Origin of the sequence: Paenibacillus allorhizosphaerae (genome assembly GCF_042659105.1) — a bacterium.
GTDB lineage: Bacteria > Bacillota > Bacilli > Paenibacillales > NBRC-103111 > Paenibacillus_G > Paenibacillus_G allorhizosphaerae.
Genome location: NZ_JBHSRV010000010.1, coordinates 1 through 115,343 on the forward strand (window position 1 = coordinate 1; position 115,343 = coordinate 115,343).

Genomic DNA, 115,343 nt, shown 5'->3' on the forward strand with positions numbered 1-115,343 from the left:
CTCATACGGGCGTTTACCGAAGCCCAAACGGAACAGCGGCTTGATCTCCTCTTCATTTCGGTGATGAATCATCCATGCTTTAGTTGGGCTAGCATCCATTTCGGCGTAGGCGACTCCGGTTTTCCAAAGCAAGTCCTCGTAGGAGGGAGGCACGGTATTTGGATTGTCCAAGCCGCGGGGAGCGCCCATTGGCCAGCGGTCCGGCTCAAAATTGATGATGTACAGATATTCCTCAGTCCGAATGGCCCGCTGCGGATAAGGCAACTCGCCTTTACGAGCGGAGGGGACATGCCTCTCCCGGCCGGTCACGACAAAGGTGCGCCCCGGGTCCACCTGACCGCTTATCTCGCTCAGCAGAACTGGCAGCAGACTGCGTCCCGTCATCGATTCTGGAACCGGCATCCCCGCCGCCTCCAGGAAGGTCGGCGAGCATAGCGTCCCCAGTCGTCGGCGAAAGCAAACAAGATATTCAAATCGAAATCACCTTTCCTTAGAAAGATTTTTACGTCTCCTCGGCAAATTAATCATTCAAAATCCTTACCTATACCACTCACCCACTAGTACAAGCATATTTATAGATTCATCCAGAAATACATTCTACAGTTATTTCCAAAATCCTTTGTCTCCTTCATTAGAGTGACTATTAAGCACTTCTGCCCGTTCGTATTATGAGGTCCAGTCTACAACTTTATTTTCCTAGTCTAATACTTTATTTTCCGAGTCTAATACTATATTTTTCAGTCTAATACTTTATTTTCTGCTGACATCTTGTCTAAACCAAATAGCAAGAACTTTACCCGATTTTGACAAGAACTGTAGAAATCAGGTCTTGCTGATTGTACAGAGTGATTCAACTCTAACCCTTGTCGTTCTAAGAACAATGAAGGATTATACGTACAAAAGTAAATAACTCCCCCTTTCGAGAACCCGCTCCTTAAGAGCGGTTTATTCTTAATCAAAGCCTCCCATCTGTCAGGTTGTTCGTCATAATTTGGGATTGAATATAAATTTCGCAAGAGAACAATTGGCAAAGATGTTTTTCAAGGCTTATTCGACGAATAATATGACGTCTATTGTACCCACTTTCTTCGTGTTAAACTTAAAATAACGACATGGAGGTGAGTGCAATGAATAACACGGAGTTGGATATTATACGGGAATACATTAAGGGTAAATATGTGCTCGAAAAATTGGAGTCTTACTTCTCAAGACATGACCTAATTGGAGAGGAAATTTTCCCATATCTCGGAGAAATCGGGAAAGATTTTGTGGTGCATCTGGGCGAGCGGTATTCATACCACCCAGTTATGAAGGATGTATTTATAAGGCGCATCCCGTTTTATTTCTACAAACCTGATGAGGTATCACTGAATAACATTGGCGATCTTAATCAATACATTATGGGAATCTTAAGGGAGCCCTTGGCATTTGAGGAATCCGAAGTGTGGCTCGAACGGCTGTATCAGGCGTTGGAGAAGATGTTTTACCATCATAAACTCGACCTTTTGACGATTTTCAATTATCCCATCGATCAAACCGGTCATGTAAGTCAAACTGAAATGTTGTTCCAATGGGCTCATTACTTGGATCTTGCTGAGAAGATGAACCTCCCAGAAAAAACACCGAAACATTTCATCGTTGCCTATAATTACGCGCTTGAGATGGTCGGGTTGCCCCCAATCATATATGAGATCGAAGAGGCATTTAACTATGAATATATTAGCCGGCAAGGAAATGAATTCGAGCTCCGCGGAAGGTTTCCTTGTGGCGAAGACGGACAACCCATCCTTAGATGGATCGGAGTAAAAATCAAAAATCCTAATAAGGTATGGGCAAAAGTGGACAAGAGATTGAAGGGTTCTCTTTATGTGGAGGCGAATCCGACCACTGCCATATGGGGATTGAATTGTTGGGGAAAACATGACGATGGAAGCGATGCTTGGTACCCGCTTTACGTCGGACCGCAGTTGATGGAATTCGATCCAGAGGCATTGAGAGATATCCGGAACCGGGAGAAGTTATCGCAGAAACAAGTCGCGGATGCAATCGGCGCTTCAGTGAGGACCTATCAAAAGTGGGAGAGCGGCCATACGACACCTGATAGTCATCATTTGCTGCGCCTAATGAACGTGTTAGATATACGGGATACGAAGGAATTGACCCGATGGATCGACATTGAAGTGTAATAGGTAAGCCTATTCGTCGAATTTAACGGAAAACGATAGCCCAATAAAAGTACAACACGGGGGCTGCCGCGCATCGATCATCACCGGCACCCCCCTAACCTTCTTGTCGCCTTACTATCGCGTGTCGAGTCCCAACCAGCCTAACCATGCTACGACCAGACGAAAAAGAGGTCGACCAGAAAGATCTGGTGACGATGATAAATAAAAAATTCTCCTCTGCTCCTTTCCTCTCCACACACCACCACACACATCCTGTTATATTCCAAAATTAATGAGAAAACGGAGCCCACGGTTTGCGTGGGATCCGTTTTATTGTTACAGAATTGATTAGAATCTGAGGGGTGCTGCTGCAGAAATTGCAGTTTGCAGCGGAATTCATTAGAAAAAAATCTAACCATTTTCTACAAAATCACCTTGTTAGTAAGGACATCCCCCTACTATTGGTTCGCTACGAATAAGCCGTGGGATCTAGCGGTAATTCGAGCCCCACGGTCTTCACTAAGGAATAGAACTTCCTCTTGCATGGACTCTTTCACTTTCAGATACGATCCAATAATCAAGTCATCCGGATTTTTGGTGTCCAAGCCATGTTGGCGGTTATAGTGTTCATCAATGGGGACAACCTTTAGCCTTCCTTCCGACTCAACTTGGGCAGTTTCGATTGCCTCCAACCCGGCTCTTGCTTGATGTCCGATCTCTGGATCAATTTTCAGTTTATCCAGTTCCAGAAACACCTTCTTACTAATGAGGACGGTGCTTTTTTTCGCCATATAGGGAATAACATTCGGATGGTTGATCACAAAATTAGTATCAAACGCAACTGTTTGTTCTGGTGATAGGGATATACCGAACGACTGGATCACCCGATCTTCAGGATTGCTGATGTCCAAAGTGATTTGCTTGGTCACGTTAAATTGGTTCACAAAACTTATTTCCACACGCATTCCAGTGTGCAGATACTTCGAGATGATGTAAGGATCTTCGAGACATTCTAATTTACGGCCGGCTATAGAAACCATTCTATCCCCTGCCTTTATTCCAGCTGCTGCAAATGGGCTACTCTGCTCGACGTACCTCACAAAGATGACCTGGTGCCCATTAAAGCTAGCACCAAATTTCTCGACAATCCCCTTCGCATTCACTTTTTCTAACGCTAATTCCATCGGCTTCAAGAGCAATGTCCTGACTTCAGATGGGGTGGCTATATGATATAAAGTGATTGGTACAGGTTGATCTTGCTCGACGACGGCTTGCAACTGATCTCGTAATAGCGCTGCGGTAGGTTTCTCTCCATTGACTTCCGTGATGATATCCCCTGTTATGATTCCGCTATAATAAAGCGGCCCGTTCGGATTACTATACTTGATTAACACACCGTTTTCATGGGATTCATAGGAAGCGTACCAATAATCGTCCGATAGCTTATCCGATGTTTGCTTAGGTGCGGGAGCAGGCACAATAGCCGAAATAATCGACATGATGATAAAAAAAGTGAGTAATAACAATGGCAGAGCAAGCACGAAAAGGATGATGATCCAGATCGAATCCAAGACAACAACTCCTTCAGATCATGATGAAAAGTTTTTTTGTCCATTATACCATCAAATTCCAACAAATTCTGCAACAAACTGTCCGATGATTTATGAAACAATTCTAATTAATTCTGGAATTTCACACCACCCCTCTAGGTTTGCTTTTTATTCATTTAGGATATAATGGTTAACATAGCTAACACGGTTAACACCTTGATTTTTCATGGTTTTTTAGTTAACCTATTATTATAAATAGGAGGTGTTGCGTCATGGCTCAAAAAAGCTTTAATCACATATCAGATGAAACCCAACAGGTGATAAACGATGCGATCAAGGCGTCAGGGCTTACGGATAAGGAATGGATTGCTGCAGCGACAGAGGTATGGAACCTGCAGGCGATGAAAACCGAGATTCCGGATTTCCGCAAGGAGATTGAGGAAGTCGAGGGGCTAACAAACCGGATTCGCAATGTGCTTATAAACCTGGCGCAACGTACAGCCTTCGAGAAGGACGACATTCGCAGGTACATGGAAGAAGCGCTAGAGGCTAAACGGCAAGAAATCGAAAACTTGCATGTATACCAGGCTCAACTTGAGAAGGACGTCAAGGCCGCAAACGAAGAAGTCGTACGAGAACAGAAATTACGTGCCGATGCCGAAAAGTATGCCGAGCAGGTAAAAGAGTCGGCGAACAATAGCAAAGCGTTGGCCGAGTCGTATAAAGAGAAGAACGAGGCTCTTACCGACCTGGTTACGAAGTACAAAGCCGGTCATGAGGAAGCTGAATCATTACGGCTGCAGCTAGGCGAAGCGAACCGGTCTATTACCGCACTAAGCAAAGAGCTACAATCCGAGCGTGAAAGCCTGGAAGTCATGGCTGCTGCAGGCAACGAGAGGGTACGCCAGCTTGAAGAACGCCACGAAGAACAGAAGCAACGCTTGGCCGAGAGACAGCAGACCGAGCTAGATAAAAAAGACGTCGAACGCGAGCGAGAAGTCCTGCGGGTGCGTACCGAGCTCCAGGAGCAGTCGACAGCCGAAATACGCAGCTTGTACGAGCGGATTGAACGCCTTAGAGGTGAACATGACCAAGCTGTCGAATATATGCGAAAAGACCACGAAAAGCGCGTAGAGGCATTGCAAGCACAAATGGCAACTATGAAAGCCGAATATGAACGCCGGATAGCAGAGCTCAAGAATTCGCCTAATGAAGGCAAATAAACACGGATGCGAGTTTTGTGTGGGATCGTTGCGTTTTAGTGGGGATGAATACACAGAGCGCCGGCAGTTGATCGAACGCGAGCTGCCGATATAAAACAGGTAGCATAACGGTACAGGTAACCTCGATCGAGTCGAAGTAAAAACCGTACAAAAGAACAGATAAATAATTGGTTGAATTTTCAGGCGCGGCGCTTCCTATCAAACACGAACTTAAAATGAATTATTAGAGGTAAAAGGTTTTGGAAAGGTAAAGGTTGAGAAGTACGGTAATGCTATTTTGAAAATCTTTAATGGGTAAAAAAACGTTGTGAAATAATAAAACCGGCATAAGAGAGCGGCAAAATTTTGCCTAAACTCTCTAAATGCCGGTTTTGATTACTTACTTTGCTTTCCAAAGTAAAATCCGAGCAGCGTGCCGAGAAGAGGACTGATAGCACCGAAAATTAATTTCAGAACTTCAATCGATTTATCAACATCGCCTTTGACAAGCAGCTGATACATAACGACCATGAGGATAAAAGTGACCATGATGCCGAAAAAGATAATCATCGTTTTGAGCAAAAACGAACGTTCCGTTTTGACTTCATCAATGACGATTTTCTCCTGATCACCCACTTTTATTTTACCCTTTGGGTCGGAGTCCAACTGGTCAATCTTGACTTCATCCCATTTGATTTCAGCCATAAGGACTCACCTCCCTCTCAAAAAAATGTTTCTAACCTCCCGCCTCCAGAATCCGTTATTACGGCAAGCCTGGATTTGGTAGCCCTGCTCTTGCAGTTGAAGGCTTACATTAAGCAGCGACAATGCATGAGAGATTGTTTCTTCGGGCTTCATATTTAATTTGTTGCACAGCTCTTGAACCTCTGCTGGCAATTTTCTTTCCGTTTCCATAGTCGTGCTGACTTCCATCATTGGTCGTCTCCTCCTACTAAATACACATAGTTTGATACTTCGTATGATTGCCATGGAATGTCACAGTCGTTGATTCCGCCGAACCTACCTATGGCACCACCTCCTTTCAAATGAAAAAGGTGTTACCCGTTATAAAGGGAACACCTTTTCATTGCATAATTTGAAACATTCTTTTATTAAAACGATCGTCATAATGAAACTGGAATATCTCATTAATGACCTTCGTCTTATTCCATCTCAGCACTTTCAGAACAGCTGCAGCGTAATGCTCATCATAGAAATAATCGAGATGCGCTGCAATAAAGTTCTTGTGAAGGGTTGGAATAATTCGTTTGCCCGTCGTTGCTTCCATATGAAGGATTTTCGTATATAAGCAGTGAGCTTTATACAAAAGGGTACCTTCCTGGATGATTGCAACTTTTTTTGGCCTCTTCGTCTTAAACATAATGATCATTTCCTTCCTCCTAACATATTTTGCAAATGCAAAAAACCGCCCATAGGGTGGTTTCTTTCTGCTAGAATTAACAAATATCCGAAAATGGATAGACGTATTCTAGTAGCATAGATCCAACCCATAGGGCGGTAGACTTGGAACAAGGTGATGATTGAAGAATAATAATATCTTACCATGTGCCTAGTATCTTGTAAATGAGTTCCAGTTAATAAAAAAAGCCAGTGCTCAGAAGCACTGACTTGTTTGCTTTTACATGACTTGCAGTGTAGTGGCAGCCTCTTCCTCCGTGTCCAACATAGCAAGTATAGCTAAATCGCGTTGAATAACGTCGGGTGTCATGCTCGGTTTTCCCGCAGCCCAATCGGAAGCAGCCATTCGTCTCCGCAGCTTTCTACCATATGCAAGAGTATCCAGTTCATGAGCGGATTGCCCACCAGCTCTCTTACCTGCCTGACCACCTATTGCGCCTTTAAGCATCTCCTTCATGACCTCAACCCCTTTATACATTAATTCTGGTAACTGAAAATCTCCAAAGTAACAAACCTTATTTGGTAATATAAACATACCATTATTCGCCTGTAAATTCAATGATATTCGATAATCTTCAACCAACGATTCCTTCAGTTCGGTAAGCTTGTCCAGCGGTTCAAGACTAGCAAAATCATTGTATCGTAAGTCAACAAGGTCTAGATACCCCGAGTATAGAAACCATTTATAACGATCGGAATTATTATGTAAGTTCAACTCATCGAACATCCGGTAATGTAACACATGGCCATACTCATGGATAAGGGTTTGTGCGCAGCGCTCATGCAGATCTAGCAGAGCCAAGTTCTCAATCAACTTATTTTGTTCATCAGGATCCATAAGTTGACGATAAAGTGTTAGCTCCCGAGCATCTCTTAGATACATTTTTCTTTCCGCCTTAATGCGCCCCATTGTATCATCAGGTAGCAAGAAGACCCACTCTTCTCCACGTCTATGGGGAGGACGACACATCAATGCAATGCTTGTCCCATCTAACCACGGACTCTTGAACCTAAAGTACAAATTGTAAACCTGGCACTCGTTAAGACGCGCGCCTTTTTGCAATGACTTCTTATAACCGCCGAATACCTCATGTTTTTGCCTGGGGATGAAATTGTAGTAAACTTTAGAATCCTTGTTGATTAAATAAGCCACCAGATCGGACTTACGACGAATATTCTGGACGCTAGCTTTATCCAGTTCTATTTCACCCAAATCCAGCTCGTTCCAATCAATATCAGACTCCTCAATGACCATTGACTCGCCATAAACAATAATCTGTTCAGCCTTTGCATCCATTCGTTTCACAATTTATATCCTCCGTGGTAAATCTCTTTTTAGCATATCATCTACACCACTTTTTGGGTAGCTTGTTCCCAACTTAGAAACCAGAAAACAGAGGAGTCGGAAACACCCGCTCCTCTGTCAACTAATTCACTTTAATAAAAGCTGTTCAAATTCAGAATCCTCATGTATAAATTCACATAAGGGAATCCGTTTCCCTTTCTGGTACTTCATAGTGTGGCCGATTGATGTCTCTAGGTTTTTGAGCCTCTCCCATGCGTCAGGGAACAGTTTTGCGACCGCCGAGAGCTCCTCCGACGAGGCAAAGATACACCACCGACAACTGACCCTAGAAGTCCATTGATACGCCTCATGCTCTTTTACGCCGGCTGATCGTATCAATTCGCTGACTTCAAATTTCTTAAGATGAAGGATCGGGCGGAAATTATACACGTACCTACCCTTCGTTTCTGCAGTCGCGCTGTTCACTTGCCAGCAGGGATACCCGGCTCGCCTAGAAGACTCCTCGTGCCTCTCGCCCGTGACACACAAAATATTCCCTTTGCTTCGGGTCCGAGCATACTTCAAGTATACGTCGCGTTTTAAGTACGAGGTGCAATATCGCGCGGAGCTGTCCGGAAACATTCCCCGCTCCCTAATTCTAGTCTCAAAACCCTTCTCATCCCATGCAACAACAAGCGGTAAATCGCCGAAATGGCGACTTAGGTATTCGAGGTGCGACTGGGTGGAAGGCCAATCAAAGAAGACTTCGTTCTCGGGCGGACCATCTACGCGAGCGTGAAATAGGGTCACCTTCTCCTTTGGAACGTTATATCCGTAAAGCATATAGAGTAGGGCTGCCGTTGAATCGTTTCCACCGGATATATTTACGTCAATCCAATCGAAGGATTCCAATGGCGGCATTTCCTCGGGGTAAGGCAGAAAACGATCAATTTTTACCGGAGAATTCTGGGTTCCTTTTATCATATAGTATAAGCCTCCTTTGAAAAATAGAAAAGAGGCCGCACGTATTGTGCCAAGCCTCTTCTTTGTACATAGGGAATTTAACCAAGCGAGAGCAGCAATTGATTTTCCATAAACTTTGCCGGGCGCTTGACTTTTTTCTTTCCAGAAGCAGCAGCGAGCTCCGCAAACGTAAGGAGCTGGATGGTTTCGACCTCCTGCTTCTGCTTCGGAGTAGCCACTTCGGTAATGACCGTCTCTGCAGTTTTGGTGCCGAAAATATCGAACAGATCCAACACCTCTACATCGACATCCATAACCGCATCTTCGCTCTGATAAGTCGCAGCCGGCGCAAGAACTTGTTCTTCTTCCTGCTGCTCCTTTTCACGAGCTGCACGCCATACCTCCGGATCCAACCCGCAAAGACGTATGGTGGCATCCGCAAGTTCCTTCATACGCTGCTTCAGCACATCCTTGAAGTTGGCTTCGGCAATCATTTCTACACCTTCGAGTTCCTTCGCCGCAATCTTCTGCCATGCCTGCGCCACATCCGCAGACGCGAAACAGGAGGCCAAGTCTCGAGCGAGGGATGACTGCGAGTCCCGTGAGTACTGTGCAAGCTCGCTCTTGTCGATCCTGCCCTCCGTCTGAAGGGCATGCCCGCGTCCATTCATAATATGAATGAATTGTTTCATGGCTTGGCTGCCCTGATAAACAGGGTAATATACTTTACAGAGCATATCTTGCCCTATGCGCCATGCCCGACGAGAACTTTGCCGAACCGTGCTCACCTCATACGACATTTGGTAAAAAATGATTGTTGGCCAGAATAAGAGATCAAGTCCAACCTCCACTAGCTTCTGATTACATATTATTACAGGTATCCCTGCTTCTTCATATTCGGCGATCCGTTCAGACCTTAGCTCCGTATTCGGCTCATCGAGGATCTGACACCTTATCCCGTTTCGAGATAAAATGTCCCTTAGCCTCTCATTCATTCCATACCGGCCTGTATACGAGTTGTAAATCGTCACGCGCCTACCTTCGGCAATCTCCTGCTTGACCGTTTCAACGAGCCATCGTTCCTTCGCATGAAGCTCGCTGCCATCACCAATCGGCTCGGCAAACACGGTTTCTTCCCCGACCGTTACGGACATCCCAAGATCCGGCCGGTCTGCGTAGACGAGGGTAGCGGGATTAAACTTGCTCCACACGCCAGCGTTACCGCTTACCGCGGATGCCTGGGCGCATACATCGTATAGATGGTTATGAAATGCTGAATATCTGGCACGATGTTCCTCATCCATATCTAGAAATACTGGAATTTCTTTCAATTCCACCAAAGGAAGGCCCATATCCGGTAACTCAATGAAGGCTGCCTTATGAAGCAGAAATTGGGCGGTCAGCTGCGGCGCTATGCCAGGAGCTTCCTTTGTCGTGACGGATTTCTTCTTCCGTCTCGTAACGACGCCCTCATCACCTTCGTTATCATGGATAATTTCCTCGATCTTCCCATAACGCTTTGCCCAATCCACATCACCAGAATCGAAGGTAATGCCAGCATCAATCAGTGACTTCGGATCGGTCCGCCAAAGAAGCTCCTTGATCGAAGTACTTTTCCCGTTCGTGGGAGTTCCTGTCAACATGAGCGTTCGACGAGCTGCCTTTACCATTTGAGCAAAAGCATCCCCGCGTCCGGAGTCCCCGGCCTTGCACTGATGGGCTTCATCACAGATATACAGGTCAAAGTATCGCTTGGTGCGCTTTAGGACCTGGGATATATTTACTCGAGGCTTGTTCTTCGTCTCACCGCGCGACTTCAGCGCGGGCCGGTAGAAACAATTGCCGCACTCCCGATCGGGGAAGTTCAGCTGTCGCTCCTTTAATGCTGCCTTTCGTTGTTTTTCGTCCATACCATCATCGGTACGGCACCCAACAAGGGATACAACATTATCGCATCTTGTAAGGAGTCCCGCCTTACGAACCCACTTTATCGGGAAATCTTTCGGTATACCATTTGGAAGTAATTCTCGCTTCGCTTTGGCTTCACGAATCGCATCCGGGAATGGAGCAAATCCTTCCGCAAAAACGTTCCAAGTTGCGGGTACTTTATCTCCTTTCCCCTTTCCATCTAGATATACCATGATCGGCTGGCCACAATCCCCACAATGCCATGCATATACGGGTTCACCATGCTCCTTCTCACCATAAATCGGTTTCCATATGCCACCAAAGTACGTCTCCGATCCAAGCTTTGCCCGGTCAATCCCTACGAGTGTAAATTCTAATCCTGCCGGCCTATACCCGCTCCGTACTTTCTTGAGCAGTTGCAGCGCTTCATTCCCGCTCCGGATGATATTTACTTTTGCTCCCGGGATGGTGCCCTCAATTTCTTTAGCTTTCCATTTCGGCAGCGTGATTCCTGGTGCGGATAATAAGACCGGCATACCTTGATGGTTAGCATTCCGTCTACGCTTTCGAGAGTGCAAAACGTGTGAAACGGCACAGGCAATGATTGACTTTCCGCTGCCCATGTCCCCCCCACAGAAAACTTCCTCATTCTCGAACGTATTAACGATGGCCTGGGCCATATGTGCTTGAACCGGAAAAGGTATCCGCTTCAAGTCGGCTATAGCCGGGTCAACTCGATCATCAAAGGTATGCCGTGGCTGCTTGGCTTCAAGCTGCTTCGCAAGCTGCGAGGCATTATTACGAAGATACTCGGACATGCTCCATGTCGGATCGAATACACCTTCTATGGGGCTTTCGGGTATTCGCAACCTACCCTCTTGAAGTGCATCGGAGAGTGCGTTTAGAATTTTTTCCTCCGTCCCATAAAAGAAGGCTGCCTTCGCATTTTGCCATTCAGGGAGCTCAGGATTTATTTCCACTTGTAGGGAAGTGAAGAAGTCATCCAATATTCGGATGTAGTCCTTTCTCCACTCCTCCGGCAAGCCGAAGCGGGACATCGCATGCTGCACAATAGCTCCGTGAAGATCACCATCCGGCGCAAAGATGAACGCCCGATTGTTCTTCTCCTCTTCGCTGTCCTGCTGGGTCTCAGCAATCTCGAAAAGCGAGTTATAGACGACACCATGCGCTAACCTACCGTCGTTGCCGATTTCCTTCTCGACTCTCCGGTACGCATCCATAATGTTACGGGCATAGGGACGCTGGTTATACGTGACCTCTCTGCCTTCCAAAATGCTTGCTGTTACCGCTTTAACTTCTTCGGGAACACCAACGTATGAAGCAAACAATAATTCGCGATTGCGGCCGCGCCCATGATCCCATATTAAAATATGGGGAACAACACTAAACGATCGGTCTACAGCTTGTACGCGCAGGACTTGTTCACTTCGTTTCATACGATCGACCTCCGATGGTTATAAACTCAATGAGCCCCACGAACTCCCAACTGAGATATTGCCGAAGTTCTTCCATGCTCACTTTTTTCCCCATCTCATGATCGATGCTTCTCCACTTATATCGAATAGACATGTGTCTTCGCCCTGTAGGTACATCCTGTCGATCGGGCTCCCTCCCTGTAAATAATAAGAAAAAGCAAGCTGAAGCTTTACGCTCCAACCTGCTTCCTTGAAAACGCATTACTTCAAATCGATTACACCATCCGGGGTATATGCCCGTATAATGCTCGCGAAATGATGAATCCTGCGGGTTCCTACATAGTTTCCTTCGTCATCGTGCATGGCTTCGTCATCCGTTCGTTTTTTGGTGACGCCGGCTATAATATGGCTTCCCATATTACCTCCTACGGCTCCAGCAGCAATGGCGATCCCTAAGTGTCCCGGCTTCAGCGGAAGCATGGGACGCTTCATGGTTGCCGCGCTGCTAAGCTGCGCCAAACGATTTCGGATATCTCCCAGAGCGGACGAACTTACAAAATCCTTTGCCATTTCCTCCGGATGGAGCGGGCCTGCTCGAAACATCAGTTCCCCATCCGATTCACACGGAGGGACCTCAAACGGCTCCATATCCTCAAGGGTGGGCAACATATCCCGCTCCCCTTCGCCAATAGCGACGAGCGTTTTATATGCCTTCTTTTGATCCGCGGTTGACGCCTTACCCAAACGACCTACGACGACAACTTGTTTAAAGATGTCATAGTTCGCATCGGTAAACCGGAACACCTTCAGATCATGGAAGCGACCACTTAAGACGCCGGCTGTATCCTTGACTACGTACTGCGGAATGCAGAAAAGCAAGATGCCCCCTTTTTGTAGAACACCTTGCTTCGAACCGGTAAGGGCGCGTAGGAAAGTCAACTCCGTTCGTTCGGAAAAGCCGTTTTGATACGGTGGGTTCAGCCATAATAAGCTAAACTTCGGTTCCGTCCGGATGAATTGATATCCTTCGTGCAAAACATGGTCAAGAACTTTCTCAGCCACTTCATACCGGCCCTCTTCGATTTCACTTCCATAGGAGCGGGTTTTGGCAGCCCCCTTCTCATGGAATGCTTGTGTAAGCATCGAGAGAGCTTCCCCTTCCCCGCAGCAAGGATCATAAGTGTAGAACGGCTTCTCTCCTGCATCATCTGGAATATGCAGTGCTCGTAGTAGCAGCTCCATTTCTTCAGGTGGAGTGGCGTAGTAACCAGCTTTGGATTCCGATGCTAATCTTGCCATTCGCGGATCACCTCATACGAAGCAGGCTGTTGTTTCTTTTGACCCTGCCATTGTTTCACAATTCCGGAACCCTCGAGGTGCCGTTCAACAAAATAAACTACAACCGCCATGATCGAAATGAATACGACCGCTATTAAAAAAACGGTCAACCTACCTCCGGGAATAGCATCGTTCCATAATCCCACATCATTGATAATTTCCATAAGGACCTCCTTTTCCACGAGCAAACGAAAGTGCCAATGGCACGATCGTTTGTAGGCTCGTGCCACCGACATTTGTTCGCCCTGGTGGGAGGCGAAATGTATAAAAAAACGCCTGAAGCAGTATTTCTGCTCAACAAGCGCTTTTTCCAAACATAAATTTCGGCGTAAAAATAAAAAAAGCCAGTTACGCACGCACCTCTCCCGATAAAAGGGATAATAGCGTCCCATAGGGAGCTCGTGCTTGCGTAAACTGGCTGTTGTGCCGAAATGTCTTGTTCCCATTATACGTCAATAAATGAATTACCGTCAATGTTTAGATCAATTATCCAGCTATAACAAAATACTTCTCATTTACCTATCATTCAATACAATTGATAGAAGCGGTGTTCATCCTTATACATCGTTACGTCAAGGAATATTTGATCAACAACTCTCGACTCGGCCACTTCGTAGAAATCTTTAAAATACTCTACAAAATCTTTAATTATAAAGGCGTCAGCTTCAAAGGTAAGATCCCCAAGTTCCGCGACTAGTGAGAAAACAATATATCGTTTTCCATCGGTATAACTAACAAATTTCTTCTCACTATCTTTAATCTGTTTGAGTAGATTTTCAGCTAAAAGATAGTAATTATCTAATGATGGCTTAGAAGCAAATAACTCATCGGAGGTTATTCTTTGTGGATCAAAAATGAATACAATACCGGTATCATTGCCCGTTTCGTAAATAACAGAGCGTTCGTAAACATCTACGCTGTTATTCTCCTTAAGAAAATATTGATAACGATCGTCATCATTATTTGAACTATTAATGTTCTTTAAGTAATCATTACCTTCCCGAGAATAAGCTACCTTAATAAAATCATTTTCATAAATAAAACTGTGCGGCTCATGATAAAGCAAATGATCTTTTAAGGCATCTAAAAATTCCGATGCAAATAATTCGATATCCTTTTCGGACATAGGCTTAATCGAGAGATGAAAGCAAATAGGTTCTCTCAAATAATGATCCCATCGTGCAACCCTATCCAAGAATTTATGAATAATAAAATGTAAGTTACGTTGTTTTTTACTAAATTTGAAAAGCAGTCTCTTATGCTCCACATAAAGCTTTTGGTTTTTATCCTTCCGATTAATATACTCCACATCAGCTCCGCTGGAACTCGCATCCAAAATAGTTTCCGTAGGAATGAATTCCGTTTGACAAAATTGATTAAATTCATCTATGAATGACTGAAGAATATCAACCGTCTCTTGATGCTTCTTCCCTATATATGGATTCATAAAGGTTTCCTCCAACTAATATATCCTATATTCAAATTAATTCATTTGAATTTTAACCGTATAAGCGGAAGGTTTTCCCTTAAATTCATATGAACCATGAATTGTTAATTCATTTTTAGTAATTTTGTATAGCTCATATAGAGAAATACTAGGAGGAATATTATCTATTGTTGTAAGGTTCGTTGGTTTAAATTGATCATTTAAATATCCGAGTTTTACTTTGTCATCCTCACGCTCAATATATACCCATTGACCCTTTTCTGACATCCCTATAATATCTCCCTTTAAAAATGGATAACGAATAGGTTGTCCTGCTTGATCATACTGAGGCTCCCCGGTCTTTAAATCAAATAAGTTGAACTTATCATTACTCATGGTAATTATGGTATTATTAGCGAAATTCACGAAGCGGAATTCAGAAGCATTCATTTTATTTAGATTTGGAATCGTTATTGGATTCGACATATCTTTTAATAAATAAAGTTTAAATACCTTTTCGTCTCGAACTACAAAAGCATATCCCTCGGAAGTTAATAAATCGTCTTTGATTCCTAAACCCCATGGCTGTCCAAGATTCGGAGATCCTAGTGAGATCTCTTTAATGCTCTGATCCTGGTCTATTTGTTTAATATTTAGGACATTCTTGTCAAAATAGAAGAAGCCGCCCGGGATTGGATTCCGCTCTCTTTTTGCAGATCCATCATCAAGAACCTTATCCTTGTAAATCCATTTGTTATCCTTAGCAGCGGAAACATAAAATTTATCACTTGCTGAAAAGAGCGTGTAAATAACCCCGTTTTTTTCGTAAAGATGTACATTTGTAGTAGCATTTGATAATGATAAGTCTGTAAAACCTTCAACACCGACTTGACGGATTGTCTCTTTGAGGACGAAGGGAGCTGCTGGCTGAGTAGATGCTTGAGTAGGTGCTTCATTTACTGCTTTTTGACCTGTAACGTTTGTATTGTTGTTTTTTGTTTGTTCTGCCGTTTGCTGAGTTTGCTTTGGTGAACATGCTGCCAAACTAATAGCAATTGCTAGGAATATCAGTGGTTTCCTCATCTTTTTCACTCCAGAATATTTTTTTTATCTTCGTTATTATACTGAGCTTGCTTTTGAAACTGACATGACTGTATATTTCAAGGCTTCTACGTATGGTAAGTAAAAGGCTCCGATTTTCCCTTTTTCCATTTGTTCAAGCACAAACTCTTTGGGTAGCGATTTTTTATAGGAACGTTTCTCCGTCATGGCATCATATACGTCACATACAGCCACGATCCTGGATAAAGCATCGTCGGGGATCATCCGTTTTGGATAACCATACCCATCTTCTCGTTCATGATGGCCTTCAACCGCGGATATGATGTTTTGGCCATAGCCGTTATCGATCAATAGCTGCACACCGTACTCAACATGTTTCTGTAAAAATTGGTACTCGCATTCCGTCAGTTTACCTTGCTTGGATAGAATCTGATTTGGTATTTTCAACTTTCCTACATCGTGTAGCGAGCCGGACCGTAACGCAGTAATGCATTGATCATGTTCCATTCCAACCCGCAGGGCTACCTGGAAGCAGAGTTGGGAAACACGAAGGGAATGATAGTAAGTTTCCGCATGGTGTTTCCTTAAACGTTCCAATATGAGATAGTCTGGCATACTCTCACCCCACCCAAACTCCAAATTTTTATTCCCTGGGACATGAAACACAAGTCGTTATCGGAACCGGACGCTTGCAACACTACTGATCACTATGGGTTCTTGCCTTCCAAAGCCAATTAAATTTTGACGAATTTCAACAATAGCAACGATTGAAGGCCCATAGATCGTGACATCTACGTTTCTTGTAACCTGCATCGATGTTCCACCATTTGCAACGATCGAGCGATGAATGATAAACGGATAGCTCGGATTCGTTACAAATTCAAGATAGTGAACTACCGGCGCCTGACTTAAATAGCTCCCGTTGACAGGAGTGTTCGTAGAATCGAGGCGCATATTAAGACGTAAGTATTTATAAAAGCTGTTTGTACCCGCTACCGTGTTCCAGACAAGAGAGCCTTTCGCAGCTAATACCGGATCTATATCTAACGAAGCAGCGTGGGTGGCATGATCCAGAAGTGGCTTTGTTTTATCCGTAACGACAGTTTGGAGCATCCAGTTTACAACGACCACCCACATCCAAATCATTGCTAATATAGCAAGGAGGGAAAATAACAAGATATGCACGCCACCGCGCTGCTCGCGAAATAAATCATGGTTTCGCCGGCGAAGTGCAGTTAGCCAGTTCACCTTAATTCCCCCTCATCAATTGAAAGCTTCACTTCTACCATAAATGGTTATAACATAATAACCCTCGTTAGTTGAGCTGCTTCCCGAACTACGGATCGCAGCAAGCATTTTGGTCAGATTCGGAGCGGGGTATTTTATAGATAGCGTGATTGTAGGATCTGCAGCGTCCTTAAAAACTTTCGTCGTTGTGCTGCCCGCAAATGACGGGTAACTTGTCCCTCCAACGGCAACTGCTCCGAGCCCCAATGCCGTTAACCTTGCATTTGTATTCGATATGACGGTTGGACTTACATACCCCACCGCCTCGGCCTCTTTCAAAGCGTGGTTCGCAATCGTATGCATATGATCGAGTCGCATTGCGTAAACAAAAAAAGGTACGATCGCAAAGCACAAGAATAAAAGGAGGGGCATTACAAGCAACGTCACTAGGAGGTTTGCAATGCCCCTTTCATTAGTAAGAACAAGGATATATCGGCTCTTAAGCATATATCGATCACTTCTGTCCTGTTTTCTAATTGGTGCTATAATCAAAACTTCGGGATGCATTGGTAACCCGGTTATGGCCATTCTGGAGGTCTTTTACGATTCCGCCATTACCAAGGAAAACGAAAACTCCAATTCCGAAAATAAACGTCAGCAACAGTAAAGTAATAATGAGTTTTGACATAGTTCAGGGGGACGTAACCGTGACTGCACCCGTCGATTCGTTTACGTTTGCTCCGGTAACAGAAGTGTTTATTTTTCCTGATTTGTCAACAGCCGCAGGGGCAATCTTCGTTCCCCCCACATACAAGCCAGCTCCGGCCAGCAACACACATACCAATAACGTTACGACAAGCTTTGTCAAAGATTACTCCTCCAGTTAGAAAATTTAAAATTATTAGTTAAGACACGGATAATAATATTAAGGTGCTGTTCCCGTAAACGCTCCAGTTGCTGCGTTTACTGAAGCCCCTGTTACAGAAGTATTTACATTTGTAGATTTCGTCACAGCTGCAGGAGCAATCTTCGTCCCCCCCACATACAGGCCGGCTCCCGCCAGCAACACACATACCAATAACGTTACAACAAGCTTTGTCAAGATTATTCCTCCTATCCCATAATGCTAGTTTTTCAATACAATTAAGGTGCTGTTCCTGTAAACACGCCAGTTGCTTCATTTACTGAAGCCCCTGTTACGGAAGTATTCACATTTGTAGATTTCGTCACAGCTGCAGGAGCAATCTTCGTCCCTCCTACATACAAGCCGGCTCCCGCCAACAACACACATACCAGTAGAGTTACTACAAGCTTCGTCATTTAGTATATCCCTCCATTAGAGTGCTTTTATCTCTAGACTCCTTTCGGTGTCTAAGATAACTCAGTTAAATGCTGTTTGAATATTTGTTCGCTGCGTAGTTCCCGCTGTACCCGTTGCAGGGATGACCTGTCTGCCTAGCGCATATATTGTTGCACCTGCAAGGATTACACATACAAGCAGCATAACGACAAGTTTTGTCATGGATAACGACCTCCTATGGCATTGTAAAACTAGTCATAATCTGAGTGCTAATTGAAGTAAGCCACGGGTATAGAAATAAAATCACGTCGATCCCAAAAGGGATCATGATATAGAAGCTTATAAATATAGGAGCATTCTCAATACTACGATTCACATCGGATTCCAGTGTAGCGTCAATGTTCTCCGCCTCACTTTTCAGGACCTCAACAATCTCCTTAGCTTCCGTTTCACTTAGCGATATTAATGCATTCACGAGAGGATAAATTTCTGAAATGCCGACGGAATCTTTAAATCGCTCAATGGCCGCCCTTTGATTATTGCCCCATGCTGCCGCCATTTCTTGTATGTGTGGCTTAAGCAGCTTAAGTGGCCTGCTTGCCATAAGGAATGTTTCCCTTATATCCGACTTTTCATTGACACAGAGCTGTAATCGTTGCGATAGCTTCGCAATCTCAATTAGATACTCTGTCTTCTTTCCATTCGCGTAGACCACTACGATTACCATAGGAAGCCAATATCCAAGTAATCCAGCAGAGACGAGGAATAGAAGCAAGAACAAGTTCGTTCCTAGATTAAGATTTAATAGATCGTTTAGACTTCTGACTTGCGACATAAATGCGAATAGCATAAATATAGAAGCCAAGATCCAGCGAATAAACTGAAACCACGTATACGTTAAGGTGTGTGGAAGATCTGCAAGTCTTGCCCTCTCATAGTACTGACGGACCTTTGCGGGCATATCATCAAGATCAGCTAAACTCTGATAAAAAGACTGTGCTTCTTCCTTACTTCTTAATTCTTCAAGCAATCTTGCAAGGCGACTGTTACGAGTAAAACGAATACTCGAAACAATCGGTAACCAGAAAAATAAAGCGCCGGCGGCGAAGCATATAACCAATATCGCTTTAAATCCGTAATTCCAAAAATAATTCCAGAAATCCAATCACTCACCCCCTGCTAGAATCGTTTCCGTCCTGACTTTAAGACCATAACCATGGACCCCATCAGAACGATTAGAGTGAGAACCATTAGGGATTGACCAAACGGATCTAAAAAATAATGCTTAAAATTAGGCGGATCGGCCATTATGTTAAAAAGGACGATTCCAAACGCAGCAAGAACCAGGAACACGGTCCCAATACGATAGACCGTAACCATTGCGAGCCGTTTCTCCTCATTTCTCTTTGAAGTTAGCATGTCCTTTACCAACTTTTGAAGAGCGCCCGTCACATTCACACCACGTGTTATCCCGATAAGCAGGATGTCTACCAGATCGTCCGCCCAATGGTTGTCTAATCGTTCCGAAAATTCGTATAGAGCATCCTTCACGGGTTTAATGCGAAGGGAGAGCTCCAGCCTCTTCCATTCAGAACGAACATCTGTATGCATGGTAGGACCTGCCTTGGATGCAAGTTCAGCCATTGTAATACGGGGGCGATAGTGACCGATCAAGTTTTGCACTAATGCAATCATTCGTAACGCAATGCGATGCCTTTTTCGCTGTAGCCGAAATCGGATATAAAAATAAGGGAATGAAGCAAATAAGATACCGGTACATAAACTCAAGATCAATGGATTGGTTGAAGCAATCCTATCAGCTCCTGTCGCGTAAGCCTGCTGCAGAAGGTATATTGCACCGGCTGATCCAAACCCTCCAACAAGCAAAAACATAAGCATCATAGCGAGAACCACTTCTACACTCCATTTGATCTCTGCTATTTCCATTTCAACAGCAAATTGATCGATGATTGGTATTTTCCGAAGTGATATTTTTATTTCCTTGTCCGGCTCGCCAAGACTCCTGAACCTTCTTTTTCTCTGATAAATTACAGCAATTTTTTGAAGAACTGGAACAGCAATCATAACCGTCCCAATAATCCACAAGGCTAAGAACAGCCCCTTAGCTATTCCAGATACAATCTGATCAGTCATCATATCCTACTCCCAGAATCCTAGCTCTTTAAACTCGTTCGGGTCCGCTCCGTTAGCAATCATATGGTCCATGAGAGGTCGGCTTATTTTATGTCCCGTTACCTTCCAATCCCGCTTAAGAAAATCCCATTCGATGAGAGGTCGAACCTGAACCTTTTCCTCATCATCTACCGAGAGTTCCGTGATTTCGGTTGCGATTCGGAAATTCTGACCATCTATTTTCACTAAGCGAAGGAATATAACAATGTTGAAAGCTCGAGCAATACGCTTTTTCGCATCTTCCGTATCATGTATACGACCGTCCTGCTTCATCATGTCGATAACGTCGCTTATAAACGACTCACGATATTTAGTATGCATAGTCGCCATTACATCATGTCCGCGAAGGGCTCCTTGTATTGCCTGATTAATTTCAGCTCCCCGCCCTTCACCGAGTACAACCCAGTGAGGGGACATGACAAGCAAAGGTTTAAAAGCTTCTTCCATGGAGAGTCCGATATCATCAACCTTACGTACTCCTAGGATGCTTCGAATCCCCTTTAGTCGTCTCCTTAAGGCGATTTCAAAATCAGATTCCAGAGTCCGAATTCGTTCATGCTCCGGAATTTCTTGACACAAGCCAAATAACAAAGTTGTCTTTCCTGTATTTGTGGAGCCGCCGATTAGTAGGCATGCGTGATAACGAACAAGAAGTTTTAGCAATTTTACCATCTTGGAATTGATCGTTCGATAATCTTTCGATGCGAGCATATCTAGCGTAACGTCACGAACAATAAAATTTCGAATATGTATAGCCGGCACATCCGAATATGGTTCTCTTGACATGACAAGTCGTGAACCGTTCCATAAATACGACTGAAGCCAAGGTGTATTCTCATTAATCGGTTTTTTCCCGCACAAAGCAAGTCGATCTTGTAAGATAAGGACTTCTTCGGTGGAATTAAACTTTCGCCTGGTGTAGTGAATTGTTTCCCCTTTAATAAGTAGAAAAATATCTTTATCAATGACTTGTATTTCTTCAACACCAGGAAGGTCTTTAAGATCTTCAATAAGACTTGCACCACATGTTTGAGCAAAAATACTTTCAGTTGCGTTCATTCCCTCAATCAAAGTATCCGGATCAATTTCAATCCGATATTCCATGATGAGAGTGTCGATAACAGCCTTCATCCGTTCTTTCGCATTTGGTTTGCCGAGGCCCGCTGCGAGGATATCTCGATACAGTTCCTGATCTTTCTGCTGACGATCCATCAAATGTTTATGAACAATCTCAGCAGCTTGGGACAAAGGAATGCGGCGCCCCTCTCCGCCGTAAATTAGACGAAGTGAAGTACTCGCTTGCTCTTTTGCCTTCGCCTGCCGAATATCTTGCAAATATTTATACGAATCGAAGGCAATACGAGTCTTCATCTTCACCACTGTTTCCGTCACGAACCCACCCTCTATCTTTGGAATATTTTACGTAAGAAACCAGGCTGCTTTTGTTCTGAAGCCGCAGCGACAAACTCCGCACTATTACTTTCTGCAATCGTTGAAGCCAAAAGATTAATCGCTTGGGTAAAAGTATCGATCTGCGAGCCGGCTTGCAAATAAAGTGGAATACCATCGTGAACTGATTTTACTCCCAATCCGCCACCTACGTTCGGTATCTTCCCAACGACGTCCATATTCAGATAGTTAATCATATCATCGATTTTTTCGTTCTCTTGCAGCCGGTTAATCACAAGCTTAAAGTCTTTTGAACCTAACCCGCAAAGACGCCAATAACATTCGAACCATTCTTTCCAGCTGATGCGGTATGATGCGTATATCGGTTGAGAAACCAACCATCTTTCATCGGCATACCTGACGCCGCATACCGTAGCTGCGTTATCCGCAAAGGAACCGACATCCATGATCGTAATGTGAAAAGTTTGTCTCGCTACGGCCATAAGATGATAAATCATCTCAGGTGTTACATCTGATGCCGTTTCCCTGCGGTGACTACCAGGTAATACATAAAGGTTGGGAAATTTTTTATGCACTACGGATGCAGCCTCTAAAGAAGTAGGATCTAGTGTACCTGTTTGTAGCTTGGCCCGAATTTGAAAATTACTTTTTAAACGGTCTGCAATGTTTAAGTGCGATCGTAACGAGGGATTTTTCAGATTGCCATCAATCAAACCCACCCGCAATTTTGTTTTTGAAGCAATAGCTAGAGCCGTGTTAATTGCAACCGTCGAGGCACCGTCCGCCGAAGCTGCGGGTAATACAGTAATAAATTTGCTACCCTCAACTTGGTGGGCCTGACTTCGCTCAAACCCAAGTATATTTTTTACAAATTCATATGCTGTTTTTTCGGTAGAAATTTGTGCCGGTATAATATTGAAATCATAATCCATAGCTAACTTCTCGATAATAGATAACATTGTCGAATCATATGTATCCGTATCTAGGGCTATGTATACCAAAGCGGTTGTTGCAGCGCGCTTAATTTCTTCGACCCATATCCAAGGATATAAATCGGTGAATAGACCGGAATCAACACAGACAACATCAAAATTGTTAGGTAGTTGGAAAAAAAATTCGTCTTTTTGATTAACGATCTGACAGTCCATACCTTCCTTTCGATATTCGAGAAGTCTTTCTATTGCTACTTGCTCCTTGATACCGATTAGTGCTCTCATTTACGAACCTCCGTAGATGTTGGTGCTCCTGGCTGGTTTACTGAAGGGACCTGCTGGGCGCTAGAATCGCTCCCTTTTACTTCCGAATCTTTAAGGTCAATCTTAAGCGTAATCTCTCCCTTATTTTGCTTCGAGAAGGCATCCGCCCTTTGTAACTCCAAGAATGAATCCGTAACTTTGGCCGATGTGCCGTCTCGACTATTCAGGTTCGGCAGCGCAAGTTTAACTTTTCCACCGATTGCACCAAGGGCATATGCTGCATAGGTATCATCCTTCATGATGTACGTGTTCGTTTCCGGCTTTCCGTTTGGTCTTGTTCGATCATTTGCGAGCTGAACCGAATCACTTTGAACAAAGTTTTCCATTGAATTAACGTCGCCAACTTCAACGCCTTCTCCTGTCTTGATCGATGAAACTCGAAGGCCTTCTATAATCTTCACGGCACCAATAGATAATTGCCCTGATGGAGTCCGGATAAACTTTGGTGTATCAAACTCAACCCATACATCCACCGAATCGCCCCGACGCACCATATTATTGACGTTTGTCGTGACGTCTGTCTTAAAACTATAGTAACGCTCGTCTTCCTTCGGAACATAACCTGGTTTAGCGACTTTCCAAGATGCGATTTCTTCGTTCTCCCCTACAGGCACGAGCACTTCCTTGCCAATCAGTTCATTTGAATTAATGATTGCATCTTTGGCACGGCTGGACTCGGGTATTGAAACTTGACGCAGCATAGAGGCTTCAATAATTTCCCCAGTTTTGAGCAACCGCGTTGGTTTAATCGCGACTGTTGAGGTGAATTTAACCTCTGTTAGTTTTGAAAAATAGAGGTTCCCTACGACAGATATCGCCATAAGCGCTACTCCCGAAGCCCAAATAATCACTTTCCGCAAAACGGATCACTCCCCAGCTATCCCTATGTCTTTCGGGCATTATATACTATGATATTAGTCCCATATATCGACAATATATTTGTTAATTACTTCCTTTATATGTTTCGTACGTGTTTATTATACACACATAGGATGAAAATAGCGACAAATTTTTCTATTTCTATGATCTAGAAGACATCTTCCTATTACATCGTCAAATAGACATATGGAACTATGTACATTCCGGTTACGCCCGGTTAAAATACAAAAAAAAACTCTATGATGACACACTTTCCCTAAGGAAGGTGCGACTCATAGAGTCACGTTATCTTGAACAATTAATGCAGCGGCTCTCAATGCTGCACTAGAAAAACTTACTTGATTTAGTATAATCCTGTGCACGTTCAAATGCAATATATTTTGATTTAGGGCAGTTCCTTGATTTTTTGAATAACTTTGCTTTTGTTTATTCGGCGAAATAGCGGTAACAGCTCCAATAATTCATCCGTCTCTTCATCTGCTGGGGAAATCAAGATTTCATTCACGGGACGATAGTCACTTACGCTGATCACAGTTGTACCATGTAAACTACAAAGGAAGGTAAAAGCATCATATCCATATCGAATTAATCTATCTTTTACAGGAACAATAAGTAGACGTACGTCACCAGCCGCAATCATTTGATACAGTTTGGTAAATTCTTTCCGCTCGTTAAGAAGCCCCCCGATATCATGAAACCAATGATCAACCGAAAGATTATTTTCAATCGCGTACTCAAGAATAACTCTATGCTGGTACTCAAAGAGTTCATTTCTTTCGTTATTGAAAACCCGGCAATATCCAACAACAGCCCCCTTTCCTGCCGCATGAAGATCTCTGAATTTCACTTGTAAGTACTGGTCGTGGGTATAAAAGCGACGATTTCCTTCAGTCCGATGAGCCACCAAAATTCCGTCACGGTCCCAACGCTGCAAAGTACTTACGGTTCTGCCGATCAGTTTTGCAAATTGTCCTATTTTGTACTCATTCGCCATGATTTTAATATTAGCATACAAAAATTCGATTTAAAATGTAACAAATAATGTAATATTGGTAATATGAGCCAAAATCAAAGTCTAATTTCCAGATACTTATTGATACTCCAAATGCTGTCTTATGATTTTCAAAATCCATTCTTGCGCATTTCCATCGGATGTTTTTTGTAATTTTTGAAACTCTGAATACGATAATGAAATCGTCAATCTATGTACAAAATCGCCTAAGATTATCCCACCATCAGTTGGAAAGAGCTCCCCTTCCACGACATAACTTTTCAATAACCCCTCAAACTCCAGACTAGGTAAGATCATGCCATTTCTTACAACAATGAGATAAGACTCTTGCTCCGAAAAAATACGAATATTCTTTGTTCCAAATTGATGGACGACGATTCCTAGCATTTGTAAGGTCATTTCATCCAACGCGGCATACGGAACTTTAAATCGAACAGCTCCTTTGTTTGCAGCATATGGCAGATCGAGACACGGTTCACTTGTTCCAAGTGGAGCGGCTTTAGCCAGGACTCGAGTTTCACCGTTATAAAATAATGTGATCGGATCTGTATCAATTACCCACCACTCTTCACCTTCTTTATTTATGTGGTCAAACAGACGGTAGCCATTAAAGAAGAGTTTGAGCTCCCGTCCCTTTATCTCTTTGGGTGTATTTCTTTTTCTACTTTTTTGGCCAATAAAATCTCTGCAAATCTCTGCACGGTGGGTTTCTATCCATTTCTTGGGGATCGCATAGGATGCATTACGCTGGTAAGGATGTGTAGGGAATGGAGGATCTACTCTATTGTCTATCCAGCTTTTAATGAATTGCAGGGGTACCTCCAAAGTGATCGCAGCTTCTCTCATAGTGACATGCTCATTAAAAAATTCCTTAATCTTCTTAATCTCATCATAGGAAAATTGTAATCCACCCCGTGAGTTTGTGGGGTGCAAAAAGCCCTTCTTAATCCAATCAAAGACCGTTCGCCTAGACAAACTAAGCTCTTTAATCACGTCATCAATCGTTAGCAAAGCTAGTACCTCCAAACTGATGTGCCTTGTTCTCACGATGGCTATAAAACTCAGCAGACGCTAATTTATAAATTAAGGGTACTCGAATTTTATGGTGGAAACAGTAAAATTAAATTTCCAGATAATTTTTCCGTTTTTTCCCACCATGACGTATCCTTATATTCTTTGTTTCCTCTTCCAAGATGCAATAAGCCAAATGACTATTCCAACACTGTACAGAGGAACGACAACAAAATATAGAATAAGCACTTCAAGCATACCTTCAAAGCTTTTGTATTCATGCCATGGTCTTGCTATGAGTATGAATATGAAGCCAATCCAGAAAACAATTGATGTTATTACATATTTACGGAACGTTGTGATAAGAGGAATAATTAATCCAATTAATAATATCATCCATTCTTCGTTATTCATTCAATCCCCCCAACACTGCACAAAATCCGAATAGCCTAAATTAAATTTGACCCATTCGTCCGGGAAAATATATTACCCATCTTTGACCTGAACGACTATCGCAGGATCAACCGGGTCAATTAATCGGATTTATAGATAGAGACTACGTCACATTTTACCCAAGCCTGTAACCTGTAACCCTGTTCTTTCCATTAGTTTTGCTATGATACATTGCCTCGTCTGCACGTTTCAGGAGCTCTTCTGCAGAAAGTCCTTTAGCGTATTGAGCGAAGCCTATACTTGCAGTTACAACACATTCCTTTTCAATACGTTTGCGCACGTTCTCCGAAAAGTCTTCAATAAGCATAATCGTTTCAAATGAAGTCATTAATACAACCATCTCTTCGCCGCCGTACCTTCCAGCAATCCCGCGGCCCTCGATCTCTTCCTTAAGGATGGAAGCTACCAGCTTAAGCGCATCATCCCCGGCCTTATGTCCCTGGGTATCATTCAGCTTTTTAAAATTATCGAGGTCGAAAAAAATGACTGCCACATCCGCAGCCCGCTCCACGTATTTTTGCACAGCACTCACAAAGTATTTTCTGTTAAAGAGTCCTGTGAGACCATCTGTTATCGACGATTTGTAAGAGTTTTCCAATACATCTGAGATTCTCGTCGTTACGAGAACAAGGACCAGGCTGCAGCCAACAATAAAGAAAATATCATGCACGAGTTCTGCGTAATGGAAGTTCAAATTATTAAGAAGCAGCCGCTCTGTACCACCGTAAAGCTCGGAGATTGCAAAAAAAATAAGTAACCAGCGAAACCCTGAAGCAACCCCTGGCAACCATTTTTTAATTTGAATAGCTACAAAGATCGCAGTAACAGCGCAAATGAACATACTGATATACGCAGGCAAGAAGCTAATAATTAAAAGGACAGGAAGAACACATAGAAGAACAATCCTTCCTCGCTTGGCCAAGTTTCGATGAAGCATAAACAATGCAATTCCGCTCACATACCAACCAATATAATATAGAGCTTGAACAAGATGATGAAGATTGTCAACTAACATTGGCGACTGGAGTATTGGCATTGAAACGAGTATTTCCAGAAGCGCAGATAAAAGTAAGATCGCGGATCCAACAGTAAGAAACCTATAGCCGCGCTTTTTGCGAAGCCGGTCAAACAACTGGGTTATATAGAGCAACACCACAAGTAGAGGAATTACACATACGCTTAAATAATGAATCATGTCATATCTCCTGCTCATTTTAAGATTATCATGCAGTCCGTTGAAACCAACTCTTGGGATCCGTTTTGTATGTATGGCTATCCCGATTATCAAGCTTTCCGATCCATATTTGGCTATTCTTTTCGTCGATCTGGTAGAACACCCGAATTCGGCCGACCTTGATTTTTTTAATTTCGGAGCAGCACCAGAGCTGTTCATACTTTCTACTTAACGGCCGTGGGTTTACGCATAACTCTTCAATCGCCTCCTCTATAGCCCGTTGCTCTTGTTTTGAGAATTCATTAATTTCCTTTTTCACTCGTTTTGAAATATAACCTACTTGATACATATCGAAATTTCTTCCCCTCATCATTAGTTTTAGTTGACGTTTAAAAGTGCCCGTACTTCTTGCCCACTTACTGTCGTCACGAAAAACTCGCAGCCGTTGTTATAAATCCCGTCGACTCCTCGTTCAGTTCGTATTTGATAGCACATGGGATGCTCGCCAAGGAAATGATATCCTGGTTCCACATAATCTACGTACCCTCCATAGCGGTCCACTTGCATCATCAACACAATATACCATCCACGTGCTCGTCCCGGTTCAATCTCACCGTATAATATTCCACCCTGTGCCGCGCCGTTTTGGGTCAACCATTTTTTGATCTGTAAGGATTCTCGGGAAAGTCGATAACGGCTTTTCCGGTTCATAAAAGAGCTTGCGCAGCTCGCTGAAATCAGAGTACATCCCCGCTTCCCTAACATCTTCGAGATTTCAGAATTCGGGCCGGTCAAGAATCCTGCTTCTTTCGGTTCAACCGTTTCCGCTTTATCCCCAATTTTCAATCTAACCATGTATTGGCTACCTATTATGGAATCTCTAACTTCGATCCGATGGCCGGCAAAAATAAAAACTTCTTCATGCTGTTGAAACATCATTTCACCCCCAAGGATTTATAAATGGAAATACGAACTTCAGACATGTGATTTGTACGGCGCCTATGCAAAACCCTATAAATAATAAGCTCACCCACGGTTGCTGTAGATGTGGCTTCTTTTTTCCGATAAAAGCCTCAACATAGTATAAAATTAACCCTACGAATCCCGCATTAATGACTGAGAGCAATGTGGCCACGATTCCTGATGCTATTCCTAGATAAGCAACTATCAAAATATCGCCACCACCTACTTCATTTGTGAAGAGTGCAAAGATGTAATACACCAGCGCTGGTATTAGAGCAGCTGTATAAAATAACCATCCTTGCGGATGAATAAAAATCCGGGTAATAATCATGGCGATTATCGCCGGTATCGAAACGATATTAAAAACTTTTCTGTATTTCCAATCTGTGAAAGCAGCCGAGGCCATAATAGGTACCATTTGTCCATAAACAAGAGTTTGTTGCCAATCCAAAGATCCCGCTCCTTTCTGTCAACGACCATTATATACCAAATGTGGGTACCACAATATTAACACTACTGAATATAATGTGCAATGATTATTGTTAAACATTGCACAATGTGTGTATAATAAATTGGGTTAGAGTATTGACTAATACGTTGCCGGTGAGTGCCGGACGTTGCCGGAAACTCCGCAGCACCGGGAATACGATGGCAGTAAGCCTACCCGTGGGCTTTTTTTTATGAACGGTGCCATCCTGCTTTGACTGTTCCTATTATGTTCGCATATAATTTTCACAGGGGTGATTTATAATGGACCGCACATTACACCTTAGATTCGCTACATACGAAGAAGCAATGGCATATCTAGAGGAACGCGGAAAGTTGGTGTATTTCGGAAGGGTAGGCAATCGTGCGGAGACTTATGTATTTAACATTCATTTACCGGATGGGAGGGTAAATGGGTTGTTCATAAATGAGGATGGTTACGACGGAGATAATAAGCGAAGGGTATTCCTGGTAGTCATTGATACAAACTCATTCGGCTAGTTCTAACTCGATGGCCCATGGAGATACGTATATATCCCTTTCGACCTTTCCCTTTGCTTCAGGTGTACGAGCAAGCTGCTGCATTCGATCAGGACACTTGTGTTTCCAAACAATGGCAAGCAGCTTATAATAAATTAAGCCAGGATATATGGGTGATGTGTGATTTCAACACTTACATATACATATACGTATACGTATACGTATACGTATACGTTTACTTTAGGAGTGTTTCATTATGAATGAACAAATAATTGAATTACATCCGGTTGCTACCAATTACTTTTTACTTATTCAGAAGAAATTTGGTTTAAGCCGTAGAGAAATCGAAATATTAAAGGTGCTGACCTTACGTGGCCCAAGCAATCTGGAGATCAGCATTAAACTTAAAGTTGCTGAGAAAACAATAAAAAATCACATATTCAATATTTATAGAAAAACCAGTACCAGTAATGCTCGAGAACTGCAGGCATTAATCTTTCGCGAAATGTTGATCACTTGCTTTTGATGTGGCGAATACAGACTGAGATGAAGATACGGCCGGAATACGATCATCAAGAACCTACTCATGTTGTGAGGATTTTTTTCTAAAAAAATGGCTCCGTTAAAGTTCAATGTTGATTTTGCTGGTTGTGTTTGATTTCATTAAAATTATGGGTACTGATATTTTTCCAAGGAGAAACTCTATCAATGGCACAGGAACAAATTAATGATTTTTCTAATGAGTTGACTCAATCAAAGCATCTCATTTTTGCACTTGGAGCTGTGGGCATAATTATTATCTTAATGTCCTGGATTGTTGCTGCCATCATAAGAAATAGAAGATTGAAGAGACTGGAGCAATCGGGAATTTACGATATAGACCAAATGAGTGGAAGAGAATTTGAAGAATATCTCGGGCAACTTTTCAAGTTTTACGGTTATTCGGTTATTGTAACAAAAGAAGTAGGAGATTTTGGAGCAGATTTGGTATTAAGTAAGGATGGAATTAAGATCGTTGTACAAGCAAAGCGTTACAGTAAAAATATAGGAGTAAAGGCAGTACAAGAAGTACATAGTGCAATTTCATATTATAATGCGTCAGAGGCGTGGGTAGTCTCGAACAGTGGATATACCAAAGCAGCAATTACACTCGCAAAGACTAACAATGTTAGACTAATCGACCGAGACGAACTGATTGAATGGTGCATAAAAATGAATTCAAACGTTCTCGGTGAGGCAAGTGGGGCACGATAGCTCAACAACCAAGCATAATCCCACCAACAAATGGTGGGTTTGTTTTTTTGGGAATATCAATAACTAATTTTAACAGAGCCAAAAACACTCGAGCAACATTTGCATCATATTCTATATTCCTCCTGATGAAAATAAAAGGCTACCTGGGGCAATCCCCGGCAGCCATCTTCAATTTTTATTTGGTTACAATTCTTCGGCCATAGCTTTCACAATCTCCACAGACGGCAGCGATATCCTTAGCATTTTCTCAGTCTGTTCAACCATTAAAGTCGCTGCTTCAAGGACATAGAGGATGCCAGTCTCAATACTGAGTACACCTTCTATAATAAAGCCCATATAGAAGAACTTATAATATTCACCGATTTTTTTCGTGGTACGGATACTCATATGGGTATTGCTCACCCCCTAATGCATGCATATGGGGCCTGAGCTGGAGCCTCAAGAGATCATCTATTCCCTTGCAAAGTCCATTCTTCTGAACTGGATGCCAGGCCGCGAAATAAAGTTCAATTCCTTTTGGAAGAAATAGCTTCTTAGCCTCCTCAATACATTGGAGAACCGTCTTTCCAACATCATCCACCTTCTCCTGGGCATCGGAATCAAAAGCAATGACGATTCGCTTCGGATTAAGCTGAAGAGTCGGTTCGAACAGCTGACGATAATTTTTTACGCCGGCAGCCTGAATGTGAATCTTGTCGGTCAAGTCTGCCGCGATATCGCCTTTGAGTGGCCCTTCACCCCACCAAACCTCCGTAACGTCGAAAACATTGCTAATGAGATCACCCGCTTCCCATTTCTCAAGAACAGCGGATGGTACGGCAACATGATACGGAGCGGGGGTTGGATGACCAATGCGGGCGCCTTGTGCAACGCCTCTCTCAACATCCCTACTGGTGGAAAGCCATACATACTTTGCTCCCGGTTCCAGTGTAGCGGTCCCTCTTTCAAGAGTAACTGGGAAATTGTCCCTTTTCCCCTTCCAAACTACAGCCTCACTTTGTTTGTCGATGATATCCACTTCACCGTTATTCAGATTAGCTGTATAACCTTTAGGTAGTCTGATGATTCTGGGGTCATCAACCCTTAGTTGAAAGCCGCAAATTTGGTTCAAAAGGTTCCGGAAAGGAATGAGGAATCCATTCCTAGCCACCAGAGTCCAATACCGAAGACGATCTTTTTCCATAAGGGCGAAGCCAGGGACACCAACCGGGTCCTCTTTCAAGGAATTAATGAGCTCCTTTGTCAGCATATACCTGCTTCGATAATTATCGGTTACCGAGCGATAGCCTCGAATTTGAATCTCCTTTGGAGTAAAGCCCCGTTCCTGCAAAAGGTGCTCTCTGTGCTTATCCCCGAGGTTCAAAAGTTCAAGCATCTGACGGTAATAAAAATCCAGCCAGGCATCGTATCCTTTAGCATCCTCATGTTCGTCACGGTGAACAATAGGTGCATGCGATACTCGCCGTTCTCCATCAGGTTCAAATGAGGTGCCATCTTTGAACTTCAACGGTATTCCTGCGATATTACAGATTTGGACACAGGATTCTACGAACCGTTCTCGATTTTTTAGTGAGATATCGTCATACATACGATAGGCATAATAGGATAATACATCTTTTCCACCAATACCTTGACGGGTAAAGTCCATCCAAATACGTTCCGATGGATTAATCCCGACAGAAGGAGTGCGCTCCCCACCATTTCGGTATGTCATGTACCATTTTCCTACCCGCCTAATCTCGTCGCCCATAGCTATGGCGAATTCCTTTAAGTCAAGTGACCGAATCTCTTCAACCGTTTCATCTGCAATGCTCTTTTTGAGCAAACTAGGCAATTCCTTTAATAAGGTCATACCATGTCCTCCTTGTTCCATAATGAAAGCGCAAAAAAAGAGACCCTATGAGCGGATTTATGCGCACTTCGCACATAAATTCAACCCATAGGGTCTTCGACTTCACACAAACGCCACCACTAAAGGGGCAAAAAATTCTTAATGCCATTGTATCATGAAATACTGGTTTATGACAATGGAGTTTTCCTACACCCGTAGAATCAGTTGTTCATTCTGTTCAAGGGGAGTAATAAATGCCCGATCGTAGGAAACCACGACCATAGGTGCTGCAGAAATCGGCTCACGTGTCCGCTCATTGATGAACGTCTCGGTCAAATATGGCTGATAGTAAATCGGAGTTGTGCCCTCCCGCTTCAGCTCGAAATCGTAAGCATCGAGCGTTCCGGAGATCCAAGCGTGAACCGAGCGAACCCGCCTCTCCAATACTTTAGCTCTTCCAATGGCCGAAACGAAAAAGCGGGCATTGGTTAGCCGTACCGTATCACAGTACCCGGCCACCAATCCGGTCTTTGCACAACGAATGACGATGGAATCTTTATGCAGATTCCGGTACACCTGAACTTTGCTCCCGATTTCTACTTTCCGTTCCTTGAACCACTCCATCGAAATAATCCCTCCATTTTGCGCGTTCTGGCATCGATGACAACGGAGGCAGCCCCAGTCGCTTAAGTGCCATATCACGTCCATAGAAACGCCAAAAATTTAGAGAAACAGCTCCAGCAATTTGCGGATCTAAACGTTTCTCATCCTTGGCCTTTTGGAAACCTTCTCGCGACCACCATTGGCCTTCGCGGTCCGCTCGAAACGTTCCACCATATAATTTTCTGACCCTGTATTCCAACTTGTCCTTATCTTTGAGGTCCCAAAGGTGTGCTTGATACCAATGTCCCTCATGGACATAGACCGCGGTGAAATATCGACTTTGTTCCCTATCGCCCGTCTCTAGGAAAACAAGAAGTGCGGCTGCAGGTACTCTTAAACCCTCGTGCACTTTTTTTCTCAGATCCCGCGCGAATCGTGGCCTATAGACAACCGGCTTTTGTGGTACGAAGTAAATATCTCTAAACACGCTCCCGTTAATGGAAAGACAGTAGGTCTGCACTATGAGCTCTAGCGTTTGCCGAATAAAGGCATCATGGGGTACAAGATCCTTTTTTCTGGCATCGTACAAATCTTCCCCGGCCGCAGAGAGCCTACGTACTGCCGCTTCCCCTCGACGATCGCCGGCATAGCCTGCCTCGTTCCTTCGTTTAAAGATAACCGACTGCAGCTCGCTAAAATATTCGTAAGCTTCATTGTCCAGATCAGACTGATACGTCAACAGGTTGAGCTGAGTATACATGAAGAGGAACACCTTCCTTCAAAAAAATAAAATAGAGGATGCCGCAGCACCCTCATGTCCTTTTATCATATTTGGTCCGGTTCCAAGATCAGCTCCGCGACAGGACACGAAGCAAATCCAGTACGGATAGAAACTCCGGTTCGCTTAACGACCCCCGCTTCCTCTAATGCCTCAAGGATTCCTTCATTTTCCGAATAGTTCTTGATCACTACATGGTGTTCAGAAGGAAGCTCCAGGCCAGGTACAAAAATGGTAGCCGTGGTAAACGGTGTGCCATCTTCCGCATCATAGAGTTGGATCGCGACGCTGCCACGAGCATTGCGGGTGATTTCAACCGTGCATTGATTCAGTGTTATGTGCCGGCCATGCACCTGTAATCTTTCTGTCAAGGTTTGCATAGCTCATTCTTCTCACATATCAAAATCTAATCCTTGGTAATATCCGGACAAATGACCCGTAGAATGACGAACTTACCCTTTTCTAAGGCGTCCGGACAAATTTCGTATATTCCCATTCCCATGCTAATGACCATGGCTCCCCGCCTCCTTAGTGTCCATAAATTAAAACTCGGTTGCCATACTGCGCGCTTCGTTACGATCGAACGTCTCGAAGATACACACTGCAGTATCAGGGTCAATGAGTAATCTCCCGCTCCGGATGTCCTGCACAAGACTCGGTTGTCGTACATTACTGCAGCAGAATGTAACCCTTGTCTCCTCGCCCTTTAGCTGTGCTTCAAAGACCCGGTAAATCGGTCGGCCCTCCACCTTCTCGAAAGAAGAAAGCGGAAGAAGAGCTTCTTCCGCTTGTCCGCATCTGGGGCATTGTACCTTTACAGGCGCTTTTATATCTACAAATAGAGACAAAGCACGTCCACAGCATCTGCAAGATAGCTTAATATTCTCAATTAGCCGTATCATGACGTTACACCTCATGACTACGAAGTGGGACCACGACAGCAAGCCGATTGGAGGTTTCGCCATCTTTCAGGACCGGGGCCAAAATGTAGGGTTTCAACGGCTCTAGCCACCTAAAGTGGATATGTTCATAGGCTTCCAGCGATTTGAGCGTGTCCGTCATAACCTCAGCATCGACGCATCCCTTCATTTCACCGGTGGCATCTGCGACGAATAGGGATTCTTCCCCATTACCTAGCTCACCTTTAGACTTAAGATGAAATTCGCCATTTGTAAGCTTGAAGTTGACTGCTCGTTGTGCCTTTCCCGTAATCGACATCGCCCGTTTAAATGCATCTTCGAGTTCTTTACGATTAACAGTACACTCGGAGGCAAATGATCTAGGAAGTTGCGTATCGAGATCCATCACTTTTCCGGAAATCAGTTTGCTCACGATCATCACGCCGATACCAGCAACCGTAATCATACTCGCTCCCACTAAAACTCGAACAGGACCTTCTATTTTATCGAAGATATCCAGGATCAGCTTCGCAGTCTTGGCGGATATGATGGCTTCGAAAGAAGACACTTCAACCGTCAGAAGTTGAATCGAGGCCAGCTTCAGATTGCTGGACTGAAACAATACACCACTTTCCGAACCCTTTAATTGCACCCCGCAAATCGCAGGTCTCGCTTCATCTTTGGAAACCGCGTAGAGGGTTTCTTTGATGACCGAGCAGAAGTCTTTGGAGCGGGAAACAAATGAAACCGCACCTTCTTCTGTTTCGATGTTCGGATACATACTAACATCCTGAGTTGCCAGGGTGTACTTTGCTTTGCCCGCTTTTATGGTTAGTCGCTCATCTTCGAGTTCTAACCTAAAGTCGCCAGCGGGAAGATTGCGGCAGATTTTAGAAAAAGCTTCAGCGGGTATCAATACGCTGATTTCTTTGTCTGCTTCAATTACGCTGTGTTCAGACCCTTCGACAGTAGCTGCAGCTTTCACAATAGTTATCGTTCCGTCTCCTCCGACAAGCGTCAAAGCATTGCCAGTGACATTCTCCGTTTCCCCGCTGCCATCGGTTTTTCTTCTCGGTACGGTCTTTTGGATCTCCATTTTGATCATTTGGAGTACCGGAATCGCATCCGAAGTGGCAACCGCTTTCGCGACATCCTCCACCATCGATAAGAATTGCTTCTTATCCTTGATTTTGACGATAGTTACATTTTTTTCAATAGTGGATGATCCTTCCTCTTGTTGTAACACCAAATCTGTCATAGAGCTCATCACTTCACCCCTAATGCATTTGCTTTAGGGGCTTCACCTCCTAAAAATAAAATACACACCCATGCATCGATCGAGATCCCATTGGAACCACGAGTTATAGCGATGCAAATAGGTGTGAGCCTTTTAATTGATACGGGTCGCTACATCCGCCAATAGAGTAGGATACGAATTATTCGCCACATTCTGTGAAAAAGTGGTAGATAACACGAAAAGCCCTAATGCGGGTAGGAATCTTTAGAAAAGGCATAATACGCCCGTTTCTCATAAATTCCGCCACATAGGGCTTCAGGCTTGCGAAAAGGAAAACTACTACTCTGATAGGAATCTTATCATATGCTTTTCTTAGAGACAAGTAAAATCTACCACTGTTGCCAGAGTCGCAAGCTGTGAACTGCATTCACACGGTCCGGCACGATGCTGGTTCGCAGATCGATACGAGGACGGACGCATACCGGAGAATCGGGTTCGTGAGTTGTAGCGGCTCGGCTTGGCCTTCAATGCCGTTCCTGAATGTCAAGCGTACCGACAAATTGCGCCGGATACGCTGGTCAGCCTTTTCTTTGGTTTACTTTGCAACCGCGCCGATTACGTCCCAATCCGCTGCGGTCACATTGCCCATGTGCCATACGGATATGCCCTTCAGGCCGTAGTATTTGGCAAGCCACAGCTTTTTGGCGATGCTTTCCGAATCTTCGTAGTACATCAAATGGCTGCCGCGGTCATCCTGGAACTCGATCTTCTTCAAGTGATACGGCAAACTCAACGTCTGCCCATCCGGCTGCGATGCCATTCGCCGCTCTACCGCGTCAATATCCGGTTTGTAATAGGACGTGCCCTCTTGCGTGGTGATCCACTGGTTCGCTTGCTTGGAAATGCCAAGGACGATCTTTTCTTGCGGAATCGCGGCCAGCGCTTGCCGCACCGTATCGTTCACAAGCGGAAGCGGAGCGGAAGGCAGCTTGCTCCCTTGGTCGGTGAAATCGTATGCCATCAAAATGACCGTGTCGGCGATGCCGCCAATTTGGTTCAAGTCGTATCCCTTGTAGTAATAAGTAGGCGGAACGGCAACGGTTAGCGACAGGTTCCCAAGCTTTGCTTTCAGTCCGGATAAGAAGTCCGCATAATCGGCTGCGCTCGTTTCTTCCTTCAAGCCTTCGAAATCGATGCACACTCCCGTAAACGGATATCGCGGATTGTCCAGCGTTTGCAGCAGCGAGTCCACAAACGCCGCTTGTGCCGCGTTATCTTTGACAAAATCGCGCAAATTGCCGCTGCCGTAATAAACCATCAGTTCGCTGCCGATATTCGCCGTCTTCGCCGCTTCCGCCGCCTGCTCCCAGCCTTCTGGAACGCGATATTCGGTAGTCCCGGTTTGCAGGCTCGCCGTACCGGCGGCATCGTATTGCAAATGTGACCAGCCGAATATTACGTTAGACAACGATGATATCCGGTTGACGGCCTGATACGAACGAATCGCATAAAATCCGGTCACCTTAAGTGCCCGACCCGCCGTCTCCTGATCCACGTATCGGTATATAAGGGCCGCCGCTTCTTTGCGGGATAGCGGATCGCCCGGCCTGAAGCCGCGTTCATCGCCTTCCATGATGCCTCGGTTAACGGCATAATACATGTAAGGCGCGATCGCCTCGGTGAATTGAGCGCCATCCTTGAATTGCTTGGCAGCCTTTTCATTGGCCCAGCCAGACTGCATCCATAGACCGCGAATCGGCTCTTCCTGCAAATTCAGCAGCATTTTTCCAAGTAGCGCAGCCACTTCTTCCCTAGTGATCGGCTGCTCCGGGTGAAACTTGCCGGAAGCGTCGGTCATAAAATCGATCCATTGGCGCTGAGCCGCATAAGCGATATACGGGTAAGACCACCGGCCCGCAGAGAGATCCGTCGGAGCCGGACCGGATATCTTCGAAACATCCGCCCGTAAAGAGGCGACGGCTAGCTTTACGAAAGCTTCCCGCGAAAGCACCCCGTCCGGATTAAACATCGCAGCGGATTCGCCGTTTATAATATCTAGCGCGGCAAGCGAGTATACATTGTCATAAAACCAGTCCGCCGGTTTGACGTCCTGAAACGGTTTTAACTGCACGTCGTAAGCGAAGGCATTCCCCGTCATTGCGACGAAAAGCAATAACGAAAGCGCGGCGATTCTTTTCATTCGTCTGTGTCCCCTCCCCTGTTCCTCCTAATAGACGAGGGCGGACGGCAAATAATTTCATAGGGAAACAGAATGCTTGCTTCTTTAGTGCAGGTAAGAAAAACTCCTTATCGGAGTCCCTTCAAGGCAGCCAGACCGTTTTTAGCGGAAGTTTTTCTTGGTGCAGAATTTCTCAGTTCACTTTAACTCTTCAGTGAACTTAAAAATTCTGTAACGTTAAAAAAAATCCTGACCCTACAGTTCTGGGTACAGGATTTCCTTTTTTTCTAGATCGTAAAACCCTTGTTCGGCTAAGAATACTTCAAGAGTATACTCTTTCAACCGGGTTTCCGCTATATATTTTTCTAGATAAATCTTGAATCGTTCCTCAGTTGCTTCGAGCTTTTTGCCAACCATATAACTTAAGTAGTTGTCCTTAACCATCTGTAGTTCATCATCTTTGAGTTCCCGAATGAATTGCTCAGTAAGGTTAAAGTTCAGTTTGTAATATTCCGTCTTCATATCGTTCAACCAGGCGCCTCGTTTAGCTTCTTCTCTCTTTTCCAGCTCAATAGGTGTTAGCGATCGGTAATCATCGCGTAAAGCAGATAACGTATAAGCCGTGACATTTCTTACCTTACCAAGCTTAACAGCTTGTTCAACAACATCTAAATTACTCACTATGTATGGTTCATCGTACTTATTTAATATTTCAGAAATCTGAGCTTCATTCAAGCCAAATTTCTGCATACGTCCTCCCAGACTTTCTTCACTAGGGGGGGCAATCGCCTCCTTCTTTGGATTATCCTTGGAGGAGATATTAAATTTGATCTTAGTGACTTTCTTTGATTCTCGAATTTCTTCAAATTCAATATTAATATCCGTCAGTTCATTAATTTCCTTCTGGGCAGTCAGAATGACGCGTTTTTTAAAATCGTAGTAAACGGGGTATTCGTCAAGATCCAGACCGATTGTTTTTTTTAACTTTTCGAGAGTGAATTGGCGGTACCCAATTTTCTCATACTGCTTCATCAATTCGTAGATACGCATGGAGTACGCAGATTTCAATTTAAGAATATCCTTTAACTTAAAGGCTGTAAATTTCTCCTTGAGTTGAAGGAGGAACGGCTTTAACTTCTCAGAAAACTCCAATTCGATGATTCCTTCGTTGGGCAGGTATTCAGCAGAAGCAAGCCAGTTAACCTGAAGGTTCTCGCCGATATAAAAAGGTTTCGACATCAGCCCATAGGTATACTCTTTAATTTGTGTATATATATTTTTATTTTTGACACCGATTAATTTCGCAAAGTCGCTCACCTTAAACTGATATCTTTTAAAATTAGTATCATCCGGAGAGACTGTAGCTATTAGTGCAAATACGATTCTTAATTCAACTAGATTGAGTTTATAGGACGCCTCAACAAGATCATTTGATTTTACGACCAAGCTGGTATTTTTCATAATCTAGCTCCATATAGTTTTATATAGATCTTACTATACATTATACTGCGGATAAGACCAAATTTATAGAAAAAGTTCGATGAAATCACGGCGTTTTCGACATCCACGATTTAAAGATGTTTTATAATTATTTTATAAATCTTTTTAATGATTTTAAATATTGTAATAGTTTTAGAGACTCAACATCCCTTATATAACAAGGCCTCTCAGGTTTTAATACGGACAGATATAGGGTCAATTACTGACAGATATAGGGTCAAATGCGGACGGATTTAGGGTGAGGTACGGACGTATTTAGGGATAAGAAATGACAAATTTAGGGTTGGAAACTGACAAAAATAGGGTCGAATACGGACAATTTTAGGGTTGATGCTGACAAAAGTAGGGTATGACGGACGAAAATAGGGTCTCTTTTAATATCTGAAGGCTTAATACGGACAAAAGTAGGGTCGTTTTAATAGAGGATCATGGAATTACAGAGGATATTACGGACAAAAATAGGGTGAATGGAATATTGCGGCGGACAAATTTAGGGTAAATCACGTCGAGAGGACACTTGAGAGGCATGGGAAAGCGCCACTACGGACAAATTTAAGGCATCTACTTGGATAGGAGCCCTGGTACATGCCAAAACGCCCTAAATTTGTCCGTAATTCAAAATAGTACGGACAGATATAGGGTTAATCGGTGATCATTTAAATTATTAATTGGTAAATATCAGGATTGTGCCTTACATTTGTCCGTAGAAGGACAACAAATATAAGAGAAAAGACTGCTTCAACCCTAAATCTGTCCGTAATTAATGAATAGAAACAAAGGCTGGGCCGTCTTGTGTAGAAGGATCTGTTCGTGAAGTTGTGGGTACCTTAAATCTGTCCGTGCTTTGGGAAGATAATCGGTTTGATATATTTGAATTCTCCTCACTAACCCTAAATTTGTCCTTAATTCATGATGACTTAGGGATCATCAGCCGAAAGCTTGGTATGCGCACCCTCCATACTAATAATTAAAATAAATAAAAAAGGTCCTATTGACTCTACATTTCAAATGGGCATAGCTATCCCGTTTTGAAATAAGAGTCCATAGGACCTTTGACTTGAGCAACTGATACTTAACTGAAAGGTATTCTATCATATATAGCTGATTCTAGCAACCCCCCCTGTGTACAAAGAAAATAGAGGATTTGGGCGCGAATAATATTGCCGAGCTGGTCCCACTCTTCTTGAGTGAGACGTTCGCCACAATTGGGGCAAATGGCTGAACCGTTCACGCTGCCTGAACCTGGTTCTGGAGGAATTCCGTCTTCAAGTAAATGTTTAAGAGCCGGATTACTTCCCCAATCCTTTCATCTTAACTCAGTTCCGGTTTTCTTTCTCTTGGAGATGGAAGCAATCGACCAACAAATATAGGAGATTACATACATCGGCATTACTACAAAAAGGAGCGTAATCAGAAAGAACAATCCATGAAAGTCAATAATTGCTGTATGACTGGACTTTGATGGGTTATCAATGGCAAACATTACCGACCCAATAGCTAAACCAATTGCCATAGTCTTTGCAATCTTTCTATAATTCTTTCGATAAGCTATAAACGGCCCTGCAATAAAAAACAAGAATAGCAGTGAATAAAAAGCTGCATCAACCAAAAAAGAATAGAGATTATCCAAAAATCAAACTCTCCTCATCCCAAATTACAGATCTTATTAGAAGACACGGAATTAACCGCAGTCTGAGTAAGTCATCATCTCTGGCGTGCATTTCGTGAAGATCAATGCTTGCAGTTCACGAGCACTACCGGTACGGGTCTTTCAATAAATATTGAATATATTTATAAGAGGAACAGGACCCATGGGAAACCTGTTTTTTCTAATTTTGTATAAACAATGATCTCTTCATGATTCCGTGGAACATTTTTATGCATATCTGGAAGATTGGCACCCGATTATTCTCGAAAAACCTTATCGTATCAAATACTTTGGGCATTTTCACTTCCATTAACATGAAATTGATCTAATTTGAACCATTATATTGGCAGGTAGATCCAATGCCTGAAAGCCGTTAGCTAGACCCACATATTTACTCTGTTGCTGCATTCGGCTGGGCGATAAACTTCTCTATCGTTTCAAAGCCTTTTTTGTCGGCCCACATTCGTTCAAACTGTTCGGAAAAAGACTTCGTAACTTCCGGATCGCGTATGACCATTAAGATCTCATCATTTGTCGTTGAAGCGGCTTTGGAATAGTTGTACGAACCGGTTGTCACCACTGTTTTATCGGAGATGGTGACCTTCAAATGCATTAGACCGGAGTGACTGTTTATTTTCATCGGTATTCCGGCGCTGCCTAATATCTTCATTGCCTCAACCTGTGTTTTTCCACCCGATTGAATTTTATCCGTGATGATTCGAACGGCTACACCGCGGCTCTTTGCTTCTTTGATCGCTTTGACGATATCGGGATGCGTTAAGCTATAGATGGCGATATCCAGCGTTTCTTTCGTACCGTTGATTACGTCGATCAAGACTTTTTCGGGATGCTGATCCGCTTTAGTAAAAGCCCATTCGAGCTTTGTATCAGCAGAGATAGATTTAGACGTTGGCACACTCTCAGGCTGTTTTGCATACGACGCCGAGCAGCCGGCAAGTGATGCTGCCAGCAGTATGGCTATTATTGACTTAATCCATTTCAAATTACTACCTCCACTCTCTCATTGTTGCATTTTTTGTCAATCCTAAAGCATGGCCAAATCAATAAGAGCCTTCCGCAGATCAAACGGGATTGGATTCGGGTTTCGAATAGGTCCCATCACCGTACGAGCTTTAGCTCGAAGCCGTTCAAGTGTTGAATATGAGATACTGGATTTTTTTGTGCTTACGATTGAATGAATATGCCAAGCCTCGGCAGCCGACATCCCCATATTGATTCGCTCGATCAGGGAATCGATATTCGATGCAGGCAAGTTAAAAGACTCAAAGGTACCGGTATATGAATTATCTTCTGGGGTGAATAAAAGGGTTCCATCGATTCCCAGGTGACGATTCCTTCTCGCCTTCCGCTCCGCCTCTTCCTCCTGCTTTCGTTTCAAAGCCTCCCGTAATTCGGCCTCGCGCTCTGCAATAGCCGCCTGTTCTGTCTCGTACTGATGGGTAAGCCGCTCAAGACATGCCCTCATTTCTTCCGTTTCCTTTAATCCCCACCACTGGAATTCGTCCTTCGTTTCAGAAAGGGAAGTTGCTTTCTCCAAAGTGATAGTCGCCCGGTGAATATGATACCCAAATTTCCTTGTCGTAGGAATAAACCTTTCGATCCATGCTTGACCCTCACCGGGGTCGACATAAGCTAAGCTAAATACTTCCTTTTCTTCTGGAGTGAAAGCTTGCACGCCAAATGACTCTCTTTGGACACCAAACAATTCTCGGAATACGAAGGACGAACCAAACGTTTCATAGAAATCCTGAACAAAAGCGCTCCATTGTTTGTCAACGGTCGACTGAATTTTCATTTGGGCTTCGGCCAAGTAGAGCGATACGATGGAACGATCAGGTACATCAGCAATCCAAGAGGAATCTATAAAGTAAATTGGTTTGAAGCCGGCTGCCTGGTACGTCATTGTTCGTTTCAAAATATAGTTGTTATACGATTCGTCCTCACGAGAACCGGTCACATAATCGACCGACCAGGTACTCCCATTCGGAAACGTCAATATGAAGTCAGGAACTATTTTAAGGGCTGCGCGATATATATAACCCTCTTCAACAATGATACCATGAGGCTTCAATTGCCCCTCGAGATAAGTACGAAGAATCGCGCGGCCTACCCGATGAGTAAGAATGTTCTCGCTACTCCGAATTCGGCTGATATATTTATCATAGTTATTCGCACTCGGACACCGGTCACCTTCATGGCGAAAGTGCGGGGATTCTTCACGAAGAACAAGGCTTACCGGTTGCGTGCAGCAAAGACACGAGAATGCTTTTTTTTGGGAATGAATGCGGTATTTGGCTTCTAAAGTACGGACGATGTTTTCCCTAGATGATCCATCTGAAGCAATAATAAACCATTCTTCCGCGATATTAATCACCTGATCAAAAAGCCTGGCGATCTCCATAGGGCCTCCCGAAATGGTATGATGGGCGCTGCTTCTTCCACATAAGGAATCTTAAAAAAAGTGGTTCAACTATAATTGTTATACTTATTTATTTAAATATTTGTCAATTTCTCGTGTAAAACTGTCTCTTCCTTTGCAGGTAATAATGACAAAGTTATCGGGATTCTTACTCTGGATATATTTTTGTATGCGATGCTGCGTGTACGTACGGATATAGAAAATAAGATCAGCTCGCCGGATGGGCCCGGTAAGAAGATGGATATTGATTTCATCGTCAGTAGCGGGAAAAAATTCGCCAAACCCACCCCGTTTTGCAATCTCCTCTTCGTACATCTGCTTCTGATCGCGATGCCCAACAACGAGCACATGCTTGCCCGCAAGAGGCTTCGGCTGTACGGCCAGCTGTGCCTTATACTCCGCGATAACCCGCTCCTGCTCCGAGACCACACGCTGCAGTAAATCGTTATGCTCTTCCAGCTCTTTGATGCGGTGCAGCGCCTCTTCTAATTGCTCTTCTGCAGTTTGATTTACTCGCTCCAGTTTTTGTTGCAGCTCCTCGTTTTGTAAACGTTCCAGCTCATAACGTTCCTGGTATTCTTGCGCTTTCTGCAGAGCTATCAGAGGAGAGATCTGTCCTTCAACTTTACCGCCTTCTTGTATAATTCGGCCGCCGTATACGTAATAGTAACCGTTCAAAATCTCCGTCTCATAGACTGCCCAGTCCAACGGGGTAAATGACTGCATAAGAAGAGAGGCATCTTCCGTCCGATCCAGGATGACACATGATTCATAGACGGCCACCTTATTGACAGACTGGGCATAGAGCTTATGTTCCGGGGAAGTGTTCCCTTGCTTTCGGAGGACTTCGTAGAACTCGAGCTTGCTTTCGTTGCCCAGGTTATCTAAGAAACCCTTAATATTGCCAAATGCACCAACGAGACGGTTGACGAGTCTATCGCTTGCGCCAGCGGCTAAATGAGTCAAATATTCCCGAACGACAGGCTTAGCAATTCGAAAAAGGACCTTATCCAGAAGAACATTTTTCCAATCCGACTTCTTAAGCAGCTTCGCATGGATATTAACGCCGGCGCCGCGAGCAATATCGCTAAACAGTTTCTTATCATCCAAGGTGATCAAATAGCCGGCCGTACATGAGCAAAGGAGCGGGTCATATTCGCCGCCGATATTCCGTAAGGCATATGCAACTAACTTCGCTCGAAGTGATTTTTGTTCCTCTTCTTCATTGACCATCGCTCTCAAAGAAATGCCCATTTCGGAGACGGAGTCAAGAGTAGCAAAATAGTGTGCTACTCCCTCGTCTACCTGCAGATAGCGTTCATGTACCATAGTTCTCCTCCTAATACAGTGCAAGGAGGGCCGGGATGTCTCCTGCGCCTATGCAGTTCCTTCGTCAATTTCAACTTCCTTATCATCCTGTGTAAACCAAGCGCCCATTCTTTGCCAAAGGCTACCTTTCTTCCTGGCCCGGAGCTTATTCATGACCTCTTCACCGAGGATCAGGTCCGCCAATTCATCTATGACCTCTTTCATGGCCACACGTTTTTCTTCTCGAATAAAGCTTGCTTTCCAGAAGGAGTCCCCTTCCATGTACAATTCAAATAATTCAGTCATCGCAGGAACGTGGGTAAGCTTGCTGACACTGTAGATTGATTTTATCTCGCCGGAATGTAATCGTTCCAGTCGTGGGGTACTCTTATTTATGATAACATGAAGCTTATCATAATACCGTTCAAGGTGCTCTTTAAATTTTGCATGCTCCCGCCCCGTCCGTACCACATCATAACCTCCTACAGCTACGATGTGATCTGCGCTGCGCAGCAATATTTGTACTTTGGGATCATCATAAGAAGTGCTGACATCACAGAATAAAACGGAAAGATTGCGACTGTACGCAAGCAGATGCGCGGTATCGTTTTCTGTCCAATCATCCAGCTCGTCCTTCGGTCCACGAATAATGTACTTCACTTTCTCATGGGTGAATACTTCTGACCAAGCGGGGAGCTCTTCATTTCGCAGCACTGTCTCATGCCAACTCTCCCAAATCGGGAGATCGACCGGTTGTTTGTTCTTTTGTCGGAAGGTCGCTTCTTTGCGACTCATATAGCCTCTATTACCTGAAAAGAGGCCCCAAGCGTTGATAATCTCAAACCATGCCGGCGCGCTGATCGGTGATTCAAGAATGCCGACATCGACCTGCAGCTCGGCAATGTACTCGGCTAGCATGCGGGTTAGAAGCGAGGATCCCGCTCCATCGAAAAGGGAAAGGACAACTACGCTTCGAGACGGAACACGTACCTGCTCTATAACCACTTCTTTTTTGACGACTTGCTTTTCAACGATTTTGACTTCCGTTTTGACTTCGGTTTTCGTTTCCGCCGGCGCCGGATTCAATTTCTTCTCCTGCTGCGGAATATGCGCTTGCTCCAATATTTCCTCTGGCGATGTAACTTCTCGTTTTCGTTTTCGAAGCTGCTCTGTAGCTTTCTCCTGCTGCTTACGGAAACGTTCAGTGGAGTCAAACTTCGGGGGATTCAAAAGTTGCTCTTCCCACCCGGCCGAAAGCTTACCTTCGTTGAAAATGTCCGTTACGCCTTGGAGGGCAAGCTTTGCCAGAAATAGATCCTCTTCCGTGCGTTTACATACAAATACAATACGCATGTACATGTCCACGCGACGGAGCTCCTCGACAATATCAAGCCATTCCTCATCTGTTTCTTTTTCCCCTACCAGATCTTCTCCAACAATGACCATATTAGCGTTTAGCTCGATCACGCGATCGACAAGCTTCTTTCTTACCATCGCGAATCCGGCTACCCGGCCTACGCCGGTTTCTTCAACGGCCTCTTTGATGATTTCATTCATGCCGTCGGTACCGAAACCGACCACGATAATTTGTTCTCTAGACATATGTACCTCCTCCATCGAATAGGAAAAAACCGCCGAGGGGAAGCTCGGCGGACCTTTACAGAATATCCATGTTAAGCCGCTGCAGCTCTACTTCCCCTTCTCGTTTACCTTTCTTTGCTACAAAGAAGGACCTGGGGAATTCATCCAAGCATTCGTCGGGCAAAAAGATTTGAACAAAAGCATCCGACATATAATCGATGGATCCAACAAGTGCTTCAATCGCTTCCAGCGAACCTACACTCCAAACGACCATCGCGGCACCCGGCTGCACCATCGGGAGTTTACCGGCGTTGTCTGCAACCATTTTTTCGTACATTTCTTGCTTTTTCTGCATCAGTCGGAGGGGATTAGATTTTTGTGCTAAGCGCTCGACATACATGGTAAGCGGCCCCTTTTCCGACTGTATAAAGAATTGGCTAAACGGACGAATCGGATCTCCCTTGGACCAGTTCGGGGCATAAACCACTTCGGCATATTTCCCCCGCTCCTCAAGGATCATCCGGAGTTCATTGATGGCACATATCGAAAGTGAGTAACTCTTATATTTATGAAGTTGCCACGGCTCCAGGAGATGCATCCCATGCATCATCGTATAAAAGATAAATGCACCTTGTCCTAACATCCATACGTGTTCTTTCTCTAATACACCTTGACGACTGAACCAATAGCCATCGAACCAATCTAGCTTCTGCAGTATTCTTAAACGAGTGCCAATATGATGAGCCTTATCAAATGAATTCGCGGCAAGACGGCGGATTTGACGCTCGGTTAAGCAAATCCATTCTTGGAAAAACTTCGTCAATATCAAGTCCGGCGGCCCGATTTGGCCTGCAGAAACTCGGTTTACGATTGTTTGTAAATGTAGGACGGACGGCTTCTCACTCCGTTGCGCGGAAAACTGAAGCGTTGGATCATCTAAGGGTGGGATGTTGCCATCCCTGGCCCTCCAAAGATCAGAATACTCCAACGCCGAGGAGAAAGCGGCCCCGCTAGTTATCTCAGAAGCCACTGCCAAATGCGCCTGCGGTTTGCAGCGTAGGGTCAATTCGGTAAATCCGCGCTCTACCTACCCGTTTCACTTTATCTAACGAGGTGATCTGTGCTTGTATCCGGAGCCCAAGTGGCAGCCCGTATTTGAATTGTTGGCTTAACGGATACTGAAGATTACCGAGAATGACAATGCCCGTTGACTGAAGTTCAATCAAATACGTGTTCGGGCCGTTTTGAGTCTTGGCCACAACTTTCGCCAAGGCGTGATCCCCTACCGAATGGTATTGCTCGATTTGATCCCACTTTTGAGCACGGTATTCTTTTTGAATTTCTTTTCTGGATAAGCGGATACGATACTCAAAATCGCTATCTGCGTCATCCCCTTCTTTGTTAATTTTATCGACATTTGTTACCTTCACTTCTACTTCCGATCCAATCATGACGACTTCTCTCAGATCCGTGATACTGTTCAAGTCCCACTCTCCGGGCGGCACCATACATGGGACACCTTGCACTTCAACAAAAACGAGTTTTGCATCATTTCGCACGCCTGTTACCGTGCCGCGGACGATATCCCCTTCTTTGACATTTTTCAAGAATTGTTGTTGAATAATCGGAATTGCCTGTACGCGGGAAACGATCGCAATGCCCGTATCGCGGTCGATATCAGTAACGAGGAATGGTACAGGAGTACCCATAAAGCCAGTAAAACTCGAAAGCTTTCTTGATGTAAATTGTTCACGCGAGCAATATACAGGAACCCCGTTGAAGTTGATGACGATTACGCTATCTTTAACTCCTTTGAGAGTAACCGGCTTGACGTCTGCTACAGTACCCATTTGCACGTATTTGCGAATCATGGATTCACGAAGAATTTCTAAAATAGCATCGTTGTTCATCAACATGAAAGTAAACTCCTTTACCCATTAAAATTATTTATTCTTCTTGGCCTGCTGTTCGAGCATTTTCATAAATTGTGAGTTTTTCGGCGGTTCCGCTACCTTGTATTTTTCCATAGGCGGAGGATCTTGATTTTTTGGCTTTCCTCGTCTTGCTGCATTAATTTCTTCATCCCGGTTGGAATTGGATATCCCCTGGCTGCCTTCTTTCTTCATTGTCGAATCTTTTTTCTCTGTTTCTTCAGAAGGCATAGGAACAATCGGTTCGGCCAGTACATTCTCAGCTTGTTCATCCGGTAGTATTGAACGATGCATACTCTCTTCGTTCTTCGGAGCCGGCGCACCAAATAATAAAGCACTAGCTTGAAGCATTGGTCCTGGCTCGGAAGAAGGAAGTACTTTCGGTTCCGCGATTTCGGGAGGACTCGTCGCTGCTGAAAGCTTGATTTCTTTCCCTTCGGTCGCTTCAGTTTTTGGAACTGGCGGAATATCGACCTCTCTGTGGGAGGATGATTCTGATTCTGGAGCGGGCGTAGGTGACACAATCGCTGCACTGGTCTGCCGCGGTCCACCTACAAGCTCAATATCAGCGAATCGTCTCCTTGGAGTATCTTCTTTTGGGATATTTTTAAATGTCGTTTGTCCGATGTAATCTGCTTTACGATGAACTTCTTCCGATTCTGTTGCAGCTGCTACTTCATCTTCACTCGAAGGACCTGAGCTGGTGGAAGTACGAGTAGCGCTTTGACCTTGATTTTCACCGGGAAACTGAATTCCTTTTTCGGCGTCATCCTTCGATTCGGCAGAATCATCGATCCAGTCCATATCAAAGTGCTCGTCTTCTTTGACGGGAATTCGCCAATGCTCCATGAAGGCGTCGAGGGCGTCCGTTTTCAAAGCTTTTTTCCACTTATCGGCTGAACCAAAGTCAACAAAGTCCCCCATCGCTTTAATCGCTTTTTGCGTACTGCCTTCGACAACAAGTCGAATAAAGGAATATTTGAATTTGTTATACATGATGCTATCGGATGTAACGAGTTCCATCTCTTTACGTGTTGTCGTTTCCGCGAAAGTATAATTCGGATTGTTCATGTTCTCCGGTGTTATGCTTTCTCTGAAGGAGAATTCATCGACAACCGTCGTACCGAATATTTCCGACAACTTTTCAGCATCATATTTTCCGACGCCACCGTAAACGATGTAATTACGTATGGTTCCCATCATCCCGTCGACGAAACCCCGCCCAAGTTCAATATCGAACTGGGAGAGCGTTTGAGTGGCAACAAGAGGAGCATACTTATATTTACGCCCCTGGCTTGTCAGTCTCAGGAACTTAGAGTTCATATACTCTAAGAATTCATCGGCATAGGAAGAAACCAATGGTCTTGTCTTCTCCGTTCCTTTTCTTCGGAACACCGCGTTCTGTACAGACATGTACACCAATTTTCCGAAAGGTGAGCTGACATCTCCGAGTTCTCCGTTGGCCGTATTGCAGAGCAGTATACCTCCGCGGCTCATCAACTTATCGAGATCTACACTGTTTTTGCCAAGTAGGACGCGAGCGCAATAAGGATTTTGCAGTAAGTCGGCAATCAGATTTCGGGTAGTACGAGTAAACTCAAACTGTTTGTCTGTGTACTTGATTTTCCCCTTATGTGGCCCGTCGCTATAACGAACGAACATACCTTCGCGAGTCTTTTCCGGCTCAATCCCGTCATTTCTGAACCATTGAACAGTACGTCGAGCAAGCATCCAAAAAATCTGCCGGTCCGTAGACATATTGGCGATAATTGCTGGATCTGGAAGTCGCTGCTCTAGTTCCTCTAGAAGATCCGCTGTATAACGAGGGTCCTGGTACATTTGGTCAAGATCGAGCAGCGCGCACTCGTTCTTTTTAATGAACTTCAGTAGATACACATACGCTTTCAAAACGGTACGGCAGGATTGACGGAAAAAGTCATCGCTCGATTCGCTCATACTATCCAAGACGGCCGTTAATGTCTCGGCGACTTGGGAAAGCGGGCCAACCATGCAGTTGAATCCAGGTGTTTTCGGATTAGACGGGTCAAGGTATACGATAAACTCTTCGGGAATCCCATGGTCGAGCGCGAGCTCATATGCTGAATCGCAAAGGTCTTTTGCCGGTTCAACAATGATACTTCCGATCAAATGGCTGCCCCAAGCCTTCTGAAATTCCGGTGTACCGTATCCGTACTTCTTCACATATCCTGGAAATGCATTAATGGCTCTCTGTAAATGGCCAAGATCTTGCCGGAACGCTTTAATAATTTTTAAGCTCGTTTTACCGGAACCGGGAGGACCGATCAGCATCGTACCCAACTGTCTAGAGTCACCCGTGAGCACAACCGGCGTCTTTGTATCTGCCTCCAAGGCAAGTACGATATCCGGCATGACGTTAGCACGTTCGTCTCCAAACCGGCCGAGCCACTTCCACTGGAATTTGTAATTTTCGAACCATTCTTGTAATACGGGATCGGAACGATATTCACCAACGATTTTTATCCAATATCGAATAATTGCGTAAGACGGTAGTAAAAGTAAAACCCAACCGATCATTTTGAGTCCGCCCGGATGGAGATATTCCCGATATTCCGGTGTTTCCACCCAACCGTCGATTTGCATGATGAGATCGTACCCGATCGGTTTTACATAAGCTGCTGCGACAAGCATTGATAATAATGTGAATGTTCCCCAAGGAAAGATGAACGCAATCGCTCGTCTCACAACAGAGATGTTTGTTAATTTCACGCGAGTACTGAATAACCAAGTGACATTACACAGGATTCCGGTAAATATTAGAAAACCAACCGGTACAGATAGTGGTGGTTTATAAAATGGCATCAAGGGCGAGAAAACAAATAATATTCTTCTCATTTGCTCATGCGTCAAATCTCCTTGTCCAAGTAAAAAACCTAACCACATTCCCAGCGTCGACATCAATATGAGCCAAATGACTGTAAAACTGATCCAGAGCACAACGACGGGTAAACGTTTGGTCAGAACGGCCATGTTTGCATCTCCCCCCATTTGACTCCGGTTCGACGATCGTATGTCCGCTGATGTGCAGTACGTTTGTTCTGTTGAATATCCTGCATGGTGAGGCAAAGGACTTCCATGTTTGCGATATGTGCATCTGTATCAATATCACATCGATCCGGATACAGCAGTACGCATTTCAAATCCGGTATTTTGCATCCGAGGAGATGATTCACTTTAATTTGTGGATTCACCCAATGCGGTAAGGCAAAATAGATGGCGATGATTTTCCCTGCTTGACGATCTATCAGTCCGATATCTGGCAAACCTGTTGTAATGGAGTAAGTAGCCCAGTCCCGCTCCGACATAAGTGAATAAGAAGGGAACAGCGATTCCCGAGTTTCATCCATCATATAAAAGTATGATATATCCGACAGGTGAAAACAGGATTTAAGCTCTCCTTCACTTGATATGTATTTCTCTGTCGTAGGGGTAAGTGTGCTCTCCCATCCAATCATAAGTTGCAACTGATCGGAAAGCAGTTCGTCTTTGATTGACTTTTCCGCAGCCTCTGCGATGGTTCGAAGTCTGATTTTGTTTTGCCGGCTTTTTCTTTTAGCCTGGTCACGTTTTTCCTCATCGACTTTGACCTTCCCCATTGACCCCTCGGCGACGACGAAGGCGATACCTTTCGGCAGGGCTGAAAGTACAGTCTGTATTTTTTTGAACTTTGTTTCGAGTTGGTTCGAACTCATCGTTCCGGTATCCGACTCTACGGATAGTAATGGACGATAATTTCCCTTTATAATTCGGTTGTCCTCTTCGTTACGTGAATGAACGGGTACGTTTAGGATATCCTTCCCTATGCTCCCGCTCCGGACAAGATCACTGTAAATCTTATTTGGACTGAAGACTACCCAATCCGGTCGATAAGGAACTTCGGGCTTCTCTCCTTCTTGTACAATGGGTGCCGGATCTGTGTAAAGGAAGCGGCGCCACTCGGAACTGGGAAGGTAGATTTCTTTTTCCCAGAAGGAACCCAAAAGATTGCTAAGGAAAGCTTGCAATACAAAATGATGGACGTCTTGATCTCTAACTAAGAGATCTTTGTAAAGGTAGTGCTGCTTGGGTAACTTATCTGTACTGGAGACTTCTTCATCATACAAGGAGATATCCATCACAGCTCTAGCATACAATCGAATACCAAATGGCGATAGTGAATAATGTATCGGGAAGTCGCCCTTCTTCTTGGCTAAGTTGAAGATGTATTCCCTCTCAAATACTCGGTAGTGATTCAGTTTGTTCAGAAGGTATTCAAAGGCTTTCTCATTTTTATGTCTGAAGAACAAACTGCGGATCTGGCTGCTGGTTAGTCGCCGGTGAACGTATAGTGAATGAAGTACCATGGCGGCTTCCGAGTTTTTAAGAATAAGGTGGACAAGATCAGCTTCTGTCCTATCCAACGGTTTACCGCGTCGCTCAACAGGTTTGTTTCGCCGCTTCGGTTTCTTCCCGCTCCCTTTCTCATCCGCATCGCCATCTTCAGATGAGGGATCCATCTCCTCGGAAGAAGTTTCTTCAGATCTCTTTTGCTTGGATTGGCCCTCTGCTTCCTTTGGATTCTCTAGGTTACCTTTAGCATTAAAGAGGGATTCTTCATTTTTAGGGGTATCTTCTTGCGAAGATGGATCCCATACGCTACCAGTCGGTTCCATTTGTTCGTGAGTCTGATGTCCTATATCGCCCGGTCCCGCTTCAGTTGTCTTCATGTTTTCTGTAGAAACTTCTGCTTGATCATGCAAATCGGGATCATCAACAAAGGGATCGGCCCAGCCACCAGACATGACATCTGCGTCGTAATCCTTATCAATACGTTGGCCTCCCGCCAAGTTACGGCCTCTCCCTTCTCTTGCAAAATTCGACAGTTTTACTAGTACTAAGATACCATAAACTTGGGACCGAAGGTAGCTTTTTTTGGAAGTAGAGGTAACCTGTTCGTAACTGAAAAACTTAAAGGTATAATGTAGAAAAATGTGTGTAAATGACCACATAGTTAGTCGCCCGCTCCACACGGACACACGCGGTGTTGAAAGCGACGCATTAATGATGTGGATAAGACGCCCGAAAGCCCTTGAAAATAAAGGGAACTGTGGGTAAATAATTGGGCAGAGTTTTGCGATTTTTTTAGAATTAATTCGTTTAGGAATAAGATCTAACATTCAAACCTAATGTACAAACCTAAAATATATTCCTAAATACTAAACCTAATATTTAGAGTTTATTTCAGTTGTGCTGAATCATCGAATAGGTATGTAAGTCCTAGCCCTTTAATGTACTCATCACGGGGATCATTGATCGATAACGAGTGGCCGTATAGCATTTGAACATTTTTCTTTGTTTATAGGAGTGAAATTAGGTCACCGGCAGTTGGAATGATTATCGTGGATTTGCTGCGGTCCCCCATGCCCTGTTATACTGCGTAAAAAATAAACTATCAATAGTTTATAATGAACTATCGATAGTTTATTTATTTTGATTCTCTTGTGCTTATTTTTTGGGCGACACTAATTTTGGTGCACCTACCCTTGCTGAACTTTTTAGCATTGCAGCAGCGAGCTTCATGGCCTGTTCTTTCGTTATTTCATTTGTTGCCATCAGAGGCACCTCCTAGCATTAAGATGTACTATCTATTAATTCCCGTTTTCTATGAAATTAAACATGTTGTGTTCTATTGCTTTCCTCCTCCTCATATACTTGTCTCAAAGAGGAAAAATGGAATTGTGGAATTATGACCGTAAACATAATGGACCTTTTTATTCATGAATTACAGGAGGGGATAAGATTGAACACAAGCCTTAATGCTATCTTGAGACCAGCTGAGTCTATGAAAAAGATACCAGGCACGGATAAGAAAGAACACGGCAATTCAAACATTTCTCAAGCCAAGCAGCCAGTTGTTACAAGTGCTGTAGATGTTACTCGTCCTAAGCAACGTACGCGGAAAGAACGCTCTGATAAAAAAAAGGATATCAAATTCCCGGTAACGCCAGCACAACGTGAAGAGCTGCGTAAACTGGCCAAAGAACTACGGATTGAAAAAATGGATCCCACCAGAAAATTTGAAACCATCTCGAATACGCTTGTCCTAAAGAAGGCATTGGAACAATATAGCATCTTTCCAGAAAGGTACCCGCCGCTTGTATATAGTGATACCGGACAGTATATGCATGCGGAAGCTCTGTTAAGGGATTATGTAATAATTGAAGAATTGGCCATAAAGTTGAATTTATCGATTCGAAAAACGGTTTACCGATTGATAATGAATTACATTTACCGAGGGGAGGTCGATAGCAATGCGTATCGAGAAGGTCGGTGATGGGGTCGTATCTGAGAGATTAAGAAAACTTACTGGATTTACGTGGGGGGATCTCTTCTATCGGGGCAAACGATTTGTAAAAATTAAGGTACGTGCGGAAAAGATTGATATCGATCGAGCCGAGGTGTTCATCAGTGATTTGAATGCAATTACAAAAGGTGCATTCGCCGATCTGTCGGTCGATCATTTGATACATATCTTGTATGAAGACTTTTTATTGACAGTCCGAGAATATATGACCGATATCAAAAGGGATGCAAATAGTATAACACAGGAAGAAGTCGTCAAAAGCCTTCTTGTTAAGCGTAACACCTACTTTCCCCGTTCAAAACGTAATGAAGAAGGTGAAATCTCCCTCGTTCGGAAGAGATGGCACATTTACGACATCCATCTGCGACGGGACGCAGCTCAAAGGGGTGAAGTCTTTTTGAATGATGCGGCATCCGAATTCCTGGAGTTTGAAATGTCGCTCGATGAGTTGATTTCTATTCTGTTTGTGGACTTTATAGCTCAACTGAGAAGAGGGAATCAAAAAATGTTAATCAATGCGCTTATCGATCGCTTCTACTCTCATGATTTTGAATAAAAATGATCGATCCTGGTAATCCATAATAAGCGGTTTCTATTCCCGCGGCCAATAATACAATACATTCAGTGTCATAATTTATTTTTGTTCAAAATTCTCATTTGTACCAGTCATTCCATATTCCTCGTGGAGCTCGTCCATGATATGTTTATTTTTGGAGGAGTTGCCTATGCTAAATCAACCATTATCACCAATGTTACTGCAACCACTATCCCCATCGGCTATTAAGATCTGGCCCGCTGCTATCAAATGGGATGGATTTCGGATTCTCATTCATTATGATCATGGTAAAGTACGAGCGTTTAGCCGACACGGAACGGAAGTTACGGCAAGATTTCCGGAGTTAAATCAAATTAAACTTCCAGTAAATACAGCAATCCTTGATGGGGAGTGTATTGCTTTTGATTTAAGTCAATCGCAAGAACCGCCAGTAAAAATCTGGTGGGATGATGCTATGGCCAGATTCAATACAAAAAAGGAATCTGCAGTTAAACATATTTCACAGACCTTGAAGGCTCACTTTCCTGTATGGGATATTCTTTTCCTCGATAATAATCCTCTTTTAAAGAAAAGTTTCATGGAGCGCAGAGCAATCCTATCTTCGATTGTACCCTCTTCGGATGTGATGACTGTGACTCCTTTGTATGAGGATGGAAACTCATTGTTTGAAAAGGCTAGGTCAATGGGATTTGAAGGAATATGCCAATATAACCCCTCTTCCCCCTATTATCTTGATCAGCGGCCGAAGGATGTAATCGTAAAAATTAAGAATTATCAATATGCAGACTGTCAAATTGCATCCATTCGAAAAGGTGAATTTGGTTGGGGCTTGATGTTAAATGGTTCGTATGTTGGCGTAATGGAATTTCCGCCAGCCGAGGAAGTGAGACGTGAGTTTTATAAATTCTCAAAAAAGCTCATTAGGGGAGAAAATAAACATTGGATATTATTAGACCCGTCAATCACTTGCAGGATAAAATTTCAATGTTATACCAAGGATGGAAAATTGAGATCGCCTAAATTTGAAGGATTTCTTCAATCTCTAGTTTAGCTCCCCCCCCCTCTGATTAAACCTTGTAACGTTCATATGGTATCTGTTGCTTCTTTTTCAATCAGATGTCCTCCGCCCCCCGCTCCCTTCTCTTCCGGACTGGATCCTTCTTTCCATTTTATCGCTATAATTCTTGATTTTAATATCGAAAAAGGTGCCGTTCGGAGCGGGAATCCTCCTACTGCACCTTTTTACGATTATGGCTTTTTCAAGCCCATTTTTTGCAATTCAGCAGCTGCCTGCTTAAGTAAGTCCATCTGATCGTCAGCGTCGGTATCATCTGACTTAATTAGATCCACGTGTTGTTTTGAAGCTTCGGATGAACGATCAACAGTCTTCTCTGAGGTCGCCACCGATAAATTATCAGCACTAGATTTGTTCCGTTCATGCGACATCTCTTTATTAGAAGGAGTGGCCGGAGCCGACCTTTCCGCCGGAGGATCGTATAAAACGGCAGAAGCTGACACGCCATTCATAAGCAAGTAATAGTCTTTAATCAACTTTTGAATGACAGGATTTTTAAGAAATTCGATTTCCGCTTCGCTGTAGAAGGTTGTTAGACCTGTCTCCTTGCCTTTTCGCGCCTTTAACCCTTCACGAATTAAGTCTTCGGTCATTTCATTGCGACTTTTATTCAGTGAATTCATTAATGAATTAAATTCATCGGTCCATTCAGCGCCGATTGATGGAGTAAAGGTGCGTCCTTGTCCAGCCTCGTATCCGGAGTTACCCGCTTTTGGGTGCTTTGCCAATCTAACCCCCCCTCACATTTTCATGGTGAGATTAGCTGTGTTGCTTGATATAGTTCGCGATCAAATATGACCGTGAAGTAATATATGGAGATTCCTTCAATAGTTCCGCTTCTGGAAGGATGTAGCCCTTTGTATCTTTGAAGAAATTATAGGCAAACAAAATTCCGCCACCAACCAATGGGAATGACTCAATCTTTGGCGCTTTCTCGGCCCAGAATAATTCGAGTTTATTATAAACAGCGTCGAAATAATTTTTCATGTGCTTAAGCACGATGTCTGTAACATCTATATTCTTCGCCCGCTGCCAAGAAACTTTGAAGTAAGGTTTATCACCTTTAATGATGATATCAACGCCAGGAATTATCACATCATTAAGAAATTCTTCACGACTACGATACATTACTGGATCTTTACCATTGTTTCTAATGAGTTCTTTAACACTATCAAACTCCTTAAGTTCAAAGATTTCTTTAACCATGTCATCGATATACTTGTTCGTTCCTAAGTTAAGATTTGTACTTACATAGCCATTTAAACCGTCTACGTCGTAAAGAGCTAAGTCGGTTGTGCCGGCTCCGAGGTCACCCAAGGCATATTCCTCTCCAATTTCATTTGCGCGCGGACGAGCGACCAATTTGCTCTTACGAATATCATATTTTAAGCCTAATGAGCTTGTAACACCTTCAACATGAATCTGTCCATCTTGGATATTTAATGTGACTGTTTTACCTGCAAATTTGCCGTCCATAAAGGATATTGTATGAGTTCCAACATAACGCTCCAGGACATGAGCCGGATCGATTCTTTTATGCTCCTCAATTGGTAAACCACCCGAATAATCCAAATCTGTCTCTGTCTTTTCGGTTTTAAGAGCAGCAATTGCAAGGCCAGTCAATGTAGTTACTGTATGTAATTCGCTTTTATGTTTATCTGAGGACTCTGCATCTGGCTGAATCATTCCTTCTTTATTTCGCGCCCAATCACCAACAAAATAATATGTACTGTTTAAAGACTTGGAATGAATTCGTACCTGCAGCCGTTCTGTGTCACCATACTCTTTTTGTTGGGTGTTGCCACTGAAAGGGTCACTTTTTTCGCTGGCCGGTGCGCAAACTGTTGATATTGCAAAGCTTTCAATATTTCCCTCTTCGTTCATGTAGCTAACTTTAGTACTTGTGTTGCCCGGATCAATTCCTGTAATGAATTTTTTCACTGCCATTCGACGGCCTCCCTATAAATAATTGGATTAAATAAGCAACATAAGGCAATTATACCACGAGAATAATAGTTTATCTATAGTTTAAACTAATATTAAACTAATATAAACTATTATTAGTTTAAACTAGAGATAAACTAATATAAACTATTAATAGTTTATATAAAAAGTCCATTCGAAACTAATGAAATCAAAGATGAGATGCTTCTGGTATTTGCCAACTCTTCAAGTTGAATCTTTATTTCAAACGGGTAACCGCTCCCCCACCCTACCCTACCCCAATGTTAAACTCATAAATTGCATTTTCATAGACACATCTCACCCTCCTCTCCTATAATATAGCTATATCAACGATTGATCTATGCGTTATAACAACGGGTATATAATATATAGTTAAACCATCTATTACAGTTAACATAGAGCCAGTGATGATATGGCTTAAAACAATCAATAAATAACATCTAGCATCATACATGTAGGCACACTTATAAGGTTAAATAATATCGAGCGACTTATATATAGGTGTGTTAACTGTGATGGTATTACGCGGCGTAATGAATTAAAGGCAAATGAATGTCACTTATATCATATGGCTGTATACGTATAGGTAAAAACAATGTCAAAAGTATCATCGGGCGAAAAGTATATAGACAAAATACCAATGAAACTTAATATAGCGCGATCAATTTGTTGGCCAATTGACTCTGAAAATCAGTGTTTAACAATCTGTATTAAGATCGAAGAGTGTCGAGATATAATGTTGGGCGAATAACATGTGGGCGCCGGTGAATGACATTTAGTGTCTGGCAGCTATACATATAGTCCAAAGTGCGGTAAAATTGAGGTAAATTGAGCTATATGGAGATGAAGTGCGTGAGTGAAGATACAAATCGCGACGAACATGTAGGTGCGGCTCAAAGTGGGAAGATCGAGGTTGATTACGTTACTTTGGGTGAGGCAGCGCATCGGCTGGATGTACCGCAGCCAACACTTCGGAGCTGGGTGGATAAGCTTGAAGAATTGAGCGTCCATTATCTGCTGCGCAACAAGAGGGAAGAACGTATCTTTGATGCCAATGACATCAACATATTTCGTTTCCTCAAGGAAATGAAGGATCAGCATGGCCGGCGTGCAACATTGGCTGATATCGGTGTTTTGATTCGCGAGAAATTTGAATGCCGCGGCGGTGTTACAGACCTGGATCTCGTAAAAAAGAGGGCAAACCTCAATGAGATAGACATCGAATACATGATGGATAATGAGCGATTCATGTCCAAGTTGCAGGGGTTTGTGAATCTAAGCCTTCAGGAAATGAAAGAAGACGTTCGATCTTCATTAAGTGACGAGATGAATGAACAAATGGACCAGCTGCGCGATAATGTAGGTCAAACTATCAGCGAGTTAGCTACCAAACTTAACGAAATCATCACAGAAGCCAATGAAGTGCAATCAAACCAATATCAGCAGTTTGTGGCTGCCTCAAGAGAAGAAGCGGACATGAGAAGTAAAATTATTGCCGAGCAAACAAAACAGATGTTGGATGAGAAGAAGATCCGGCAGGAGATCATTGATTCATTGCCATTCTTCGTGAAATGGTTTGTAAAAAAATGAATCGATAGGAGAGGGGGGGGGGCCGAAGTTGGTCTCCCTTTTTTTGTGAGATGAATAAGCTATAGTATAATCATACATTCAGAAGGTAGCCAGCTGTATTGAAGCATTCAAGACCTTTCAAATGGAAAAGTGTGGTCAATATTTTGTTCCATCTCCCGGGGGGATATGTTATATTATTTCATAGATGATGTAATGCCTTGTGTGAAGTCTAATGTCCTAGCGGCAGAATTTTAGATAACAGGTGTAGTCTGCTTGTTTTCAAGGATTCCTACGCACTGGGCATTTTTTGTTGTGTAGGAAACTTATATGTTTGAGGAGGTTGTATCTAATGAAAGCCCCTCGTATACTTCGGAATATTATGCAGAAGTTTGCTTTTCATGGGGGCATTTTTTTATTATTACTTCCCTCCAAGGCGAAGGGATATCTTTTACGACGGGAGGAACAAAAATGGCTACTGGATGGGAGGAGCTTATGGGGAGAGCTAGCGCGATTGCTTTTCAATAAGAAGATGTTCGTACTTCTTAAGTAAATCGCCAATCGCTTCATCAAGTAGTCTTGATTGATTTATGCGGGTAATATCCGAAAGTTCCTTAAATTTTTTTTCTAGTTCTATGTCGAGAGTAGATGCAAAAGGGGTTCGCTTCTTCAAACCTCGTTTATTGTTCATCTTTAATATCACTCCTTCTAGAATATTATATCACTAAATATGATTATTGAAACTTCATGAAGTTTCATGTAAGGTAAGGATATGTCTATTTATGAAGTTGATGGTAAATGTGAATCTAATGAGGGAAGTGATTTACGAATAATTAAAAGAATTTCCTTGTAACAAATGGTGAGGATTTACCCGACGATCATAAACGTTAACCTCACTTCACGTTATTTATATGTTCTCTATCGAGAATAGGCAAGTTTGTAAAGTCCAATCATTATGAAAAAGAGGAGGAAGATAGTATGTATAAAAAGGTAATGATTTCTAGTATCGCAATAACTATGGCTGTTGTCGCATCGTTGCAAATCATTAAAGCACAGACTCCAACGTTCTCCGATATCAACGGGCATTGGGGCCAGCAAGCTATTTTGAAGGCTGTTGAAGAAAGTTACGTTGATGGTTATCCGGACGGCACTTTCAAACCGGATAATACCGTAAGCCGGGCCGAGTTCATCACGATGCTAACAAAAGCCCTTAAGCTGAAAACCGGGGAAGAAGGAGCTGCTTGGTACAGCAAGTATACTAACGCGGCGGTAGAGGCTGGAATCCATCGCTACGAGGAATTTAGCCAGGACATCAACGATGCGATTACGAGACAAGAAATGATGCGTCTGATTGTCAGAGCGACAAGACCGGATCTGCAGCACCCCGAGGTAGTGGAAATTACCGATAAAGCCGTTGTTTATCAGGCGGTGAAAGCTGGATTAATTCAGGGGTTAGATCGTGGGACGCTGGGATTGGCTCAAGCAACGACAAGAGCGCAAGCTATGACGGTTGTAGATCGAGTGTTACAAACCAACAGGGGCGAGGGCGATAAGCTGGAAGTAGACAAGTATGCATTGAATCAAGCAGAAATTGAGTTAAAAGGGACTAATTTGTTTTCGATGATTCCGGTGTTTGCTAAAGGTGTGCAAGCCGCAAGTTATTCTTGGTCTCCGGATAAATTAGTGCTTGAAACGAAGGACGGATTATTTAAGGGACAAATCGATCAAGTGATTGCGATCGACATGGCGGACCCGAATGATCCGAATCGTGATTTGTTGGGGGATATTGACGAACTGCATTGGTTTAACACTGAAGTACGAGGTATAACGCAGAGTCAAATGCCTTTAATTAAGGACTATCCGGACAGCTACGTGATTTTAGTTAAAAGTCACGTGGATTACATTAACGATACGACCGCATATAGCGAGAATGGCAGGGTTGGATTCAGTATTTATGGTTTTGCAAGCCCTAATAAGGAAGCTTTAAAGAATGGTGAATTGAACACACTGGCCACAGTGTTTAAAACAAAACGCGGAGATACGCAAGCTATGATTTTACCAAAAACAGGGTTTGCTGTCCCGAAGAAAGACATATCTTTTGCAATAGATGCTCCTGCAAGACCGCCAGTGAGTAATTCAACACGTACTATTGTATCGATGTATGTTCCTGATGGTAAATAAGCTAGATTTACGGCATATCTAATTGGGAGGGGGAGAATCCGTTCTCCCCCTCCCAATTACAAGGTGGTGATGAGGTTGTTTTTAAACAAGGTTAGAAAACGCGTCAGATTCATCAGTTTACTTCTGCTTTTTCTAATGGCTTTTAATTCGCCGGCCACTCAGTTATTCGGTGAAATGATCATGAAAGCATTTGCCGCTTCAACTGATTCGATGACAACAAAGCTCACTCCTACTTATGGAGGGTTCAGTTTAGTCGGAGATAAATATTACTCTAAAACCAGTTATTTATCCGGAGGAAAGATTGACGTTACTGTCCCGGAAGGTAAGGTCATTAGCAAAATTTTTCATGGTTCACAGGACATTACACCGTCTGCGGCAATCGGTTTAAATAGTTATTCTGGATTAGTAAATGACATCAATGGTACTCGTCAAGAAGTTACTTCGCTTGATAATAAGGAAGGATCACAGGGGTACTACGCCTGGTATCGCTACATACCTGGTGGTTCTCAAGGAAAAAACTGGTACGCGGATGTGCCGGATATAAACGGGGATATTGTTAAAATAAGCTGCGGACCGGATGACTTCGGGCCTGCATCTTACAGAAGTACCTCAAATGCCGATACTGAAACGATTAAAGGTATTTCGATGCCAAAACTTCCGGGATGTTCGACAACGGATTTTTCAAAACTGGAAGCATTGAGCTTGGGATCAACTAAAGATCAACCGTTTAAGTTATCCGGTATCGAAATTCCTGATTCAGCAGTTACGGATGTGGAAGCAACTTCTGCACGAGTCAACACAGATTTGCAAGAACCAATTAAAGGACCAGATAACAATCACATCGGATATCCACGAGAAGATATTATATGGGATATCCATGTAGCTCCAAATAAGAACGATGCTGGGGAATACCGAGTTACTTTCCAGCAGAGCTTTGAAGATTTTGAAGATGGATACGATTCATCAAGAGAACTAGCAAACCCTCCGAACGGTGCGAAAGTCATCACATACTATGCTGCCTTTATCGTTGATCTAAAAGGGACAACGTATCAGTATGACAGTGCAGTTACAGTTCAATACGAAGACGCTGTAATTTCTTCGACTCCGGATTTAAGACCTATAGGTTTGACAAGCGGAGCATCATGTATCGAGGCGGGAAAGGATGTTACGTACACTTACAAAATTCGAAATACGGGTGCTGCTACAACAACCACTTTTCGGACCATCGTGGAACTAAACGGATCGGAAGTCGCCAGTATGGATACGAACGGTCTTGATACAAATGACGAGAAGCAAGGAACATTCACATATAACTTTCCATCAGCAGGATCATACACGTTCAAAGTCATCGTCGATTCAAATAATGCCGTAGACGAAGGAGCGGGTGGGGAAAACAATAACACATTGACTCAAGCCGTAACCGTTCAGTCGGCAGGGGGCTGCTCCGGTAGTGGTGGTGGTGGCGACGGTGGTGGTACTACTGATCCGCCTGATCCTACTGGAACCATGACAGGAAAAGTGTGGCCGGATAAGGACTTCATAAACTGGAAAGATAGCAATTTAGTCTGGTTCGAGGTCGAAGAGAAAGGATGTACTTTAGTAAAATATAAGTACGAATTTAAAGGTAAAGGCGGAGTCTGGAATTGGCCCCCTTTACAGGTAGGTTGGTACAATAGCAATGGCGAAACCAAAAAGGCACAGCCATTCAGCTACGATACAGCCACTCGAATGTATCCGTCTAATATTCAGGATGGACAAGTTGAGGTGCGGGTGACGGTAGTGGACAGCTGCGGGACGGAAAGTGTTATCGGACCCGGAACGTTTACCATTGGACCACCGCCGCCTAAGAATCCGCCAGAGCTGAAAATTGCTTTTACTGATCCGGCAGATGGTAGCGAAATCAATCAAGCTATCCTTGGAGAACGGGTCGATCTGAAAGTAATCAAGATGAAAGACCCCGATGGGGACCCATTAACTTTCCAATGGGATTTTACAAGTAGCGAACCTACAGCCTGGATAAAAGGTCTACCGGCCAAGTATGGATGGAAAACACCTTATAATAGTATGTCGTATAACGGAATGATAGCAGATGTGGCAGGACTGCAGCTGGTATGTGCGACTGCATCTAACACAGTACATACCGTGAAATCCTGTGCTAACTTGGATGTCATCCCACCGAATCCGGTACCGAAAATTAAAGGGCAACAGGTGATCAAGGTTGGAAGACCCATTGGCATACCGTGGGATGCAAGTGACAGTTATTCGCCCGTCAAAGGCCGCACGATTGATCACTCTCGGGACGAATGGACGAACGCCAAAACATCCTACACTAACCCGGGAGAAGAAATCATAAAGCTCAATGTCTTTGACAATACGGGAATGAAATCATTGGCCCCGGACACTTGGAAGCTTACGGTGATTCCGGATTTGCCGCCTGTGATCGATTTCCTGTATAGCAGCACCGTTTCTAGGATCGCGCCAAGCACATTTCGGAACAATTCTTACAGTCCGGATGGCGATACGATTGTTAAATATGAAACGTGGTACGGCTATGACGTTGGAAACAACGGCTCTTGCAATCCTTACGAAAATAAAATATCGAGCGATAACCGGAACTTCGAATTTAAGCCAACGAAAGTCGGTAAATACTGTTTCAGGCTTTACGCGGAAGAGGACTACGGCCTAAACAGCACCGCAAATTACACAGTAGAAGTTGTGAACGATAATCCAGACGTAACATTTAAGGTTAGCGGGAACAGCATAGAGCCGACTCCTTTTGAGGCGGTACCAATGAATCCGCAGGATATGTTGAATAACGATGCTTGGACAACGAGCACTTTGGATAAGCCTAACCTGAACAAGCGGATGTGGTCGATCACCCCTGATGGAACCTTGGCGACCAGCCCGCGATACAATCTTACCGCCGATCCTTACGGATATAACATTGGTGGATCGATTAAAGCGGACCAGAATCTAACTTACCCGCATAGTCCCAATAGCGTGTCATTGGTTGGAAGTCTGGTCGGGTCTAATGCCGAATTAGGTACTAAAAACCCTATATATTATTTAGGGGATGGTATGTTTATTTATACGTTATATGGGTGGACATATCGGAATAAGATGGAGTGGTACTTGGCGGGAACTAAATTACCAGCGCCAATTCGTCTTTACACAAGTGATTTTTACGATACAAGTGCTTTCGTGTACGTTCGGGAAGACTTAAACGAAATCATTTTGCTTGATACTGGAGGCTCCTGGAATTCCTACCAAAACGTCCATTACAAACGCTATAAAATATCTGAGCTTAAAGCTGGAAATACGATAGCGGCCTATTCTTTTAGTCGTAACTACGTTGTTAGCAACCGCGAATTTCCCGACTACGGTAAAGATGTGGTATTCAGTGACGGATCTCAGGCAACCAAAATTCAGGAAATGATCAAAACAACGACTGGATATAAGCGAATAAATCTCAATACGCGGACTATTGAATCCTACACATTCGATAATTTAACTACGCCTTATAAGGTCGAATCATACGATCATATTCCTTCATTCCGGGCAGATCCCGTTTGGAATTCGGGTGTGTTGTATCAGACAAGTCCCTATTTTTCGGAGGTTTTTCGAAGTCCGGGCGGAAAAGTGTTCGGTTCTGCTCTAATGTACGGAGAGGCATGGTCAAACACTTGTTACCATCCCTATTGGGACGAAGCAGAGCAGCAGTTGAAAATTATACCTGCTTGTAACTTAAACGTACCTACTGCTATTAGCTCTGACGATAACTACGTCTTGGTCACAGAAAGCGGTTATACACCCCGGAGCTTAATTCAAAATGTAAAAACCGGGCAACTTCACGCATATAACTGTTGGGAAGTAGGAGGACACTATAGCGATACGGAATATGACGATGAAGGAAATCCCAAATGGATTCCCGGCGACACGGTTTGTGAATGGCAACCTCAACTACCCGCAGGGGTAGCGGAAGAACTGTTAAACTATAACCAAACTAGCATTGACGGGTACTCTAAGGAACCTATTGATGGCTATACTCCGATCTTCAAAGTAATCCCTGACTGGTACTATCACGGAGAATATTGGATTGGGAATGCCAAAACAAAAGAACTTATTTGGAAACCACAAGGTACCTGTGAGAAGCCGCCTATAGTAGTCGAGCCAGGGTTATTTGTTTATTGTGGTAACGTCTATCGATTCGATCATGAAGAAAGTCATCTTCCGGGAATAAGAGAGTTCTTTACCTACGGACAGTTTATTAAGCCGAACCAACCGCCAATAATAAACGGTTCGATTAACTGGACAATGCGGATCAACAACCTGAAATACGACTATGTACCGGCTGGCATGAGTTTCCGCATCCAAGACCATCAAAATATGTACAGAGTCGAGTCCATGAAGAACCGATTGCGCTTGGTCAAAATCGTAAATGGGGAAAAGACGATCCTTGCTGAAAAGGCACGTTCTTTGCTTCCCGGCGTATGGAATACGTACTCAGTCAAGTTAACGGGAAGCGAAATTAAGGTTTATCAGGATGGCGTGCCGTATTTTACCGTAAACGATAGTACGTTCCTGTACGGTTCAACCGGACCTTATTCGATTCATGAATCAACCGAATTTAAGGCAATGTCTGCCATTGCATACAGCCCGTATATCACAAATAAAACATACGGCGCGGCAGTGGTCGATACGCAAGTGGTGTATGAAACGACTTTCGACGATCCGGAAGGCGATCCGCGTTTCGATAACGGAACACAATGGAAGTACACTCACGTTGATCCGTTTATGTTCTTGGACGCTAGAGACGGAAAAAGCGGATGGTCCAGCAAAAACGGCGCTCTCGTTACAACACCGATACTGAGCTTCGATAAGGTCGGCAGTTATAAGATCGAGTATCGGGCACCCGACGATCCGCATCCGGATCATAGGTTGTCGAATGGGGACACAACGTTCCAAGGATACTCTAAATACTCGAACTGGTACACGCAGCAGCTCATTGTCCACCGTGCGCCGATTGTGAATTTTACCGTATCTCAAGCGGGCAATGGGACGATCCAATGGAACGACTACTCCTATGATCCGGACCATTGTTATGATGGCAACTCAAGCAGCTGCCAAAACGGATATCAGACGGATCGCGGAATTAAATTCGAAAAATATTTTTATGTCACGCCGAGCGGAAATACAGTGACCGGCAAGCTGGTACATCCACCTGAACCGGGAACGTACATCGTTGTTAAAGCTGTAGGGGACGAATACTATGCTTGGTCCGATTGGATGGATCAAACCATAACAGTCAATTGCAATCCTTGTACGCCAAACCACCCGCCAACGGTTAACCTGACGTTCCCGAACGGCGGCTTTACAAATCCGAATCCGGTATCTTTGAGACCTACGGTTACATGGGACCAAAACGATATTGATCCGGGCACGATCTTTACGGTATTTGATCTCGAAATTAGAGACATTTACGGTAATTGTTACGAATGCGTGTATAATCGGTCAATGAACACACCAAATACGTCATGGGCTTGGACAATGGACACGCCGCTGCTAATGGGTGGGCAGTATCAAGTAAGAGTACGGATATCAGATGGGGAAGAATTCTCGGCATGGTCACAGGTAGGTTGGATGATCACCAACCGACCGCCTGTTACGTATATGAGCTTTCCATTCGGCACGCAAGCGAATCCAACATACGTGACAACAACGCGGCCGCAGTTCATTTGGACGCAATCGGACCCCGATCCGGGAACAATATTTACCTATTTCCAACTACAGGTAGCCAATGCTGCAAATGGGATTGTTCTGGATACCGGAAACATTTGGCAAGGAACGTCTTCAACAACCGGATACTATACTCCGAGCGTTGATATGCCGACGAACGAACCATTGGCTGTACGGGTGCAAGCATCGGACGGTTATGCGTGGTCTGGATTTTCTCCGGATGCATGGATGGTTATAAACAGGCCGCCGAGTGTCACACTGACTTACCCGAATGGGACGCAGGCAGCACCCAATATTGTTGAAACGAACACACCGACCGTTACGTGGAATCAAATGGATTTAGATGTGAGAGCAGTCTTTAATTACTTCCAGGTCCAAGTGCTTAATGAATCGGGATTGGTCGTGGTTGACTCAGGAAAAGTATGGCAGGGGACTAGCGCAACTTCGGGCAGCTGGACCGTCAATACACCATTGCCAGCGGGTCAAAAACTGCAATTTAGAGTTAGTGTTTGGGATCAATATGATGCATGGTCCGGATGGTCAAACACTGGATGGTTATACATCAACCGGCCGCCAAGCGGAAATATTACTTTTGCAACTCCGATTTACGAAAACGATACCCCATCGTTTACAGTTTCTGCAACGGATCCGGATGGGGACGCATTATCCATTATAGTAGAGAGCAGCTTTAACGGGGCACCTTTCTCGGTAATTCAACAGTGGTCGAATGTCCCTTCAGGTCAGGACAAAATATTTACGTACGGACCCTTGCCGAAGGGGAATTATACATTACGATTGACGCTTGATGACGGTTATGGTGGAACGTACGAACAAACGTATTCCTTTGTGGTTTTACCGCTAAATATTACGGGATGGGTAACCCATACTCCTGAGTGGGAAAGTTATCGCCAAAGCTGGAATGCCAAGCATCCGACGGACCAACGGGCCGCATCAGTCTTTTGGGCGGGCGAAGCGTTTGTGCTATCTGCAGCCGTTACGGATACTGGAACAAGCACTACGAAGCCGGTTTCCGTTACATCCAAACTGTTAACTACATCCGAAAACGTAACTCTTAGCTCGAGTAATCTGGTAAATTACTCAGGAGAACTGCTGAATACGGATCATGATCGTCTACTTTCCAATGGAAACCATACTTTCAGGTTTACCGTCCAATGGAGCAACGGATTGGTTCAGACATATGATGTCTTGATCACGATAAAAGGAGTAATATGGGACGTTATTGTGAATCAAATACGTCATTAAGATTAAGAAGTTAGCAAGTGCAGCTGTCGGATGACAAATATGTTTTGAAGTAGACAATATAGTTTTGAAGTAACAAATAAAGTCTTGAAGTGACAAATAAAGTCTTGAAGTAATTTGGCGTTCACTCTACTGGGTGCACGCCTATTATTTTGTCGGGTTGGAGGAGGCTCTAATAGATTTTCCGGACCAGGACCGCTGCGTATGCTGGCTTCAACAAATAATAATAAAATTAGACTCCTGAAGAGGCGCTAAACAAAACGGGCAGTTAACTTTGCTGTCATAAATTACTGCGCCATGTGGCATTTTAAGGGGAAAGACCCGATTTTCGTTAACGAAATGAAAATAAAATGAGGAAACTATGGAGAATACAAAAAGCAAAGAACACATTGAAAAACATTTTACGGGTTCCGATTTGATTCGGGATGTAGTGATTGGCATGTCGGATGGACTGACGGTTCCTTTTGCTCTTGCAGCAGGACTATCAGGGTCCGTTTCTGCGACGAATGTTGTTGTTATAGCCGGAATTGCTGAAATCGCAGCAGGCTCAATTGCAATGGGGCTAGGCGGTTATCTGGCTGCAAGGACCGACCGAGAACATTATGCATCTGAGTTAGAGAGAGAGCGAAGAGAAATCGTCGAGGTGCCGGAACGGGAAAAAGAGGAAGTCGCCGAAATTCTAAGAAGCTGGGGACTTCGTGAACCGGATATCAATTCGGCTGTCGAGGCAATTAGTGAAAATCCGGATAGATGGGTTGATTTTATGATGAAGCATGAACTTGGGCTGGAGGAACCCGAGCCTAAAAGAGCTAGAAATAGTTCACTGACTATTGGTCTATCGTACATTGTGGGTGGACTTATCCCTTTGTCCCCCTATATGTTCATCCATCAATCACGTACTGCTTTAATGACATCCGTTATTGCAACCTTAATAGCTTTGTTCTTTTTTGGTTATGTCAAGGGGAGATTTACCGGTTCAAAACCATTTAAAAGCGCCTGGCAAACAACACTAGTTGGTGGATTGGCAGCGGGAATCGCCTTTTTTGTCGCCAAAATAATTTCTTAGCGAATGAAAGTTATGGATAATTATCCTACAATACTGGAGCAGGTGTCTCGATGACCTGCTTCAAATCGTTGAAGTAACTGGCATTTATCAGCAGTGATTGCTCGAGGCGACCGCCGTTGCCGTCGCGCCGCTCAAACGGAACCGTACGGGCCGGCCAGCTGCCGGTGATCCTCCGAAGATGCCGGGGCTCTCAGGAAGTACCTACATAGGAAGGGTTAGACTCGGTCCAAGTTTGCATAATGTTTCCATGACTTGGTGATAGTATTACTTGCACAACCAGCCATCTTAAATGGGATGCCATTAGACGATACTTGAATTACGATGGATGTTTACCGAGACTCTTTTTAAATGGAGGTTCGAATGAAAGCCTTTTTCTTAGATCGGGATGGGGTTATTAACGAGAGTCATAATGTAAATCGTGCGGAAGATCTGGTATTGTTACCCCAAGTACCAGAAGCTATAAAAGCCCTCAACGAATGTAGGTTTGAAATATTTGTCGTGACAAACCAGGGAGGAGTAGGACTTGGTTATTTTTCAGTAGATGATTTAGATGCCATACATAAATATATGAAACAACAAATCGAAAAGGCAGGCGGGAAGCTGCGGGAAATAAAATCCTGTATCCATAAGCCGCGGCAAGGTTGTGATTGCCGTAAACCAAAACCGGGAATGATTCTGGAGCTAACGCAGAAGTATGACATTGACCTTTCGCAGAGCTATCTTGTTGGAGACCGCGATGTAGACATTCAGGCTGGCCAGGCTGCCGGAGTTAAAACGATATATATTGGGGAAAAGAAGCCGGGAAATGTTGAGCCGGATTTTATATTTAAAAACCTGTTTGAAACAGTTACAAAATTAAGGGAGAAGGGCATTATACATTAAAAATTAAATTGGTTAATCGTGGGGGGAAGAAGTATCAGTTAAAACCACATCTTTACCCCCCAAGTTATTCGCCGAAAGAAGTTCTTCCGAGTACACTTGAGTTAGGTTCAATACCAGGATGCACCGGATTACCCGCGGTAGCCGGAAAGTTGTTGCTCAGCGATCGAAATTAAACGGCGTACCATATGACCTCCAATAGCCCCGGTATCTCTTGTGGCCATATATCCAAAATAACCGTCTTGCGGGATTTGAATGCCAAGTTCCTGTGCAACTTCATACTTCAACTGTTCCATAGCTTGTGCCGCTTGTTGTACAATCAACTGGTTACTGCTCCTCGATTGGCCTCTTGTCATAGAAGAAACCCCCTTTCATGTAGGAATTGTCCAGTAGCTATATAATGCCCTCTCAAATTCCCTGTTTATTCATGCATACCCGCAAAGGTTGTTTGGGCATGCCGGTATAGCCCTACTGTAGTGGTCCGATGAACGTTCTACACTAACGTCAGTAGGTCAACCTTCAGGCACTAGCATATCGGCTCACACTTGCGTAAGCACCTAAGCCGCTCATTAACGTATATATTTCATTCGGCTGCAGCTTGCGGGGGATAATCCGCTTTTAATGCATCAACCGTTTCGTATTTAGCAGTTTCAAATACGAGTTTAGCGGGCGCTTTCGCCGTTGAATTCTTGATAATATGTCCGTAATATTTGCCGTTCTTGGTGAACACGAACATCGTTTTATCGGGCTCGTTCAATAACGTATACTTTTCAAGCATTTACGTGACACCTCCGTTTACTACATTTCGACGTAAAATGCGGTTAGTCCTTCATTAATTACTTGTAAAATATTGCGCATCCGTATCGTTATCTTAAATAAGACGTATCCCCCGATTCTTGGGCACGTCTTATTTAATTTTGGAAAAACGCAGCAACCGTCTTAATAGCTTTCTCTCTTATACGAATAATCGCATACTAATGCTTGACGCCTTCTTTGTAAAAGATGTTCAAAAAAATACCACTTGAAAAACGAATATATGTTCTGTATTCTGGATATAAATATACAGAACAAGCGTTCTGTTTTGTTCAATCGAGCAATGCACCGGAAATTTACGAACGCTTTAAATCACTCAATGAGGTGATAAGTGGTATGGGACGAGAACTGCTACGTTGCAAGGGCCGTACTGTTGAGATCATTTATATTGGCGGGGATAACCGGATCACACAGCGGCGGATTGAGGTCCGTTCTATTAAAGGGGAGATAGTGAAGGCGTTTTGCTTGGAACGACAGGCGCCGCGGGCGTTTCAGCTAAGTAGAATTTTGGCCGTTCATGAACAAGTTGACACCAGAAGAAAATTTGCGGTGGGAGTCATGTATGATGCTCACGGATCATAAGCAGGGTCTAATTGTTCGCATAGGCGGCCTAAAAAAGATACTTAGGCCGGAACTAACCGAGGAAGAACAGCATGAAATGTATAGCCGCCTTAAAGTATCAAGGTCAGAGTACTTACAGGTTACAATTACTGTCTACGGAGAATACGGAAATCTGCAATTCTCTGGGATTGTGACCGGGCTTGACCCTCGGCTCTTCCTTGTGAAGCTGCAGCTGCGCTATGATTGGAAGCTAATCGAATTTACGGATATTATAGGGGTAGAGCTCTGTGCTGAGTGATATTGAACGAAAAGTTCATCGTATCCTCGTTAATTACTCCAAAGGTCGCAGACGGCTGCCATCGATTCATGAGCTTGAAATAAAGACGGGCCGGGGCCGGGCTGGAGTTTTTCAAATATTAGCTACATTAAGTCATGAAGGGTATATCGCATGGTCTATGGTCGACCCGGAGCAGATTCAGCTGCTCAAAGAATCCGAGCCGACCCGCAAATGGATATACGGTTGGAAATAAACAAAGGCAAGATCCGACAATATCATAGCGCTGATGGCCACTAGAGCCCGTGGCACGCTTGTCCCTCCTTATTCAGAAGCTGCTTCTGGAGCCGGACTTGCGTCGAAACGCCGCGATCAACCGCCGGATGGGGAAAGGTAACGGAGAGAATTAACCATAGAGAGTCGATGAAGGGCAGAGTGCTGGAGGTTATTACAAATGAGCAAATTGGACGGCAATGAACGATGGAAATCTAAAATGCTGCTTACCGAGCATAAAGAGCAATATGATAATCGAAACGAAGCTAAGAATACACATTTACGAAATCGTCCTACCGAGGATGAACTTGTAATGATCCGCGACTATATCTTGCTTCCCTACATGTTGAGCATGGCTCAGAAGAGCATCGATGATATTGAGAACAGCAATAATATTCTGAAACAACTTTATTTGACTGCAGGCCGAGTAGTAATGGATAAAATTAGTGACGATTTGTACAGCTTGCGTCGCGAATTGTCAAAGCGTAACATTAAAATAATGGGAGACGAACATGTGGAAATGATTGTTTACCATCGTTTTATATGTAGAGGTTACGAGGACCGTTTTGGAATGGTTCGTGATGTTATGCGATCAGAGATCAGTATTCGCTTATCTAAATATCTTAAAGAAATAGTTGGTCGATTGGTTGCCAACGGACATTAATTTTGCCGTTGAAAATAATTTTATATTTAAGACTGCTTGATGGATTAGGGGAGAATTTTCATGGGGAAACCAAAGGTAGCTAAACGACCAACGCGGGATGAGTTTGTCTTAGAGGAAATAGGCAACCAACTCAGCGAAGCGAAACAAGAACAGGCCGAAATTGTATTAACGGTATGGGGGCAGGATGAGCCGGTGCGAGGTCAAATTGTGGAGATGGATTCACGAACCGGAAAAGTACATGTTCAACGATACGGTGAAACTACGAAAATTCCATTCATGGATATCATGAAAGTAGATTATCCCAGAGACTGAAGAGCTTCTTCGTGTGTGGTGTCATAATTGGAGAGAATATTTTCATAATTAGTGAGATAGTTTTTCAGAATTCCCGATATAAATGTATAAATATACATAATGATGTATGGAATGTAGTGTGCTGCCCCAGAAGGGTCCGCACACTTATTTTTATTGGAGAAAAATGTTTGATGTTGCTAAACAAACCTTTTACGCATAACGTGCCGATAGTGTCTCACAATTTCGTTTAACTAAACGGGTAACTATAGTTCAATGGAGTAATGCTGAGACGAAGCTATTGATGTATCGAAGAAGTCCTTGTTATTCAAGGGCTTTTTGTTTTTGGAAGCATAAGTTTGCCGCGTGTAGTCCCTCCTGACACAGGCAATAGTTCATGTGCTAAAAGATGACTTCAGATGGTTGTCAGATGTATTGAAATATTTCTTGAATAGAAATGCTTAGCCTTCACTTATAAATAGTAGTTGAGGGCTGTCAAATAAATAACTTAGCATTATCTTCCGAATAGTCTCATATGTTTCTCCGTGGGATAAACCCATAATGCTGTATGGCATAAAAGGAGGAAGATGAAGTGGCATCGATTCGTACTGACTTGAGATTAACCAATAACACCCCTCTTAACATGAAACGAATATGGGTGACGGAAACGGATAACTATGATTGGGATGGGGGATCGCGGCCTGATCATAATTTTCAAAATGTAAGCCTTGCATCCTATGCATCTAGAGAAGAGCGCGAAGAACTCAATTATTGGGCAGGCTCGGCATGGTACAGGCTTCATGTGGAATTCCAGAATGGCGATTATATTTCTTTCAGAAACAATCAGTACGATGCTCGTCATGATCATAAGCGTGAGATAGGAATGGATGGAGAGAGTGCAGGAAAGTTTATCGCGACACAAATATCTGGTGATAACTGGAACAAGATCACGATTTCCATTCGTGTCCCTACAAACGGTTGGATGGACAAAGTATCGGGAAGCAGTAAACTGTCAGAGTTCAACATTCCTGGCACTCACGACACTTGTGCTCTGTATGGAGGAGATCTGGCGATTTGTCAAACGCAAAGCCTCAGAGAACAGCTGGATTCTGGTATTCGTTTTATTGACATCCGCTGTCGGCATATCGAAGACAGGTTCGCAATTCACCACGGCGTCATGTTTCAGCACTTGATGTTCGGAGGTGGAGTCAGAGATGTCTGTCTAAATTTCCTGCAAGCGCATCCGAGAGAAACAATTATTATGTCTGTTAAGCATGAATATGATGATGCAAATGATACGAGGAGCTTTGAAGATACGTTTCGATGGTATCTCGAAGGTAATGAATCCATGTGGTACCTCGGGGACACAATACCAACCTTGGATCAGGTTCGGGGTAAAATTGTATTAGTCCGACGATTTGGAGCAAATTCTGCGATGGGCATTGATGCGGCAAGTTGGAATGATAATGCTACGTTTTCCATTAATAATCCAGGTGCTATACTTCGCATTCAAGATGAATATAAAGTACCAACAGTGTTCCAAATCAGTAAGAAATGGGATCATGTGAAATCCCTATTGGATCAGGCTCAAGAAGGCAATCTTGAGGACTGGTACCTGAACTTCACATCCGGTACATCGGCAGGCGCCTATCCATATACGGTAGCAGAAGGAAGCCCGGGTATTGAAGGTCTAAATTCCCACATGTATAGCTACTTGGATCAAGTAATTTCGAAGCGAATAGGTACGATCATCATGGATTTTCCGAATAAACCGATTACAAGTTTGGTTGAAAAGATCATTGCATCCAATAAATTTTTGCTATAGTTTCGTCGCTGGATTTAAGAAAAAACGTTGAATGAGTACTGCGTTTGCCATGTGATTTCAATGGTGGGTTTTTTAAATGTGTTTTTGCGCGGTGTCCGACGACTCAAACATAGGTGCTTTGAGATCCCCGTTAATTGGGGATTTTTTTATTTGAAAGCACATATGTTTGTGTCGCAGTGTCACGACACAAGCATATGTGCATAAACGTTTCGCGACACAAACATATGCGCATAATCGCGGTAGGCTTTTCTTACATCGAAAGCGGCGGCTTATTAAGTTAACGGGTTACGATAGATAGTTCAATCAAACACGACGGCAGCCGGCCAGTCGATCGGTTGCCGTCTTCTGTTGAAGTAACGGGCAGTTATCTATGGCGTAACCTATTTAAAAGGAAATACTTGGGTGGGGTAACATAATAAAATAATCACCTACTGCATAATTATGGTATTATGTCTAAAGATTTATATTTATAGCTTGGTGAGGAGGTTGGATGATGAGTCCGGTCACATTTACCAAATCGTTTTCAATATTTCAAATCACGATTGGTGTTATATTTTTATTCCAAGCATTAACTCTGGTTTTTGAAAATCAGTTTGATCTTTCACTTGGGGAGTATTATGCATTTTACTCTGTTTCAATAAGCTCCTTGGTGTGGCTAATTGCAGGGGTTGTTCTTCTAAGTAAAAGAACATGGGGCTGGATAACCGCATTATCCATTTACGTGGGATGTTTGTTGTATCAGGGTTGGAGTCTATGGAGAGTAATGAATATTGCGCCTTCCTTGGAAAGATTAATTCAAGGAAAATTATTTTCAATTAGCGTGTTTTTAATAATTGTTATACTTTTATTGACAATGAGGAAGAAGTGGTTATCACGCTAACCGTGTTTTCCGCTAACGGGTAACGATAGTTCAATGAAGGACTTTATACAAACACGATCAAGGAGCTGCCGCGGCAGCTCCTTTTGACATCTTCACAAAATAACTGAATTTATTAAAATGCTCCCCTGAAAATTTCTAGGGAATTCCCTGAATAAAGCATAGGGATTATTGTGCTGATACATTGTGATTTACCTCACGCTAGAATAAGGAGATTCTCCTTTAGAAATCAGGTAATGCCCCGATGTGAACCCTCTACCAAGCATGTTAAAGTAAAGGTGTAAGGAAGAGTGAAGAACGAAAGGAAAATGAACCATGAACCAGTTCAAACGGTTTTTCAAACGATCTTGTTGAATGGCATCAGCCACGGAAAAAGGTTACTAATTTAAATATCAAGTGAAAAATTTCACTTTTAAAATTAGGAGATGGTTGTCATGATGACATGGCTTAGAGAAAATAAATACGCGGCAGGGATTCTGCTGTTCGTCCGGTTTTATCTTGGGTATCAGTGGCTTAACGCAGGCTGGCATAAGTTAACTGGCGGATTTGATGCCGGGGGATTCTTAAAAAATGCGGTTGCAAAACCGATTGTTGATAAGGCAACAAACGAGCTAGTATATCCAACCTTCACTGCATTCGTGAATAACTTTGCACTTCCAAATGTGAAGATCATAAACTTCATGATTCCGCTCGGTGAATTCCTGGTCGGTCTTGGACTTATCCTCGGTGGACTGACTGCCGCGGCGGCGTTCTTCGGACTTGTGATGAACTTCATGTTCATGTTCGCCGGCACTGTAAACACGAATCCTTGGTTAGTACTGATCGGCGGTATCGTTTTTATGGCTGGTACAAACGCAGGTAGATACGGTCTCGATTACTACCTCATGCCGATGCTGCGTAAGCTGTTCACCAATAAGAAAGATCATATTGACCGAACGGCTGGAACGGGTACGAAACCAACTCCTGCCCACGCTTAAAATCAAAAAAAGTCTCACATCCACTTGTGAGACTTTTTTTGCATATCGAATGGTTTGAGATTACGGATGGCGATTCAGAACCAGCTTTTTGTATCCTGGTTTTACTAACGGAGAACGATAACGTGGAGCTGCCACAAGGACAGATCTTCCTTGAGTTCATTGAAGTAACGGGCAGGTTAATTTAGTTGCAAATAAAGGAAAATAGATAAGATATGAGAAATACTAAAGTGATATATTCTATATTTGAGATTTGGGGAGGGTTTTCGTTGAAATACTTTTATGGAATATTAGCGTTTTTGGGAGTTGTGTTGCCGTATTCGCAATTTCTTCCATGGATCATTCAGAATGGCTTGGATATGTCTCAATTAGTAGAAGAAATAACCCAAACGCGCATTGGATCATTTGCATGGATGGATGTTTTAGTATCAGCAATTGTACTTATTGGGTTCATTCTCTTCGAAGGCAAAAGAAATGGTATGAGGTCGTTATGGTTGCCGATTATAGGTACTCTTGTAGTAGGTGTTTCTTTAGGCCTTCCTTTATTTTTATTACTTCGTGAAATACACATCGTGAAGAAATTACAAGGCTGAATTTCAGCACTTTTGCGCTAACGGATAACGATAGTGCAATCATCAGAACTGGAGCAGGCGCTGCGGCGACCTGCTCCTGATCATTGAAAGGCGATAGCTTGCGATGAAAACTAACCACAAGGTCATAATCATTTTGTTAGGGTTTCTATTTCTTATAGCATTGATAATAATTGTGAGTTTCACAGGAAATGATGAAAATAAACAAGAAATAGAAAGGGTGATCACTTCTCATAAAGGAAAGGTCATTAATATAGTAAAAATTAATGGAAAGCAAACTCCTTATAATGAAGATATAGTTGGAAATGCGTATTATAAAGTGACATACTCAATAAATGACAATAAGTACATTGCATGGTACCGAGCGACTAATACTGTAGGGGATATTCATAGAAAATCCTGGAGAGGGCTACCAGAAAACTGGTTTTTTAATGAATAAATGAATTGTAGAAAATCCAAGAGAGCTCAATACAGTGCATCACGAGGCGTCGTTACGCTAACGGGTAACGTTAGTTCAATGATTTACACCAAATGGCCGCCGCGAATGTTCGGCGGCATTTTCCCCGCTAACGGGCAGGTTACTTCCAATATGTGTTAATATGTAATGGACAGTAAAAAATTGAGGTGAGCAATATCAAAGACTATTCTAAATTAGAAGATAAAGTAAACTTATTGTATGAATGCATTCGTAAGGAAGGGGGCATCGTTGATTTCGATTGGTGTACAAGTCTTCTATACCCTTACCATTTGCATTTCGATGATAATAATACTAGATATCGATCAGCGTCACTTATTGCGTTTTTAGGACTTTTAACCGAGTGGGAAGATGGCAGTGGATTTCCCTTTTATAGGACAAAAAAAGAACTTCACGATTGCCATGATTTTGAAAAATACATGGATGCATTATTACAACGCCAAAGTGAAATTGAGCGAGAGTTTCCAAACATCTTTTATTCGATTGTGATAACTCTACGCTGGCTGATTCACCATAAAGATTTACGCGGTACTTTCACTTATATTGATGAGCAGAAAGTAAGCAGATATCTAACAAACGTTAAAAGTATCGAAATAAAAGAAAGTAAAGAGGTCTTTAGAATGGCTTTTGAAGAAGCAGCAATATTCAACTAACGGGAGACGATAGTTCAATGGAGTAATGCTTAGACGAAGCTATGGATGTATCGAAGAAAGTCCTTGTTATTCAAGGGCTTTTTGTTTTTGGAAGCATAAGATTGCCGCGGTAATTTGGAAGCATAAGCATGCCAAAGCGGCAAACTTATGGGTTAAGTGACAAAATGAGGTTCGGACTTTAAGGGGGGCCACGATATACGTTACAGAGGACACATGGGCTTCCAGCGTAAAGGTTTTCGATATACAGATATTTATGCAAACTTTTATTTGTGGTTTTTCGCAGTAATTATGAACAAACAGCGAATCCGGGACTTGATCGAGCAAGGTGAATCTCAATAATTCTGAAAACGTATTGTAATATAACAGGGTTTTTATGAACCAATTTCTCTCTAATTATGACACCACACATTCGCTAATAATAGGTTTGCTATCGATCGATAATTTTTTGACGCCTAACATCCTCAATCGGCTTGGAGGGAGCGGAGCCTGGACATGTTTTAAACAGTCCAAGTCCCGCTTCTTTTTCTAATTAGCCAGAGCCTATTTCCGCATTAAGAACGGAATAACAGGTGCATAATCCAGGAATTTCAGATTCTTGCAATCAATTACTAGTGATATAATTGGAGAATAAAACAGGCGGGTTAATCATACTGAATCCAATGCGGTAGGGGCGATGTAAAAATGTGTGGACGCTTCAGTTTATCGGTTGAAGAGAACGTGATCCGAGACGAATATCAGTTTATCGGCTCGATGGAGTCATACAAAGCAAGATTTAACATAGCTCCAACCTCTAATGTTTGGGTTATTACGAACAATGGCGTTACGAATGAGATACGGAAAATGAGATGGGGACTAATTCCATTTTGGTCCAAAGATTCAAAGTCGGGGTATACCACATTTAATGCTAGGGCTGAGACTTTAATATCAAAGCCGGCTTTCCGGGAGCCATTTAAACGTTCAAGGGCTTTGATATTAAGTAATGGTTTTTTCGAGTGGCAAGTACAAGAAGATTCGAAGCAAAAGCAGCCTATGAGAATTGTGGTAAAAGATAGACAGGTATTTGGTTTCGCGGGGTTATATGATGTTTGGAGAAATTCAGATGGAAACGAAGTGACTTCCTGCAGCATCATCACAATCGAACCAAACCAGCTCATGGAAAAAATTCACAATAGAATGCCCGTTATACTTCCAAAAGAAAATGAGGAGGCATGGCTAGAACCGAAGACAACTGATACTGATTTTCTAAAGACGCTGCTCACGCCTTATTCATCAAAGGAGATGGAAGCTTATCCCGTTTCAAATATAGTAGGGAACGTTAAGAATGACATACCTGAGTGCTTAGAACGAATCATTTGAGCCGTATGGATCGACAAGAAAATGAGGGGGATAGCGATTATGATGTACCATGTAATTCATAAAATGACTCATGAATTAAAAATCCTGAATCCAGCGGATGTGTTGGATATGGATACGGATTCTGAGGGTCGGATAATTGTGCATGGTGCCGATCAGCAGATATATTTTTTGCTCGCAAGTAAAGATCTGGTTATCGATTAATTGATTCTATAAGGCCGAATGACGGAAGCCATATTTTCTGCATCCTACATTTTCAAGAGACTGCCGATTAAACGGCAAATGCAGGAGAAAATTTCTACGATGGACCCTCTTCTTGCAATTATAACCAGGGGCTACCTTCGCAGCCCCTTCGTCATTTAAGGAGGATCCCACATTGTGGGTTCATAGTATTACCGGAGCAGGTACGAGTTATTCCGCATAATAAATCATTTTTCAAATTAAATGGACCGACATTATTGCCGGTCCATTTGAGGCATCACGTAACCAACGATGTGGATTGGTCTATACTATCATACTCTCCTTTTTTCAGTATATTCCCAAATATGGATACAAATCAAAATATTGACTAACCAACTATACAGTGTTATATTTTTTTGATTACTATAAATAGGTTTACTGGGGCGGCCGGCCATGGTCGCCTTCTTTTTTTATGCGGTAATCAGTGAATTATTGAGAGTGTAACCCTCGGACGAATGCGAAGGCTCGTGCCCATTTTCCAGGGTATAAGTCCACGGATCGGTTGGGCATACTGATTGATAGATTGATAGATTCGGAAATGGAGTGAAGTACGGGTGCGGACAAAATCGCTTAAAACGGTATGCTTGCTGATGGTGATTGGTATTCTCGGATGGTGGCTTCTGCAGTCGGAGCGCGGTTTGGCAAGACCGGAACTCGGCGCTTCCGAAGATACGATGCTGCTGTTGAAAACCGCGGAGCAAACGATGTCCGAGGATACGCCTATTCGTCTTGTGATGAAAAAAAACGGTCCGTTCCGCCCGTACAATAGCAATGAAGACTTGCTTCGCCTCGGTCAAGAGTGGAGTAGGCTGCTCGGTATACCTGAACTAAGCGCCTTAGCAGAGCAGCAGGGAGAAGCCGTGTACCGCGAGGAATGGCAAACGATTGAAGGTTGTACGCAAACGCTGCTTCTCGCAGGGCTTGGTGCCGGTCAGTCGTACGCCATCGTAAAGTCGGAATGCCCGGGGCTTCCTTTCAAAGAAATGAAGATGAAAGCAGCTGTTATTCAAGAAACGGTCGAACGGCAGCTGGAGAAGATTCCTTTTGAAGGCGTGTGGAATGTAATGATACAGGGGATGTTAAGGGAGCAGTCGGGAGAGGGCGCGCAGGAAGCGCTTCGGAACGTGCAAGGACAGTTGCGAGCTAAAGCGGTGGAACGGTATGAGGATACCGGTACGGTCAGCATCTCATATACATCGAATGTGCTGCATCATTCCGTAGACAGCGGCTCGCAAAAAATTCATCTGCAGGCTGCTGTGCACCGGGATTCGTTTACCAATGCATGGCGGCTCACGATCGGTACACCAGTAATTACGATAGAGTATTGAATCTCGGAACAGTTTTCGATAATTCTAATAATTTCCCACTCTAATGCGAAGGAGCTGTGCTTGATGGGGAAGCGGGGGCAGCGAATCACAACCGCCTCCTTTTGTCATTTAAGGAGGATCCCGCGTTGAGGGTCTGTATTACCAGAACAGGCATGAATTACTCTACTTGATAAGTATGTTTACATTTAATCGGACCTCTAAAAAGGTGGTCTGAGGTGCTCCGTTTAACATTGCGAAGCTATTTCCCACCTTGTCTATTGCATTGCACAAGAATAAATAATTATTTGAAAGGATAATATCTGGATATAACACTGACAAAGGGAGGTAACCTATACATTGAATAAGGGTGTACGAAAAGACGAATGGACAAGTGAAGAAGATAACAAGCTCGCTGAAACGGTTCTCGATAGTATTCGAAATGGCGAAACGCAGCTCATAGGTTTCCAGCGTTACGAAGAGATTTCACAAGGAACACGTACCGCTGCGGCAAGTGGTTTTCGATGGAATTCGGAGGTCCGGAAGAATTACGAAACAGCAATCAACAGGCCAAGCTCGAGCGGCAGCAGGCTAAGAAGAAACCGGCATCTGTTAAGACTAGACAACCCCATCCCATTAATGAGGAGATAGTTCAAGACTTTGATGATGTCTTGATACAGCAAACTGATCATTTTATGCAAATGGGGAGACGGTTGCAGCGATCGATACAACAAATGGCGGAGGAGATTCATTCGCTACGTAATAAGTTAGTAAATGCGGAGCAAGAGAATGCAGTCTTAATGGCAAAATTGGAGCAAAGGGAAACAAATGGGGCAGGGCAGACTGACGACCTACAGAAGCTTATAGCGATAATTAATCGCGCAAGAGATTTAGGGTTTATACAGGATGCCATTTAGGGTTAAGCCTCGAAGAGGTGATTGAGATCGTAACTATTGGGGGCGGCCACTCCCAAAAACGGCAGCTTGAAAATCATAAGAAAGCAGAAAAACCCGCTTCATTTTGATATGGAGCGGGTTTATTTTAGACTACTGTAATTTCGGAAAATATACTTTGCAGAATGCAGGTTCTGCGAATTTTAGAGCCGGTTTGACGCGCTAGTCCTATTGGGAAAGAGATTTATCGATGCTAGCAGCTGCTTGTTTTCTTGCTGTGATAGTCTCCATTATTTGATCATTTTGATCAAATGGCTTTATCATCAGCCAGCAAAATTTTTCAGCTGGGCGGATTTCTTCAACATGACCGCCGGCATTTTTTACAAGATTGTAAAGTTCATCTCTAAAATGTTCGGAACATTGTCCTTCACACCCGAACACGTCAAACGTGCATTTTTTCATCCGATATGTCCTGACACCAGAACCTAAATACTTCGATAATTGTTCACGTTGCTCATCGTTTTGATACGGAAAATGCGCTTGTATCGGAGTAATGCTGCTGTACTCCACATAATAAAGATCGACAAGGAAATGATAAAGATCCTCTGCGAATTTTATCTTCGCAGTGAGCTTTTTATTTTTTTCTTTGCAGATACTTTCTGCAAAAATCATTTGCTCTTCAGTAATCTTGTGCTTCTTCGGTCTCTTTATTTTTTCAGGTTTTGCCTGAACCCGAGCCCCGTAACCAAATTCTTTGAGGGTTTCGTGAATAGTCAAATAAGAACGATTATATGGGTCGTATCGAGCTTCGCTTCCGGCAGTAAGCTTTTGGTGGTAAAAGTGTCGAACTTCTTCCAACGAGCGTGTAAACCGATATCCCTTCTGCTCAAGATCACTACAAATGAATTTGCCGTATTCCGAATCAAATACGCGTGGGTCAAGGATCGTAATGATTCCGAAATCTTTTATATCGCGAATGAGGCGGCCGACGCCTTGGTTGAGCCGCGTCATCATATTGGGCAAAATGATCTCTTCGAAGAAGACATCTTCAAAACCCGCTCCAATGAGTTTTAGGTATGGATCGTCGGGTACAGGGAAAGGCAGACGAGAAAAGATTACGGAAACCAGCGAACTTCCGGATACCGAGAAACCTGAAAAAAAGCTGCCACTTCCAAGTAATACGCTGGTCTCATCCTGTTTAAACTGTTTGGTTAATTGCTCCACTCCGCCAAGTTCTTGTCGTAGGAAGGTCACACCAAGTGAATGACAAATAGTTTCAAGCGGTTCTGCCATGGTCTCCATATGTTGTTTTGAAGTAGAAAGAATCAATGTTCGTCCGCCTGTGAGACGAAGAAGATTATCTGTATGCTGAGTTTGGTCCTCATACCAAGATTTTGAAGCATCTCTTGGATCTTGGACCCCTTCCGGTACATAAATCAAGGCCTGCTTCTCATACTGAAAGGACTCTTTAATAGCTTTGACATCCACCTGGTCATAAGTGAGGCGCCATTGATTTAGGAAGCTTCCGAAATCTCCATTGGTGGTTAAAGTTCCTGACATCACGATGATTTTATTGCGAAGAGTTAAAAAATCAAGCAACTCCTTGAACCTAGAAGGGAAATTGACAGGCACACTGGAAAGTTCGTAGTCTTGATAGGTTATCCAGCTCACGTACCGCTTGGAGTTCTGTAAATGATTAAGCGTTTCGAGCGTTAGTTCTAATCGGTTCACATACTCATCTTCACGTTCCCATGGAGTAGCCCGTTGTCGATCTTGAATAGCAATGACATCAATGCTTTCACGGATAAGTTCATGCAGATCTTCCAAAGTAGGGTGGACAAAATCGGGGAGCGGGTAGCGACCTTGTAAGGATTCGATCTTCATGGCTTCAGTATGGAATTTAAGTTCAAGATCCCCGACCAATCGAAGTAACTTCTTTCGTAAACTACTAGGGAAACGTTTATGCTTTGCGATTGCACGCAGATCTCGTATAGTAACTGTTTCTTGCAGCTGTGATAAAAAGTTCTCTTGGAAATGATGGGCTTCGTCGATTACAATAATACCCGGGTCAATAGGCACAATAGGCGGGAATGCCGGTTCTTGAAGCCGATTCAAAACTGATCTTATTAATTGCTCGTGATTGGTGATTACAAGATCATTGTTATCCAACATGAAACGGCCACGATGGGTATGGGATGGGCAGCTTAGAGAGTAGATACAGTTATCGCATTCTCTTTTGGTGGCTTTTAAGTTAACTCGATCCCAAATGGCATTTTCAATATCACCATGGGAAGACTCGAATTCATCGCGATGTCCCGTCCGCGCTTCTGCGAAAAACGTAGAAAGTTTCTGATGAATTCTTTCGTCAATCTGATCAGAAGCGCTCAATTCCTTATGGCAATAGTAATGTGCTTTACCTTTTGCGAGGATGGCTTGATTTATAAGCTCGAAATTTCGCAGTAATGGTACCTCTTCCTGCATCAACTGACCTTGAAGGTTAATCGTAGCAGTTGCGTAGACGACACGTTTGTGGGTGAATCCGCGCTCGAGTTTTGCTTCCACCATCGCAGGAACCAAGGCACCCAGAGATTTTCCTGTACCGACTGGAGCTTCAATAACCAATATATTGTGTTTTTTCTGGTTGCGATGAAGAAATGCAGCAATGTCCAAAGCCATTTGGACTTGTCCAATTCGTATTTCTGAAGATTCATAATGTTGCGGGATTTTTTCCTCAAATACTTGTAATATAGCTGATTCACGAGATTGTAGCAATAGATCAACATCCTCCCAAGCACATATGTTCTTACATATTATAACATATTTGAAAGCGAAAAAGCCGCGGCCGGCAGAGACGCATTAGACTGAAGTAATGGACCGCCATCGTGCCCCGGCCGGAACCCTTTCCACATTGGGTTTGCCACTGGCATAGGATCGGCGTTCGTCGGGGTAGTACGAACCCGTTACGCAACGGAAGCGTTCGATATTTTCGCTTGGAGGGGGAGGAGCTGGTGGCGTTATCTTGATCCGGGGGAGCGTAGTGCTTAGCGTCGCTCGCGGTGGTCAACTGGTCGTAGCGTGCTTGCAGCATGGGCGGTGTCGGCGCCCGCTGATCGTCCTGCCTGACAGTAGGCAGCCAGTCAGCGTGTGGTCTTTTATAGCGTCTTTTGTAGCCGGAATTCGCCTTTCTCGATTGTGAACCGCCCGTCGATATCCTGTTCCGATCAAGCTGCACGGGCTGGCCGCCGACACTACTACTTTCCAGACACCGCGAGAATCATAGGAGGGGAGCGAGTCGTATATGTTGTTGGGAACATGTTGCTTGATTCGAAATCGTTGGAAAATAGAAGTGAGGAAGGGAAGAGGTCAGAAAGTTTGGTGGTCAACAACTTAAGGACGAACCACATGAACAGAGGAAAGACGTGCGAATCTAGAACGTATGTTCCATATGTTTATATTACCACTCTTTGTATAGAATTAGAATATATAAAGATTTAAAAATGACCGGTATAAAACATTATCGAGAAACGAGGTGCGGACCGATACATGAGTACCGATATATATATGTATGCTAAAGATATTAGCCCGACTCTTGTCGCGTGTTTTTGTCCCGGATCTAACTCAAATGCAGGTTAGGGAGAGTTGATACGAAAACATTATCTAAGCCAAACCGAAGAAGTTATTTGATCAACTATGAGATTCGCTAGTAGCGGGCGAAAGCTGGACAATTACAACAAACGGCAAGATATTTAATATGATTAAAATCTTAAATTTAAGACATGTTCACAAAGATCGGATTTTGTACATATGTCTACGTTAAAGCGTTAATATGATAAAGTTTCAATCTGTTCTGTGCTGCTGCTGTTGTCGTCGTCTGTCGGATGACAAGAACATTATCCCATAAATGATAAAAACTTTATCCCCGACAGACGATAACCCATCGCAAATTTTTTTTGGCGATGGGTCGGCCGCCTGGTAAAGCTCACCGTTTAGTTTTTTCCTTCCGAACAGCCCGAAGGATTTAACGTCATCAACACAAGTTCCATCCCGCTTCCTCTAAGATTCCCTGTAAATCCTCCTGTGTATCTTTCCAATGGTTAATCCGAATCGTCCGCATACGAATTCGCTTCCCAGAGTCAGCTGCCAACGTCCAGTTCCTGCTAGGATCAGGTATATCCGTTGCGGGATACAAGAGCAAAGCACTTTTAGCATTCGGATACCCTGTCACATAGGCATACATCTGATAGATGTCATCCTGCTGATACTTTGTGGCAGCCTTCCATTTCGTATCCATTATTATGGTCCAAACTTCTGCCCCATTCTCCTGCCGCTCCCCCAGAACAATATCGGGAATAAGTTGAATGTTATCCCGGCCCGAGTCCTCATTTTTCAACAGTTTGACTTCGTCGTGCTGCAGCCAAACCACTGCATCACTCCCAAGTGGCATCTGCTGCAGGACACGGCCCACATACATCTCGTAGAGGGAGTGTACTTCAAACAAGAAAGAGAAGCATTCCTCTTTCGTTCCCCTGTGTAAAACCGACAATTGCGATAGAATCAATTTCGCCAAACGGAAAGCCGGTTCGAACCTTGATGTCTGCCGGTCGAATTGCACCTGGTTTAACATATCTTTAATGTCCCCCGGCTCATCCAGATCCTCTAGATAACCACTTAGTTGCAGTAACTTCTTTCGAATTGCGGGATCGAACATCTTCCGCTTCAAAACAGCCAAAGTTTTGCAGAACACAAGGTTTAAAGGAATTGCCGTGGTCCTTTCATCAAAGCTGCAATATACCCGCGTCTTATCCGCCGCATTAAGCTGCAGATGCTTCGAAATCATTAGCCTGCCCTTGAGATGTAGTGAATTCTCTTCCACCTCTACGTAGTCAGCCGCGACTCCTCGTTTCAGCTGCTTCTCCAATTGCATACAGAAGCCGGCAGCAATCCAGCTCAACAAATCCACCTCTATCACTTGTACTGAAGCAGATGCCGGCCCCATGGTGTACGGAACATAGCCGCATATCCCCAGCATGTTTAGAAGGGCCAATCTACCTTCTTCTTCCCCTAACTGTAGCTTTGGTATAATGTCAATTTGTACGCGGGATAAACGGATCGTACCTACAATGTTGATAAATTTAACCCGATTGAAGCCCAATTCTAACCACTCAAGCTTTGGATAAACCCTGGACATGTAGGCAATGAGCTCCTTCATATCCTCCTCTGTAAAAGAGCTGTCCGGCTGGACCTCCAACCAATCGAACGCTTCTCGAACTATCACGACATTACTCATAGATCGCTCGAAGCTCCTCCAACGAGAACGACTTCTTGATGCGGAACTCAATATCTTGGAAATGGCTTAAAGAAGAAGACGTTTTAAATAAAGAGCTTATGGAGCTTGCATTTTTATAGACGATATAAGGATCCTGTTTATTTTGACCTATTCCCCCGAGAACCAGCCCAATCTTCTCCCAATCCTCATAGAAATACTCCTGTAACAGCGGTATCACCTTGTTCTGGAACACCCCGATCAAGTCCTCAACACTTTGAACTCCTATGAAGAAGGCATGTCCGATAGTGTGCTCTCTATCATATAGAACCTCAATTCGCCGATTCATAGTATCCAACATTAGATCCAACTGCAATTCATCTAATGTATTAACCAAAAGTCCGGAGTCGGGCATCATTTCTCGGAAGGCAAACCGGCGTCGAAGGGCTGTATCCAGCAGTGCTATGGACCGGTCAGCCGTATTCATCGTACCGACAATATACAGATTAGGAGGCAAAATAAACCGATCTCGAGAATACGGCAGCGTAACCATGATTTCATTGTCTTCGTTCAGTCTTTTATCAGGTTCGAGCAATGTGATGAGTTCTCCGAATATCTTAGAGATGTTACCGCGGTTAATTTCGTCGATGACCATCACCATTCTCTCTGCATATCTAAAATCAAATGGCGAGCCGTTCTGGAGCGCCTGCATTACACGATCCTTCTTACTTTCATAGGTCATTTCCTTCTTGTTTGGGGTTTCAACCGACAGCCCGAGGAATAACGCCTCAATAGCTGCACGCTTGAACACCCCATCTGCTGGTTCGAAACCTCCATGACCATCCGATTTCAGCCCCTCTATGAAATCCTCATAGGCGTATGATGGGTGGAAAGTCGTAAAGATCAGTTGACCTTTGTTTATGTATTGGCGGAAAGCATCTCTTATCATCTTCCTATTGCCCAGCTCATTCAATTCTTCATATCTCTCGGGGTCAAGGATTTGTAGAGCCGTGTCTACCACATGATAAGTTTTGCCGGTTCCTGGAGGACCGTACAGAATTTGATTTCGTTCACCGAAAGGTCTCGCTAATGCTATACTTGCTTTACTCTGATCTTCTTGGCTTCCATAACTGTCTTGCCCCTGCTCCTCCATGAATTTACCGAATATTTTCTTAATGTCTTCCTCTTTCCTTACGGCCACAACGGTATCGCGCATCCATCCAAGACCTTCGTACTCCACGACATCTGTATCCAGCCAGTCAACTAGCAGTGTATGACCTAGCTCAGTATCATAATCATATCCCGCTTCAGGATCCTCTGAAATGATTCCTATTGCGCATATTTTAAGAATCGAGCTCCCCTGTTTCCGGTAAGCTGCTTTTAGTGCGACATAGTCCCCCTGACGCATGCGGAGAAAAGACTGCAATGCTCTCCGTTCCTTGTTCTCTGTCGCTTTGCTTTCAATAATCTTATCCAGATCGCGATAATCCAGCCCCAGGCTGTCGGAGAAATCATAGTCCAAATAATTCGTCCCGACGACTCCCTTCTCCAGAAAACGCTGCAGCTGTGAATTATCGCCTCCATAGGTGTATCCATTCACCCAATAGGAACGTTTCTTCTCCAGATTACTTTGATTCCATAGGTAAGTCGCAATGGCCACGTTATCCCAGTCCAAGAAAGATTCCTGATCCCGAAGCAACTTAAGGACTTCGGCATTGATGAGAATAACGGAGGTATCCCGTAAATTTAAACTGCTGTCTAAGTTAAGATCCTCCGCCAATGGAACAAGTACGGCTCTCGAATAAATATTAAAGAAATGCTCGGGTACATAAATATTTAAAATTTTTAGCAACACCATATCCCACAGCAGGCCATTCGTCGGGATCTCTTCATTCCGCCCATCTTTAGCGGCCCTAATAGCAGTCAGAATTTGAACCTTCAATTTTTGAAACTCCTCCTGTAAGATAACACCTTCTAACAACGTTTTTTTGTTACCGTAGCCCTTGTAATACTTACCGTCCTTTGCACAATATATGCCAAACTTTGAAGAGTTACCCCCGCCGATTCCCGCCAGGATATTCTTACGTTCCAGCCAATAGATGAAGGTATCTTTGGAATGAATGCTCGCATATTCTTCTAAGGTCATATCCTCTAAATGCTCCATAGGAAACCTGTTAACAAATTCTTCTCTGCCTTGAATACGAGCCCGCGTATTTTCCTTACTAGGCATAGAACTGTGACTGTTCTCTAAAATCTTCGACAGCGGCATATTTGATTATCTCCTTCTTAAGACGTCTATATTTATTCTATTTGTTGCTCTCCTGAACAAGGATTCAATAAGCACAGATGCGAGGATCCGTTAGGATTGCATACAACAAATATGATGGTCCAATTAGATCTTGTAACGCTCCTGGTCCGGAAACCGGCATATTGTCGAAACTCACTTCCGACGTTCTCAATGATGCGCTGCCATATTATTTCAAGTACGGGGGAAGACCTTTACTTATAAATTATCCGGTAATAATAAAGCTTTGGTACCAAGTACCATGAGTATCCTTAGTATCTAATCTTTCATCCATTTAGAAGCCCCCTTGAATCAGAATTGAACGATTACTGTATTCTTCATATTACAAGAAAAAGCCTGCATTTTTAAGACCAACAGCACATTAATAAATGTTAAGAAAGTGAACACGAACCACTGTAAAAGCAAATCTCTTACCTTTTTATAATTGTCTATCACTTTCTTTGATTCTCATGATATAAATAGATGATGAAGATGGAATGATATGGAGGACAAATATGACTAAGACTCTAGATCTTACACTACTGCTCAAGAAGGCTCGTGAACTACTAAAGAATGATTTATCTAAGATTGAATATGAACATATCGAACCTTCTGCCACACGGTTTTTGAACGAGATTCATCAAAAAATTAGCAACTGGGATGAATCTACTTCACTTTCGATTTTCGACCCCTACTGGATTAATAAAAACGCGAATGATGTCTCGGCCGAAGGCGTTGCTAAAATGAACAAAGCTAATTTCAATGTCTTTGTGAATGACCCAACTACTCAAGAAAAATTAAAGCAGCTGCTCATGCTCCGCAAAAATGCTGAACTGGATTACAGGCTGCCGGCTAAAATTTCGAAAGTTGGACTTATAGAGCACCTGGATCGTTTTAATTTTTCACGGGGAAACAAGCCTGTTTTCTTTGTCCATCGCATGCTAATCATGATCTTTCCGGAGTTGTTTACTTCTATCGCGGATCGCGTCAAGCTGGATGAGAGTGCGAAAGTTCTGGGGATCAAGAGCAAAGGTGTTGCTTTTGAACTTGTGCAGTACCAAGTGCGGGACAAGGTGAATGATTTTATTATCGAAAAAGGGCTTCAAAATGAAAGTGAGTTTGTGAAGCGGGGCATTGCTTGGTGGGTACTTGATGCTGCCAAAGCATTAAAAGAATGATGATCATAGAGGGGTATTTTTCTTCCCACTTTTACATTTTGCTGAAGCATAAAGTTACCTCTGAGAGTACCCGTGCAAATGCAAATTACATAACAATCCAAATTCGGGACACTTTAAGTTTTTTGAATTATGAATAATAACCCCATAATAATGCATTGTTCTGTAATCGTGGAAAATACATCATTTTTATGTCCATCATTGGAAAACAATACAACTTCTTGTCTTTTAGAAAGGACAAGAAGTTGTAATCATAAAATAAAAAAACCTCGTAATACGCAGCCTGAAGCTAACTATAGGTATAAATCGCTTTTAATTGCTCGTTGACGTTTTTTGGATAAACATGGTATTATTTTCGTGATCGGAAGTATCGGCATTAGCCCTCTGAGGAAATACCTCGGGGGCTTTACTTATATATCAAAATAGAACCTATCCAAAAAGAGGTGGAGGTTAATTGTATTTATACGTTTGTCCGGTTTGCAAATCTAAGAACGAGGAAGATCAAAAATATTGCATGCAATGTGGCACATGGCTTCTTAGTGATCGTTTCCCAGCGCAGAAAGTTAAAGCAGGCATAACGTCGGGAACGCTATACATTTGTTCTTTTTGCGATACGGCTAACGAGCCCGGAAGAAATGCCTGCAAGAAATGCCTTAAACCATTGTTTAGTACGGAATATAAGACGAAAGAAATCAATGTATCTGCATCAGCTGGAAGCGGACTAATTAAATTCTTCAGAGTGATCGTATATATTCTCCTAGCTTTAGCAGTGCTGCTTGGAATAGTTTTGCTCACATCGACGGTTAATGACAAAATATCATCTATATTTGTTACTCTGCTATTAATGGGTATAGTTCAATTATTTTTCGGAGTTATCAATCCGTCCATCATACCAGGTGGATCAACTTCCCGGAAACAAGTACTAGGTGTATACGGTGTCATGATTCTTGTACTCTTCGGATTATTTGTAAAATTTGTTCCGTCCTCAAAATTACCGAATACGCAACAAACAAATAGCAGAGCTGTTTCAGCGGCGGCTCCCGCAGCAACATCGCCAACGACCTCGCAACAAGCTCAGGAAGCCTCACCAACTACACAACAAAATCCTGATGAAAAAAATTCAAGCGAAGTGTTTAGAGTTAGGGATTTTGAATTTCGTGACCTTCAAATTATGAAAAGTTCAGTTGGTTGGGAAGCAACTGTCGAAGTCAACAATGCAGGCAAGGATGTTAAGGGGATGGGATTTACAATCACTTTTTATGCTGAGGATGGTAAGAGGGTTGGGACATCTCAAGGGGCAATATTGGATATACGGTCCGGAGAATCAAAAACCGTTAAATTAATAACAAAAGATGACTTATCCAAGTCGAAATCAGTTAAGGCACAAATTGATTATGCAATGTAATTTTAAGCCCCACCCGCGCTGCCTTCGGAAAATTGGTATTATCTATCGTTCCTCGCATTGCCCAGTCTTGACAGATATTATACGAACAATTAATGAAATTAGCGCCACCTACCACTAAGTGGCGCTTTGTCATATGATTCGATTTATATACGTATCGTCGTATGAATCGGAGCCTCTCGCCTATGTATCTTATTAGCATGGAGATGTTCCTCCTTTCATTCCCATTCCACTCTAATTTACATTTAAACACGTGAAAAACCGGGGACTCCTTATAACCCGGTTCTTCAGACTTCCTATGATCATTGTTTGGCTCCTCCAAGCAGAGAATTCAGCTGCTCCAGCAAATTTCCCCCGCCGGTGAGCGAAATCGTCCCGATTTTTTCGCAAATTTTTTCGAGGAACTCGAGCTCTTTTAACCGGAACAGCGTCTGATTCTCGTCCATCAGTTTGGCTGTGTTAAGCAGACTGCGGGTCGAAGCCGTTTCCTCGCGGCGGGTAATCAGGTTCGCCTGAGCCTTCTTCTCTGCGAGCAGCACCGTGTTGAGAATCTCTTTGATATCGCCAGGAAGAATAATGTCCTTGACGCCTGCGGAAAGGAACATAACCCCATAGTCCTCGCTCTTTTCATTCAGGCGAGATAATACGAATGCGGCAATTTCCTGCTTCATCCGCAGCAGGTCATCAAGCTTCAGTGTGCCGACATATTCACGCAGTATTAGCTGCAGCAAAATATAAACTTGATCCTCGAAGGACTTGATCTCCAGCGCCCGCAACGGATTGATGATTTTATACTGGCAGACGAAATTCAGGCGCAGCGTCACCTTGTCTTCCGTCATGATCTCCTGTCCGGTCATATCGAGCTGCTGCTGCCGCAAATCCACGGTTTTTAGCGACGCCAAAACAGGTCCCTTCCAGAAGTAATATTTCCCCGGCGCCAGCACCTTCTGCATCACGTTGTTGTAGAAGAGCATTCCCGTCTCGTGGCTGGCCACTTCGGAAGTATAGTAATATCCCGCTACTTTCGGCAAGATCGCCTTATCCACCTCTGGCCCCACCTCCGGCTGACGAATATCTACCCGGACAAAGTCATGCTTCTTAAGCACATTCCAGAATGCGTATTTGCCAGCTGTCAGCAGCGAGACGAACTTTCCATCCTCGTAATGAAGTACGTATTCATGATCTTGAACATCGATAACAGTTAGCTCCTCCAGCAGCCGCTCATCCCGAAGAAACAAGTTCAGCTCTTTCCCCTGTACGGTAAAAGGCTTTGAAACGCTCAGCAGCACGACCGCATCGTCAGATAAAGGGGTGAGTCGATAAATTCCCGGCTGCAGATGCATCACATAACTGCCTTTCTTGAACAACAATCCTCGTTCGTCGGTTTTGACGATAATTTTCTTTAGCATGTTGACCTCCTCACTAAACGGATGCATGTGTGATGTGTCCTTTTGTTGGGGATCCTCCTGAGTCAGAAGCGGAGCCGCGCTTAAGGGTCGGAAATCGATATCTGCCCCCGAAACTTCGAATGATGTCGATGCGGCCCAACTTCAGACCACAGTTGATCATTCCATTGTTACGTGGCGCAGAAACTCTTTCCGCTCCGGTATCCGCCGGCTGCAAAGCTCCTTCCTCAGCGCCCACCCGAAGGTGTGCAGAGGATTCCCGCCGAAAAGGTCCCTTTGATTGAAATCTCTCGATTACCAGTCGAGTGCTCTACCACTGAGCTAATCGCCGTGAATGCGATATGGGATTCGAACCCATGACACTTTAAGGAATGATGCCGAAGGTAGCGCTACAGGATACCTGTTCACAGGGTGAACAAGTACTGCAGGATCGTCTGGAAATCCCTGCCTAGGTAACGGCCCTCTCGACATCATCCAAATTTATAGTAGACGGCATTCCGCCGTGATACCCGATACTTATTGTGAGAGGATTATAGTTTCAGCAACATTCAAACGATAACCATCTCGTACAAGGCAAGTTAACGATTCAATCCTTGTAAGGATCAAACTCGTCCGCCCCCGCCATACATACGCCAATCGGTTTCAATACATGAAGAATTGCGATCGTCTCCGAATGGGCATCCAATACTTCCTGCAGCTTCCGATATACGAACGGACTTTCATCCGTTCCTGCGCCACGGAGCTCCACGCCGTAGTTGCGGACAGCCTCCATCATCTTCTCCGGGGAGATAAGCCCGCCGCTGCGTGTGCGCGTTTTCCAGTTCATTTTGCCCGCCGCCTGGGTCCGACTCATGATTCGTCCAGCTCCGTGCACCGTGCTGTAGCAGGCCGCCCGATTCTCGTCAGAATCTTTCCCCTGGACAATCACGGAGATGTCGCCCATACTGCCGCCGATAAACCCGATCTGCCCGGGAGCCGAAGGGGTGGCTCCTTTGCGGACAACCACCGTTTGTTTGCCTTCATGCTCCTCCATCCAGGCAAAATTATGATGGTTATGCACTTCGAACTCTGCCTCCGCCCCCAGAATCGAAAGCACTTGCCCGATCACATAATCGCGTCCCGCATAAGCGTAACGGCCGGCAAGCTTCATTGCTCGGTAATACATATCGCCAACCTCACTGCTCAAATCGAGCAATACAGGCGGTTGATCCATGCTCTCTCCAGGGGCATTATCAAGGAACCTTCTGCCAGCCGCCAGATTCAAGAACCCACTGGCCGTCTTATGGCCGAAGCCGCGACTGCCAAAATGATTCGCAATCCAAATCGCCCCGGTCGCTTCCTCCACAAACAAATCGACAAAATGATTGCCGCTCCCCACCGTACCTAACTGGTCACGGGCCAATGCCTTCAACTTGTCGTGCTCCTGTTTGCCCACAGTTGCATAAACCGCCCAATCCGGATCGTCGAACAAATCATGATCGACCTTCTCGCTGTTTGCGCGCCCGATCCCGCACGAAACCTTACGGGCAATTTCATCCATCCAGCGGGAAATATGCGGAAGGGCATCTTCCATGCGGAGATTCGTTCTTACCGCTTTATTCCCGCAGGCGATATCGTAGCCCACTCCTGATGGTGAAATTTGCCCGTTATAGGCGATAACCCCTCCGATCGGCTGACTGTATCCTTTGTGATGATCAGCCATGAGCAGAGCCTGTACGACCCGCCCGGTTTCCGCACACCTCTTAGCCTGGGCAAGCGCCCCCTCATCAGGATTGCCCCAAACCCGAACTCCATCTATTGATTGATAAGCCATGATAAACATCTCCTCTTTATTGTCTTTCCAAATTTCCTGCAATGCCGCGCTTGACGACTTTCTAGTATTAGAATCGTTGATTACAGGGCAAACGTACATGGCAAAAGTATTACGACGTTCGAGAAATTTTTCCATTCTGCTGCTAAACTTATGAAAGCTAACTTTCTTTGATTCTCATTATCAGAGATATCCTTTGGCACGAATATAAGTGGCAGCGTGACAGGTAACAAAAAATTGCGGTTCTGATAAGTTTAGTAGCCAAAAGCACCGTCGCCGTGCTCCATTCATGCTACCGCACTCATAGCTCATAAGTTCTGCTTTCCTGCCGCCCTGCCGATGATCGGAAGGATCTTCCTCCCTCCAGAATCTGTTAGATAACGCTAAGTAGAAGCAACTCGTAAACGATAAGGTCTTTTCGTCTCGCGGTCAGCGATACTCACCATTACCGATTCAGGCTTAACCCTTGCGATCAAACCCATTGCCTCAATTCGACCAACCATTTCAGCAACGTAAGCTGCCGTCTTATTTTTCGTACCCGCACCACCATCGATATCCACCATGAACCGAATATCAGCTCCTTGGTCGAGATAAGGCAGAATGATGCTTTCGAGACGATCGCGTTCGGCAAAACCGAACAGTGCGGCAATCTCCTGTGAAAAGGTCGTTTCCAGTGACAATTTTTCGTGAACAGAGCGAATTTCCCGCGGTAAAATAATTTGCCGGCTGCATAGCCAGGCCCCACGTCCGACGCGGTATGCCACTACATAAGTAACTGCTTTCGTATGCCCAGAATGGGTCTGGGAATCGGTCGTAACCACGAGATCATAAACCGCCCTTGGGTCGCTCTCGATGAAACGTGAAATCCTGTCCATGACGTCGCGAAACTCAAGGTTCTGTTCAGTCCTATTGCGGAATGTCGTTTCATGAATCAATGGGAATTGTCGTATTTTTGTCTTCATGGGGTTCACCTGTAACGCAAGGTTGGCTTCTTCCTTTCATTGTAAATTGGTATGCCCTGATGGACTCGGACCATCATATGGCCGGTTATGAGCCGGACTGCTTCGCCATTAAACTAAAGGCGCTGAAATGGGAATAAGGAGACTCGAACTCCCACGGTCTTTGAATCCGCAGCTCCTCAAGCACTACGTCTGCCATTCCGTCATATCTCATATGGTCGGGAAGACATGATTTGAACATGCGGCCCCCTGCTCCCAAGGCAGGTGCTCTGACCAAACTGAGCTACTTCCCGATATTGGTGCGCCCCGAGGGATTCGAACCCTCAGTGTCTTTCGACCACGAATTTTAAGCTCGCTACGTCTGCCATTTCCGTCAGAGGCGCAAAGAAGAAATATGGGCCCGGCAGGACTCGAACCTACACTCTCGCCGATTAAGAGTCGGGTGTTTTACCAGTTAAACTACAAGCCCACGCACCCGTCCATTTTATCGATGTCGGCTCTCAAACGGAGCCGATCGATCCGAACCGTCGTTCGTGCTTCAACGGACGGAAAAGCTAATTTTCGGAACCTTCGGCAGCGAACCGAACCATTCGACTTGCGAACGAATGTACTTCCTCAAGCGTCCCGATGGCAGGGGCATCCGGATTCGAACCGGAGATGCGGGAGTCAAAGTCCCGTGAATTTGACCGCTATTCTATACCCCGAGATGGCAGGGGGCGTGGGCATCGAACCCACCACAGTCTGTTTTGGAGGCAGACTCGCCGGCCAAGGAACATGGACCCCTACATTTAGGTGGAATCGAGAGGAATCGAACCTCCGACCTACTGCTTGCACAGCAGCTGCTCTTCCAACTGAGCTACGACCCCATGGCAGGGATAGCAGGACTCGAACCTGCATGTCACGCATTAACAGTGCGCTGCCTTACCGATTGGCTATATCCCTAAATATGATGCTGTCGAGTGGACTTGAACCACTGGCCTCCCGGTTATCAGCCGGACGCTCTAACCTTTCTGAGCTACGACAGCATATGGCGGCCCCAAGGGGATTTGAGCCCCTGACGACCTCTGCGCTGACAACGCTCGTTTATGGTCGGGATGACCGGATTTGAACCGATGGCCTCTAGTACCCGAAACTAGCGTTCTACCAAGCTGAACTACATCCCGTTGGTGGGAGGAGACGGGTTTGAACCGCCGAACCCCGAAGGGAGCTGATTTACAGTCAGCTGCGTTTGACCTCTTCGCTATCCTCCCAAGTTTGGTGCCGGCGAAAGGGTTCGAACCTTCAACCTACTGATTAAAAGTCAGTTGCTCTACCGATTGAGCTACGCCAGCATGTGGTCACGGTAAATCCTTGCTAGGAGCGGGTTAGACTCCCACCGATTTTTTACAGCTCGTGTTTCGTTCAACCACCATCAACCCATCTAATGGTCAACTCACACTTTGCGAACCGATCGATATGTACTTTTGGTGCGGCCAGTGGGACTTGAACCCACAAGTGAGCTTTCGCTGCACGAGCGTCTGAGGCCCGCATGTCTGCCATTCCATCACAGCCGCATGGCTGCCCCTCCAGGGCTCGAACCTGGGATCGCGGCTTCAAAGACCGCTGCCTTACCAACTTGGCTAAGAGGCAATATTTTAAGGGAGACCAACCGGAATCGAACCGGCGATAACGGGGCCACAACCCGTCGCGTTGGCCATTTCGCCATGATCTCCATGGTGGTCCGGGCTGGAATCGAACCAGCGGCGCATGGCTTTTCAGGCCATCGCTCTACCAACTGAGCTACCGAACCATTGGAGCGGAATACGGGAATCGAACCCATTCTTAATGCTTGGAAGGCACCCGTTCTACCGTTAAACTAATTCCACGTGTTGGTGACGCATGGGGGATTCGAACCCACCGAATGCACGAGTGAAAGTCGTGTGGCTTACCCGCTTGCCTAATGCGCCAAATCTTTGAAGGACCGAGCAGGAATCGAACCTGCGATTGACGATTTTGCAGATCGCCGCGTTAGCCAACTTCGCCATCGGTCCATATGGAGGAGAGAAAGGGATTCGAACCCTTGGAGTCCGCTAACCTCTTTCGTTTTCAAGACGAATACAATAAACCGGACTCTGCCACCTCTTCACGAGAGGAACATATGTTCTTTTTTGTGTATAGAAAAAGCTACTCGCCCCGCCGTGGTACCATTTGAGTCGTTTATCGGAGAACCTCGCCCGAAAGAAGACAAACACAAATGGACCACTTGCTTGAGTGCAAGTAGCCTTATACGTACAAAATCTATGGATCAACGGATTCAGATTCAGAACGGTCCGCGATTCAAGATCACGTTAGCACCGTTCCTCCTCTTTTAAGGATCGAACGGCCCAAACGTGGCACGTAAAAGCTACGATTGATCGGATGGATATAGGCTTTAAGGAAGCTCAAAAATTGCCCATTAATGCCATGTTCGCGCCAAAAATCGGCATACTCATGATTGATCGTAATCTCTTGATAGCCAAATGGCTGCTGCTGATAAGACTGCTTACATGGATTCATAAATAACGGCTTTCTCATGGCCTATCCCTTCCTTTCTTCGTGGATTTCGCGCCAAATACTTTCATGCGTTATTACTTTAATGTTTTACCGCTTTACTGATGTGATAATACCATGGGTTATTTTTACTGTCAACCCTTTTTTTTATTTTATTTCATCATTTATCCAAATTCCCGTGAAAGAAAAAAGACCGCTAATATTCCAGCGGTCTTTTCATATCCGGACAAAAACGTCAAAAATGACGCTATTTTGCCTACAGTTCCTCCCTTTCGTTAGGGGGATAGGGATATCGAAAAAAGGCCGCGTGGCGAGGTATGAGGCTTTTGGGAATTAAGAAATAAATGGTCGCCTTCCGATAGGCTCCACTGCTGAATGCACTCATATCCAAATGGATATATGGCCGTTTTCATCCTCGCTCACGCTCCTTTCCATGCACCTAAATTTTCCTCATCATAAATCAATTACAACTTTAATGTCAAGTGGATTTTCATCATAGATAAGCATGCCGGGATGTTTTACCTCAACCAAATTATCCAGTCATTTTCTAAAATTTACTTCGCAGAACCTGTATTCTGCGAAGTAAATTTGTTGTTTAAACTAAGATCATTTGTTTTGAACACCTCCTAAGACCCTCCTCCTTAATTCTGTAATTTCATGCGTATTACAGATCGACGGAATTCAGTAAAGTCTTTGAGTATGTGATCAAGTCTTCTTTTATAGAAAGATGCAACAGTAGAATTTTCAGCAAAGTGAATCTCATCAATAAGATCGTCTAAATCTTCCTTCAGTACAATGAAATCAAGATTATCTTCATCTCTACTCAACTTAGATTTAAGATCAGCAGCTAATGCCTCGCCTAATTCTTTTAAACGCGGTACTTCAAGGTGCAGGTGCACCTTCATTTTTATAAGTGGAGGGGTATAATCCTTTCTAAAATCTATGCCTGGGACTTCGTCCCATAATGCATTCCAACCTTTAAGTAGTCCTGCTGAATAAAAAAGTAGTTTTAAGTAACCGCATAACCAGGACGTACAACTTATGTTTCTACTTTGACACCCCACTCCGTTTTTTAAATGAGAACAAAAGTTGCAGCAAGAACCACCGTTTTTTATACACACTTTGCAAATACTATAACTTCCCACTCCGTCTAGAAATTGAATTCCATAGTCAATAAGATCTTTTCTTGTTATACAATAGATATCGTTTTCATCAAGCATATAATCGTCAAACAAACCCTTCCCTTGTCAAAATCTGAATACTATTATATATTCAGTTATTTGAATATTTGATATGCTATGTTGATTTACTATAACTGAAAAAAGCTAAAAAAAGCAATGTTTTAGAGCTCCGTGTTAATAAGCTAGTTTGTTAAAATCGAAAAAACCACCCGAATAGGTTCCCTGAGGTGGGTTAAAAAGAGTCAAACACCGCCCAAAACAGACGGTGTCTTGTTCATCTTATTGTATCTTCTTTAAGTATTTTAGATCCCCTGTTTTAACGTACATAAGAAAATGATATTGATTAAGTGCTCTTTTCTTTGAAAGTTTCATACTCATTCCACCTCCTTAGAATATAGCATTCCCTCAATCTATCATTTCATACTAGAGTTCTTACTAGAGTTAGCCTTTGTGTCCCCTACCCTATGATTCAGCACAAACATTCACTTCCCGTACCGAAAGCAAACTTCACACTCTACCCTGGTGCATAGTGGCTTCCTTATAGCTAATCCTTTTGCCCTCCTAGCACCGACAAAAAATGCAAAGCCCCAAACTTAGCTCGAGATCTTGACTTTCGTTCCACTGAAAAGCCGATCTCAGGATCGGTTTTTTAAGATACCAATTTCTTCAAAATACCGGCTCGTCGAAACATGCGTGATGGTCGCTAATTTAAATTCATCAAAATGATTCTTGACGTAATCAAAGTAAAAGTATATTTTCAGACCGTGAGGGAATAAATGGATAATAGTTGATTTAAAATACGAGATTGAGGGTGAATCCCTTGCAGAGTAGAAAACCATCTCTTATAACTGATGTGCTTAAACTGGATTTGGCGTTTCATAATTTAACTAGAGAAGAGCTCAACGAGGCATTTTTCTATATTCATAAAGAATTACTCGACCGTAGTTCTACAGAAATCGTTTCACTCGACAAAGGTGTTGTTGCGTCCGTACAGTATAGCCATAAGGCATATACAACTCCGTATAGAGAACGTAATATAGACCTTCTCCGGGTACTTGGAGATTTACATAGCGAACTTGCACCTGATATGAATACTAAACAGTTCTATGAGCATTGAAAGTCTCAAAAGAAACTTTCTTATGATGCCCACAATCGCTGATGTAGCATTCTTTGGAGTTATTACGATAACAATTAATATTATCTCAAAGTATGATTTTCACGTCATGAGGAACTAAATGGATAATGGTAGATTGATAATCTAGTACTGTGAGTGAGGGGTTTTATGTCGAACCAGCCGGACATTTATGATCTAGTTACAACTTCCGGGATTCTTGACTATGACAAATTGCTATCAATTAAGTATGGCGAACGGATTGTACGCGGCATTCTTTCGCATCTTCCAAGTGATGCTTATTTTTTTGAAGCAAGTTTAGTATGCTATGAATCAATTTGGTTAATTTCGATAATCGCATGCGATATATCTTCATTTCCTGACGACAAATGCTGCTATGAATTTATTTATAAAATAGGCGAAGATGTGATACTGACAGATAAAATAATGTTCAGTACTGTTGATCACTTTTATGAGTTGTATAATAAAAACCGACCGAATAACAGTAACTTTAATAAGCGAATTATGTGGAAGAGTGTAGATGGTAGAGACTATGCGTCCTCAAATGGATCATACGTGTTTAGATTGAAATTAATTCAGCAAGTAACTAAAGTGCTGGATAATAAGTCTAAATTTACTGAAGACGCCTATCAGCTTGAAATAAGAAAAAAAGGTCAAGCAAACTTCAATGATCTAGGTTACAGATTTTTTTTAGATTCACCGCATTTTGATGGATTTGCAGAGCCAATTAGTGTGAATCAAATTTATTGGAGATCAATACCGGATATACTTACAAAGAGTAATGAAATACTCACCATATTAGGTTATGTCAGTGAATCAGAATCCGCTTGAAAACTTAAATTCGTCAAATTATTATAATAGAAAAAAATAAGAAGGAACAGGTTCTTCACGCTTTTCGGACGACGACGGGCTTTCCGTCATTTTCAAAAAAGCCCTCACGAATGTCGGTGTTTCTGGCCCCGAAAATCGTCGGGAGCCGGCTGTACACGCAATTGGCAAACGATAAATAAGCTGGCCGATCTGAGCAGAACGGCAAATCCATAACGTAACCGGCAAACGGACGGTGCTGCGGATATGCCGTTCTTTTTTTTGTTTCGGGTCTCAGACGGAATGGTTTACCCGGAGGCAGCCATGAAGCCGTTTTTCATTAATTGCTGGAGAGCGGTAATCGAGCCGTACATGCTGGAATGGAAGATTGGGACGAAGCAGCCGCATCCGCCCCGACGATAAGACGGCGATCCTGTTGGGCTTTTAAGCTAGATCCGTTTCTTATTGGGGCGGCAAACATAAAGCGGTCGAGCAAAAATGACGCATCCTGCTCGACCGCTTTACGTTTGAATTTGATTTGTAAGGCGCGGTGTTGAAATTTCGATTACCGCGCTGAGCAGGCTTGAACTCGATTATTTTTTCTGCGCCTTTTCAATCAACTTATTTATTTCCTCATCCCCTTCACGCAGCGCGGTATTAATATCTTTCCCATCGAGGATGATATCGAGGAATTTATTGTTAACGACGGTGTCTGCATCCAAAATTAGAGACATGATTTGCGGATTGCCGCTCACCGAAGGCGGTTGGGCGGATTGGTGATAGTAGTACGCCCCTACGTTTTTGCCTTTGAAAAATGGCGAGTCGGAGCCAAACGCTTTTTTGATCTGCTCATTCGTCGTTGGGGTGCGAACGCCGCGCTTCGATTCATTCAATAAAAACTCATCCGATAACAGATAAGATAGCACCTCAAAGGCCGCTTCCTTCTGCTTGCTTGTCGACATGATGCTGTACATCCAAGGGGACGCTTGGTCCGCCGTCTTCGGTTTATCCGCATAAGTCGGCATGGAAACAACATCCCAGTTCATGCCTTCGGGAATTAATTTTACGTGGTTGAGGTCATTGTTCAATACAGCCATCGCGATGTTCTGATCTTTGGCAAACGCTTGAAGTTCCGGGTTCGTAGCTCTTGATTTCGGCCTCATATTGCCGGGAATTTCATAAATACGCAGCAGGCTTTGGAATAATTTCTTCCATTCTTCCGTGTTCAAGCTTGCCTTCCCGGTCTTCGGATCAATCGGCTTCAAGCCCTGCGGATTCTCCCTCAAAAGATAAGCGTGGAATGATGCCAGTCCCCGGTAACTTGTCCCGTCAAAGTTCCGGGTCATTTTTTTGGCTAAATCAAGCACTTCCTCCCATGTCATTCCGTCTTTCGGATAAGGTACGCCGAATTTGTTAAAAATGTCCTTATTATAAAACATAACAGAAGTGCTGGATACGAACGGCAATCCATATATGCCTTTGCCGCCGGTAAACTGATCCAAAGCTTTCAGCGATGCCGATTCCAGGCGGCTCGTATCGAATTTGTATTTTTTGATAAGATCCGTCATATCGTATTCGAGGCCCAAGCTTTGAATCTTGTTAGGAAAACGATTATATACATACCAATAAATATCCGGCGGTGTCCCGGCCGTAAGAAGATCGGTAATATCTTTTCCGGTACCACGCTCAATGTAAGTAACCGTAAGCCAAGGGAATTTCTTTCGAAGCGGATCGCCGATTTCTTTTTCAAAATCTTCCGGAGTTTTACCCAGCTCCGACGCGAAAACAATTTCGGTCGGCTCTCGCTTTACAAGTTCTGCGGGCTTGTTGTTGTTTTCGCCAGATTTTCCTGTTCCTTGAGTTCCGCCGCTTGAACATGCAGTAACCAGCATACTTAGGGCCAATATTGTAGCCAAACAGTTTGATACTTTCATTGCGTTCCCACCTTTTTTTATATATGAAAGCGCTTACTACATGAATTGTATCATATCGGAATCTGAAATAATGTTGTGCTATTATCGAAAAATGTTTATGTATTACTATAAATTAGGCACGGTAGGAATGTATGAATAATTAGGGAAATGATGGGGGCACTATAACGCTACTCGGAAATGTACTCAATTTCTCCTATCCTAGTAGTATGGCATCAAATACGAATGACTTAGCCGGATTTTATTTCATCAAACTGCTGTTTTACGTAATTAAAATAATAGACCGGGAGCACGGCACCGTCCAGCCCCCTCTTCTAATTTAGTGTCATTTCTTTTATTACACTCTTAAAATTGATCAAGGTTTTCAGCATGAATTAATTGTAGTCACCAACGCTTAGCTCTGCTTTTATTTTTTTTCTCACTGATTCTAAATTGTTCTCAATGGCCTGTTCTAAACTTTGCCTATCGAGAAATGGCTCCTGATGCGCGCGTAGATATTCGACTCTAGTTGAAAAATTGTTTAAATCAGCAATTATAGCTGAAGTAAGCACTATAACCTCATCCGAAAAGTACAACCTCTTGGATAAAAAATAGTTCTTAGCCTCACTTAGTTTAAGGTTCGCTACTTGAACCTCGACCATTCTAATGTAATTTCCAATCTCTCTATGAAGTTCCTGCCTCTCTCTAGTTTTATCTACGCCTTCAGTCTTAGTCCATTTATTCTTAAACTCCTCAATTTTATTTGATAATAGATTAAAGCTTTTAAGCCATTTTTCTAAGTCTTCTAATCCATACTCTCTATAATCGGGTCTATTTTGAAACCCCATTAAAGAACGGATATAACCATCGGCCAACAAGACCTTATCATATAAATCCATATATGATTCATGCCTTTTAGCTGTATACAAATTAAAATCAGCGATCTTTCTTTGATAATCAAATTTGTTAGCTTCCACAATCAACTGTAATTCCTTCTTATGAGTTTCAAGTCTTTCTTTAAATTTGTTATCTATAAAAGAATTGACTGCGAGCTTAAAGAATCCTCCGACAATAACAAGCGTAGTGGGTACTGAAACAAAAAATGTTCCCCAATCGATATTCATGAAGTTTTACCATCCTTTACAACGCAAACTTGTTGTTTCTGTACCACTTTTAAATACTCGCTGCAAATAATATAAGATGTTGGCAGCTCGATAATAAATTCCTTTAGTTCACCTGTGATCGAAATGATTTCATTGGTGTTTATCATGGTCGAGAAGATGATGTGCTGCTCCTGTTTGCCAAACAATTTCTTGTTTGTGGTAATGAGATAAAGCTGATATGTTGCATCTTTATCATAGTAAAGATCAGGGAACAGCTCCTCTTGTATACCTTCCTTTACCTTCCTATAGGCGAAAAATTCATTAATACAGCCATAATCGTATAAAAGAAAAGGTACCTCATGATTAATCAAATCTCGATCCGAAAGATCAAAGTGAATCCACTCACAGTAGAAGTCAACGAAACTGGATGATGTCTTATACAAGTGATGCAGTGTTTTTTCCCTAAGCTTCTGGGCTTCATTAGCCTCTTTCCTGCCATGGACATGACTGTCGAACCGCCATTTAGCTGTTTTATCTTTTAATGCAATTTCGTTTAACTTATTGTAGTTCTCAATATGAAGAAAAGCATAACGGTCGGCTATTTTGAAAAACGGCATATGGAAATACCCCCTATCGACAATAAAATACTTATTCGGTGGGTAGAAAATATTTCCTGCATCTTTAGCACTATATTATCAATCCAAACGTTGTATCCAATAGTCCGCCCTCTTTTCTTTGTACACGAAGAACCCGCCTCATTGATATGGAGCGGGTTTATTTTTGTTGAGCTGCTTTAAGAGCCAGGCAAGAGTATTCAAATAAAAGACAAAGCACCCTCCGAAGAGACGCTGCAGGCGATACCGTCGCCTATGCTACCGCCGCGAACGCCTTTTAGTCACGTTTCACCCGATAGATCGATTTGTTTTCAATAACTCGAATTGGAGCCGTCCATGATTCGTTATCTGGCATTGTATCAAGTGCATCTTCTACTGCCTGCAGTTTTGCATCCAATTGATCGATGTAGTGTAAGGCCACGGCTTCCGGGACTTGCGGTTGAACCGGACTTCCCCATTCTCCTAAATTGTGATGGGACAGAACCAAATGCTGAAGAACCACGAGCTTCTCACTGGTCGTATCCATACCCATTGCTACAGTTGCTTCAGTGATCCAGTTAGCCGCCATGGAAATGTGGCCCAGTAGTTTCCCCCTTAAGCTGTAGTCTGTCACGACCCCAAGCTCAGAAATCATTTCTTCAGGCTTGGCAATATCATGCAATATAATACCGGCTTTGATTAAATCTTGGTTAAGGAACGGACGCTGCTTTGCTACGAATTCACCGAGTTCGAGCATGCGGCAGATGTGATATGCTAAGCCGGCATAATAAGCATGATGCATCCCTTTCGCCGCAGGATAATGCATGAGTTTTTCTTCAACTTTTGCTATACAGAACTGAACAATACTCTGAATATCACCATCTTGGATACTGGATGCCGTCTTCTTTATTATGTGAACCAAATCGATCGGCTGTATCGGTGCGGATCTTACGAAATCCGTTAATGAATACCCGTCTTCTTCAGTCGCTTTGCGAATCCTCATTATTTTCAGCTGCGGCTTCTCCCGGTACATTTGAACAAGACCGTTTACCTTAACTAGCATCATCGGGAAATATGTCTCTTTGTCGGCTGAAGAAACTTCCCACATCTTGGCCGGAATTTCTCCACTTGTATCGGCAATTACGAAATCAAAATATTCTTTTGGTGGACTGGCGTTTGTTTGTTTTAAATCAGCTTTCTTTAGTAAGTAAAAGCCGGTAATTTCGTCACCTTCAGTGAAAGTCCGAATCAACGTCATATATGTTCCTCATTCCCTATCAAAAATGACTACTAGTATTTCAACAATTACTGACTAAATACCTTTTATTCCAGATCTAATAAATATATTCATTGTAGTCAATATTGAACCATCACTTTTCATATTGGATACTTTGGGATCCACTATCATAATAACCCGGGGCCGCCGTGTCGTCCGGCAACCTTTACGTTACTAAACACTGGTTTTTACGCTATCATGCCCGGCTGGCCGATAGTGCAGCTCCATACAAACGTACTCCGTTAACTAAGCTGCTACTTTCGATGTACGGAAAGCCAACCGCAATTATGCGCATATGTTGGTGTCGCAAAACGATTAAGCGCATATGTTTGTGTCGTCACACCGCGACACAAACATATGCGCTTTGAATCTTGTTCCTCTCACTTTTGAAGACTGAGGACTGGATGGTTTTGTTTTAAAAGATCCCTTGCTTCTTGTTCATTTATTTCTCCACCTAAAACTCGCTGGCAAAGATTATGTAAATAGCAGGAATCGATAGCAGATATTTTGTTTTCTTTCAATCGGCTTCGATAGTCTTCTCTTTTATAAAAGTCATGTCGCTTAGACGGTTCCAATAGATTAGAGTGATTAATAAATAAGAAGGCAGACAAATCATAAACTTTAAACTCACTCATATACCGCGCTTTATGAGAGAGTATATCCATGACCATATCGTTATTCGCTCCACGCTTCGTGGCCTTTGCCTCGCCTATGGCAAAGAATGCATCGGCCGCATCTTCTATTCGAAAATCTTCTCTCTTTGCATTTCCTGTTGTTGGAAGGCTATCCACGTCAATAACTTTAAATCCCAAAAATACCAAAGATTGTTGAACCGCTTTTGAAAATTCATCGCCTTCGCCAATTAGTAGCCTGTCGAGCCACTCATAATTTTCGTGTGTGATTTCAATGTTCCTTTCAAATTCAATAATTTTCCTCTTTGCATCTTCTACAAATGCATCCAATTCTTGTTCAATTTTCGTCACCGGCAAAGGCTTATAATTTTCGACCCAGCTTTGCGGTGATTTAGAAAACAGACTTGGTGATATACTGGCGACATGATCTCTTATTATTTGAATACTTACATCAGCTGTTTTATCACCGAAACTTGGCAGTATCGCGATGCCGCTGACTTGTTTACCATCATGATCGATTTTTCGTACTTCAAGACATAATGCTTCTCGCTTATTTCCACCATTTACGACAACCCAATCATGCAAAAAATCATAAATTGGTTCATTATTATTGCTGAATTGAATATCTTTGCTAACAGAGATAACTTTATGTTGAGCGTAAGATTTGTAATGGTCATAGATTATACCAATAGGGTTGTTAGTATTTATTAAAAGGTCTTGTCCTTTAAACAATGGAAACGAAATAGTCGCATGCTTCCTATTCACAGAAGAAACAGAGCTTGGATGATAAACCCGGTCAATATCAATAACACCAAGATTAAGAATACCTATTTCATCGAATTCAAGAGGATGGGTCTTTTCATCAATGAAAACTATTGTATATCCACTTCTATCCCACACTGATTGCAATAAGGCTTGGAAGCAGGGAGAAGCTTCAATTGAAGTATCTGCCCGTACTCTGTTTTTTGAGGTTCGAAAAGAATTATCTCTCAAATGGATTAAGCAGATGTCCACATCATGAATAGAGCAAGGAATGGAATATTGACCCGCCGAATCAACTAAAACACCACTTGACGCACGTAACACCTGATAACCGGCATTTTGTATTCGATTAACTTGCTCTGAAGTAAAATCAACTGCTAAAATGCGTGGCTTTTCGTATTCGATTAAGGAAACACGTTTCAATATTGTCACCTCTTCAAAACTTTTGTATATATCCCGCGGGAGCGCTTCAGCATCAAGCGGGCAGGCCGCTCGAAGAGAAACTTCAATTATGAGTAAAAGTATCGTAAAAAAGGCAGCCGATTGATCTGGCCGGCTGTCCTGATTTACGATAAAGTACTTTTAATGACTTTGTTTTTCCTCCGACCCGATGTTTTGTTCGTAATTCATGCTCAATCGAGTGGCATACGCTATTCTTTGCGTTTTCTTTTTCTTCTTTTCGTTTCACTTTTTCCTTCTCTCGTGATCTTCTGTGAGTTGCCCGCTTTCTCTAAGGTTTCCGCCATAGTTAATAACCTCCCATTGGGCTAATCCACATATTCCTTCAGCCACTCATGAATTTCTCCCATGAGTTCTTTATATCCAGTCAATTGGTCGTGATCGATTTCCGGGAAGAGCTGGATAAAAACAATAGGCAATTCCTCTTTTTTGATCGGCGCTTCGCTATCCCGTGAATAAACGCATAGCACGCTGCTGACTACCGGGCGTCGGCGGCTTGCGGCGGTGTATTCGCCGCGGTAAAAAATTTGAGCGTATCGTAACATCTGTGAAGAAACATTGCTTGTAAAATTTTCATTATGTAGCGATTTATATCGGCGGTGTTTGGCATCCATTGCGAGTGTAGACAGAAACACCGGTCGTTGTTCTTTTTTGTACATATCAATGCGGATATCCGGTTGAATCAGCCTGGAGGAAAAAAACATATCGCCTGAGGCAACAGCATCTTCTTTGATATAGACATGCTTGTCATACCATACATGCAAGATGGTTTCATCATCTTCAAGTTCTATGCAATGACCCGATGCCATATCGCGCAGACTCTCCACATCGCAGCAAGGTCGAACCGAAAAACCGCATTTGCGCAGGATATCTATGACTTGGAAATAGACAAACTGCTCGTAAATTTTCCAAGTCGGCTTTAAAATAGGAACCACATGATTGCTCTTGCTGTTTCCGATCAGTAAAGTGCTGCTTTTTTCATAGAGCTCGGTTAGCTTCCGGTAATTTTGATCCTTCAACTGTGGCTTGCTCCGGGCTCTTGTGACGATAGACAGTTCAGTGGAAGAAAGTAGATATCCAAAACGACCAATAAGGTTTTTTACGAGCTGATTCCAGCGGGTCAAGATGTTGAGCTGTCGTTCCGCTTTTTTGATGTCGTCCTCAATTCGATGCATGATCGATTTCATAGAGTCCCTTGATTCTTGGGAAAGTTCTCGATCATTCCACCAATTCCGCTTTCTTTCCTCGTTGGAACGCTTCTCCTCTTCCTTGGAGCGGATGAGCAGCTGAAGCTGCTTACAGTCCTCATCTATATCTTTTTCAATATAAGCAAGATCTTGCTTCCAAAATAACAGGACGTGTTTAATCCACTGGTTAGCCGGAATGTCACAGGTGAGGTTTTTTTTCTTGTTTAAGCTGAATGACTCACCCCGCACTGCTTTCCAGCGCAGGCTCTTATGATCAACTTTTTTTTCTGAAGGACCTTCCTGATAGTCTGTTTTGACCTGGGTAATCAAATTTCGCTGGAGTGCGTAAAGAGCCGCATCGATATTGTGCTTTTCGTTCATCAGCCGAAGCACATAGTCGTAATACGATTTGGAGTTCAAAAATTCATGTTCATTGCCGGTAGACTTGGATGTATAGATCAGATCATAGCAAATCCCTTCAACTTCCTGCTCCAAAAGCAGATGCATATACTGAACCTGACTTGTAGATAAGTGGATGGGAGATACAAAGATCGCAGAACTGTAAATCGCATCACCAAAATGAACATCAAAAAAATAAACCCCAAGCCGCCAAGGGAAAATCTGATTTCGCTCATGGTTAAAGATGTACTCCATGGTCCCTTGGCTTGTGATGTGAATGTTAATTTCGATTTGCTTTCCTTCTTCATCATAGGTACCGCTTTGGATGACAAGTCTAGCCTTGTCATCTTTTTCAAAGCCATCTTTAGCAAACAACCGGGCACCGATTTGGACTCCCTCTTTTATACTCACCAAATGGTCAATCGACTTTGGCGAAACCGCGCCGCGGCTCCAAAACTCAGCTACCTTTTGAGTGCTGGATGGTGTAGCACCCGTGAAAAATTCTACCTCAAATGGGAGTGAATCAGCATTATAACGCATACCCGTTCCTCGTAATCTCCTTGGCTTTTTGCTTTAAGAAATTGATAGATGATTTAAATTCTTCTTCACCATCCCCTTCTTCCATCAGCAAACGGGCGATAAGTCCAGGCTGATATTTGTTACTGTCCAGCTCGTACGTGCCGACCAGCTCCTGGATTTGTTCCCGATGACCACGGATTTTTGTGAGAATGCGCTGCTTGATTTGGTAATCGAGACCCGTTTGTCTTGTAACAAAAGGATTCCCTTCACTCACTTCCGGAATATTCGAAAGATACATACCGATGCCTTTGGCGATTCGGAAACTTACGCCGGCCTGACTATCGTATTCTCTCATCAGCTCATGGAGCCGATCTAGGAGTGATATTTCATGCTCCTCAAGGGAAGCAGGTTTGGACAGCCAGTCTTCGCGGTAGATTTTGCGGTTTACTTTTGTTTGCCTATCGAAATCTTTCGTCTCCGTTTCTTTCTCCAGCGATGCGCCAAAACCGAGCTTTTCAAGAAAAATAACGTTCATCCGGTCAAGCATACGGTTGGAAAAATCTTTTGTCGTCTCATCAAAATTAGCCGTTCCCACAAACAGGACATTATCTTGAATCGGAATCACACGGCTTTGATTTTTATTGTGACAAATCGCATCTTTACTAAAAAGCTGCAGTTCTCTCTGATCTTTCGGCATCTCGAGCAAGGATACAAATGGAGAAAAATAATGCTCCACCTGACCCAAGTTCATCTCGTCAAAAAGCACCATGTGCAGTTCGTTTTTATTTCGGCTTGCCCGCTCTAAAAAAGAAACCAAGCCTGTTTCGCTTTCCATATATAGTCCCATCTGATGATTGTGGTACCCAAGGATGTCCGATGGCTCTGTGTAGGCAGGCGAAATCGGCACAATTAGCAGATTTTCGTCTTTTTTCAGCCCGAGTGCTTTGGCATAGAGCAGCGCGAGCTGCGTTTTGCCGGTGCCGCTCATGCCTCCAAGCACTGCCATATTGCCTGTTTTGAGTGCCGTATGGAAGTTAACGAGTGCTTCCTCTTCCTGATAAATCAATTCTTCGTCTTCAGCAAAGAACTTTAACCGAGAAATGAAATCAGATTCGCTGAGCGTCTCAGGCATTTTTGCCTTTTCTTCTTTTTTGGGTGCTGCCGCAAGCGCCTCATTCTGCACAATTGATTTTCCTTGATGATGGAATTTATCGCGCAGAAGGCCTGCATATTGATCAGGCAAGAAACCTAACTCCCGGTAAGCACATTTCATGTGATCCCAAAAATCTTGAAGCTCACTAAGAGGCAGCTTTTTTATTAGATGCGGTTTTCTCGCGTAATACAAGTTGATGTTATTTCCGGTCTCCAAAATATCCTGCTCTGGAATAAAATAGAGTTGACCATCACATAAGATAAACTCAGGAACTTCCATATAGCTTGGATACTCCGGCAGTTGGACCGGCGATTTATCAACCAAGGATCTCTCGAACCGCGCAGCGGGTACACCTTTTTTTACCTGAGGGACCGCCACATAGTAATTGTTCTCCGCGGCATCTTCTGAAACCAAAACAATATCAAAATTGTAATGATAGCGGTGACCCGTGTTGTCATTTCTCACCGACAGCTTGGGTTTGAATAAAATCAGCTTTCCTTCTAGATGCTCACGCAGGTACTGCACTTTATCGGTTTGATCATAGTATTTAATACTCTGCAGGTACCGGTAATTTCGGTCGTCAAAGGATACATAACAATCTTTTTGCTGCTTTTCAAGTGTATTTTTCAAAAGCTTGGGTTCGTCACTTACTGCCTGCAAATAAAATACAACGACATCATTTCGATTGCTTTTGGTTACTGACTTTCGCTCAACCCCAAGCGCCGGGAGATGGTCAGGATCAGACTCATCAGCTAGGCGCCCCAAAATGTAACAACTATTGATCTCTCGTTTTGTTTTTTCGTCTATCATTTTTTCGTTTATCAAGGTCATCAGTTATAATCCTCCGTATCATCGCTTTGAATTACTTGCATGTAGCGCCTCAGCAATTCAAGGTAGTCGTTATATTCCTCATAGAAAAAGTCGTTTTCGTCCAGAAACTGTTTCAGCAATACCCATTCCCTTGTACTTCGAAACGATTGCCGATCAATGAACCAAATTTTTGACTTCAAGTTATGTATGTTTCCGTTTAGCTTTTCTTTTAATAGGAAATTTTTAGAGAAGATACACTTATTGAAAACCTGTTTGATTCTCGGGTCCGGTTTATCTGTAATAATCATCGCTTCACTGGATTCGGGTACTAGTTCCTCAAAAAGCTCCTTAAATTGTTCCGCATATTCTCTAGCTTTTCGTTGTTCTCCCAGCTCTTTCTGAAGTGCATCCTCACGTTGTACATCCTCTTCCCTCGCATCCTTTAACCTCTTAATTTCCCATGTCAATATCTCTATTTGTTCTGTTAATTTCGTATTTTCGTCAGTTTGTTCTTCAAGCTCTTTGGTTAGTCTGGTCGCTAGCTGCATCGTGGCAGCGCTTTCGTCGTAAACCCTTGCATATTCACTTTGGTATGCTTTCTCGCGTTCCTTTACGTAAAGGCTGTAGGCCACTGGTCGTAAAGGTTCGTAGTCGTCTTTTACTGCGATAATTCCCAAGAAACGGTCAAGTGAAGTCAGACCAGAGATAAACATCAAGCGCTCGCGATCAGTATGTTTTCCTGCAAGGGTGCTCTTGATCTGTTCCCACCGCGCCGTCACCCCGATCTGCTCAATGAATTGAAGGTATTCATTAGATTCGGGGAAATCTACGTCCTTCTTGAGATCTTGGATGATGCGGTCGACGAAATCGCTGTCATTAATTTTTGAAATGCTGTGAAACAATTCCTGTTTTTCGATGACGTTTTGACGAATTGTTTCTACGTGGCTGGCGTATTTGTCAGGGAACCACTCACGAATAAAAGCCAATTTTTGATAGGGACGAATGGCAACGGATATATCAAGTTCATCCACTATACTTTCAAAACTTAAGTTTTTCCATTGAGGTTGAATCAAATCATCCAT

97 protein-coding genes and 19 tRNA genes (1 of these 116 running past the window's edge) are annotated in these 115,343 nt (G+C 43.4%); 30 read left to right on the plus strand and 86 right to left on the minus strand.

The window, feature by feature from the left end; all coding sequences use genetic code 11:
- On the minus strand, positions 1 to 402 hold a 402-nt coding region (locus tag ACFQI7_RS27350; RefSeq protein WP_377517935.1), incomplete at its 3' end, for a hypothetical protein.
- Positions 403 to 1,127: 725 nt separating this feature from the next.
- Between ACFQI7_RS27350 and ACFQI7_RS27355 the strand changes: the two genes are divergently transcribed.
- Positions 1,128 to 2,186 carry a helix-turn-helix domain-containing protein gene (locus ACFQI7_RS27355; RefSeq protein ID WP_218101209.1) on the plus strand — a complete coding sequence of 353 codons (1,059 nt, stop codon included), beginning with the start codon at positions 1,128 to 1,130 and terminating at the stop codon, positions 2,184 to 2,186.
- 437 nt (positions 2,187 to 2,623) lie between these two features.
- Here ACFQI7_RS27355 and ACFQI7_RS27360 read toward each other — a convergent pair whose 3' ends face one another.
- Positions 2,624 to 3,736, minus strand: a complete 1,113-nt coding sequence (locus ACFQI7_RS27360; RefSeq protein ID WP_218101208.1) for a PIN domain-containing protein — start codon at positions 3,734 to 3,736, stop codon at positions 2,624 to 2,626.
- 251 nt (positions 3,737 to 3,987) lie between these two features.
- Between ACFQI7_RS27360 and ACFQI7_RS27365 the strand changes: the two genes are divergently transcribed.
- On the plus strand, positions 3,988 to 4,938 hold the full coding sequence (locus tag ACFQI7_RS27365; RefSeq protein ID WP_218101207.1) for a coiled-coil domain-containing protein: 951 nt from the start codon (positions 3,988 to 3,990) through the stop codon (positions 4,936 to 4,938).
- A 375-nt stretch (positions 4,939 to 5,313) separates the two neighbouring features.
- Here the strand turns inward: ACFQI7_RS27365 and ACFQI7_RS27370 are convergent, their stop codons facing one another.
- From ACFQI7_RS27370 to ACFQI7_RS27500, 27 genes are all read right to left on the minus strand, one after another.
- Positions 5,314 to 5,622 (minus strand): hypothetical protein, encoded by a 309-nt coding sequence (locus ACFQI7_RS27370; protein ID WP_218101206.1) that lies wholly within the window; start codon positions 5,620 to 5,622, stop codon positions 5,314 to 5,316.
- A 6-nt stretch (positions 5,623 to 5,628) separates the two neighbouring features.
- Complete coding sequence (locus ACFQI7_RS27375; protein ID WP_218101205.1) at positions 5,629 to 5,853, minus strand: hypothetical protein; 225 nt, start codon at positions 5,851 to 5,853, stop codon at positions 5,629 to 5,631.
- 148 nt (positions 5,854 to 6,001) lie between these two features.
- Complete coding sequence (locus ACFQI7_RS27380) at positions 6,002 to 6,307, minus strand: hypothetical protein (protein ID WP_218101204.1); 306 nt, start codon at positions 6,305 to 6,307, stop codon at positions 6,002 to 6,004.
- A gap of 249 nt (positions 6,308 to 6,556) precedes the next feature.
- On the minus strand, positions 6,557 to 7,642 hold the full coding sequence (locus tag ACFQI7_RS27385; protein ID WP_218101203.1) for a hypothetical protein: 1,086 nt from the start codon (positions 7,640 to 7,642) through the stop codon (positions 6,557 to 6,559).
- 126 nt (positions 7,643 to 7,768) lie between these two features.
- Positions 7,769 to 8,605 (minus strand): phosphoadenosine phosphosulfate reductase domain-containing protein, encoded by an 837-nt coding sequence (locus tag ACFQI7_RS27390; RefSeq protein WP_218101202.1) that lies wholly within the window; start codon positions 8,603 to 8,605, stop codon positions 7,769 to 7,771.
- Between the two features lie 77 nt (positions 8,606 to 8,682).
- The gene (locus tag ACFQI7_RS27395) at positions 8,683 to 11,949 is read right to left on the minus strand and encodes a helicase-related protein (RefSeq protein WP_218101201.1); all 3,267 of its coding nucleotides are present in this window, start codon (positions 11,947 to 11,949) and stop codon (positions 8,683 to 8,685) included.
- Positions 11,936 to 12,082, minus strand: coding sequence for a hypothetical protein (locus ACFQI7_RS27400; RefSeq protein WP_218101200.1), 147 nt, complete (start codon positions 12,080 to 12,082; stop codon positions 11,936 to 11,938). The genes ACFQI7_RS27395 and ACFQI7_RS27400 overlap by 14 nt, the downstream gene beginning before the upstream one ends.
- A 107-nt stretch (positions 12,083 to 12,189) precedes the next feature.
- Positions 12,190 to 13,227, minus strand: a complete 1,038-nt coding sequence (locus ACFQI7_RS27405; RefSeq protein WP_218101199.1) for a DUF6094 domain-containing protein — start codon at positions 13,225 to 13,227, stop codon at positions 12,190 to 12,192.
- Positions 13,215 to 13,430, minus strand: a complete 216-nt coding sequence (locus ACFQI7_RS27410; RefSeq protein ID WP_218101198.1) for a hypothetical protein — start codon at positions 13,428 to 13,430, stop codon at positions 13,215 to 13,217. The genes ACFQI7_RS27405 and ACFQI7_RS27410 overlap by 13 nt, the downstream gene beginning before the upstream one ends.
- Before the next feature lie 362 nt (positions 13,431 to 13,792).
- A complete protein-coding gene (locus ACFQI7_RS27415; protein ID WP_218101197.1) occupies positions 13,793 to 14,713 on the minus strand; it encodes a hypothetical protein in 921 nt (306 codons plus the stop codon).
- A gap of 36 nt (positions 14,714 to 14,749) precedes the next feature.
- Entirely contained in the window at positions 14,750 to 15,775 is a 1,026-nt protein-coding gene (locus ACFQI7_RS27420; protein WP_218101196.1) for a hypothetical protein, read from the minus strand.
- Positions 15,776 to 15,811: 36 nt separating this feature from the next.
- Positions 15,812 to 16,369 carry an HD-GYP domain-containing protein gene (locus ACFQI7_RS27425; RefSeq protein ID WP_218101195.1) on the minus strand — a complete coding sequence of 186 codons (558 nt, stop codon included), beginning with the start codon at positions 16,367 to 16,369 and terminating at the stop codon, positions 15,812 to 15,814.
- Between the two features lie 57 nt (positions 16,370 to 16,426).
- The gene (locus ACFQI7_RS27430; protein ID WP_230415348.1) at positions 16,427 to 17,002 is read right to left on the minus strand and encodes a hypothetical protein; all 576 of its coding nucleotides are present in this window, start codon (positions 17,000 to 17,002) and stop codon (positions 16,427 to 16,429) included.
- 904 nt (positions 17,003 to 17,906) lie between these two features.
- Positions 17,907 to 18,083: a hypothetical protein gene (locus ACFQI7_RS27435; protein ID WP_218101194.1), complete on the minus strand. Its 177-nt coding sequence runs from the start codon at positions 18,081 to 18,083 to the stop codon at positions 17,907 to 17,909.
- A gap of 41 nt (positions 18,084 to 18,124) precedes the next feature.
- A complete protein-coding gene (locus ACFQI7_RS27440; RefSeq protein ID WP_377517942.1) occupies positions 18,125 to 18,301 on the minus strand; it encodes a hypothetical protein in 177 nt (58 codons plus the stop codon).
- Between the two features lie 215 nt (positions 18,302 to 18,516).
- The gene (locus tag ACFQI7_RS27445) at positions 18,517 to 19,446 is read right to left on the minus strand and encodes a hypothetical protein (RefSeq protein WP_218101193.1); all 930 of its coding nucleotides are present in this window, start codon (positions 19,444 to 19,446) and stop codon (positions 18,517 to 18,519) included.
- 14 nt (positions 19,447 to 19,460) lie between these two features.
- Positions 19,461 to 20,438: a type II secretion system F family protein gene (locus ACFQI7_RS27450; protein WP_218101192.1), complete on the minus strand. Its 978-nt coding sequence runs from the start codon at positions 20,436 to 20,438 to the stop codon at positions 19,461 to 19,463.
- 3 nt (positions 20,439 to 20,441) lie between these two features.
- A complete protein-coding gene (locus ACFQI7_RS27455; RefSeq protein WP_230415343.1) occupies positions 20,442 to 21,866 on the minus strand; it encodes an ATPase, T2SS/T4P/T4SS family in 1,425 nt (474 codons plus the stop codon).
- Between the two features lie 11 nt (positions 21,867 to 21,877).
- Positions 21,878 to 23,101 (minus strand): AAA family ATPase, encoded by a 1,224-nt coding sequence (locus ACFQI7_RS27460; RefSeq protein WP_218101191.1) that lies wholly within the window; start codon positions 23,099 to 23,101, stop codon positions 21,878 to 21,880.
- A complete protein-coding gene (locus tag ACFQI7_RS27465) occupies positions 23,098 to 23,961 on the minus strand; it encodes an SAF domain-containing protein (protein ID WP_218101190.1) in 864 nt (287 codons plus the stop codon). Before ACFQI7_RS27465 ends, ACFQI7_RS27460 begins: the two co-directional genes overlap by 4 nt.
- Positions 23,962 to 24,404: 443 nt before the next feature.
- Positions 24,405 to 25,013, minus strand: a complete 609-nt coding sequence (locus tag ACFQI7_RS27470) for a MerR family transcriptional regulator (protein WP_218101189.1) — start codon at positions 25,011 to 25,013, stop codon at positions 24,405 to 24,407.
- Positions 25,014 to 25,109: 96 nt separating this feature from the next.
- Positions 25,110 to 26,042, minus strand: coding sequence for a helix-turn-helix domain-containing protein (locus ACFQI7_RS27475; RefSeq protein ID WP_218101188.1), 933 nt, complete (start codon positions 26,040 to 26,042; stop codon positions 25,110 to 25,112).
- Positions 26,043 to 26,198: 156 nt separating this feature from the next.
- Entirely contained in the window at positions 26,199 to 26,456 is a 258-nt protein-coding gene (locus tag ACFQI7_RS27480) for a hypothetical protein (RefSeq protein ID WP_218101187.1), read from the minus strand.
- Positions 26,457 to 26,610: 154 nt separating this feature from the next.
- Positions 26,611 to 27,690 (minus strand): GGDEF domain-containing protein, encoded by a 1,080-nt coding sequence (locus tag ACFQI7_RS27485; RefSeq protein WP_218101186.1) that lies wholly within the window; start codon positions 27,688 to 27,690, stop codon positions 26,611 to 26,613.
- Between the two features lie 28 nt (positions 27,691 to 27,718).
- Positions 27,719 to 28,042: a type II toxin-antitoxin system RelE family toxin gene (locus ACFQI7_RS27490; RefSeq protein ID WP_377517947.1), complete on the minus strand. Its 324-nt coding sequence runs from the start codon at positions 28,040 to 28,042 to the stop codon at positions 27,719 to 27,721.
- Positions 28,043 to 28,047: 5 nt separating this feature from the next.
- On the minus strand, positions 28,048 to 28,608 hold the full coding sequence (locus ACFQI7_RS27495) for a hypothetical protein (RefSeq protein WP_218101184.1): 561 nt from the start codon (positions 28,606 to 28,608) through the stop codon (positions 28,048 to 28,050).
- 1 nt (position 28,609) lies between these two features.
- Complete coding sequence (locus ACFQI7_RS27500; protein WP_218101183.1) at positions 28,610 to 29,083, minus strand: prepilin peptidase; 474 nt, start codon at positions 29,081 to 29,083, stop codon at positions 28,610 to 28,612.
- Between the two features lie 771 nt (positions 29,084 to 29,854).
- On the opposite strand from ACFQI7_RS27500, the gene ACFQI7_RS27505 reads away from it, so the two are divergent.
- Together ACFQI7_RS27505 and ACFQI7_RS27510 are read left to right on the plus strand one after the other, a co-directional pair.
- Complete coding sequence (locus ACFQI7_RS27505; RefSeq protein WP_218101182.1) at positions 29,855 to 30,124, plus strand: helix-turn-helix transcriptional regulator; 270 nt, start codon at positions 29,855 to 29,857, stop codon at positions 30,122 to 30,124.
- A 182-nt stretch (positions 30,125 to 30,306) separates the two neighbouring features.
- Positions 30,307 to 30,852, plus strand: a complete 546-nt coding sequence (locus ACFQI7_RS27510) for a restriction endonuclease (protein ID WP_218101181.1) — start codon at positions 30,307 to 30,309, stop codon at positions 30,850 to 30,852.
- Positions 30,853 to 31,035: 183 nt separating this feature from the next.
- Here the strand turns inward: ACFQI7_RS27510 and ACFQI7_RS27515 are convergent, their stop codons facing one another.
- From ACFQI7_RS27515 to ACFQI7_RS27595, 17 genes are all read right to left on the minus strand, one after another.
- A complete protein-coding gene (locus ACFQI7_RS27515) occupies positions 31,036 to 31,239 on the minus strand; it encodes a hypothetical protein (RefSeq protein WP_218101180.1) in 204 nt (67 codons plus the stop codon).
- Complete coding sequence (locus ACFQI7_RS27520; RefSeq protein ID WP_218101179.1) at positions 31,208 to 32,704, minus strand: hypothetical protein; 1,497 nt, start codon at positions 32,702 to 32,704, stop codon at positions 31,208 to 31,210. Before ACFQI7_RS27520 ends, ACFQI7_RS27515 begins: the two co-directional genes overlap by 32 nt.
- A gap of 186 nt (positions 32,705 to 32,890) precedes the next feature.
- Positions 32,891 to 33,259, minus strand: a complete 369-nt coding sequence (locus ACFQI7_RS27525) for a hypothetical protein (protein ID WP_218101178.1) — start codon at positions 33,257 to 33,259, stop codon at positions 32,891 to 32,893.
- Positions 33,240 to 34,046 carry a hypothetical protein gene (locus tag ACFQI7_RS27530; RefSeq protein ID WP_218101177.1) on the minus strand — a complete coding sequence of 269 codons (807 nt, stop codon included), beginning with the start codon at positions 34,044 to 34,046 and terminating at the stop codon, positions 33,240 to 33,242. Before ACFQI7_RS27530 ends, ACFQI7_RS27525 begins: the two co-directional genes overlap by 20 nt.
- Before the next feature lie 65 nt (positions 34,047 to 34,111).
- Positions 34,112 to 34,444: a hypothetical protein gene (locus tag ACFQI7_RS27535; protein WP_218101176.1), complete on the minus strand. Its 333-nt coding sequence runs from the start codon at positions 34,442 to 34,444 to the stop codon at positions 34,112 to 34,114.
- A gap of 526 nt (positions 34,445 to 34,970) precedes the next feature.
- Positions 34,971 to 36,230, minus strand: a complete 1,260-nt coding sequence (locus ACFQI7_RS27540) for a DNA polymerase III subunit beta (protein WP_218101175.1) — start codon at positions 36,228 to 36,230, stop codon at positions 34,971 to 34,973.
- Positions 36,231 to 36,795: 565 nt separating this feature from the next.
- A complete protein-coding gene (locus ACFQI7_RS27545) occupies positions 36,796 to 38,400 on the minus strand; it encodes a glycosyl hydrolase family 18 protein (protein ID WP_218101174.1) in 1,605 nt (534 codons plus the stop codon).
- Between the two features lie 234 nt (positions 38,401 to 38,634).
- The gene (locus tag ACFQI7_RS27550) at positions 38,635 to 39,840 is read right to left on the minus strand and encodes a replication initiation protein (RefSeq protein WP_218101173.1); all 1,206 of its coding nucleotides are present in this window, start codon (positions 39,838 to 39,840) and stop codon (positions 38,635 to 38,637) included.
- Positions 39,841 to 41,185: 1,345 nt separating this feature from the next.
- Positions 41,186 to 41,509: a hypothetical protein gene (locus ACFQI7_RS27555; RefSeq protein ID WP_218101172.1), complete on the minus strand. Its 324-nt coding sequence runs from the start codon at positions 41,507 to 41,509 to the stop codon at positions 41,186 to 41,188.
- Between the two features lie 409 nt (positions 41,510 to 41,918).
- A complete protein-coding gene (locus tag ACFQI7_RS27560; RefSeq protein ID WP_230415341.1) occupies positions 41,919 to 42,530 on the minus strand; it encodes a phospholipase D-like domain-containing protein in 612 nt (203 codons plus the stop codon).
- Between the two features lie 42 nt (positions 42,531 to 42,572).
- Positions 42,573 to 43,949 carry a hypothetical protein gene (locus ACFQI7_RS27565; protein ID WP_218101171.1) on the minus strand — a complete coding sequence of 459 codons (1,377 nt, stop codon included), beginning with the start codon at positions 43,947 to 43,949 and terminating at the stop codon, positions 42,573 to 42,575.
- Between the two features lie 84 nt (positions 43,950 to 44,033).
- Positions 44,034 to 45,296, minus strand: coding sequence for a hypothetical protein (locus ACFQI7_RS27570; RefSeq protein WP_218101170.1), 1,263 nt, complete (start codon positions 45,294 to 45,296; stop codon positions 44,034 to 44,036).
- 48 nt (positions 45,297 to 45,344) lie between these two features.
- The gene (locus ACFQI7_RS27575; RefSeq protein WP_218101169.1) at positions 45,345 to 46,877 is read right to left on the minus strand and encodes a hypothetical protein; all 1,533 of its coding nucleotides are present in this window, start codon (positions 46,875 to 46,877) and stop codon (positions 45,345 to 45,347) included.
- Positions 46,878 to 46,932: 55 nt separating this feature from the next.
- Positions 46,933 to 47,685: a hypothetical protein gene (locus ACFQI7_RS27580; RefSeq protein WP_377517953.1), complete on the minus strand. Its 753-nt coding sequence runs from the start codon at positions 47,683 to 47,685 to the stop codon at positions 46,933 to 46,935.
- Positions 47,686 to 47,875: 190 nt separating this feature from the next.
- On the minus strand, positions 47,876 to 48,772 hold the full coding sequence (locus ACFQI7_RS27585; RefSeq protein ID WP_218101167.1) for a S1 RNA-binding domain-containing protein: 897 nt from the start codon (positions 48,770 to 48,772) through the stop codon (positions 47,876 to 47,878).
- Positions 48,773 to 48,799: 27 nt separating this feature from the next.
- Positions 48,800 to 51,796, minus strand: coding sequence for a type IV secretory system conjugative DNA transfer family protein (locus ACFQI7_RS27590; protein WP_218101166.1), 2,997 nt, complete (start codon positions 51,794 to 51,796; stop codon positions 48,800 to 48,802).
- Positions 51,784 to 53,652 carry a replication-relaxation family protein gene (locus ACFQI7_RS27595; RefSeq protein WP_218101165.1) on the minus strand — a complete coding sequence of 623 codons (1,869 nt, stop codon included), beginning with the start codon at positions 53,650 to 53,652 and terminating at the stop codon, positions 51,784 to 51,786. The genes ACFQI7_RS27590 and ACFQI7_RS27595 overlap by 13 nt, the downstream gene beginning before the upstream one ends.
- A gap of 953 nt (positions 53,653 to 54,605) precedes the next feature.
- Here ACFQI7_RS27595 and ACFQI7_RS27600 point away from each other — a divergent pair.
- From ACFQI7_RS27600 to ACFQI7_RS27610, 3 genes are all read left to right on the plus strand, one after another.
- Positions 54,606 to 55,139, plus strand: a complete 534-nt coding sequence (locus ACFQI7_RS27600) for a hypothetical protein (RefSeq protein WP_218101164.1) — start codon at positions 54,606 to 54,608, stop codon at positions 55,137 to 55,139.
- Positions 55,117 to 55,725 carry a hypothetical protein gene (locus ACFQI7_RS27605; RefSeq protein ID WP_218101163.1) on the plus strand — a complete coding sequence of 203 codons (609 nt, stop codon included), beginning with the start codon at positions 55,117 to 55,119 and terminating at the stop codon, positions 55,723 to 55,725. The genes ACFQI7_RS27600 and ACFQI7_RS27605 overlap by 23 nt, the downstream gene beginning before the upstream one ends.
- A 169-nt stretch (positions 55,726 to 55,894) precedes the next feature.
- Entirely contained in the window at positions 55,895 to 56,776 is an 882-nt protein-coding gene (locus ACFQI7_RS27610) for an ATP-dependent DNA ligase (protein ID WP_218101162.1), read from the plus strand.
- Between the two features lie 197 nt (positions 56,777 to 56,973).
- Here the strand turns inward: ACFQI7_RS27610 and ACFQI7_RS27615 are convergent, their stop codons facing one another.
- Together ACFQI7_RS27615 and ACFQI7_RS27620 are read right to left on the minus strand one after the other, a co-directional pair.
- Entirely contained in the window at positions 56,974 to 57,528 is a 555-nt protein-coding gene (locus ACFQI7_RS27615; RefSeq protein ID WP_218101161.1) for a hypothetical protein, read from the minus strand.
- Between the two features lie 31 nt (positions 57,529 to 57,559).
- Entirely contained in the window at positions 57,560 to 58,747 is a 1,188-nt protein-coding gene (locus ACFQI7_RS27620; RefSeq protein ID WP_218101160.1) for a ParM/StbA family protein, read from the minus strand.
- 870 nt (positions 58,748 to 59,617) lie between these two features.
- Between ACFQI7_RS27620 and ACFQI7_RS27625 the strand changes: the two genes are divergently transcribed.
- Complete coding sequence (locus tag ACFQI7_RS27625) at positions 59,618 to 60,355, plus strand: MerR family transcriptional regulator (protein ID WP_218103314.1); 738 nt, start codon at positions 59,618 to 59,620, stop codon at positions 60,353 to 60,355.
- A 481-nt stretch (positions 60,356 to 60,836) separates the two neighbouring features.
- Here ACFQI7_RS27625 and ACFQI7_RS27630 read toward each other — a convergent pair whose 3' ends face one another.
- A complete protein-coding gene (locus ACFQI7_RS27630) occupies positions 60,837 to 61,022 on the minus strand; it encodes a ribbon-helix-helix domain-containing protein (RefSeq protein ID WP_218103315.1) in 186 nt (61 codons plus the stop codon).
- A 287-nt stretch (positions 61,023 to 61,309) separates the two neighbouring features.
- On the opposite strand from ACFQI7_RS27630, the gene ACFQI7_RS27635 reads away from it, so the two are divergent.
- The 4 genes from ACFQI7_RS27635 to ACFQI7_RS27650 all read left to right on the plus strand — a co-directional run bounded on the left by ACFQI7_RS27635 (position 61,310) and on the right by ACFQI7_RS27650 (position 71,456).
- Positions 61,310 to 62,512 (plus strand): S-layer homology domain-containing protein, encoded by a 1,203-nt coding sequence (locus tag ACFQI7_RS27635; protein ID WP_218103316.1) that lies wholly within the window; start codon positions 61,310 to 61,312, stop codon positions 62,510 to 62,512.
- 75 nt (positions 62,513 to 62,587) lie between these two features.
- Positions 62,588 to 69,511, plus strand: coding sequence for a CARDB domain-containing protein (locus ACFQI7_RS27640; protein ID WP_218103317.1), 6,924 nt, complete (start codon positions 62,588 to 62,590; stop codon positions 69,509 to 69,511).
- A 358-nt stretch (positions 69,512 to 69,869) separates the two neighbouring features.
- Positions 69,870 to 70,574: a VIT1/CCC1 transporter family protein gene (locus ACFQI7_RS27645; RefSeq protein ID WP_218103318.1), complete on the plus strand. Its 705-nt coding sequence runs from the start codon at positions 69,870 to 69,872 to the stop codon at positions 70,572 to 70,574.
- A gap of 360 nt (positions 70,575 to 70,934) precedes the next feature.
- Entirely contained in the window at positions 70,935 to 71,456 is a 522-nt protein-coding gene (locus ACFQI7_RS27650) for a D-glycero-alpha-D-manno-heptose-1,7-bisphosphate 7-phosphatase (RefSeq protein WP_218103319.1), read from the plus strand.
- Between the two features lie 128 nt (positions 71,457 to 71,584).
- On the opposite strand, the gene ACFQI7_RS27655 is transcribed toward ACFQI7_RS27650, so the two are convergent.
- A complete protein-coding gene (locus ACFQI7_RS27655; protein WP_218103320.1) occupies positions 71,585 to 71,809 on the minus strand; it encodes an alpha/beta-type small acid-soluble spore protein in 225 nt (74 codons plus the stop codon).
- 227 nt (positions 71,810 to 72,036) lie between these two features.
- Positions 72,037 to 72,231 carry a hypothetical protein gene (locus tag ACFQI7_RS27660; protein WP_218103321.1) on the minus strand — a complete coding sequence of 65 codons (195 nt, stop codon included), beginning with the start codon at positions 72,229 to 72,231 and terminating at the stop codon, positions 72,037 to 72,039.
- Between the two features lie 600 nt (positions 72,232 to 72,831).
- On the opposite strand from ACFQI7_RS27660, the gene ACFQI7_RS27665 reads away from it, so the two are divergent.
- From ACFQI7_RS27665 to ACFQI7_RS27730, 14 genes are all read left to right on the plus strand, one after another.
- Positions 72,832 to 73,125 carry a YolD-like family protein gene (locus ACFQI7_RS27665; RefSeq protein WP_377517984.1) on the plus strand — a complete coding sequence of 98 codons (294 nt, stop codon included), beginning with the start codon at positions 72,832 to 72,834 and terminating at the stop codon, positions 73,123 to 73,125.
- On the plus strand, positions 73,115 to 73,357 hold the full coding sequence (locus ACFQI7_RS27670) for a LexA family transcriptional regulator (RefSeq protein WP_218103323.1): 243 nt from the start codon (positions 73,115 to 73,117) through the stop codon (positions 73,355 to 73,357). Before ACFQI7_RS27665 ends, ACFQI7_RS27670 begins: the two co-directional genes overlap by 11 nt.
- Positions 73,358 to 73,555: 198 nt before the next feature.
- The gene (locus tag ACFQI7_RS27675; protein ID WP_218103324.1) at positions 73,556 to 74,038 is read left to right on the plus strand and encodes a hypothetical protein; all 483 of its coding nucleotides are present in this window, start codon (positions 73,556 to 73,558) and stop codon (positions 74,036 to 74,038) included.
- 60 nt (positions 74,039 to 74,098) lie between these two features.
- Positions 74,099 to 74,350 (plus strand): YolD-like family protein, encoded by a 252-nt coding sequence (locus tag ACFQI7_RS27680; RefSeq protein WP_218103325.1) that lies wholly within the window; start codon positions 74,099 to 74,101, stop codon positions 74,348 to 74,350.
- Between the two features lie 568 nt (positions 74,351 to 74,918).
- Entirely contained in the window at positions 74,919 to 76,151 is a 1,233-nt protein-coding gene (locus tag ACFQI7_RS27685; protein ID WP_218103326.1) for a phosphatidylinositol-specific phospholipase C, read from the plus strand.
- 490 nt (positions 76,152 to 76,641) lie between these two features.
- Entirely contained in the window at positions 76,642 to 77,031 is a 390-nt protein-coding gene (locus ACFQI7_RS27690; protein ID WP_218103327.1) for a hypothetical protein, read from the plus strand.
- Positions 77,032 to 77,462: 431 nt separating this feature from the next.
- The gene (locus tag ACFQI7_RS27695) at positions 77,463 to 78,005 is read left to right on the plus strand and encodes a DoxX family membrane protein (RefSeq protein WP_218103328.1); all 543 of its coding nucleotides are present in this window, start codon (positions 77,463 to 77,465) and stop codon (positions 78,003 to 78,005) included.
- A gap of 266 nt (positions 78,006 to 78,271) precedes the next feature.
- Positions 78,272 to 78,595, plus strand: coding sequence for a DUF2834 domain-containing protein (locus tag ACFQI7_RS27700; protein ID WP_218103329.1), 324 nt, complete (start codon positions 78,272 to 78,274; stop codon positions 78,593 to 78,595).
- 103 nt (positions 78,596 to 78,698) lie between these two features.
- On the plus strand, positions 78,699 to 79,031 hold the full coding sequence (locus tag ACFQI7_RS27705; RefSeq protein WP_377517962.1) for a hypothetical protein: 333 nt from the start codon (positions 78,699 to 78,701) through the stop codon (positions 79,029 to 79,031).
- A 185-nt stretch (positions 79,032 to 79,216) separates the two neighbouring features.
- Positions 79,217 to 79,720, plus strand: coding sequence for a hypothetical protein (locus ACFQI7_RS27710; RefSeq protein ID WP_218101301.1), 504 nt, complete (start codon positions 79,217 to 79,219; stop codon positions 79,718 to 79,720).
- Positions 79,721 to 80,401: 681 nt separating this feature from the next.
- Positions 80,402 to 81,076, plus strand: coding sequence for an SOS response-associated peptidase (locus ACFQI7_RS27715; protein ID WP_218101300.1), 675 nt, complete (start codon positions 80,402 to 80,404; stop codon positions 81,074 to 81,076).
- A 39-nt stretch (positions 81,077 to 81,115) separates the two neighbouring features.
- A complete protein-coding gene (locus ACFQI7_RS27720) occupies positions 81,116 to 81,277 on the plus strand; it encodes a hypothetical protein (protein ID WP_218101299.1) in 162 nt (53 codons plus the stop codon).
- Positions 81,278 to 81,867: 590 nt separating this feature from the next.
- Complete coding sequence (locus ACFQI7_RS27725) at positions 81,868 to 82,641, plus strand: YwmB family TATA-box binding protein (protein ID WP_218101298.1); 774 nt, start codon at positions 81,868 to 81,870, stop codon at positions 82,639 to 82,641.
- A 500-nt stretch (positions 82,642 to 83,141) separates the two neighbouring features.
- Positions 83,142 to 83,534 (plus strand): hypothetical protein, encoded by a 393-nt coding sequence (locus ACFQI7_RS27730; protein ID WP_218101297.1) that lies wholly within the window; start codon positions 83,142 to 83,144, stop codon positions 83,532 to 83,534.
- Positions 83,535 to 83,738: 204 nt separating this feature from the next.
- On the opposite strand, the gene ACFQI7_RS27735 is transcribed toward ACFQI7_RS27730, so the two are convergent.
- The 3 genes from ACFQI7_RS27735 to ACFQI7_RS27745 all read right to left on the minus strand — a co-directional run bounded on the left by ACFQI7_RS27735 (position 83,739) and on the right by ACFQI7_RS27745 (position 91,042).
- Positions 83,739 to 86,282, minus strand: a complete 2,544-nt coding sequence (locus ACFQI7_RS27735) for an ATP-dependent DNA helicase (protein ID WP_218101296.1) — start codon at positions 86,280 to 86,282, stop codon at positions 83,739 to 83,741.
- 1,255 nt (positions 86,283 to 87,537) lie between these two features.
- The gene (locus ACFQI7_RS27740; RefSeq protein WP_218101295.1) at positions 87,538 to 88,797 is read right to left on the minus strand and encodes an McrC family protein; all 1,260 of its coding nucleotides are present in this window, start codon (positions 88,795 to 88,797) and stop codon (positions 87,538 to 87,540) included.
- On the minus strand, positions 88,790 to 91,042 hold the full coding sequence (locus ACFQI7_RS27745; RefSeq protein WP_218101294.1) for an McrB family protein: 2,253 nt from the start codon (positions 91,040 to 91,042) through the stop codon (positions 88,790 to 88,792). Before ACFQI7_RS27745 ends, ACFQI7_RS27740 begins: the two co-directional genes overlap by 8 nt.
- Before the next feature lie 530 nt (positions 91,043 to 91,572).
- Here ACFQI7_RS27745 and ACFQI7_RS27750 point away from each other — a divergent pair.
- Positions 91,573 to 92,235 carry a hypothetical protein gene (locus ACFQI7_RS27750; RefSeq protein ID WP_218101293.1) on the plus strand — a complete coding sequence of 221 codons (663 nt, stop codon included), beginning with the start codon at positions 91,573 to 91,575 and terminating at the stop codon, positions 92,233 to 92,235.
- Positions 92,236 to 92,686: 451 nt separating this feature from the next.
- Entirely contained in the window at positions 92,687 to 93,637 is a 951-nt protein-coding gene (locus tag ACFQI7_RS27755; RefSeq protein WP_218101292.1) for a zinc ribbon domain-containing protein, read from the plus strand.
- A 299-nt stretch (positions 93,638 to 93,936) separates the two neighbouring features.
- On the opposite strand, the gene ACFQI7_RS27760 is transcribed toward ACFQI7_RS27755, so the two are convergent.
- From ACFQI7_RS27760 to ACFQI7_RS27875, 24 genes are all read right to left on the minus strand, one after another.
- A complete protein-coding gene (locus tag ACFQI7_RS27760; protein WP_218101291.1) occupies positions 93,937 to 95,043 on the minus strand; it encodes a slipin family protein in 1,107 nt (368 codons plus the stop codon).
- Positions 95,044 to 95,626: 583 nt separating this feature from the next.
- Entirely contained in the window at positions 95,627 to 96,853 is a 1,227-nt protein-coding gene (locus ACFQI7_RS27765; protein ID WP_218101290.1) for an RtcB family protein, read from the minus strand.
- A gap of 380 nt (positions 96,854 to 97,233) precedes the next feature.
- Positions 97,234 to 97,812, minus strand: coding sequence for a ribonuclease H-like YkuK family protein (locus tag ACFQI7_RS27770; RefSeq protein WP_218101289.1), 579 nt, complete (start codon positions 97,810 to 97,812; stop codon positions 97,234 to 97,236).
- Positions 97,813 to 97,859: 47 nt separating this feature from the next.
- Positions 97,860 to 97,935 (minus strand) — tRNA-Ile (locus tag ACFQI7_RS27775).
- A gap of 89 nt (positions 97,936 to 98,024) precedes the next feature.
- Positions 98,025 to 98,102, minus strand: a tRNA-Pro gene (locus ACFQI7_RS27780).
- A 4-nt stretch (positions 98,103 to 98,106) separates the two neighbouring features.
- Positions 98,107 to 98,192 (minus strand) — tRNA-Leu (locus tag ACFQI7_RS27785).
- A gap of 12 nt (positions 98,193 to 98,204) precedes the next feature.
- Positions 98,205 to 98,278: transfer RNA gene (locus tag ACFQI7_RS27790), tRNA-Lys, on the minus strand.
- A 159-nt stretch (positions 98,279 to 98,437) separates the two neighbouring features.
- Positions 98,438 to 98,513, minus strand: a tRNA-Gln gene (locus ACFQI7_RS27795).
- 89 nt (positions 98,514 to 98,602) lie between these two features.
- Positions 98,603 to 98,675, minus strand: a tRNA-Ala gene (locus ACFQI7_RS27800).
- A gap of 1 nt (position 98,676) precedes the next feature.
- A tRNA-Asn gene (locus ACFQI7_RS27805) sits at positions 98,677 to 98,751 on the minus strand.
- Positions 98,752 to 98,759: 8 nt separating this feature from the next.
- Positions 98,760 to 98,834, minus strand: a tRNA-Ile gene (locus ACFQI7_RS27810).
- A gap of 61 nt (positions 98,835 to 98,895) precedes the next feature.
- A tRNA-Pro gene (locus tag ACFQI7_RS27815) sits at positions 98,896 to 98,972 on the minus strand.
- A 1-nt stretch (position 98,973) separates the two neighbouring features.
- Positions 98,974 to 99,059, minus strand: a tRNA-Tyr gene (locus ACFQI7_RS27820).
- A 5-nt stretch (positions 99,060 to 99,064) separates the two neighbouring features.
- A tRNA-Lys gene (locus ACFQI7_RS27825) sits at positions 99,065 to 99,140 on the minus strand.
- A 133-nt stretch (positions 99,141 to 99,273) separates the two neighbouring features.
- Positions 99,274 to 99,362, minus strand: a tRNA-Leu gene (locus ACFQI7_RS27830).
- 1 nt (position 99,363) lies between these two features.
- A tRNA-Gln gene (locus ACFQI7_RS27835) sits at positions 99,364 to 99,438 on the minus strand.
- Positions 99,439 to 99,448: 10 nt separating this feature from the next.
- Positions 99,449 to 99,520 (minus strand) — tRNA-His (locus ACFQI7_RS27840).
- 2 nt (positions 99,521 to 99,522) lie between these two features.
- Positions 99,523 to 99,598: transfer RNA gene (locus ACFQI7_RS27845), tRNA-Phe, on the minus strand.
- A gap of 2 nt (positions 99,599 to 99,600) precedes the next feature.
- A tRNA-Gly gene (locus ACFQI7_RS27850) sits at positions 99,601 to 99,674 on the minus strand.
- Between the two features lie 4 nt (positions 99,675 to 99,678).
- Positions 99,679 to 99,755: transfer RNA gene (locus ACFQI7_RS27855), tRNA-Glu, on the minus strand.
- Positions 99,756 to 99,765: 10 nt separating this feature from the next.
- Positions 99,766 to 99,839, minus strand: a tRNA-Cys gene (locus ACFQI7_RS27860).
- A gap of 3 nt (positions 99,840 to 99,842) precedes the next feature.
- Positions 99,843 to 99,933: transfer RNA gene (locus ACFQI7_RS27865), tRNA-Ser, on the minus strand.
- A 198-nt stretch (positions 99,934 to 100,131) separates the two neighbouring features.
- The gene (locus ACFQI7_RS27870; RefSeq protein WP_218101288.1) at positions 100,132 to 100,362 is read right to left on the minus strand and encodes a hypothetical protein; all 231 of its coding nucleotides are present in this window, start codon (positions 100,360 to 100,362) and stop codon (positions 100,132 to 100,134) included.
- A gap of 617 nt (positions 100,363 to 100,979) precedes the next feature.
- Positions 100,980 to 101,573, minus strand: a complete 594-nt coding sequence (locus ACFQI7_RS27875) for a hypothetical protein (RefSeq protein ID WP_218101287.1) — start codon at positions 101,571 to 101,573, stop codon at positions 100,980 to 100,982.
- 766 nt (positions 101,574 to 102,339) lie between these two features.
- On the opposite strand from ACFQI7_RS27875, the gene ACFQI7_RS27880 reads away from it, so the two are divergent.
- Both ACFQI7_RS27880 and ACFQI7_RS27885 read left to right on the plus strand, forming a co-directional pair.
- Positions 102,340 to 102,636 (plus strand): hypothetical protein, encoded by a 297-nt coding sequence (locus ACFQI7_RS27880; protein WP_218101286.1) that lies wholly within the window; start codon positions 102,340 to 102,342, stop codon positions 102,634 to 102,636.
- A gap of 165 nt (positions 102,637 to 102,801) precedes the next feature.
- On the plus strand, positions 102,802 to 103,482 hold the full coding sequence (locus ACFQI7_RS27885; protein ID WP_218101285.1) for a hypothetical protein: 681 nt from the start codon (positions 102,802 to 102,804) through the stop codon (positions 103,480 to 103,482).
- A gap of 569 nt (positions 103,483 to 104,051) precedes the next feature.
- Here ACFQI7_RS27885 and ACFQI7_RS27890 read toward each other — a convergent pair.
- The 8 genes from ACFQI7_RS27890 to ACFQI7_RS27925 form a co-directional block, all read right to left on the minus strand.
- Positions 104,052 to 105,392: an ABC transporter substrate-binding protein gene (locus ACFQI7_RS27890; protein WP_218101284.1), complete on the minus strand. Its 1,341-nt coding sequence runs from the start codon at positions 105,390 to 105,392 to the stop codon at positions 104,052 to 104,054.
- A 371-nt stretch (positions 105,393 to 105,763) separates the two neighbouring features.
- Positions 105,764 to 106,492 carry a hypothetical protein gene (locus ACFQI7_RS27895; protein ID WP_218101283.1) on the minus strand — a complete coding sequence of 243 codons (729 nt, stop codon included), beginning with the start codon at positions 106,490 to 106,492 and terminating at the stop codon, positions 105,764 to 105,766.
- Positions 106,489 to 107,088, minus strand: a complete 600-nt coding sequence (locus ACFQI7_RS27900) for a hypothetical protein (protein ID WP_218101282.1) — start codon at positions 107,086 to 107,088, stop codon at positions 106,489 to 106,491. Before ACFQI7_RS27900 ends, ACFQI7_RS27895 begins: the two co-directional genes overlap by 4 nt.
- 274 nt (positions 107,089 to 107,362) lie before the next feature.
- Positions 107,363 to 108,322 (minus strand): 3'-5' exoribonuclease YhaM family protein, encoded by a 960-nt coding sequence (locus tag ACFQI7_RS27905; RefSeq protein WP_218101281.1) that lies wholly within the window; start codon positions 108,320 to 108,322, stop codon positions 107,363 to 107,365.
- A gap of 398 nt (positions 108,323 to 108,720) precedes the next feature.
- Positions 108,721 to 110,157: a hypothetical protein gene (locus tag ACFQI7_RS27910; RefSeq protein ID WP_218101280.1), complete on the minus strand. Its 1,437-nt coding sequence runs from the start codon at positions 110,155 to 110,157 to the stop codon at positions 108,721 to 108,723.
- 344 nt (positions 110,158 to 110,501) lie between these two features.
- A complete protein-coding gene (locus tag ACFQI7_RS27915) occupies positions 110,502 to 112,319 on the minus strand; it encodes a hypothetical protein (RefSeq protein WP_218101279.1) in 1,818 nt (605 codons plus the stop codon).
- Positions 112,309 to 114,282 (minus strand): McrB family protein, encoded by a 1,974-nt coding sequence (locus tag ACFQI7_RS27920; RefSeq protein WP_218101278.1) that lies wholly within the window; start codon positions 114,280 to 114,282, stop codon positions 112,309 to 112,311. Before ACFQI7_RS27920 ends, ACFQI7_RS27915 begins: the two co-directional genes overlap by 11 nt.
- Positions 114,282 to 115,343 carry the 3' portion of a hypothetical protein gene (locus ACFQI7_RS27925; RefSeq protein ID WP_218101277.1) on the minus strand. 231 nt of this gene lie beyond the right edge of the window, so 1,062 of the gene's 1,293 nt are visible here — the last part of the coding sequence; its start codon lies off the right edge, out of view; its stop codon occupies positions 114,282 to 114,284. The genes ACFQI7_RS27920 and ACFQI7_RS27925 overlap by 1 nt, the downstream gene beginning before the upstream one ends.

Coding starts and splice junctions, on each gene's coding strand:
- ACFQI7_RS27355 (WP_218101209.1), top strand. CDS start 1,128: ATGAATAACACGGAGTTGGATATTATACGGGAATACATTAAGGGTAAA.
- ACFQI7_RS27365 (WP_218101207.1), top strand. CDS start 3,988: ATGGCTCAAAAAAGCTTTAATCACATATCAGATGAAACCCAACAGGTG.
- ACFQI7_RS27370 (WP_218101206.1), bottom strand. CDS start 5,622: ATGGCTGAAATCAAATGGGATGAAGTCAAGATTGACCAGTTGGACTCC.
- ACFQI7_RS27375 (WP_218101205.1), bottom strand. CDS start 5,853: ATGATGGAAGTCAGCACGACTATGGAAACGGAAAGAAAATTGCCAGCA.
- ACFQI7_RS27380 (WP_218101204.1), bottom strand. CDS start 6,307: ATGATCATTATGTTTAAGACGAAGAGGCCAAAAAAAGTTGCAATCATC.
- ACFQI7_RS27390 (WP_218101202.1), bottom strand. CDS start 8,605: ATGATAAAAGGAACCCAGAATTCTCCGGTAAAAATTGATCGTTTTCTG.
- ACFQI7_RS27395 (WP_218101201.1), bottom strand. CDS start 11,949: ATGAAACGAAGTGAACAAGTCCTGCGCGTACAAGCTGTAGACCGATCG.
- ACFQI7_RS27400 (WP_218101200.1), bottom strand. CDS start 12,082: ATGTCTATTCGATATAAGTGGAGAAGCATCGATCATGAGATGGGGAAA.
- ACFQI7_RS27405 (WP_218101199.1), bottom strand. CDS start 13,227: ATGGCAAGATTAGCATCGGAATCCAAAGCTGGTTACTACGCCACTCCA.
- ACFQI7_RS27410 (WP_218101198.1), bottom strand. CDS start 13,430: ATGGAAATTATCAATGATGTGGGATTATGGAACGATGCTATTCCCGGA.
- ACFQI7_RS27415 (WP_218101197.1), bottom strand. CDS start 14,713: ATGAATCCATATATAGGGAAGAAGCATCAAGAGACGGTTGATATTCTT.
- ACFQI7_RS27420 (WP_218101196.1), bottom strand. CDS start 15,775: ATGAGGAAACCACTGATATTCCTAGCAATTGCTATTAGTTTGGCAGCA.
- ACFQI7_RS27425 (WP_218101195.1), bottom strand. CDS start 16,369: ATGCCAGACTATCTCATATTGGAACGTTTAAGGAAACACCATGCGGAA.
- ACFQI7_RS27440 (WP_377517942.1), bottom strand. CDS start 18,301: ATGACGAAGCTTGTAGTAACTCTACTGGTATGTGTGTTGTTGGCGGGA.
- ACFQI7_RS27450 (WP_218101192.1), bottom strand. CDS start 20,438: ATGATGACTGATCAGATTGTATCTGGAATAGCTAAGGGGCTGTTCTTA.
- ACFQI7_RS27460 (WP_218101191.1), bottom strand. CDS start 23,101: ATGAGAGCACTAATCGGTATCAAGGAGCAAGTAGCAATAGAAAGACTT.
- ACFQI7_RS27465 (WP_218101190.1), bottom strand. CDS start 23,961: ATGGCGATATCTGTCGTAGGGAACCTCTATTTTTCAAAACTAACAGAG.
- ACFQI7_RS27470 (WP_218101189.1), bottom strand. CDS start 25,013: ATGGCGAATGAGTACAAAATAGGACAATTTGCAAAACTGATCGGCAGA.
- ACFQI7_RS27480 (WP_218101187.1), bottom strand. CDS start 26,456: ATGAATAACGAAGAATGGATGATATTATTAATTGGATTAATTATTCCT.
- ACFQI7_RS27485 (WP_218101186.1), bottom strand. CDS start 27,690: ATGATTCATTATTTAAGCGTATGTGTAATTCCTCTACTTGTGGTGTTG.
- ACFQI7_RS27490 (WP_377517947.1), bottom strand. CDS start 28,042: ATGATGAGGGGAAGAAATTTCGATATGTATCAAGTAGGTTATATTTCA.
- ACFQI7_RS27495 (WP_218101184.1), bottom strand. CDS start 28,608: ATGATGTTTCAACAGCATGAAGAAGTTTTTATTTTTGCCGGCCATCGG.
- ACFQI7_RS27505 (WP_218101182.1), top strand. CDS start 29,855: ATGAATGAACAAATAATTGAATTACATCCGGTTGCTACCAATTACTTT.
- ACFQI7_RS27510 (WP_218101181.1), top strand. CDS start 30,307: ATGGCACAGGAACAAATTAATGATTTTTCTAATGAGTTGACTCAATCA.
- ACFQI7_RS27515 (WP_218101180.1), bottom strand. CDS start 31,239: ATGAGTATCCGTACCACGAAAAAAATCGGTGAATATTATAAGTTCTTC.
- ACFQI7_RS27520 (WP_218101179.1), bottom strand. CDS start 32,704: ATGACCTTATTAAAGGAATTGCCTAGTTTGCTCAAAAAGAGCATTGCA.
- ACFQI7_RS27530 (WP_218101177.1), bottom strand. CDS start 34,046: ATGTATACTCAGCTCAACCTGTTGACGTATCAGTCTGATCTGGACAAT.
- ACFQI7_RS27535 (WP_218101176.1), bottom strand. CDS start 34,444: ATGCAAACCTTGACAGAAAGATTACAGGTGCATGGCCGGCACATAACA.
- ACFQI7_RS27540 (WP_218101175.1), bottom strand. CDS start 36,230: ATGAGCTCTATGACAGATTTGGTGTTACAACAAGAGGAAGGATCATCC.
- ACFQI7_RS27545 (WP_218101174.1), bottom strand. CDS start 38,400: ATGAAAAGAATCGCCGCGCTTTCGTTATTGCTTTTCGTCGCAATGACG.
- ACFQI7_RS27550 (WP_218101173.1), bottom strand. CDS start 39,840: ATGAAAAATACCAGCTTGGTCGTAAAATCAAATGATCTTGTTGAGGCG.
- ACFQI7_RS27565 (WP_218101171.1), bottom strand. CDS start 43,949: ATGGAGATCGCCAGGCTTTTTGATCAGGTGATTAATATCGCGGAAGAA.
- ACFQI7_RS27570 (WP_218101170.1), bottom strand. CDS start 45,296: ATGGTACATGAACGCTATCTGCAGGTAGACGAGGGAGTAGCACACTAT.
- ACFQI7_RS27575 (WP_218101169.1), bottom strand. CDS start 46,877: ATGTCTAGAGAACAAATTATCGTGGTCGGTTTCGGTACCGACGGCATG.
- ACFQI7_RS27585 (WP_218101167.1), bottom strand. CDS start 48,772: ATGTTGATGAACAACGATGCTATTTTAGAAATTCTTCGTGAATCCATG.
- ACFQI7_RS27590 (WP_218101166.1), bottom strand. CDS start 51,796: ATGGCCGTTCTGACCAAACGTTTACCCGTCGTTGTGCTCTGGATCAGT.
- ACFQI7_RS27605 (WP_218101163.1), top strand. CDS start 55,117: ATGCGTATCGAGAAGGTCGGTGATGGGGTCGTATCTGAGAGATTAAGA.
- ACFQI7_RS27610 (WP_218101162.1), top strand. CDS start 55,895: ATGCTAAATCAACCATTATCACCAATGTTACTGCAACCACTATCCCCA.
- ACFQI7_RS27620 (WP_218101160.1), bottom strand. CDS start 58,747: ATGGCAGTGAAAAAATTCATTACAGGAATTGATCCGGGCAACACAAGT.
- ACFQI7_RS27630 (WP_218103315.1), bottom strand. CDS start 61,022: ATGAACAATAAACGAGGTTTGAAGAAGCGAACCCCTTTTGCATCTACT.
- ACFQI7_RS27635 (WP_218103316.1), top strand. CDS start 61,310: ATGTATAAAAAGGTAATGATTTCTAGTATCGCAATAACTATGGCTGTT.
- ACFQI7_RS27645 (WP_218103318.1), top strand. CDS start 69,870: ATGGAGAATACAAAAAGCAAAGAACACATTGAAAAACATTTTACGGGT.
- ACFQI7_RS27650 (WP_218103319.1), top strand. CDS start 70,935: ATGAAAGCCTTTTTCTTAGATCGGGATGGGGTTATTAACGAGAGTCAT.
- ACFQI7_RS27655 (WP_218103320.1), bottom strand. CDS start 71,809: ATGACAAGAGGCCAATCGAGGAGCAGTAACCAGTTGATTGTACAACAA.
- ACFQI7_RS27660 (WP_218103321.1), bottom strand. CDS start 72,231: ATGCTTGAAAAGTATACGTTATTGAACGAGCCCGATAAAACGATGTTC.
- ACFQI7_RS27665 (WP_377517984.1), top strand. CDS start 72,832: ATGCTCACGGATCATAAGCAGGGTCTAATTGTTCGCATAGGCGGCCTA.
- ACFQI7_RS27675 (WP_218103324.1), top strand. CDS start 73,556: ATGAGCAAATTGGACGGCAATGAACGATGGAAATCTAAAATGCTGCTT.
- ACFQI7_RS27680 (WP_218103325.1), top strand. CDS start 74,099: ATGGGGAAACCAAAGGTAGCTAAACGACCAACGCGGGATGAGTTTGTC.
- ACFQI7_RS27690 (WP_218103327.1), top strand. CDS start 76,642: ATGATGAGTCCGGTCACATTTACCAAATCGTTTTCAATATTTCAAATC.
- ACFQI7_RS27695 (WP_218103328.1), top strand. CDS start 77,463: ATGATGACATGGCTTAGAGAAAATAAATACGCGGCAGGGATTCTGCTG.
- ACFQI7_RS27705 (WP_377517962.1), top strand. CDS start 78,699: ATGAAAACTAACCACAAGGTCATAATCATTTTGTTAGGGTTTCTATTT.
- ACFQI7_RS27715 (WP_218101300.1), top strand. CDS start 80,402: ATGTGTGGACGCTTCAGTTTATCGGTTGAAGAGAACGTGATCCGAGAC.
- ACFQI7_RS27720 (WP_218101299.1), top strand. CDS start 81,116: ATGATGTACCATGTAATTCATAAAATGACTCATGAATTAAAAATCCTG.
- ACFQI7_RS27730 (WP_218101297.1), top strand. CDS start 83,142: ATGGAATTCGGAGGTCCGGAAGAATTACGAAACAGCAATCAACAGGCC.
- ACFQI7_RS27740 (WP_218101295.1), bottom strand. CDS start 88,797: ATGAGTAATGTCGTGATAGTTCGAGAAGCGTTCGATTGGTTGGAGGTC.
- ACFQI7_RS27745 (WP_218101294.1), bottom strand. CDS start 91,042: ATGCCGCTGTCGAAGATTTTAGAGAACAGTCACAGTTCTATGCCTAGT.
- ACFQI7_RS27750 (WP_218101293.1), top strand. CDS start 91,573: ATGACTAAGACTCTAGATCTTACACTACTGCTCAAGAAGGCTCGTGAA.
- ACFQI7_RS27760 (WP_218101291.1), bottom strand. CDS start 95,043: ATGCTAAAGAAAATTATCGTCAAAACCGACGAACGAGGATTGTTGTTC.
- ACFQI7_RS27765 (WP_218101290.1), bottom strand. CDS start 96,853: ATGGCTTATCAATCAATAGATGGAGTTCGGGTTTGGGGCAATCCTGAT.
- ACFQI7_RS27770 (WP_218101289.1), bottom strand. CDS start 97,812: ATGAAGACAAAAATACGACAATTCCCATTGATTCATGAAACGACATTC.
- ACFQI7_RS27870 (WP_218101288.1), bottom strand. CDS start 100,362: ATGAGAAAGCCGTTATTTATGAATCCATGTAAGCAGTCTTATCAGCAG.
- ACFQI7_RS27885 (WP_218101285.1), top strand. CDS start 102,802: ATGTCGAACCAGCCGGACATTTATGATCTAGTTACAACTTCCGGGATT.
- ACFQI7_RS27890 (WP_218101284.1), bottom strand. CDS start 105,392: ATGAAAGTATCAAACTGTTTGGCTACAATATTGGCCCTAAGTATGCTG.
- ACFQI7_RS27895 (WP_218101283.1), bottom strand. CDS start 106,492: ATGAATATCGATTGGGGAACATTTTTTGTTTCAGTACCCACTACGCTT.
- ACFQI7_RS27900 (WP_218101282.1), bottom strand. CDS start 107,088: ATGCCGTTTTTCAAAATAGCCGACCGTTATGCTTTTCTTCATATTGAG.
- ACFQI7_RS27905 (WP_218101281.1), bottom strand. CDS start 108,322: ATGACGTTGATTCGGACTTTCACTGAAGGTGACGAAATTACCGGCTTT.
- ACFQI7_RS27915 (WP_218101279.1), bottom strand. CDS start 112,319: ATGCGTTATAATGCTGATTCACTCCCATTTGAGGTAGAATTTTTCACG.
- ACFQI7_RS27920 (WP_218101278.1), bottom strand. CDS start 114,282: ATGACCTTGATAAACGAAAAAATGATAGACGAAAAAACAAAACGAGAG.